We start from the raw sequence: 111,231 nt of genomic DNA, 5'->3' as shown, positions 1-111,231 counted from the left end.
TTGTGTTGTGCGGTGAGCGTGGCACGCAGCCGGTAATAAACACCGGCACGCTACACAATTGACGGCGACATGAGCGCCGAAAAAAAAGCCTACCCGTTGCGGATGAGTGCAAGCGTCCTGGACGCCATGCAGCGCTGGGCTGACGATGAGCTGCGTAGTGTCAATGCGCAAATCGAGTTTGTGCTGCGGCAAGCGCTTTATAAAAATGGTCGGCTGAAAGCGGCGAAGACGAAGCCGGTGACTGATAAAGATGATGATTGAATACGTTATCGCCGAAAAAAAGCGCAAACATCGGTCTGAAGTAAATAGCTTCCGTTGCAAGCAATCATCGAATTTCTAGATTGATTGAACCAAGGAGTGGCACCATGTCAGTCGCATTGTCCTTGCCATCGACGCGTAGATCCAATCTGAAACTCGCGTTGGTGCTCAGCGCTTTTGCCGTCATCGCGACACTCGCCCTGCAGCCGTACCTTGTCATGACCGCGCCGGCGGCTATGTCCAAGTTGCATGTGCCGTTCTTGGTCATCGCTGTCGTGCAGGCGGGTGTTCCGTGCTTGTTGCTGGGGTGGCTTGGGTTGAGTTTGGGGCTGCAATACGGCTTGGATGCACCATGGCTACGCGCTTTCGTGTATCACGTTCGGCCCGAACCGGTTGTTCGTACGCACTGGCGTTTAGCTGCGTTTGCAGGAGTGCTGGCGGGCGCGCTGGCAGCGGGGCTGGCTTTTTGGGGCCCAAGAGTGGGATCGCCGATCGAAGGCATGTCGCGTGCGGAACAAGCTTGGCGCGGCGCCCTCGCGTCCTTATACGGTGGGACGGCTGAGGAAATATTGCTGCGCCTGTTTATGGTGAGTCTGCTTGTATGGTTGCTTGCCTTATTCAATCGACGGCAGACACGATCCTGGATGTTTGTGCTAGCGATCATTCTCGCGGCGTTGCTATTTGGCGTAGGTCATCTGCCATACGCTTTCACAATAGGCATGAGCCATACGCCCATGTTGATCGGCAAAATCGTCTTACTCAATGCGTTGGTCGGGCTGGTAACGGGCTCGTTATTTTGGAAGTACGGACTGGAACACGCCATGCTGGCCCATTTCTGCGCGGACTTGGTACTGCATGTAGCAGTACCTCTGATGGGTTATTGATCCGTAGGCCCCTAGGCGTCGCTTGGCTCTTGGTTGTATGCGGCGTGTATGTCGCAATCGACGGTATCGCCTTCGAGCTGCGTGGCCATCATTGATGGACGCATGCTGATTCGCTGGTACCAAGCTTCGAGTCGCGGTCGCCCCAGCTGGAATTCGTAGATCTGTCGGAACGCTATCCAGCTGAGCGCGGTGGCTAATGCGATGTCACCGATGTCGAGCTCTTTCTCCTGATCGATATTCCCTTCAAGGAAATCGCAGGATGCCATGATCTTTTGCAGATGGCCTTCACGCAGCGGCGCCCAGCGGACCGCTTCAGGTCGGCGTTCGGTTTCCCAACGAACGGCAATACCGGCGTCGGCGATGCCCATGGCAATCGCCTGGTTACGAAGGGCAAGGAAGCGTTGCGCAGAGGGTGCGGGAAGGAGTTTTCGTCCGTTGTGCAATCCGTCCAGGTACTCGCAGATCACGCTGGAGTCGATTAATACCGTGTGGTCGTCGCAAACGAGCACAGGTACCTTGCCTAGCGGATTGAGAGCAAACACCTCGTCATTGCGCAAGGTCGGGCTCGTTTCGTGATGAATCACTTCGAGTCGGCTGACCAAGCCCATCTCGTGGGCGGCGACGAGAACTTTGCGAGCGTAGGGCGAATGTGACTGATACAAGAGCCGCATGAGATGAGTGCGTTCCAAGTTGGTGAAAGGTGTGGCCTATGCTAAGTTTCGGCCGCGCGGCCAGCCCGCGACTATTTGCGGAAAGACAGGTTTTTTCCTCGACTCGCGCAGGTTTTGCATACAGATGGCCATGGATCTCGACAAATTTGACCGACGAATCCTGGCAGTCATCCAGAAGGACGCACGCCGCCCGGCCGAGCTGATTGGCACCGAGATCGGTCTGTCCGCATCGGCGGTGCAACGTCGCATTGCACGGATGCGTGACGAAGCCGTCATCACTGCAGAAGTGGCAGTGGTGGACCCGATCAGCGTCGGTCGCCCGTTGACGATGATCGTGGATGTCGAGGTGGAGCGAGAGCGTCCCGAACTGCTAGCCAGTCTTAAGCAGTGGATCGCGGCCGAGCCGGTCATCCAGGAGGCTTGGTACGTCACTGGTGCGGGTGATTACGTACTGATTGTGGTAGCGCGCGACGTCGATGACTTCGATGCGTTGATGCAAAGGATGATGGGAGAAAACGCCAATGTGCGACGTTTCCAGACACGGGTGGCATTGAGCACGCTCAAACGTGGCGTGCTGGTACCGATGGACCAGCCAGCCAGCTAGATCGTAACAGGCGCAAATGGTTGTGGTTTCTGCCTTGCGAGGGATCGCCTCGTGATTAAACTACTGAAACAACAAACTTGGAGTGGAGCGTGTCCGCTATTTCGCAGCCGGTCGTAGCCAAGCTTACGCACGCCGCTATTTTTCTCGTGCTCACGTTGAAGCCCGAACCTCAGTCCCGTGACACTGTCCGGGCATGTTGTGGCGACTTGGCCGGACTTGTGCGTGCGGTGGGTTCCCGTGATCTTGGAGGAAACCTTTCGTGCGTGATGGGCGTTGGCTCCGATGCATGGGATTCGCTCTTCGGGCAGCCGAGGCCCAAGGATCTTCACCCGTTCCAAGAAATACGGGGCCAGCACCATGCCGTCGCCACACCCGGGGACATCCTGTTGCATATACGCGCTTCGCGTATGGATCTGTGCTTTGAGCTCGCGACCCAAATCATGTTTCGCCTTCGCGATGCCGTGATCACGGTCGACGAGGTGCACGGCTTCGGTTACTTCGACGGCCGCGATCTGATCGGCTTCGTCGACGGTACGGAAAATCCGGTGGACCAGGCGGCGATAGACGCCGCGATCATCGGCGATGAAGATCCGACGTTCACTGGCGGAAGCTACGTCATCGTTCAGAAGTATCTTCATGACCTGCAACACTGGAACTCATTGCCCGTAGAGCAGCAGGAAAAGATCATTGGCCGGACCAAGCTGGCCGACATCGAACTGGACGACTCGGTAAAACCGACGAGCGCACACAATGCGCTGACGACGATCGTGGAGAACGGCAGCCAGCTTGAAATCGTGCGCGACAACATGTCGTTTGGTGAAGTCGGTAAAGGGGATTTCGGTACCTACTTCATCGGTTACGCACGATCCCCACACCGCATTGAACAGATGCTTCAGAACATGTTCGTCGGCCGGCCGCCGGGCAATTACGATCGCTTGCTCGACTACAGTAAAGCCGTGACCGGGACGCTGTTCTTCATCCCATCCGCCACATTTCTGAAGAATCTTGGCGACGATTAGTGATATTGCATAAAAGGGGCATGGTCCTTTTTTATGCGATAAGGCTATCGCTACACGATTACTGGGTCGGTGCAGGCGTCGCCTGATAAAACACATTTAGCCATTGCCCGTTACGCTTCATCCACAAGGACGAAGCGTAACTGTCGAGCTGGAATGCCTTCCCATGATCGAGCCCCGCAGCCTTCACACGGTAAGTGATAAGTACTGCGTTCTCTGCAACGAAGCGGACGTCGAATCCTGAAAGGTCGCATTGATCGAAGTGCACTTTCGAATCCATGGCAGAAGCTTCACTGAGCTCCCTGTTCGTGACCCCGGTTCCTGAGACCGTAAAGAAGTCCGGTGCGTGAAAAGCTTTGTAAGAAGTTGCCTCACCCTTGATGGCTAGCTCCCAGCTCATCCTTTCATTGGCAATCAAGCGCTGCCCAATCGCGTCCTTCAATGTGATGTGCGATTGCGTTTGGCTTTGCGGCGTGGCGTAACAGACACTCGGAGCCATGATGTCGATGGCCACTGCAAGCGAAAGGGATGCGAGGAAGGCGCCGCATTGCCAAGCGCTTATACGACGATGTTTGGCGTAAATTCGGTTATTTGTCATATATTTAGAATAGTATTAGAATAACATTACAGTCAATCGAATAAATTTCGAATATATGGCAACTGAAGTGGACCTCGACCGAACGGACTTCGCCATTTTGCGGCTCTTGATGAAGGACGCATGGTTATCCAATAAAGAGATCGCGGCGGCAGTTGGCCTTGCGCCATCGAGCTGCCATGAGCGCATCAAATCGCTGAGGACACGCGGCGTTCTCGTGAGTGCTCACGCTGAGGTGAACCTCCAGGCGATCGGGTTCCCTCTGGAGGCCGTCCTGTTCGTGCAGCTTGGCAAGCTCGAAGGTCAAGTTGTCGACAAGTTCCTGAAATCAACCGCCGCCATTCCGGAAGTTCGCGGCGTGTTTCTGGTATCGGGCCGGTTTGATTTGCTTGTCCACGTGGTTGTTCATGATATGGAGCATTTGAAGGAAATCATTTCGCAACACTTCAATCGTCACGCTGTTGTGGTGCGCGTTGAAACATCCGTCGTGTTCAACCACGAAGCGCGACATGTCATGCCTCTTGCCGAGAACAAGGGTAAGAGCGCCATTTCGTGAGCTTATAAAGTCCAACCTCACCCCTGGTTCGCTGTTTAGTCACTGGGTGAGGTTGGACCATGTCTGATTTCTAACTCCGTAGGCCGGAGTGTCGCGGCTCAGGTCGCGCTTGCGTCTGGGTGGCGCACCATCTCGCGGATCTCGCAGTCGATGTCCCAGCCGTCGCCATGGACTTCCAGAAAACGCCGGCTGGCGTGGACCGCCTCGTCCATCGATGGCGCTTCAAGGATGGCGTAGCCGCCGATCACTTCCTTCGCCTCGGCGAACGGGCCGTCGATTCGGCTGATTTTTCCGCGCGAGAGTTTGACGCGTGCGCCTTCGACGCTGGGCTTCAGTCCGGCGGTGTCGACGAGGATGCCGGCCTTTGTCATCTCCTCCATGAGCTTGCCCATGTCGTTCATGAGCCGCTGGTCGGGCTGCTGGGTACTGCTTTCGTTGATTCGGATTATCGAAAGGAATTGCATCGGCTTATCTCCATGGGGTGAAAGGTCGGAGCAGGGCGTGGGGAATGGTCGCCTCCCGCTAACATCCTGGCTATTAAGGCAACGAATGGGCGATGATCGAATCGACATCTCCGCTGGAAGTTATTTTTCCGGCCTACGATTCGAAGCCATGCCGTCCGTTGGCGCGGCCCTCGACGCATGTCGATTTCCCTATATCCCGTTCGTCAATCGTAAAGGTCGCCTTCGCTGTGGCTCCTTTGGGTTGGGTGCCATCTAGGCCCGATCCAGGAAGAGTCAGACCTTCATGATGTTTCCACGAACCGATGGGGAGAGATGAGATGAAGCAAGACGCCGGCCGCTTAAAGATGTGCGCGATGCTAATCGTGCTTTTAGCTATCGGCGCTGGTGAAAGACTGTCAGCTCAAAATCAACAACATTCCTATCCGACGATGGCGCCTCTATCGGAATACTTGATGGGGGACCGCGATGCCGAAATCGCGCTGGCGCGCAGCGCGGCACCCAAAACCATTTCCGGAGAAGCCAAGATCCTTGTACTCGGACCCCACGGCTACGTCACCGCCGTCGAAGGCAAGAACGGCTTCGTATGTGTGGTCGACCGATCCTGGACGGCGGAATTTGAAAACCCAGAGTTTTGGAATCCCAAATTGCGTGGCCCCATTTGCTTCAATCGGCAAGCGGCGCAGTCGATCTTGCCCATCACCTACAAAAGAACCGAGCTGGCGCTCGCGGGGCAATCCAAAAATCAAATCATGGAAGGTATGAAGGCTGCGTTTGCCAAAAAACAGCTCCCGCCTTTGGCCCCTGGCGGCATGAGCTACATGATGTCGAAGGGAGGCTACCTAAACGATGCGGCAGGGCACTGGATTCCGCACCTGATGTTCTATACCTCGCGTGAGGTGGATTGGGGCGCCGACTTGCCAGGTTCACCGATCATGCTGAACCCGCAGCTTGAGGGCGACCGCGATCCCATAAAAGTTTTCATGATTCCCGCCGGTAAGTGGTCGGATGGAACGGCCGCACCTGTGATGTAGCGAAGAGATCCGTTGCTTGGTCGCTTCTTTAATCTATTGGGAAGCACGAATGGGTGGAAGAATCAAGGTGCGAAGAATCTAACCGTTATATACAACGCGACGCATCGAGGAATCGACGCGTCGCGTTGTTTTTTCGCGAATTGAAATAATGGAACTTCGCTGGCGCGCAAATTCTTGCGCAGCCGCGAGTGCGTAAGCATCACCGGATCTTCACGCGCCGAATGCGAATAAAGTGCTCATGGACACTGTGTGACAAGTTGTAGTGTTTTGTAGACAGGTCTATGTCCCACGATGTGACGCCGATCAAAAAAGAGAATTTTCTTTATGACCATTCTTCATCGTCGCTTTGGAAAGTGGCCCATCGAGTATCGCGGCACGCAATAGCGAACAGCCGCAACAGCGATCGTTGCTGTGCCGTAGGGGATCGTAAGGAGTAAGTCGAATTGCGAAGTCGTTTTGACGACTTTGCCTTGGAAGCGCACGCCTTTTTAACGCTGTTATGTGCAATAGCGAGAGATGTCTACCAATGGGATTATTACCTGTGATTAGACGAGATTCGACTGGAAGAACACTTGCAAACGGAGATTTCCGCCTTGCGCCCACCGCTGACTCAATACTCGACGCAACATGGGCGGTGCGGACAGCGTGCGGAAAAAGTACGCACGCTCCTCTCCCGATGACCAGACCATAAGCGGTTTGGTCGAACGATGACGATTCCATACAGCAGCGCCAGCACTCAAATGCGTTGGAGATGGCTCTTAGGCGCTTTGCATCTGAGCAGATGCGTGCGCACACCGGTATCGCATTTTTCATTTTTAACTATGTCAGCAGCGATGTAGCTGCTTTGTTCGGCCGCGTCATACAAATTATTTTGCAGCGCAAAACAACGGCGCTCTGTCTTGATGTTTTCTGTAAAGCAACTTTTGCTGTAGGGGGAGGAGTTGTGTTGCTTACACGGATGTTAGTCGTAGTTGTAAGCGCGACGGCTACTGGGTGGTCCAGAGCCGACATTGATCATCAATTGCAAGATGGGGAGAAATGTAAATGCAAGCAAAGTTAAAGTTCGTTTTCGCAGTCGGCCTTTTGAGTGCAGCGTGCGCTCCGGCTGCTTTCGCTGCTGATGATGGCATCCTCGAACAGGCGGCCAAGGCCTCCTGGCGTCATGACATTGCGCAGATCGCTACACCGGCGGAAGGCTGCTTCAAGGCCACCTATCCCAGCGTCTTGTGGGAACCGACCGCTTGCCACCAGTTGGCTCCGCGCGCACACACGGTGCCTCGCCAGATTGTTTTCGGTCAGGAACAAACCACCGGTAACGGCGTCGACTACACGCTGGACAGCACCAACGTGATCAGCAAGGCCGTGGGCAGCTTCCCGACGTTCTCGGGCGTAACTTCCGAGCAAGGGGTCAACGTGCCGTTCGGCAGTGGTGAGAGCAACGGCATCATCGGGCCGAACGAATACTCGCTGCAGATGAACACGAGCTTCAATAGCACCACCGCCGCGTGCAATGGCCACTCCGGCTGCGTTGTGTGGCAGCAGTTCATCTATGCCCCCGACTATGAAGTCCAGGGTCAGGGTGCGGTGTTCATCCAGGATTGGCTGATCGGCTACGGCGGACGTCGTTGCCCGAGCGGTTTCGGAAGCGACGGCGCAGGCGACTGCTACAAGAACAGCGCTGCCACTTCGATGGCGGACATTCCGGGCACGGCTCTGGGTAGCGTGACGCTGACCGGCACCGCTGTCACCGGCGGTAACGATACGACGGTTGTTACCTACAATGGCAACGCTTATAGCACCAGCCAGAAAGACAGCACTCTGGATATCGCGAGTGTGTGGAAAGAAGTTGAATACAACGTTGTGGGTAATGCTGGCGGTTCGCAAGCTCAATTCAACAGCGGTTCCACGATCGGTGTGAACATCGCCGTGACCAATGGTTCCACTGCCGCGCCGACTTGCCAAGCCAATAACGGTTCCACCGGCGAAACCAACAACCTCAACCTGGGCAGCTGCACCGCTTCGGCTGGTTCGACGCCTTCGGTTTCATTTACCGAATCGAACTAAGAAGTCTGATGGTTGTTTGCTAAATTCAACCAGAGAAAGAAGCCGAGGGGGTTATTCCCCCTCGGTGTTCGCGTTAGGAATGCGGTTGTAGATATAGCAACAGAATGTTCCGGGTCATTTAATGATGGGCAGTCAGCAAGCCTGGATTTGTTCTTTCAGAATCGGTTTTTCGTGCCCTGCCGCGTGCATGATGACGCAGAGCTTGCGAATCTCTATTCGGAAATACATGACATCAGGTGGCATGTTTAGCGGGTAATGTCGCCTCCAGATCACTGGAGGAGTCAATGACATGAAACGCTTCTGCACCATGCTTATGGCCATTTCGTTAGCGATGTTTGTCGGCGCTTTTGCGCCTGCTCAGGCTTCGCAAGATACCCCTGTAGCCAAACAGGGAGCCCCTAACCTGAGCGGTCTGCACGACTTCGATTTTCTCGTCGGCACCTGGCATGGCCACCACCGCAAATTGAAAGCGCGTCTGGCAGGGAGTCACGAATGGATCGAATTCGATGGCACGCTCGATGTGCGTAAGTTGATGGACGGCTTTGCCGACGTTAGCGACAACGTGATCAATCTGCCGGATGGCGTCTATCGCGGTGTCGGCTTGCGCTCCTACGATCCGGTCAGTGGGCAATGGGCCAGTTGGTTTCTGGATGGACGCTATCCAGCCGACAACCTCGATCCCCCGATGAAGGGTAGCTTCGTCAATGGTGTCGGCACTTTGTATGCCGACGATGTGCTGCAGGGAAAGCCGATCAAGGTACGCGTCATCTGGTCGCACATCACGTCAACATCCGCGCGCTGGGAACAGGCTTATTCGCCCGACGGTGGAAAGACCTGGGAAACGAATTGGGTTAGCGACTTCACGCGAGTCCACTGACTGCCGTGCGTAGTACATAGCAAGCGTTGCGCGAGACCAACGCAAGAAGTTATACGCAACTTCTTGCGCGTTTGCATGCATGCAAACGCTTCGACGTCACCTCCGTTTCACGCACTCCATGCGATGTAGATAGACCTATGGAAGCGGCGCGCGAGCGTCGCTTTCTTTGGATCGGTCTAAGTTTCGCCATGTGACGTTCGTCAATATAGCCAGGCTTTTTCGTGATCATTCTTCACCGTCGTCTTGATGAGTGTTTCGTCGAGTAGAGCGGCACAGCATGACCAATAGCCGCAACAGCGATCATCGCTGTGACGTATGGGGATCGTAGGGAGCAAGTGAGAGAGCGAAGTCGTTTCTGGCGACTTTGCGTGGGTAGTGCATGCCTTCTTGACGCCGCTATGTGCAATAGCGGTGATGGTGGCGTGCACGCCAAAATCCGCTTATTTCATTATCTACCAATGGGGTAATTACCAATGATTAGATCAAATGCGACTGGAAAAGATCTCACCAACGGGACGTTCCGCCTTGCGCTTGCCATTGCCTTGGCATTCGGCGCAACTGCGGCAGTTCAGGCAGCGGAAGTTTCCACCCATCACGTGCGGGATGCGGTGCATGCAGGGGCGGCGAAAGCGGTCGGTCGCCTCCCAGCCAACCAGATGATGAGTCTCGACGTTGTTCTGCCATTGCGTGATAAGGCCGGCCTGGACGCGTTTGTAGCAGACGTCACCAACCCGGCGAGCCCCAATTTCCGTCATTACGTTACCCCGGCGGAGTTCACCGCACGATTCGGTCCGACCAAGAACGATTACGACACGGTCGTTCAATATCTGAGCAAGTACGGATTCACCATTACCGGCGGAAGCCGCGATGGCATGGATGTGCAAGTAGTGGGTCCGGTCTCGGCCATCGAAGCCGCCTTCAACGTGAAGATGCGCACCTATCAACACGATACGGAGAATCGCGTCTTCTACAGCCCTGACCGCGAGCCCGTAACCGGTCTAGCGATTCCGCTGTGGCACGTTTCCGGTCTGGACAACTATTCGATCCCGCATCCGATGCTCGTCAAGAAGACCGACTACGCCATGGCGCATGGCATCAGTGCTGATGCGGTCGTTTCCCATGCAACGACAGGTTCGGGTCCCTCGGCCTCGTTCCTGGGCAGCGATATGCGCGCTGCCTACTATGGTGGAACGCTTACCGGCACAGGTCAGAATCTGGGTTTGTTCGAATACTACGGCACCGATCTGGCTGATCTGACGACGTACTACAACAACGTCCATCAGACCAACAACGTTCCTGTCACGCTGCTTTCCACCGACGGTACGAGCACCTCGTGTCTGTACTCGGCAGGTTGTGACGATACCGAGCAGACGCTCGACATGACGCAGGCCCTCGGCATGGCACCGGGTCTCAGCAGTCTGGTGATGTATGTCGGCTCCACCGACACCGCCATCATCAGCGCCATGACCACCCACAGCCCGCTGCCGACCACGATCGGTTGTTCGTGGGGCTGGACACCTGCCGATCCGTCGACACTCGATCCGTACTTCGAGAAGATGGCCGCCCAGGGCCAGACCTTCTTTGCAGCTTCCGGCGACAACAAGACATGGTCGTCGAGAAACGAAGCATGGCCAGCCGACGATGCGAACGTCATTTCCGTCGGCGGCACCGACCTGATCACCAGCAGCGCGGGCGGGCCGTGGAAGTCGGAAACGGCATGGGTCGACAGCGGAGGCGGCATCTCGCCAGACAAGATCGCCATTCCTTCATGGCAGAAGATCGCTGGCGTGATCAATTCAAGCAACCATGGTTCAACCACCTATCGCAATGGTCCGGACGTTTCGGCCAACGCCAACTTCACCTTCTACACCTGCGCAGATCAGACGTCGTGCCTGGCTAACAGCTACGGCGGCACCAGCTTTGCTGCGCCGATGTGGGCGGCCTTCATTGCGTTGGCCAACGAGCAGCAGGCAAACGTGGGCAAGACCAACCTTGGATTCCTCGATCCTGTGATCTACGCAGAGAACGAGTCGGGCGGAGCATTGACGGCTACCTATGCCACCGACTTCCACGACATCACTAGCGGCAAGTCCGGCACCTATTCGGCGGTGGTGGGCTATGACCTTGTGACGGGCTGGGGTAGTCCGAAAGCGGCACTGATCACGACGCTGTATCCGTAATCGCCGCAAAAGAATCGTGGCGCGTCGATCTTTCGACGCGCCACGTACTCGATATTCGTGGCTGCGTTGTTCGATCGGTGATGGATACTCATCTGCGGTTTAACCAGCCGTACTCGCCAATGCCGCAATCGGAGCATGGCCGCTGGTGACGGTTGTGTTCGAGGTGAGCATGGCGCCCATGGTCAACACGCAAATCAGCAGGCAGGCAGTGAAAAGGCCTTTCAGCAGCAGGGTCTCGAATTTCATGGCGGTTCTCCGTAGGTTGGGAAATGAAGCCTTCGAGAGGTATATGGCAAGGTGCGTGCCAACGTCGCGAAGCCGTGGAAAACCGCATTTCTAAGCCATTCCTTGCGCGCTATCGCATCACGGACGACTGTCCGCGGACGGTCGTCCTTGTTGTCCGGACATAGTGCGGACATTCAGTCGGAGCCAGCGGCTCACCAAGCCGAGGTTTTTTACGATGAGCTCACTGCTACGTGGGTGCGGATGGCGTTCTGGCAAATGTTTCGAAATACGAAGTAGGTGTGGTTCCAAATGTTTTTCGGAACGCCGCGATAAACGCGCTCGGTGTGCTGTAACCCGCGTCTAGTGCCGCATGCGTTACCTTTGCACCTTCGCCGAGAAGGCGCATGGCGTGCATCATCCGAAGTTGCTGGCGCCACTTGCCGAAGGTCATGTTTGTCTCGTCTAGAAAGAGTCGCTCGATGGTGCGCAGGCTTGCGCCACTTGTCTTGCAGATGTGTGCGAGTGGCTGGCGGTTGCCGGGTTCCGTCAACAACGTTTCGGCAACACGCCGTGCCCGCGAATCGGTGAGATTGGGCAGTTGCAAGGGAACCATCTGAATCACCTGAAGCTGATCCACAATCATGTCGACAAGGTGGCGCTGCGCGCGTTCGCTTTTCCACAGCGGACCCACCGTACACGCGTGAAGGATGAGTTCTTTCAGCAGTGGCGGGACATTGATCACGCAGCAATCCCGTGGCAGTACTTTTGCCAGCCGAGGTTGCAGATAGAGCGTGCGCATGGCCACCGCGCCCGACATGGCAATGGAGTGCGGAACGCCCTTGGGTATCCACACGCCGCGATGTGTGGGGACAATCCAGGCGCCGCCGTCGGTTTGCACGGTCATGACACCGCGCGACGCATAGACCAATTGGTCGCGATCGTGAAAATGCAGCGGGATGACGTGCCCGGCGGGGTAGTTATGCGTGAGCGTGGCAATCGCGCTCCCGTCATCGGCCAGACGGTCGAAAATCGCAGTTTGGCGTTTTCTCGACATTTGTTGTCATCCTATCGAAAGTACGAAAACGCGGCAATGACCATGCTAGGCACCGTCGAGATCAAGCCGTCAGACATCCATCGAGCGGGCTGACCGCGGCGAAATCCAACAGCGGAGCGGTGAACATGGCGATACAGGGCAGAAGTCTTCTTCTTGTTTCGGTGGCTGGCCTTTGTGCCGCGTTTACCTCGAACGCATTCGCCGCATCAGCGAGAAATTCATGTGCTACAGATCCGGCGAGCCGACAGCTCGATTTCTGGGTGGGTGATTGGGCGGTAGGCGGCGCAGGCGCATCAGCCAGCGCAACTAGCCATGTGTCTTTGGCGCTCGACAAGTGCGCGGTGATCGAAAACTGGGATGGCGGTCGAGGGCATCGAGGCGAGAACATGTTCGCGTATAGCGCCGACGACAAACGTTGGCACGGCATGTTCGCGGACAATGAGGGACGCGTGCACGTCTTCGTGGACGGCAAGGCCTCAGCGGATTCGGTCATGTTTACGGGTCCCAGTACCGGGTCTGATGGAAAGCCGGTGATGAACCGCGTAAGCATCGTGCGGATCAGCCCAGACCGAGTCGATCAGGTGTGGGAGAAATCGGAGGACAACGGTGTCACGTGGTCCACAGCATTTCGCGGAGAATACGCTCGCAAGAAACCGTGATCGAGAGTGAAGGGCGCGCGGCTCTGACCGCTTACGGAGAAGTTTGTTCCAAAGGTGGCGACTTCGGTTGCTTGCTATTTGAGTCGCCTACAGGGGCGCCGTCGTCCATGCTGAGGTGCAGGCGCCCTGCGTCCACGTACACACGCAGGCGATGATAAGTCACGAGGTAACGGATACCGATCATCGCGGCGACTAAGCCTGCGGCAGCACCGACGCCCAACGCCCAGCGCGGACCGAACGTATCGGCAACCCAGCCAACGATCGGTGCGCCAATGGGCGTGCCGCCCAAGGCTATGGCGAGGAAGATGGCCACCACCCGGCCGCGCATGGCGGGTTCGGTGGAAAGTTGCATCAAGCTATTGGTCGACGTGGTGAAGGTCTGGGCAGCCATACCTATAAGGATGAGTACGCTACCAAACAGCCAGTAGTTGGGCATGATCGCGGCCAGCACCAAGCCGAGTCCAAACATGGCTGCTGCCGCAAGCAAGAGTGCGATGTGAGGATTCTCGCGTCTCGCCGCAAGCAGCGCGCCGATGACCGACCCAATCGCCATGGTCGATGTCAGCAATCCGTATCGACCCGCGCCGGCGTGGAAGACGGTGACCGACATGGTCGAAATAAAGATCGGAAAGTTGAGCCCGAAGGTGCCGATCAGAAACAACATGAGCAGCACGGCTTTCAGATCGGGCCGTTTCCATACATAACGAAAACCTTCAGCGAGGCTTGCGCGCGTTCGCGATGCATGATGCCTGGGATGCAGCTCGCGAACGCGAAGAAAACACAGCGAGCACAGCACAGCGGCAAACGAGGCGGCGTTGAACACGAATACCCACCCGCAACCGACGGCGGCAATCAGTAAACCGGCGATGGCTGGCCCGATCATTCGTGCGGCATTGAACGACGTGGAGTTGAGCCCCACCGCATTTGAAAGATCGGCCTCGCCCACCAGGTCCGAAACGAATGTCTGCCGTGCCGGTGCATCGAACGCGGCGACACATCCCAACAGAAAGGCAAAAACATACACCTGCCACAGTTGAACTATGCCGGTGATGGTAAGAACGCCCAGCCCAAGCGCTAGCACGCCCATGGCCGCTTGCGTGGCAAACAGCAGTTTTCGTCGATCGAGGTGATCGGCTGTGAAACCGGTCAGCGGTAGCAGCAGAATCTGCGGGCCAAACTGCAGTGCCATCACTACGCCGACGGCGGCGGCGTTACGGTGCGTGAGCTGGGTGAGGACGAGCCAATCCTGCGCGATGCGCTGCATCCAGGTGCCGATGTTGGACACGATCGCCCCGGCTGCCCAGACGCGGTAGTTGAAACTTCGCAGCGAGCGAAAGGTGCCCAGCATCGGATCGCTCACGTGTTTCCGGGCGAATTGCCACCGTTGAATCGTCCGAACAAGCGCGCCGTCAGCACGCCGAAGAGCAAGACGCCCAATCCCAGCGCGATGGCATCATCGCTGGAGCGCAGCTCGAAATCTCCAGAGCGGTATATCAATACGTAGGCGATCACCGCGTTGAGAAATCCCCAAAGCACGTTTATCGTTGAAGAAGAAAGCCCTTCGCCGCGTGGTTTTGCAAATGGACTTTGAAAAGGTTTGCCCATGACGCCGCTGACAAAATGCGGCACAGCGTTGGTGAGAAAAACCCCACCAAAGAAATAGGACACATAGTGAGTCCAAGGCATCGTCATGCACTCCTATGGGACGAGTCGAGGAGGTCGATGATTTCCTGCGTCGTGCCGGTTTCGCCGAGCCTTGGAAAAATCCGCGCGATACTGTTGTGATGTGCATCGGCGTTCATGTCGGTCATGGCATCAACGGCGAGGGTGACGTGGTATCCGTGTTCGTGCGCCTGGCGCGCGGTGGACTCGACGCCAATGCTGGTAGCGACACCGACGATGACTACCTGAGTCACGCCGAGCTTCTTCAAATGTGCGTTGAGGTCTGTATTCATGAACGCGCCCCAGGTGTGCTTCGTGACGGCGTGATCCTGCGGCTGACGATTCAATTCAGGAATTAAGTCGGCCCAGTCGGCGGGAAGCTCGCCGAGGTTGCGGCTCTGTTCCGCTCGACCCGGAGCGCCGCCGGCGACGTTCACCAGCACGATGGGCAAGCGGTGGTGGCGGAATGCGTCGGCAAGCGCTACTGAGTGCTTCACCACCAGGTCGACGGGCTGCGCCGTCGGAAGGGAGACGATACCTTTCTGCAGATCGATGATGATTAGTGCAGTGTTCGGATCAAGCGTGGTGACAGCCATGATGTTCTTCCTAAAGGTAGGGGATTGCTGCGCAATGCAGCGATAGGCATGGGATAGAACGGTTACTGATCGACCAAGCGCTTAAGTAACTTAACGGCGCTGGCCAGCTGCTTTTGCTCTGCGGGCGCGAGATGTGCCTGGATAGCGTGAGCGAGCCAGTCCTCGCGCGCTGCACGGCTGACCTTGATCCATGCGTGGCAGGCAGGGGTTAGTGACAAAAGGGTTTGCCGCCCATCGGTCGGATGCGCCTCGCCGCGTACGAGGCCGATCTTTTCCAGCGCGGCAATGGTGGCGCCCATGGATTGGGGGCGCACGCTTTCGGCCTGCGCAAGACTGGTTACGGTCGCAGGTCCTTCGCGCTCCAGTCGACCGAGGACGGAAAGTTGTGACGCGGTGAGATCGCCCGCACGTGCTTCCTCGCGCAGGCGACGTTTCAGCTGGCCGATAAGAACGCGAAGTTCTCCGGCCAATGCCAATGCGCGTGTCGCTGCTGGATCTGTCGAGGGCTTGGCCATGATTCCATCATTCTAGTAGATATGAAGGGAAACTGCAAAGGTTAACTTCATATATGGATGCGCGCATGCCGCCGCCTCGACAGACGTCGAAGCGGTCTCCCACGTAAAGGCCTGCCGTTAGCCCCTGGTTCTACGCAGACGCGCGCTCTGTCCTCGGTTGCCGTTACGGTTATACGGAAGCGCTTAGCCGGCGCAATGCGATGCCCAGTGCAATTCGGTAACTGGTACCCAGGTCGCCATGGATCACAATCGTGGCTAAAGGGGCGTGCAGAACATCTCTGGGTTCCAGGGTGTCATCGCTGTCGTCGTGGACTTCGATATAGGGCATGTTCAACGCATCGAGTGCATCACCAAGCCCGGCCTCCGGATGCGCCTGCACTTGTTGCGTAAGGCTGCCTGGATCCAGCAGCATGAATTCAGTGGTTTGAGATCGCGCCGTGCGTACCCGCGCGACAAACTCGCGCAAGCCGTTGCAGCTGCAAACTTCCAGTGTTCGCCCCGCGGCACGTGCGAGTTGCTGTAGATGGCCTAGTAATTCACCGCTGAGCGATCTGGCATTCGCGTGAGGCCCCTGGACAATCATGATGGTCACGGCGATACGCCCATGCTATTGCAATGCGGATGACGTATGTTCTCGCCGGGCAAGGTAAAAGTGCTATATGCGAAAGACCCGGGTTGCGTAAATTTTTCGCAACTTAGCGACTGTCACTCGCCAACCAAGCGTCTTTGCGGCAAGATGCCCCGCATCAGGGGGAAGCACCATGGACACGTCTGTAACGGAGCGCAGGCTGTATCTCGTTAGTGTTCGCTGCCGGCGCGTATTGCCGTTCGATTCGTCGATGACACCTTTCCGCTATCAACAGTTGCAGCAGTACAGACAGCAAAAGCTGCGCTGTCACCTGCACTCATCTATACCTTGCCTGTCAGGCCCGGCTTTCCATCATTGATGTCACCAGAAGTGGAGATTGTTCATGCTCAGCTTGCCACCTAGGGATCCTCGCTCCTTTCTTGGTCGATTTGGCACCGGTGGACTTATTGTCGCCGCACTCATCATCGTTTTTCTGTTCGGCAGTGTTTTCGTCGTGTCGCCAAGTGAAGAAGCGGGAACGCGCTGGATGGGCGGTACACCGATGACCGTCGCGCCGCTGACCACGGGCGTGCACTTCAAGGTGCCTTTCTTCGAGACAGTCGATCGTCTGCAAACGAGCCGTTCGGTTTACACGCTCAACGGACTCGACGTGTATACCAACGACAACCAGAAGGTGACGATCGATGTCAGTCTGATCTATCAGATTCCCAGTTCGGCCGTCATGAATCTTCTGTATCACGTGGGCCGTGCCGGTGCGGTGGACATTGAGGCCACTATTCTTCCAGTGGTAAGGGACCGCGCGCTTGCTGCATTCGCTCAGTACAACACGCTGACCATTTCTGATCAGCGCGCGCAGATTACGGCGCAGATGCGTAAAGACATCAGCGATGCGCTGAACCGCTTGTTCAACGTCGAAGTGATCGACGTGCAGCTGGTCGGTATCCATTACTCGCCTGTGTTCGATCAATCCATCGAAGAAGCGGTGCGCGCCAAGAATCTTGCCGTGCAGGCGGAAAACACGGTGGCGCAGAAGAAATACGAAGGCGAGCAGAAAACCGTTACTGCCAATGCGGAGGCCACGGCTGCTGTGGAGCGCGCCAACGGCGAAGCTCAAGCCACGGTGCTACAGGCGCAAGCGCAGGCCAAGGCCATCGATACGGTTGGCGAAGCGTTGAAGGGTAATCCGGAGTACACGCGCTTCTACGGTCTGCAGCACTGGAACGGCATTCTGCCGCAGGTTGTGGGAGCAGGCTCCATTCCGATGATCGACCTGTCCAAAGGGCAGGATGCGAGCAAATAAAGGGAGTCAGGAAAAACGTCGATCTAGGTTGGCGTGAGGACAGCGAAGCCAACCTATCCCGTAGCCCTTTCCGAGCTGGGCGAGACAGCATCAGTGTCTGTCTCGCTCATTACTACGCGATTGCGTCCTTCACGCTTGGCGCTATAGAGCGCGTCATCGGCGGCAATCAGCAGCTTGCGCAGTTCGTAACCGTAGTGATCGGCCGAAGCGATACCGAAGCTGGCAGATATCGGGATGTCCTGCGGTTCGTCTTCGGTGGTTGCATGAATCGCTGCGCGGATCTGCTCGGCACGATAGAGTGCTTGAGTCGGTGTGCATTCGGGCAACAGAATGCCAAATTCTTCACCACCCAGGCGACCGAACACGTCGCACGAGCGCAAATAACGCTGGCACATGGTCACCGCGCGGCGGAGTACCTGATCCCCCACCGTGTGGCCGTGGGTATCGTTGATCAGTTTGAAATGATCCATGTCGATGAGAATAAGGCAGGCGCCGCGCATGGACTTAGCCGTGTAGCGCAGCGCTTGTTCCGCCTCGTCGACAAAATGCTGCCGATTGAAAATCCCCGTCAGGCCATCGCGCCTGGCCAATCGCATGAAGCGCAGTTGTGAGCGCTTGAGGCGATAGAGCAGGAAGCCGATCGACGCCAGGACGGTCAGCAGTAGGGCGATATAGAGCCGGCTTGTTTCAACGGCTTTGTGGTCGAGCGCGCGTTGCAGCTGCAAGATCTGGTTCTTCTTGTTCAGCTCTTCGAGCTGAGATTTCTTGATTTCCACCTGCTGTTTAGCGAACTGGTACGCCAATGCCTTTTCGCGGAGTTCGTCGACATGGTCTTTGTCGGCGGCCACGAATTTTTCACGGTAGGTCACCGCGTTGCGCAGGTCGCCTTGTTGCCTTGCGATCTGGAAGAGAAGTTCGTAAGCCGTGCTTAGTGGCTGGGTGTAGTCGTCTTTTTTCGCGATATCCACTGTGTCCAGCGCGAACTTCTCGGCGTGCGCGCTATCGTTCGTTTCCCAGTACGCCTGCGCCAGCAAGGCGTCATATTCGGCCGTCAGCTCCGGATAGTGATAGCCCACGACATTCGCGTAACTGTTTTGCAGCAGGCGGATGGCTTCCGGGATCCTACCTTGCTGAATCGCAAAATTGGCTACGTCGCGCCGAATGGCGTCAGTCCACATGTTTTCTCCGGCTTTCACGCATGTTTCAAGACCTTGCTGGGCATCGAGATCCGATGCGCGCATGCGGCCATCCAGGAAGTTGGCATGGACCTTCAAGTATCTGCCGATGCAGCCGTTTCGACCGTCAGGATAGTCGGCGATTATCTGGTCGGTGTAACTGGTAGCCAGGTCATATTGCCCCGCGCCGATCAGCAACTGCGCGGCTTCGGCCATCAGATGGAAGCGCGCATTCTTGTCGCTGACTCGCGGTAGTTCGTCGAGCCCCTGGTCCAATTGTGCGAAGGCTTCTTCATAGTGATGCCCGAAGCCCAGAATGTTGATAAGGGATGCCGTGGCATTTATCCGCATCGTGTTATCTGGGGCTTGCCTGGCGATCACCTCCAGTTCGGGCTTGGCTTTGACGAACTGGCCGGTGTATCCGAGCTCCCAAGCATGCAGGTAGCGCAACGTCCATTTCTGGGCTTCGGACAGGTTTGCTGTGTTTTTATCGAGCTGTTCGAGCAGCTTGGCAAAGGCCGTATTGTCAACTGTCTTGATCGCGTCCGCGCGTGCGAGCAACTGCGACGAATCGCTGGATTCGGGAGTGGCGGCAAATGCCACTCCCGCAAGCAGGCACAAAAGCGAGGCAGCGCGTGCCAAAAGTTTCCGGCGAGTGCGGCCGGGCATGAACATCAATGCGCTTACGGTTGCCGAAGCGATGGACGGAACTGTGAGTCGCGGGCACCTTGCGGATGCGGCTTCTCACCGGAATCGTCTTCGTCGTCTTCCTCTCCTTCCTCTTCTTCATCTGGTGGGACGAACATGGCAATAAGCGGGCCTTGTTGCAGTAATGCTTCGAGTTTGGATGCATCCCTAGCCAATATGGCGTCGCGCAATGGTGCTTCCACTTCGGCTTCTGCCAACGCAATCTCAACTTCATCCTGGGAAGCGTTGCGCCATTGCGCGTCACTGCCCATCCTTTCCAGAAAATCAACAACGCTCAACATTGAGCCATTCCCCCGCTGTTAGTTGATGTTTGCAATGGCACTGGCGCAATCCATGGCTTGCGCTTCGCAAATTGTGGTGGTCAGTTTCCATCATATCTCGCCGTGAAGATCCCTATGCGACATAGCGCCGTTGTGGACCTTTAGTACCGTCCTTTTAGTATTCACTAGGGACTATATGAATATAACTTATTGATATTAATTGTTTTAATGCCTTGCTGAGCGAAATGGAACAGCCCTGTGCCCGTTAGCTGTCGGCTATTGCTTGATCAAGCGCCGTCAGCCGGGCGCGAACTTCTACATCGGGCTGTAGGGAACGGGCGGGCGGAATCGCCAGCGTATCCGTCATTCCCAGGTCGGCATGAGGCAGCTTCGCGAGCATCAGCCGTTCGATCCGCGGCGACTGAATCGGCAATGTCGCTGCGCGATAGACAACCACTTCATGTTCCGGCGGATAGTCGCGCAGCAGCACGTCCACCAACACCTGCCGATAAGCGGCACCCGTGGCGAACCGCTTCTTCGATTGATCGCCCGCCAGTCCCACCTGCCACAGGATCAGCCATGCGCTTGGATCAACACAGCGCCTATAGAACATGAACTGGCTAGTCTCGTAGTGCTGGCAGCCATAGGCGCCCGGATCGATACCCAGATCGGCATACAGGCAATCTTCGGCAGAAATGCCAGGCTCCATGTGCGCTGCGTAACCTTCGAGCCGGGCCATTTCGATCGCTTTGTGCGGCGCCCAGGCAAACACACCGGGGTGGCCGTAGAACGCGCCACATACACGCTTGCCCGCGCGCACTTCGGTCATGATGGCGTCCACCATTTGCCGATACGTCTTGAGCCGCGATTTTCCCTCCTGGTAGTACGGCTGCAGACTGCGCACGTCCTTATTCATGCCGCTCAGCCAGAGTTCGACGATGCCATCGGATACCCCGGAAAAAACCACGTCGGCCTGTTCGATGTGACTGCGCGCCAAGGGGCTGATATGCGAACCCAGCGTGATACCAATACCTACGCAGGCCAGGCTGCCTTTAGATGCGTTGTTCAAGACCTTCCCCTAACGAGCGGCGCGGGCGGAGTATTGCCCGATCCCGTGCCTGCGTCGACATATCGCGCAATGCGCGTAGACATTTCAAAGACAAAGCCGCATCGAGCTTGGTGATAGGCTCTGGACTCCCCACGGGTGAAAAGGAGCCTTCTATGGAAGTCAGCTTCAAAAACTGGGGTGAGGCGGTGGCGTTTATCTCCCAGCGCACGGACATGGCGCTGGAAGGGATGATGGCGCTGAGTGCGCAGCAAATGGTGGATCAGCAGGTGATCGCAGCGCTGCTGGCCTCCCATTCCCATTTGCGAGCCGCGGCCGATGCATGGCGACACATGGCGTCGGCCACTTTGCCGATCACCCACGTACGCAGTCTGCAGAACGATCAACCGGAATCGGTGCGCGAGGCGTATTCGGAGCGTGTGGCGTATTGGGAGAGCATCTTTCGAAAGGCCATCCCCGAGAACGAATGAGGCAAAACGCGGGCAACGTGTAAAGGAGGGATGCGCAGGAAAGGGTGACGTGCAACCATATTGGATAGCGCTCGCCACTTCCCCGTTCGTTCTTGCAGAGCTTCATGACGATGCACCCTCTCTTCCGACGTCTTTTTGCGTTTGCCGTGCTGCTCATTGCTGCGCAAGTGTCGTTCGCGCAGTCTTCCCAGACAGTGTTGCTGCAAAACCTTACCTGGACCGAGCTGCGCGAGCAGATCCGCGCCGGCAAAACTACCGTCATCATTCCCATCGGTGGAACCGAGCAAAGCGGCCCTTATATCGCGGTGGGCAAGCACAATGTGCGGGCGGAATATCTGTCCCGAAAAATCGCGGAAAAGTTGGGCAATGCGCTGGTCGCTCCAGTCATCGCCTATGTGCCGGAAGGAAGCTACGCCCCACCCGCATCGCACATGCGATTTCCCGGCACGATCACCATTCCGGACGACGTGTTCGAAAAAATGCTCGAGTCCGCCGCCAATAGTTTTGCAGTCCATGGTTTTCGGAACATCGTCTTTCTCGGCGATCACGGCGGTTACCAGAAGGACGTGATCCAGGTGGTCGCCCATCTCAACAAGACCTGGGCGGGTTCGGGTGCCAAGGCATTCGTGCCACCGGAGTATTACAACGCTTCATCGGACGGTTACGCCCAGATCCTACGCCAGCAAGGTTTCCGCGACGATGAAATCGGCACGCATGCGGGGCTCGCCGATACCTCCCTGCAACTCGCGGTGGCCCCCCAGATGGTGCGGCTGAGTCAACTGCGCGCTAGCTCCAAATTAGGCGCGGCGGATGGCGTCTATGGCGGCGACCCGCGGCGTTCCAGCGCCGAACTCGGCCAGCTGGGCGTGGATGCTATAGTTTCGCGCACCGTCGATGCCATCCGGAAAGACACAGCGGAGCACTGACGTAGCTGGTATGTGGCCGGTTTTTTTGTCTTATCTTTGATACGGGAATTTGCCGTGAAATTTGATCGTTTTGGGCGTCTTGCCGCGCATGTCGGCGCCATCCTGGTAGGTCTGGGCGTAAGCTGCGCCGCGTCGGCGCAATCGGTGGCGACCGTGCCGGGCATGCCGCCTGTTACAAACCCCAGCAACATGTACAGCGATGCGGGGTTCAACCATTTCAGTCCCGCCGTGGCCGGTGCATTGCAGCGCATCTACGTCCCGAATTTGCGTTCGAACGATGTTTACGTCATCGACCCTGCCACTTTCAAAGTCGTCGATAAATTCCCTGTGGGCCGCAGCCCGCAGCACGTCGTACCTTCGTGGGATCTTCAGACGCTGTGGGTGACCAACAACGCGGAAGGTCGCAACGACGGTAGCCTCACTCCGATCGATCCGAAGACCGGCAAGCCAGGCAAAGAAATACTCGTCGACGATCCGTACAACATGTACTTCACGCCGAATGGTAAGGAAGCCATCGTGGTGGCCGAGGCGCACGCGCGTCTGGATTTCCGCGACGCGCACACCATGGCGCTGAAGTCGAAGCTACAGGTGCCCGAATGCAAGGGCATCAACCACGCGGATTTTTCGATTGATGGCAAGTACGCCATTTTCACCTGCGAATTCGGTGGCATGGTGGCCAAGATCGACATGGTCAACCAGAAGGTGGTGGGCTATCTCCAGCTACGCAAAGGTGGCATGCCGCAGGACATCCGCGTCTCGCCCGACGGCAAGGTGTTCTATGTTGCCGACATGATGGCCAATGGCGTGTACGTGATCGACGGTGACAACTTCACGCAGATCGGTTTTATCAAAACCGGTATTGGTACGCACGGCATGTATCCCAGCCGTGACGGTACTCGGCTTTATGTGGCCAACCGCGGTTCGAACAAAGTGCACGGTCCACGTAACGGTCCGGGCAGCGTATCGGTGATCGACTTCGCCACGCGCAAGGTCGTCGCCAACTGGCCGATTCCGGGCGGTGGTAGCCCCGATATGGGTAATGTCACCGCCGACGGCAAATGGCTGTGGCTATCGGGTCGTTTCGACGATGTGGTTTACGCGTTCGACACGGCGACCGGCAACGTCAAGATCATCAAGGTCGGCATGGAGCCGCACGGCTTGGCGGTATGGCCGCAGCCAGGTCGTTATTCGCTGGGTCACACGGGCATCATGCGCTGAGCGATTAAAAAGGACGGAGGCGTGTTTGCGTTAACTGCCTCCGTCCTCCTTGTGTGTAGCGGTGATCAATCCGCAACAAATCCCACCTTGGCATGGCTTCCATCGCAGAACGGCTTGTTCTGACTGTGCCCGCATCGGCACAGGAAGGTGCTGGTCACTCGCGCCACCATGCGTCCGGTTCCGCTCGTGATTTCCAGGTTGCCGCGTACTTTCAGCGGACCATTGGTTTGCGGTTCGATCTGCAGCGGGCCATCGCGCACAGCAAGTGCGTCGGTCGATGTTGCCGTCGGTGGTTCGCCGGTGGCGTTGAAGCCCACATCGTGATGCGAGCCGTCACAGAACGGTTTGTTCTTCGATGCGCCGCAGCGGCACAACGTGGCGCGATAACCTGCGGGCACACCGTTGAGACGCAGATCGCCACGAAAGGCATACGGACCTGCTTCGCGCGTGGTGGCGAGATTGACGGGCGGTGCGGATTCGTCGGGACGACCGTCGCGTCGCTTGTAACGAATCGCGCCGGAAGGGCAGGCATGGGCGATATCCGCCAGCCGTTCCACGTCCATCGTATCGGGATGAATCCATGGGCCTTGGACGTTGGCTAGAAAAACCGTGGGAGCCCCGGTGACGCAGAAGCGCGCGTGGATGCAACGTTTCGCTTCGAATAGCAAAGTCAGCTTTTCGCCATCGACCTGCTCGATGCCGTCCTGCGTGGACGTGGGCGGTGCGGGTTGGGTGACGGGCGTTGCCGCCGCCACGGACAACGTTGGTGCGACGGCGTACGGCGGAGGCCTTGAAAGGTCGAAGTTCTGCTCGGCGTTTTGCGCAAGTCTGGAAAAAATCGACGCAGCCGCAACAGTGCGTGCGTCGCCTTCATCACGCATGCGCATGGCTGCTTCCGCCAATTGCTGAAAACGCTCGCGGAAAAAGCGACGCGCTCCCGGGCCGGGCGGCAACGTGGATGCATCCCGCAGCGTAATGAACGATACGCCTGCATGGCACGCAGGGTTCGACGGACCGGCCGGTAATCGCGCGGCGCGTTCGGCCAGCGGCACCAGTGCATGCATCAAGCCGATGGCGAGATCCAGCGCTAATGCCTTGTCCGGATCTTGCGAAGGAACCGCATAGGTATAGGCGAGCAGACGCTGCATCAGCCCATAAGCGCTATTGGCCAGGTCGACCGTAGCAATCGCCCGGGGATCTTCGATCCATACGCGACCTTCCGGGCGCGGCGGTCGGCGCATCACCGGGTTGGTTGCTGCTGGGAACGCTGGCATAAACGAAGGATCGGCGGCGAGCAATGCCTGGTATTCCGTACGTATCGCTGCGAACTTTTGATAGTGCGAGTCTTTGACGTTTTCCTGTGCGCCTTCGCCTTGCGTAATGATGGAGCTGAAAGCGGCCAGTGCCGTCTTCAGGCAAATGACGCGCTTGGCCCCCGGCATGGACACTTCGTCGGACGACAATTGCAATGCGGGATCGCCGCACATCGCTCCGGCTTCGCCATGCGCGTCGGACAAGCGACGCAGGCCAACGCCCAGCTTTTCATAAAACTGACCGACGGTGTCGTAATCCACGCCCATCGGCGTGAGCCGGGGGCCCTCTACACCGCGAACGAAGTTGCGTTCGGGTGCGAAGCCTTCGCCGTCGGGTTCGGTTGAGCCCTCCGGTCGTTCCAGATAGACAAAATGCTGCAGCGTGGCCATGTTGAATGGCGCGAGTTTTACGACGACGCCAGCTGGCAGATACCCCGGGTCGAGCGGAAAGTTCGAACGCCCAACGCGCGGTGCGCCGCCCAGCGCGACGGTGATGTTCCACACCGACATGAGGTGGCCCATTTCCTCCGTCGCAATGTGCAGAATGCAGCGACGCCAGCGAGCGACGGCATCGAGCTGTTCGGCGGTCAGACCTTCCTCCACGGACGACTTCAGCGAGAAGGCGGCGTAGAGATACGTGCACATAAGGCAATGTTCGAGTTCAGCTGCTTCGTACAGCGCATGTAGCGCTTGTTCGCGGCTGGGTGTGGCGTCGTTCGGGCGGTAGCTGACCAAGGTGGCTCCCCAGATGGACGGTGCTAGCAAGACATTAAAGGTACACCGATCGGGGAAGGTCGCGTATGTGCTGAATGGATCATTTGTTTTTCGTAACGCGCGCCCTGTGCGACGGATCACTCGTCTCGCAAGGCGCGGCTACGCAGCGGTGTTTAGATAAACATGCCGCCCGATGCTTCAATACGCTGACCATTGATCCAGCCGCTGTCCTTTGACAGCAACGATGCCACCACGCCGCCGATGTCGTCAGGCTTGCCGACGCGGCCCAAGGCTGTCTGCGAGGCGACAAACGCGTTCACGTCGGCGTTGTCGCGCACCACGCCGCCACCGAAATCGGTTTCGATCGCACCGGGCGCCAAGGTATTGACCGCAATGCCGCGCGCGCCGAGTTCCTTGGCGAGATAGCGGGTAAGCACCTCGATGGCGCCCTTCATCGCCGCATAAGCGGCATATCCGGGGAGCGCAAAGCGTGCGAGTCCGCTCGAGATATTCAGGATACGCCCGCCGTCGGCGATCAGCGGTAGCAAGGTCTGCGTCAGGAAGAACGCCCCCTTGAAGTGAATATCCATCAGCTCGTCAAACTGCGCTTCCGTCGTGTCGGCGAAACTGGCGTGGATGCCGATGCCGGCGTTGTTGACCAGGTAGTCGAACTGGTTGCGCTGCCAGTGTTCCTTGAGCGCAGCGCGCAACTGTTCGGCAAACATCTTGAAGCCGCCGGCCTTGCCGACATCCAGCGGCAGAGCGACCGCGCGGCGGCCGAGCTTCTGGATCGCAGCGACTACCGCCTGCGCCTCGGCCTGGTTGGAGCGATAAGTCAGCACCACGTCGGTGCCGTGTTCGGCCAGTTTCAGGGCCATGCTTTTGCCCAGGCCGCGGCTGCCGCCGGTGATCAGGGCGATGGGGGCGGGTGCACTCATGGGGTATCTCCGTTCATAGGGGAATGAAGCCAACCCCGTCAGCATATTGATCTGTACACGGCGCATAAATCGACAGATTATGAGATATGTGTTCGCAAATAACGAACAATCAACCCACTTTCTGGCGCATATCGCGGAGCGGCCTATGAATCGCATCGACGCCATGCACATCTTCGTCCGGGTCGCCGAACTGGCCAGTTTCACCAAGGCCGCCGACAGCCTGGGACTGCCTAAGGCCAGCACCTCCATCGCCGTGCAGCAGTTGGAAGGGCAGTTGGGGACACAACTGTTGCATCGGACCACGCGCAAAGTGCAAATGACCCAGGACGGGCAGCGTTTCTATGAACGTTGTAAAACCCTGCTGGCGGACATGGATGAGTTGGATGCGATGTTCCAGCGCGTGCCGCAATCTCTGCGCGGCCGTTTGCGCGTGGACATGAATAGCCGTATCGCGCGGAATCAGGTGATCCCGCGGTTGCCGCAGTTCATGCGCGAGCATCCGCAGATCGAAGTGGAACTGAGCTGCACCGATCGTCGCGTGGATGTGGTGGGCGAGGGGTTCGACTGTGTGGTGCGCGTGGGCACGCTGGAAGATTCGAGTCTGGTTGCGCGATCGCTGGGCCGGTTTCGGATCGTCAATTGCGCCAGCCCCGACTATCTCGACGAACACGGCACGCCGCGCGAACTCGGCGATTTGGCACAACACAAATTCATCCACTACGTATCGACGCTGGGCCAACGGCCACCGGGTTTCGAGTATCTGGAGGGTTCGGCGTGTCGCTATGTGCCGATGCAAGGCGTGCTTACCGTCAACAGCATCGAGGCATACGAAGCCGGGTGCCAGGCTGGGCTCGGCATTATCCAAGCACCGCACGCGGGCCTGCAGCATCTGATCGAGGACGGAACGCTGGTCGAAGTGTTACCGCAATATCGGGCCGAACCCATGCCCGTATCGCTGCTCTATGCGCAGCGTCGCAACGTCTCGGCGCGCGTGCAGGCTTTCATGGACTGGTTGGCGGACATCATGGCGCCTTATCTGGATGTTGGCTGAACCCCAAAAAATGTCACAGTCATCCTCTATGTTTTCCCGACATGACACATGCCGTTGATGAAATAACGACGGTCAACGTGGCGAAATAGCAGCCCATCTACCGCAAGTAGCAAGGTGACACGGCATGCCTACGGCAAACGCGAATTCATTGTCGGCCATCAATCACATCGTTGTGCTGATGCTGGAGAACCGCTCCTTCGATCATATGCTCGGCTTTCTCTATGCCGATAGCGGCAACGTTTCACCTACGGGCCAGCCGTTCGAAGGGCTGACCGGGAAGGAGTCCAATCCCGGCACCAGCGGCAACGAACCGGTGAGCGTGTTCAAGATCCAGGGCGGCACCAACAGCACCTATTTCATGCCAGGTGCCGATCCTGGCGAGGGATACACGGCAACCAATGCGCAGCTGTTCGGCAGCAACACCGCGCCCACGCCACCGGTGGCGACCAATCAGGGCTTTATCAGCAATTTTTCCTACACCTTGGGTTGGGAGGGTAAGGAGAAATGGTCGATTCTTCCGGGCACGGTCGCCAACGACATCATGGGCATGCACACGCCGGCCACCTTACCGGTGTTGTCGGCCTTGGCACGCGGCTTTGCGGTGTGCGATCACTGGTACTGTTCGGTACCGACGGAGACGCTACCCAATCGTGCCTTTGTCAATGCGGCGACGTCGCAGGGACATATGGACGACAAGACCAAGAACTTCACCGCGCCGTCCATTTATACCGCGCTGACGAAACAGAACGTCAGCTGGGCCATCTATGGTTACGACGCCGATCCGCTGACTCGCATGACGTTCTCCGACCTGTCTGGCGTTGCGGACAGTTATTTCGGAACCTTCGCCGATTTCCAGAAGGCCGCGGCAAACGGCTCGCTTCCTTCCTTTACGTTTCTCGAACCGAGCTGGGGATCGAAAGGCAACAGCCAGCATCCTAATTACGATGTCTCGCTCGGCGAGCAATTCATTCACGACCTTTACTACGCCTTGCGCAACAGTCCGGTGTGGAACGAAACGCTGCTGATCGTGACTTACGACGAGCACGGCGGCTGCTACGACCACGTTCCGCCGCCATCGGGTGCAGTGCCGCCTGATGCCTCGGTGGGCGAATATGGATTCGACTTCACACGCTTCGGCCCGCGCGTACCAACCGTGCTTATTTCGCCGCTGATTCCCGCCGGCACTGTGTTTCGTGTGCCTGCGGGCTCCATGCCGTTGGATCACACCTCGATCCTCAAGACGGTCGAGTTGCGTTGGAATCTACCGGCGTTGACCGCGCGCGATGCGGCGGCGCCTGACATTGGCGCGGTGCTCAGTTTGGCTACGGCGCGTACCGATGATCCGTTGGCCGGCGTTGTCGTACCGGTGTCGAGCGGCGTCAACCCCGCAGCCAATCGCCCTTCGCATCTGCAGGAAGTGTATGCCGATCTGGTGTCGCGCTTGCCGGTGCCGGACGCCGACGGTGGTACGCATCGTCCGCTGCCCAAACTCGAGACGGGTTACGACTACGATCGGTATATCCAAGAGCGGCTGACGGCGTGGAAGGCGAGTCGCAACGCAGCGCAAGCTAAGCCGTAACGGACAGGGTCCGCTCAGGACTTGGCTCGAAACGTCACCACGAGTACATCGCGGTGTGCAGGTTCCGTGGCGTCTAGCGGCATCACCGGCGTGACGCCATGAAACACGCGCGGATCGTGGATAAGCGCTGCATCAAGAGGGTGAGCAAGCGTGAAGTCACCCAGCAGCTGCCCATCCGGCGAGTGGATGGTCGTGGTGCCGCTGGCGATGTTGTGCCGGTCGATCAGCAGCACGAGCACAAAATCCACACCATCGCGATGGCTGCCTTCAGGTGTGGGCTCGCCGGCCACATCGATGCTGGCTTCGATGCGAAACTGGTGGACTTCCACATGCCAGTGCGGCACAGAAGGCGATAGCGATCCGAAAAAGTCGTTGCAGAACGTCAGGATGGTGCGCAGGCTGGCGCCTTTCGCTACGGACGAATCGACAGGCTCGAACCAGCGCTGGATATCCCCTTGCAAAGCGTTGTATTGCAGCGCCTGGTAATGCGGCTGATGCGGTGCCGGTTCGACAGCACCGTGTGCAGTGGCCGTGAACGTTGCATGGCACCGCCGACGAAAACGTCCCTTGGCCGCAAGATAAGGGTCGGGGCCCAGCCGATTCCAGCTGTCTGCAAATGCATCCCAGTCGGACAGTTCGCCTACGGACTGCAGCAGCGGACGCATGGTGTCTGCCGTGACGAAGGAAAAACCATCGCGCTGCACGGCGTGGAACAGCGTCGGAACTAACAAACCGGGGATGTCATGCATGGACCGATTATAGAAGAGGCCAGAGACTTTCCGGAGATGTGCCCAGATTGCTTCTGGCCTCTCTGTAGGTACAAAAACCTACCGATCAGGTGCTCGGCGTTGTCGCAGAAGATGACGCGCTTGCCGGCTTGCTGCCCTTCTTATGTCCACGGCCCATCGAATGCGATCCCATCGTCCGGTTATGGAACAGGGCATCGGCCGTCTGTTTCTGTTCGGGTGACAGTACGGCGTACACGGCGCTCCATGCAGAAGAGAGCTTCTGCATATCGTCGGCGTGCATTTGCGCCAGCGCTGCGTAGGACTTCATAACGTCGTCGGCATTCATCGACGTCATCTTCGACGCACGGTCACGAAAGGCGCTAGATGCCTTGGTGGCGTTGTCGCGCATGGTCTGTGCATAGGCATCCCATTGCGTCGATTGCGCGTCGGTGATCTTCAATTGCGTGTGCATATCGTTGATGCGTTGCTCCACGGCATCCGCACGCCGTTGCGCGTGGGTTTTCGTCGCAGCCGGTGCAGCGGCGGACGATGCGGCCGAGGCGGGGGATGTCTGCTGTGCCATCACGGCGCCTGCAAACATGGCAAGCGACAGCATGACGGGTACGGCAGCCTTGCGAATGACGTTTTTCATGATGAGAAGCTCCGATTCATGGGTGCAGATCAACCACGGCCCGACAGGGCTCGACGAGTAGTGACGAGCTCAGTACCCCGGCGACGGGTTGCCGTTGTCATCGTAATAAACCACGCCAGGTGGCGGCGGCGGTGGCGCGGTGGAGTAGACGACGCCCGGCGGCGGCTGTGCAGCACTGGCAGAGGAGTTAGCAATGACGGCACCGGCTACTACACCCAGCAAAGCACCGGCGATGAGGGCGCCACCACCACCTCCGCCGCGGCGCGGAGGAGGAGCGTAGCGGTGATGATAATCCGGTCTACCGTGATAACCGGGGCCAGGGCGATAGCGCTGCGCCTGTGCCGGCAAAGAGGAAGCCGCTACGACAGCAACGGCGAGGACAGTCATGGTGAGCTTTCGGTGTAGCGGAATTCGAGAGGTGCGAGTCATCAACGTACCCTCCTCACTATGCAATGTTTGTCGCACGCATCGAGCCAGCATCGAATGCCTGCGAAGTCGGAAGTCCGTATGGCGACACCCGGCATGACTACAGCATCTGGCACGTCATCACCGATCGCCGTGAACGGAGTCTATGACAAATCATGTGTAGGTTTATTCAAGGCGGAACGCAGTGTAGGGATTGGTTCATCCGGCGCACGCGATCAGCTCGAAGGCGTGCTTTGTAAATCTGCAAATGCGATGGGATTCATGACGTTATCCATGCCTGCAGCGGCAGGACAAGCACAACGACGTTGATCGGCCGGAGGTGAGGCACAGATCGATGAGAAGCGAGCATGCCGAGTAAAAAATGCGGCACATTTCACCGATATGATGGCCCGTACCTGCTGTTGCAGATGCCAAGCCTTACAGGAGAATGCTATGCAAAAAGTATTGATCTGCGGTGCCGTCGCACTGGCCGCTTTTACGTCGTTGTCGCACGCTCAAGGGCCATCCACCAAGCCGCCCGCCATCGAGGCATTCGGTAAGGGCGTGCAGATCTATACCTGCAAAGCGTCGGATGGCAGCTACGCATGGAGCTTGAAAGCCCCGGATGCCAGCTTGAGTGATGCTAAAGGCAACGTCATCGGCAAGCATTTCGCGGGACCCAGTTGGCAGGCCACCGACGGAAGCACCGTTGTGGGCGCACCGCTCAATGTGTCTCCTTCGCCCAACGCCGGTGCCATAGCGTGGCTCGTGCTGCAAGCCAAATCACACAGCGGCGACGGAGCCATGGCGAGTGTTCAATACATCGTCCGCACCCGCACTGAAGGAGGCGTAGCGCCTGCCATGGGTTGTGATGCGTCCCATGCAGGTGCCGAGGTACGCGTGCCTTACAGCGCCATCTATCTGTTCTTCCGAGGCTAGGTACGGCACACGGGTGAATTTATCGACCCGCTTGCGAACATGGATTGTTCGCGCACAAGAACGGAGCCTACGGACTGAAAACCAGTACCAGAAATACTACGAACAGCGAGAGATGAACCGCGCCTTCGAGCATCGTCGTGCGCGAGTTGGAAAAAGTGATCGAACTCAAGATAAGCGTCGAGACCAGCAAAACAATGCCCGATGGTGGTAAACCAAGCAGTACATGCCGGCCCGTGTAGAGGCTGATGGCCAGCACGGCGGGAACGGTAAGCCCCAGCGTGGACGTCACGGCGCCAAGGCAAAGGTTGATCGCTCGCGTCAACCGATCGGCGCGGATCGCGATCAGCGCCGAGATGCCTTCCGGTGCAAACACCAGCGTGGCGATGACGATGCCGCCGAGTGCCGCCGGCGCGCCGGTGGCAGCGATGCCGTAGTCGAGAATACTCGCCAGGCTTTTGGAAAGAATGACGATGGGAAGGATGTTCACCAGCAACAAGATGAAGTGAACGAAAAGTCCTTTTTTATCGATCGCTGACGGACGCTGATGTTCCATCTCTTTGGCATCGATCGGTTGCGCATCCTGCGCGACAAAATAGCCACGATGCCGGCCCGTTTGCAGCCATAGGAAAATGCCATACAGACCGATGGTCAGCACGGAAAACATCAGCGCCTGCGCCGGCGATAGCGAGCCATCGGAAGTGGACGTGGTGAAATCCGGCAGCACCAATGCAATGATCGTCAGCGGAATAATGACCGAGAGATACGCCGACGCACCTTTCAAGTTGTAAGCCTGCTCGTAATGCCGGATCCCGCCCATCAGCAGACCGAGCCCAACGACCCCGTTGAGCACGATCATCAGCACGGAATACATGGTGTCGCGAGCCAGCGTGGCGTTGCCCTCCGGACCCAGCATGACGGCGGAAATCAGCACCACCTCGATGATCACGATCGATAGCGTAAGCACCAGCGTGCCCAGCGGCTCTCCCAGCATCTCGGCCAGCGTTTCGGCCTCGTGCACCACGCCGAACGCTACCCAGATGATGACCAAGAAAAGCCAGACGAACAGACCCAGCGCAAGGGCGTGGTTGGCGAGGCCCGCCATCCATCCCGATCCGAAAACCAGAAAGAGCGCCACCGTTAACCAGCCGATAAACGGACGCGCCGCTGTCATGATCGTTCGCATGATGTCCTCGTCGTCGCCGGAACCTGACGGGGATAGTAAGCGGTTCGCTAGGTACGATGGGAAGTTTTGTGGTCGGTGACCCGTAAGTAGGTATGCCTGAAGCTATCGCTCCAGTGCGGATTTCAACTTGCTTAGGGCCTGATCCCACTGCTGGGCAATCGTATCGAGTGAACGGCGGGCTTCATCGAGCTGAGTTGGTTCGAATTCCCATAGTCGTTCGCGCCCTTGCTTGATGTCGCATACCAGTCCGGCATCGGCGAGCACTTGCAGGTGTTTTGTCACTGCCTGTCTTGTGATGTCGGAACCGGCGGTGAGCTGGGAGATGGACAATGCGCCGCCGGCGCAGAGCAGGGCGATCAGTCGCAGACGCGTTTCGTCACCGAGCGCGGCAAAAATTGGCGCGGATTTTCGCAGCGCAACGCTCTTCGGCCACATGCCTTTGGCGGATGAGCTAGTGCGAGGCGACATAGGCGTCGATGTTTTTCATCTGTTCGTCCCAGCCGCTGCTGTTCATGCGGAAGGCATCGAGGCGGCGACCCGGCGGAATACCGTCGAAGCCGGATTCCACCAGGCGGAGCAGGGTGCCGTCATGGGTTTCTTCCAGTTCGAAAACCACCAGGGTGGTGGGTTCCTGAGAGTAGTCGTGGCTGGGATCGATGGCATACGGATGCCATCGGAAGGAAAGCAGGCGTTCCGGTTCGATGCGTTCGATCACGACCTGCCACACGATGTGTTCGTAGCCCGGATAGGTGATGTTTCCCTCGACGGGCTCACCAGCGACAAAGCGCTTTCCTTTCAGCGCGACGCCGAACCAGTCGCCGAAGGATTCGGCGTCGGCCAATGCGCACCACACTTTCGAGCGCGGCGCCTTGATATGGATCTGTCGTTCGATGCGATCTGTAGCTGTGTTCATGGGCAACCTCCTGGTTGCATATTAGATCGGTCATCGTCGTTAATGCAACCTTTTAGTTGCACAATGGGCGCGTCGGACATTGGGCAGGGCGAGATAGCGCCCGATAGGATAGATGTCCAAATCGCGATAGCTCGCGCGTCATCGGAATGGCGGCGCATAGTGCCCGTCACGATCCAACGGAGAATCTCGATGCAATACCTACTCATGCTCTATGCGGAAGAAGGCGGCTGGGCCCGCATGTCGAAGGCCGATCAGGAGCGCGGCGTTGCCGCGTACGGCGCCTACACGGAGGCCTTGAAAGCGGCCGGCGTGTGGGTAGGCTCCAACCGTCTCCAAGGTACGAATACCGCCACCACGGTACGCCTGGTCGACGGCAAGTCGCAGGTGCTGGACGGCCCTTATGTGGATTCCAAGGAGCAACTGGGCGGCTATTACCTGATCGAGGCGCCCGACCTGGATGCGGCGCTTGGCTGGGCTGCACGCTGCCCCGGTAGTAGCCATGGCACGATTGAAGTGCGCCCGGTGTGGAGTTACGCAGGGTGACTGGCAAGACCCAGGCGTGCCTCGCTGCGGATGCGGTCGCGCGCCGCAGCTACGGCAAGCTGGTCGCGTATCTGGCCGCCGACATGCATGACGTGTCGGCGGCTGAGGACGCGTTGTCGGAGGCATTCGCTGCCGCACTCTCGGATTGGCCCGTGAACGGATGCCCGGACAATCCGGAGGCGTGGCTGATGACTGTTGCGCGCCGGAAAGGCATTGACGGAGTGCGCCGTCGTCGTAGTGGAGACGCGGCAGCGCAGCAGTTGCGAGCGATGCTGGATCAACACGCCACGTGGGCGGATGCAGCCGACGATGCGGCGATTCCCGACCGGCGCCTCGCCCTGCTTTTTGCCTGCGCGCATCCGGCGATCGATACGAATATTCGAGCACCTCTGATGCTGCAGACCGTGCTTGGCCTCGATGCAAAGACCATCGCCTCCGCGTTTCTTGCCTCGCCCGATGCGATGAGCAAGCGTCTGGGGCGTGCGAAACAGAAAATCCGCGAAGCTGGCATCCCCTTCGTCATACCTGATCTCGATGAACTGACGGAGCGGCTCGACGGTGTGCTCGATGCCGTTTACACCACTTTCGCGCAAGGGTGGAGCGATCCGAACGATGCGGACCTTCTCCGTCGCGATCTCGCCGACGAAGCGCTATTCCTCGCCCGATTGCTGGCGGAGCTGCTGCCGCAGGAGCCGGAAGCGCTCGGCCTGCTCGCCGGCATGTTGTATGCGGAGGCACGGCGGCGGGCGCGCCGCGATGCTCAAGGCGATTACGTGCCGTTGGCCGAGCAGGATATTTCCCTATGGGATGCGTCCATGATCGATGACGCCGAAGCGCTATTGCGTCGCGCTAGTACGTTTGGCCGTATCGGTCGTTATCAGCTCGAAGCGGCCTTGCAATCGGCGCATGTCGAACGTCGGCGTTCCGGCCGTACCGACTGGACGCCAGAAGTACAGCTCTACGATGCGCTATTGACCTTAACGGGTTCGCCCGTTGTTGCGCTCAATCGTGCGCTGGCTATTGCGGAGGTGGATGGGCCTCGCGCTGCGCTCCATATCGTCGAGGCTTTATCGATCGACAAACGGCTTGCGGAGTATCAGCCGTATTGGGCCGCACGTGCGGCATTGTTCGCACGTGTCGGGAATCTTGGCGAGGCTCATCACGCTTATGAGATTGCAGTCGGTCTTACGGGCGATCCGGCATTGCGCCGCTTTCTGCAGTCGCAACAGGCAGCGCTGCTCAATGGCGGCGGTGCCATGCACGCATGAGCGATAAAAGACTGCGACGTACGGTCATGGCATCTGGCAGAATCGGTGCACCTACGTCGGTAAGGCTTTGACATGCGGGATGAAGTAACCACACCGGCTAATTCGCCGGGACGAGTACTATTTGCCAGTCTGATCGGTACGACGATCGAGTTCTTCGATTTCTACATCTACGCCACCGCGGCGGTACTGGTCTTTCCTAAGCTGTTCTTTCCGGCCGGCGATCCGGCGTCGGCGACGCTGCAGTCGTTCGCGACTTTCGCGCTGGCGTTTATCGCGCGACCGATCGGTTCGGCCGTGTTTGGGCATTTCGGCGATCGAATCGGACGCAAGGCAACCCTCGTAGCGGCGCTGCTTACGATGGGGTTGTCTACGGTCACCATCGGCCTGCTTCCCACCTACGCGCATATCGGTGTGCTGGCGCCGCTGTTGTTGGCGCTGTGTCGACTGGGACAGGGCCTGGGTCTCGGTGGCGAATGGGGCGGTGCGGTGTTGCTGGCGACCGAAAATGCACCGGCAAACAAGCGAGCTTGGTACGGCATGTTTCCTCAGCTGGGGGCGCCGATCGGTTTTCTGTTCGCGACGGGCATGTTTCTATGGCTGACGCAAAGCATGGGCGACGCCGTGTTTTTCGCCTGGGGATGGCGCATTCCATTCCTGGCCAGCTCGGTGCTGGTCGTCGTCGGTTTGTGGATGCGCTTGCGACTGACGGAAACACCTGCATTTGCGCGGGCCATGGCGCAGCAAGAGCGGGTCGCGGTGCCGATGCTCAGTGTGCTTGCCCACCATACGCGTGCCTTGATCGCAGGAACCTTCGCGGCGCTAGCTACGTTCGTGATCTTTTACCTGATGACGGTATTCGCGTTGAGTTGGGCGACGTCCAAGCTGGGTTATTCGCGCGAATCGTTTTTGATCGTGCAGATGGTCGGCGTGCTGTTCTTCGCAGCGTTCATTCCATTTTCCGCATGGCTGGCGGATCGCCGCGGCAATCGGTTTGCGATGATTCTCGCCACGTTGCTGATCTTTGCGTTCGGTATCGCGTACGCGCCGCTGTTGGCGCACAGCGGCATGTTGTTCATGGTGCTGGGCATGTGCGTCGTAGGTATTACCTATGGGCCGCTTGGCACGATATTGGCGCAAATGTTTCCCACGGCTGTGCGCTACACCGGTGCTTCACTGGCCTTCAATATGGCCGGCATCTTCGGTGCGTCGTTGGCGCCGTACCTAGCCACGTGGCTGGCGAAGAATTATGGGTTGGCCTACGTGGGGTATTACCTGTCGGCCGCCGCCGTGCTGAGTTTGCTGGCGCTGCTGCCCAGATCGCGGACGGAGATGCACTGAAAAAAAGCCGCGCTTTTGCGCGGCTTTTTTTTACTAGGGATGCGCCGCCGTTCGCGGGCGGTGATGCATGGGCGGCGGAGAAGCCGGCGCCCTGAAAGGAACCACGCACGCATCGAGCGGCGACTGCGCATCGCGCAACATGGCCAACAGCGTTTCGCCGTAGATCAGTTCGAAGGGCTTGCCGGCGACGAACTTCCACGCCTCAGCGGTGTAATCACCGCAGGCGATGATTTTCACAGCGGAAGCGCGGTGATATTTCATCAGGCTATGCATCTCGCGCACGTCTTTCACGTCGACATGCTGGTTGTGCCAGTGCCGGCATTGAACGAGCGTCGTCAAACCGTGCTTGTGAACGATCAGGTCCAGGCCGTTATCGATATCGGCGTGGCCGGCGTGTTCGACCGCATAACCGCGGTAACGAAAAGCCTGGACCACCTGGTTTTCGAAAGTGCGCCAATGCATACCGCGCAACCCGTTCAGCTCGTCGCGGATCACCATCCGCCGTGCACGTTGGCGGTAACCGAGGCAGGAGATTAACGCGCCACCCCAACAGGCACCGAGTATTAGCCACGTCAGCAGCATCTGCACGCCGCTTTGCGCACCCATACCGTACCGAACGCCAACGTAGGCGCTCGCGCCGAGCAAGAGGCCGGCGGGCCAATGCACCGATACGTATCGTTCGATGCGATGAGTTCCGTGCTTCGCCATCAACTCCCCCGAGCTGTGAACGCTGCTTTTGGACGTTTAACGACCTTAGCGCGGACGATTCAGGAGAGCAGCGTGCAGTGCGGCATTCAGCCGCAGTGCCGTTCTGGGCATCCAGGCGAACAAAAAACGGCGGAAACAGACGCGCATTTTGTGCACTGCGGCGTAGCTTTGTAACAAAGAGCGACTGGCTGAACGATCAAAGTGTTCAAGGGGTATGGGTTGCATGTCCGATAGTGCCATCCGGCCACAGGCGGCAGATTCGTACTAAAGGACGGTCGTTCCGTGCCGATAGAACGCTTAAGCGCGCTAACCATCCAACAAAAAAGTTCGACCTTGCCTCGCCCAAGTCCCTCGACCTGAACGAGGCAAGGCGGCTCGAAGAGCCGGCACGGTCTAGTCCGTGCCGGGTGACAGGGATCGCACGGTGGCGTTGTGTGCGAGTGATGACGTCGAATTGCGTCGACCTGACTGGATGTAAGCCGGATGAGCCACTACAAGCCCCACTCGAAGCTGTCGAATAACCAGGTGAATTGGAACGATCCGCATCTGGAGTCGCTGCTGCGCAAGACTGACACCTGGAAGCTCGACAATCGCGGTGCGCACGCACCACAGGAAGTGCATATCCACATTGGATGGGGCGCCAACGCAGGGCGTTCAGCCGTGCTGGTATGGGAAAGCGATCAGGTCATGGTGCTGGAGACCCGCTTTTCCATTCCGCAAGGCGAGCACGTGCGTGTGGATAGGCTTTATGGCGATGGCGTGCGCACGGTGTGGGGCGTAGCGGCGGAAGGTCGCGCGGGGTTTCGAGAGGAAGATCGGCAGAACGGTGTTTATGTGCATTGGTTGCACGTGCGCTGAGCCTGTTTCAGGCCATCGACGGTAAAGCGTCGGCCTGTGCCGGCCAGGGCGTTTCGCCGGATAGTAGATAAAACCCAACCTGCGCGCGTTTGGCATGGCGTTTAGCGCGTGCGGCCAGTGTTGCCAGTGTTTCGGGGTGGCCGGGAAACGGCGGCAAGACGCGCACTGCTCCAATCGCTACGGTAGTCAGCGGAAAGAACTGCGTATTGCCGTGTCGATCCTCGCCGACGGTGCCTTGGCGAGCAATGTCTTCGGCGGCGAACAGGCTGGGCGCACGCTGATTGAACAATGCCACCATTTGGCGGCAGCGGATTTCCCAGTCGTCGCTCTGGAACACCAGCAAAAAATCGTCGCCGCCGATATGGCCTACGAAATCGCAACGCGGGTTGACCTGCGCGGTGAGGATACCGGCCAGCAAGCGGATCATCTCATCGCCGCGAAAATAACCGTATTGGTCGTTGAACGGCTTGAAGTGATTGAGATCTACATAGGCCACCGTGAACGGCAGCTCGGCGCGTAATAGCCGTGCCACGTGTTCGGTCACCGGAATATTGCCGGGTAGGAAAGTGAGCGGGTTTGCGTAACGCGCCGCCTCGATGCGCAATTCGGTCACGCGCCGCACCAACGATTCGCCGGTACCCAAGCCGAGATAGTGTCCTTCGCGCGTAATCACGAAACCATCGCTGAGATAACGTTGGTCCTCTCCGCGAAGAATATCGGCCATGCTTTCCAGCGACTGCAGAACATCGCATAACAAGGGCGCTTCGTGCATGAACGCAGTGCAGCTTTTACGGCCGTAGAGTTCGCGCGTATACGGTTGGGCCATGCGTTCGCTGAAAATGCGTCGATTGATGATGCCGATCGGGTGATCGTCTTCGACTACCGCAAGCGCATGCAACTCGGGCAGGCGAGCGAAGAGGGTTATCACATCGTGATTGGTTTGCTGCGGAGTCAGCGACGGGGCCTCGATGACCAGATGGCACAAATGCATCGGCCGTTGCGTGACGGGCCCGCGCAGGCGAGGTGGTACCGACACGACAGGCTGGTTCAGCGTTGCAAGCACCGTCTCGCTGATCGTGTCGCTCACTTGCGGCGCCGGATGGCCGAGCAAAAATCCTTGCGCATAGGAAATCCCGAGTTCGCGCAGCATGCGTAGGTCATCCGCGTCTTCCACGCCCTCGCCGACCAGGTCGGCCCCCAGCGTTTCGGCAACCTGGCAGAGTGCCCGCACGATGGCCAGGCGCCCCGCGCTCTTGGCTAACCCATGAATCAGGTAACGGTCGATCTTCACCACTTCCGGGTGGATCTCGTTCCACATCTCAAAATTGGAGTGGCCGTTGCCAAAATCATCCAGCGCGAGGCGCACGCCGTGAGCACGCAGATAACCCAATGCATGGGCAAGATGAGCAGGCTCCTCGACGATATCCCGTTCGGTGAGTTCGATGGTGATGCGGCTGAGGTCCATACCACCAGCACCGAGCGCAGCGAGCAGTTCGTCGGGTTTGATCGACTCTTGCATGAAAGCCTGCGCGCTCAGATTGACCAGCAATCGGCCGCGCGCCTGTTGCGCCATGAACGCGCTGCACACAGTCCGCGCAGCCGCCAATTCAAATTCACCTAGACGTCCCTCGACGCGCGCAAGATTCAGCAGTTCCGGTGTGCTGATACCGCCGAGATCGGCGGCCGCGCGCGTTAGACCTTCGTGCGCAACCACTTCCATCGTGTCCAGCCGCACTACCGGCTGGAAGAGGGCATGCAGCCCGTCCTTCGCCCTATCAAGCAGGCTGGTCTGACGGGTGCTGTCGCGCGGAAATGACATGTCGGTGTCAGGCAGCTTGGTCAAAAGCCTGCGATGCAGTTTGATCGATAACCTGCCGGAACACTGCGCGGGCCGCGGTGTGGTTGTCCGCTTGGGCGGCGTCCGCAGTCGTTTGCTCGATGCGGAAGAAGTCCATTTGCAGAAGAAGTTCATCGGCACTGCCGCGCATGGCATGACTCATCATGGCCGTGCGTTCAACCAGCGCCGCATTTTCCTGAGTCATGGTGTCCATGCCCGCAACAGCGAGGTTTACTTGATCGATGCCGGCTTTTTGTTCACGACCGGACAGTGCTATACCCGCCACCTTTTCTGAGACCTGCGCTGCGCTGGCGACGATACCGACCAGGGCTTCGCCCGAACGCTGTGCGAAAGTACGACCATCGAGCACGGCAACTGCGCTTTCCTCGATCGACTGTCGAACTTCGCGTGCCGCCGCGGAACAGCGCTGCGCGAGCTGTCGCACTTCCGCCGCGACCACGGCGAAACCGCGCCCGTGCTCGCCGGCGCGAGCGGCTTCCACGGCGGCATTGAGTGCGAGCAGATTGGTCTGGAACGCTACTTCATTGATGAGACCGACGAATTCGGCAATGCGTCGACCGGAGCGGTCGATGGCGTCCATCGCCGTGACGGTTTGGCCGACGACCTGTTGTCCTTGTTCGGCAAGCTGACGAGAGGCTGTTGCGACGCGATGAGCCTGTTCGGCCATCGTGGCTGCTTCGGCGACGCTTGCTGCCATCTGTTCCATCGATGCCGAACTCTGTTCCAGGCTGGCGGCCTGGGATTGTGTGCGCTGACTCAACGCATGCGTGCTTTCGGCCAGCGCTTGCGCGCCGTCTCGTACATTGGCGGCGCCGTTGCGGACTTGGCAAACAACCTCGGTAAGTTGTGTATCCATCGCGGCCAGGGCACGCAGCAGATTGCCGATTTCGTCATCGCGACCCACGACGACGGGCAGACCCAACTCGCCGCGAGCGATGCGATGGGCCACACCCGAAGCGAGACGCAGCCGCGCGCCTAGGGCGCGGATCAGGGTGGCGTCACTCAAGGCCGCCAACAGCACGGCCCCTGCGAACACTGCAAGCAGCAACAGCAATCCCTGCCGATTGGCAGCGTGCTGGCTAAGTGCAGCGGTCTTGCCAGACGTCAGCGCGTTTTCGAACAAATTGGTGACGTCGCTCTGCAGGGGTACCAAGTCGGGCTGAACATCGGTCGCCAGTTTCAATTGGGCGATGTCGAATTGACCGGCCTGCAGCAACGTAAGCGTATCGCCCATAGCTTGCTCGGCGTCCTTGCGATGTTGCGCAGCGATGTCGAGCAGTGACTTCTGCTGCGCGCCAAGGCCGCTTTGCAGCAACGGTGTCCAGTAGCGGTCGATGTCGACCCGGTTGCTCTTGATCGCGGTGGCAGCATCATCGACTGCAGACGGTAGGCGCATCAGCACCGCGTGCGACAACGCTTGGAAATCGTTGTTGAAGTCGCTCTGAATACGGCCGACATCGGAAATGGGCGCGAGTGTGTCGCCGACCACAGACTGGATGCGCTGGTCGGCTCGCATTAATGCCATGGCGCACAGAGCACCGATGACGATCAACAGGATAACGATGCCGGCGAGGCGAAGCAGCAGGACTCGGCGCAGGGTGATACGAAACAAGCCGGGGGACAGTCGAGGCATGACACACCTTGGGAGAGGGATGCCTCTTAGTCGGCGAATGGCGCTTCAACTTGAGCGGAAAGTCACGGAAAAATCTTATATTTCAGCTATTTGACCAGTGCATGACGGTTTGCGCGATGAGCTGTCTTGCAACGCCTGTGTGAATTACGAATCCGCCGGCGTGGGTGCCAGATCAGGTGTGCCGCGCGCCGCCTGCGCTTGCAGCATCAGCGCGAGAATCACTGCTGCCACCGCTGCGACCGCAGCAAATCCATAGATAGCGTTGTAACCCATGCCGCTGGCGATCCAGCCGCCGAGAGGTCCGGTGAGGGCCATCGCCACGTCCATGAATACCGAGTACACGCCAAGCGCCGAGCCGCGGCTGTGTTCGGGCACGCGATGCACGGCCTCGACGCCCAGTGCCGGAAACACCAGCGAAAAACCGAAACCGGCGATGGCCGCGCCGACGCCGGCCATGCGTGCATCGCTGGCCAGGCACAAGGTGATGAGCCCGATCGCTTCAATAGTCAGCGACGCCATGGCAACGCGATAGCCGCCTAGCCAGTTGATCGTGCGAGCGAACACAAAGCGCACGCCGACGAACACCACGCCGAACACCGTGAGTGCGAGCGCCGCATTTTCCCAACCGTGTGCGGCGTAGAAGAGCGTGATGAACGTGGCGATGCAACCGAAACCGATCGAGCCGAGCGCAAGTCCAATGCCGTAGGGCACAACGCGCGCCGCCACGGTGCGAAACGGCGAGCGTTCGTCTGTCTTTATGGTCGTGGCGCGTTTGAGCCGGGCCAACGGAAGTACGGCAAGCGGCAGCAACAACGAGACTGCGCCGATGGCGGCAAAACCGAAGCGATGTTCGATCAGCACACCCAGCGGTGCGCCTGCCGCGATCGCGCCGTAGGTGGCCACACCATTCCACGAAATGACGCGCGCCGTGTGTTGATGTCCCACCTGGCCCATGCCCCAGGCAATGGCGCCGGTGCCGACGCAGCTTTCGGCGCAACCTAGCGCCAGTCGCGCCAGGAAGATCAGGCCAAGACTTATCCATGGCAGACCGCTGGCCAGTGCACCCAGCAGCAGAAGCGCACCGCTGGCAGCGCACATCGTCAGTCCTGTCATCACCGTTCGCTTGGGACCTTTCGCATCGGCCATGCGCCCTGCGTGCGGCCGACTGATCAGCGTCGCTACGTACTGCATGCTGATTGCCAGGCCCGCCAACATTGCGCCGAAGGCGAGGTTGGTGTGTACAAAGCCGGGCAGCACGGCCAGCGATAAGCCAATGGTCAGGTAGGCGATAAAGGTGAAAGCGACGGTGCTGAGAATCGACAGCAGCACATCGGACGCGCGACCTGCGGAGGTCGCAGTGGTGCGGGAGGGATCGGCCATGGGGTAGGGAACTTGGCGAATTAGTCCGGAGGGGCGACCGGACACCATGCCATTGTACGCCTCCATGGTGCGCTGCGTCATTGCACAAACCGCCGAGTTTTTTGCTGCTTTCAGAGGTTATCCATCACGGCATTCGCGCTACCGAACAGGACGGCGCGAATACCGTAACGTTAGGTGTTCAATGCGCTTTGCGCGTCGACACGACAGAACAATCGAGGCTCAGGCTGCGGCTTTCAGCAGCGTATTCAGATCGATCTTCTTCATCTTCATCAGGGCCTGCATGGCTTTCTGTGCCTTGCCTTGGTCGGAAGCGGTCAGCAGTTCGACCAATTGGACTGGCACGACCTGCCACGAGAGCCCATAGCGGTCTTTAAGCCAGCCGCACTGTTGCGCGGCCGGGTCGCCGTCTTTGGAGAGAAGGTTCCAGTAATGGTCGACTTCGTCCTGTCCGTGGCAATTCACGACCAGTGAGAATGCCGGGTTGAACGTAAACACCGGGCCGCCGTTGATGGCGGAGAATTTCTGGCCGTCGAGTTCGAAGGCGATGGTCATCACTGAGCCTTCGGGCCTGCCGCCGGCCTTCGCCGCTTCTTTGCCATAGCGGGTGCTGTCGAGGATGCGGGAGTTCTCGAACACCGAGACATAGAAGTTCGCTGCTTCTTCGGCCTCGTCGTTAAACCACAGGAATGGAGTGATGCGCTGGAATCGTGTGCTCACGGTATCTCTCCTTTTTGCGTTGTCGATGGGCGCCTAATCAGTACGACGAGCGTAACGCTGTGGATTCGACACGTGTCGCACTCTTTGTTGACGGAAGCGGTGAATGACGCGCTGGCTATCGTTGTCACGCATGTCTGACACCATGTCTTCGACAACGTGCGGCTTATGGTTGTCTGTCATCCGTGACGCGCAATCGACTCATTGATCGATATCACAGTAAAACGACTGCCGCGATCCACTGACGCATCGACACGAAGGCGAAAATGCCATGCTGCGTTGCAGCGACAAAAACCCGTGTTTTTCAGGGTTTTTAAGCATCTTTAATTGTGCACGTTATGTGAATTTTCACCGTCTTGTTATGCCGTTTGATTCTTTGCGATGTGAATCACGTTCTAGCGTGGGCATAACGGCCAAACGGACTGGACAACGTTGTCATCACGGGCAGATACTCGCCGCACTTCGAGTCATTGCAATCCCATTACATGTGGTAACGGGCATGGATGCGTCATGGCGACTGTCCCCCACAGGGCTGTTTGGAATGCGGCCGTGAAATCGCCGATGTAAATCATCCGTCGCAATTCAATTCAATCCTGGAGACAGTCCGATGCATGTGAAGAAAACGACCAAGTGGTCCACCCTGACGTTGAGTTCGTTGAGCACCGCGGTGGGAGTCGCGCTGTCTACGACCTTACTTACGGTTGCGCCGGTGCAAGTTGTGCACGCGGAGGCAACCTGCGCCGCTGCATGGAGCTCAACGGCGATTTATACGGCGGGTAATGTCGCCAGCGAAAATGGCGTCAATTACGAAGCGAACTGGTGGACGCAGGGGAACAATCCGGCGACCAACAATGGCGGTCCTGGTAGTGGTCAACCGTGGACGTCGGAGGGCGCTTGCTCGTCTTCACCGACACCCACCCCGACGCCTACTCCGACCCCGACGCCTACTCCGACGCCAACGCCAACGCCAACGCCAACGCCAACGCCAACGCCAACGCCAACGCCAACGCCTACACCGGCACCAAGTGGATTCGTGTTCAGTCCGTATAAGGACATCACGATCAACTTGAACTGGAATACGAACACGATGCAGACGGCGGTGACGGGAACGACGCTTCCGTTCGTCGGCAGCGGTAGCTTCTATTCCACGGCAGAGCCCAACCTCGGCGCGATCACGCTGGCGTTTGCCACAGGAGCATGTGGCAGCGAAAGCTGGGGCGGCGTCACGTCTTCGCAGTTCATCTCCGGCAACATCAGTGCGTTGTCGAGTGCAGGCTTGAAGTACGTGGTGTCCACCGGCGGTCAGGCAGGCGTGTTCACCTGTTCGTCGGCTTCCGCGTTCGAGAGTTTCATCGCCAGCTATAACACCGCGCAAATGGTAGGCGTGGACTTCGACATCGAGGGTGGCCAGACGCAGGCCGACATTACGCAATTGGTCGCCGATGTGGCGGCTGCGCAGTCGGTATACCCGAATCTACGCTTCTCGTTCACGCTGGCCACACTGGGCGCGTCCGATGGCAGCTTCGGTGGCGTCAATTCGCTTGGTGCGGAAGTGGTGCAAGCGATCCAGGCATCCAGCCCGGCGCTTAAGAACTACACCGTTAACCTGATGGTGATGGACTTCGGCGGCACGAGCGCAGCGAACTGCGTGGTCGTGAGCGGTGCGTGCGAGATGGGTCAATCGGCAATTCAGGCCGTGAAAAACCTGGAGCACACGTACGGCATTCCTGCCAGTCACATCGAGCTGACGCCGATGATCGGGCAGAATGACTCGCCCGGTGAAATCACCACGATCGCCGACGTCGACACTATCACCAGCTACGCCACTGCCAACGGTCTTGCCGGTCTGCACTTCTGGTCGCTGGATCGCGATACGCCGTGTGCTGCAGGTTCGGCATCGGCGACCTGCAATTCGTATCCGACGGCAGGCGTGTTGGCGTACACCAACGAGTTCCTGAAGGATCTAGGGAAGTAATTGCAAAACAAAGGGAGCAGGGGATCTTGTTGCGGGCCGGAAAGCATTCCGGCCTGCAACGGATGTGGGGGATGTGATGTGCGAGTCGGCCGGCGGATTCATGCTGCGCTTTGAATCACGATAAGACCACTGCACGCGATCCGCGTGCATGGACGTGTGATGGCAACCGCCCACACGCCGCAGTCATGGGCGTGGTCATGAAGTCGTCGATGTAACTCACTTGTTGCGGTCCAATCCAACTCTGGAGACAGTCCCATGCAAATGAAGAGATCAACGAAGTGGTCCACCCTGACGTTGAGTTCACTAAGCACCGCAGTATGCGCGGCGCTGTCCACGACCTTGTTGACGGTTGTGCCTGTGCAAACCGTGCATGCGCAGTCCAGCTGCGCCGCTGCGTGGAACGCATCCACGGCCTATAACGGTGGCGCCGTCGTAAGCGAAAACGGTGTCAATTACGTAGCTAACTGGTGGACGCAGGGCAACGACCCGGCGACCAACAATGGCGGCTCGGGTACTGGCGAGCCTTGGACTTCCGAAGGCTCGTGTTCGGGTTCGCCAACGCCCACACCTACGCCTACTCCCACTCCGACGCCAACACCTACGCCGACTCCAACTCCGACACCTTCAGGTAACTGCGATCCCGCCTGGAACGCGTCAACGGCCTACAACGGTGGTGCCCTGGTGAGCGAAAGCGGCATCAATTACAAGGCGAACTGGTGGACTCAGGGCAATAACCCCGCCACGAACAATGGTGGCTCCGGCAGTGGCGAACCGTGGACTGAGATCGGCACGTGCAGCGGCTCGCCAACCCCGACTCCAACACCGACGCCAACTCCAACACCGACGCCAACTCCTACACCCACTCCGACGCCAACGCCAACTCCGGGCGGATTCGTGTTCAGTCCTTACAAGGACATGAGCATCAACATGAACTGGAACACGGACGCCATGGGCACGGCTGTTACCGGCACGATGATTCCAGTAGTCGGCAGTGGCGGTCTCTTTGAAACGCAGGTACCCAATCTTCCAGCTATTTCGCTGGCTTTTGCCACGGGTGAATGCGGTAGCGAAAGTTGGGCCGGCGTGACGCCTGCGCAATTCATTTCCGCCAACATCACCGCAGGCGCCGCCAATTCACTCTCTAGCGCAGGCTTGAACTACATCGTGTCCACCGGCGGCGCAAATGGGGTGTTCACATGTTCGTCGGCGTCCGCCTTTGAAAGTTTCATCGCCAAGTACAACACCGCGCAAATGATTGGCGTGGACTTCGATATTGAAGGCGGGCAGACACAGGCGGATATCACGCAGTTGGTGGCTGACGTGGCTGCTGCGCAATCGCAGTATCCGAACCTGCGCTTCTCGTTCACGCTGGCCACGCTGGCGGCATCGGATGGCAGTTACGGCGGTGTCAATTCGCTGGGTGCGGAAGTGGTACAGGCGATCCAGGCATCCAGTCCGGCGCTGAAGAACTACACCGTCAATCTGATGACCATGGACTACGGCAGTGCTATCGCGTCCAACTGTGTGGTGGTGAGCGGTGCGTGCGAGATGGGTCAGTCCGCGGTCCAGGCGGTGACGAATTTGGAGCACACCTACGGCATCCCCGCGAGCCATATCGAGCTGACGCCGATGATCGGGCAGAACGACGCAGCTGGTGAGATCACTACGATCGCCGACATCGACACCATCACCAACTACGCGACCGCCAATGGTCTCGCAGGGGTGCACTTCTGGTCGCTGGATCGCGATACGCCGTGTGCGGCGGGTTCGGCCTCGTCAACGTGCAATTCGTATCCGAGTGCCGGCGTGCTGGCGTTTACAAATGAGATCCTGAAGGATCTCGGGAAGTAATGGAGCAGGGGGAACCTTTGGCGAGTCGGGAGGCATGCCCGGCCCGCCACAGGTGTAAGGATGTGATGTGGAGGCCACCGGCACGTAAGTGCCGGTGGCTTTTTATTTGCCTCGGTAAGGAGAAACCTGAACAGAATTGCTGCCGGGCAGCAAATAGTGCGTCGGAATATTTTAGGCAAGTCCTATTGGCGAAAGAACTTTCTGTGGACATGATCGGCGCGTCTGTGTAAGTTGCGTCAACTTACGGCAGCCTGACACGTTTCTTTATTTTTGCGCCGAAGCCATCCGACGCAAGTTCAAAACGCTAAATAAAGCGGGGGGCGCAAGCTACTCATGCAACGAACTTTTGTCGTCGGATGCCCGCGCTCGGGCACCACTCTTGTGCAGGCCATGCTGGCTAGGCACCCCAAGGTTTTTACACTGCCTGAGACCGGTTTCTTTCCGAGTTTGTTCGGTGGTCTTCACCATCGCTTGGGCGATGAGGGCGCCAAGCCGCGTCGACGTACGTTGGCGCGTCGCCTTGGCCTAGCTCGTCGCTACGGACGCCGCGAGTTTCTTGCCTTGCAGCGAGCTCTCCTTGGTGCGGAGCAGTCGTCTTCGAGGGCCCCCTGGTTCCAGGACACATGCGTGAAGCGCTTTGTCGCGCTGTTGGACGACTTGGCGGGGCAGGCTAGTCGTTTAGCATGGATCGAGAAGACGCCGTATCACCTGTTCTATTTGCCGGAAATCGGACATTACTTGCCCGATGCGCGATTCATCCACGTCATTCGCCCGGGCATGGATGTACTCGCATCGGTCACCGATGCCGATCTGCGTTACGACAATCGGGCCTTCAGCGGCGGCTTGATGCAATGGGTGCGGCGCTGGAATCGCGCGATGGATATCCATCGTTCGCGCATCGGTACGCCCAACCACCATTTCGTCTTCCTCGAAGATCTGGTTCATAACCCGGCGGAAGAATGGCAGCGCCTGTGCAGGTTTCTTGGGTTGTCCACCCATGTCGAACTCGATCAGACCTGTCATCAGAACATCGCCGATCCCAAGGTCGAACCGTGGAAGCAGGATGCGCTCAGCGGCTTGCCGCAGCAGGCGGACAGCAAGGTCGAAAATCTGTTCGGTCCGCAGCTGCGCGAATGGCTGCACGAGCGCCTGACGTCGTATGAAAGCCTCTACGCCGCAAGCAGCTTGGCTTACAACCGCGAAGACAGTTTCAGGATGCCTGCGCTCATGCCGGAACTGCGGCCTGCGGAGAAAGCTGAAATCAAGGTTGATCTTGGTGTTGCTTACACGGTGAGGGACGGGCGTTATCGAGTTGCCTGATGCATTCGCGCGCGGCTATCGCCGTGTGCTGTGTCGCCACACCTGATACGTAGATCGAACAAATCCTGTTTTTGCCTGTCACAATGCAGAATTCATTGCTAGACAGGCGACATCGTGAACCGTAGAACACATAAAAAGCAGGCGTCGTACGGCAGCTGGATCGTTGCGATTATTGTCCTGATCGCCATCGTGGCGGCAGGCGTCTATCTGGTGCGTCTGGCCATGCATCCGAATACGGCCACAGCGACAAGTCCTTCAGCGAGCTCATCCGTAGCGTCGCCGACCAGTGCGGCATCGACGATCCAGCATCCCATCGTGCAAGCCGCATCTGGGCCAGCCCCGGCATCCACAGCCTCGTTGCCGGCCCTCGCCGACAGCGACGCAAGTGTGCTCGACGCACTATCCACGCTGGCGAGCGGCGGCGATCTTCGCTCGTTGTTGGTGTCCAGCCAGATCATTACGCGTGTCGTGGCGACCGTCGATGCGCTTCCCAGACCGAGCTTCGGCAGTAGCCGCATCCTGCCGCTACGCACGCCCAAGGGCGCCATGCAGACACAGCAAGCCAATGGCGTCACGGTGATCAGTGCGAGCAATGCCGACCGCTACGGGCCGTATATGACTGTGCTGGAGAGTGCGGACCCCCATGCACTGGTCGCCTGGTACAAGCGCAATTACCCGCTGTTCCAGCAGGCTTATCAGGAACTGGGTTATCCGCACGGTTACTTCAATGACCGCCTGCTCGGGGCGATCGACGACATGCTGGCCGCGCCAGAGCCGCATGATCCGGTCGCCGTGATTCAGGTCGGTTCCCACTATGATTTTGTCGACCCCCAGCTGCAGTCGCTATCGAGCGGGCAGAAGCTGATGGTTCGCCTTGGATCGGCCAACGAGGCGCAGTTCAAGGCGAAGCTGCGCACGATTCGCACTTTGCTGGTGGGTGGTCAGGTCGCGCATTAAGCGAAGGCGGTGCCAGCGAGTGAATGCGAAGAAGGGCATCGCAAAAAGTACTCTATAAAAAAGGCCCGCTATGAAGCGGGCCTTTTCGTTGTCGCAAGCGCGGTGCAGATCAGCCGTGATGCGCATTACCTTGCGGACGACCACCACCACCGCCACGAGGGGCAGGAGCAGCGGCCGGGCGTGGCGCCGGACGATACGACTGCGCGTGATACTGCTGCGGAGCGGCGTGATATTGCTGTGGAGCCGCACGATATTGCGGCGCTGCTGCCGGGCGATAACCGGCCGACTGCGGTCGGTAGGCATTCGGCTGTGGCGCGTGTGCGTTGTACGCGTTGGAGTTACCGCCTGGACGCGCCACATTTGCGGTATTCGCGTGCGGCGCGAAGTTCGCCGAACGCAGCGCCATATTGTTGTTCGTGTGCGGCTGCATGGTATTGGCATTCACGCGTTGGGTGTTGGCGGCGGCAGGCGTGAACCGGCCGGTCGCTCCGCGCGCAGCCACTACGCCGGCTCCAGCGAACGCACCAGCACGTGCCGTGGCCGCAATCGGCGGATTGCCATGATTGACCGACGCCAGCAGTGCCTGATTATGGCTGGCCATGGCCGTATGCTGCTGTTGGGCGGCGACCGGTCCCATGTGCTGCTCACGCGCAAAGCTCGCTTCCTGCGGGGTTGCCCGAGCCGTCAAACCACCCTGGCCACCGTTGTAGCTGGTGCGGTTTACATAGGTGTTGTGGACGACGGTTTGGTTATAGACATTGGTGATGTGGGTGCCGCCGAACTGATTCACCGAGCGGTTGTAGTAAAAGCCACCCCGGCCCCAGCGACCGCCGTCGTAACCATGGCCGGAATAACCGTAGCCATAATTGACACCACCGTAGAAGCCGACATGGCGGCCCCAATAGCCGGCGTGGAAGAGGTAAACGCCACCGCTCCAGCCCCAATAACACGGGGTCCATAGCGCACCATAGTACGGTGCAAGCACCCATGTACCAGGTACCCAGAAGTAGCCGTCGCCGTTCCATGCCCAGTAGCCAGGCGTCCAGATGTAGCCTGGCGCGGGAATCGGCGGCTGCACATACACCGGCAATATCGGTGGCGGAAAGCCGACTGAAACGCCTACGCCGACGAACACGTCAGCGTGTGCTTTTTGAGGAATCGCCGTTAACGCGGCGAGGGCGGCAAGCAAGGCAGCCGCCGCGCGCACCAGCCAGGTGCGCCTCGACGAAAGATAGTGCGTCGCACTGATTGTTTTCATGGTGTCGCCTCCTGGGTGTGCACCGTACAGCAGAGAACGCGGGAAACTTTCGACGGAGCACAGGAAATATCTTGATAAGTTCACCGGTGTTCAGCAGGCAACTTGCACGGCATGGTGACTTATCGGCCGCAAGACTTTGTGTTGCTTGGCTTTGATGTCAGCAAAATGGCAGATGAATGGAGCTCGCCGCTACCATGTGCCTATTCCTCACTGGATCGAACCTATGCCGCAGGTTGATCATCTTCAGTTACTCACGCGCTACAGGGCGTGGGCCGATCGATTGCTTTATCAGTCATTGGCCGCGCTGCCGGATTCGGCCCTGATTCGCGAACAACCGATCGTGTTCGGGAGCATTCTGCGCACGCTTCACCACGTCTATGCCATGGATCAGGTGTGGAAAGCGCACCTAGAGGGCGTACCTCACGGGTTTACGTCACGTAATCCTGTCGATTGCCCGGCGTTCGATGTGCTTCGCGCGGCTCAGGCGGATATCGACGCCTGGTACATCCGTCTGGCGGAAACGCTGGACGAGGACGCGTGCGATGAAACGATTCGTTTCACGTTCATCGGCGGCGGCGAGGGTGCGATGCGCCGCGGCGAGATTCTGCTGCACGTGGTCAACCATGCGACCTACCATCGTGGGCACATCGCGATGATGATGTACGGCCTGTCCGTACATCCGCCGACAACGGACTTGCCGGTGTTTCTCCGCGAGACGGGCTGATCGTTTTTGGATGGAGTACGCTTTCGGTCATGTCCTTTCGCACGACCAAGCCCGCTACCGCGCAGATCGAGCTCTTCGCACAGCCGCCCGCGACTCAGGCCAAAACACATCGCCTGTTCTTTGCGCTGATACCGGATGAAGTCGCACAGCACAACATTCATCGTGCGGCATTGCTGGTGGAGCAACAGTATCCCGAGCTGCGCGCGCGTTGGGTCAACCCGGAGCGTTATCACGCCACGTTGAGTTTTCTCGGCGATTACCCTGCCATGCCTGACGATGTCGTCGAGAAAGCGAAGTCCGCCGCTGACCATCTGCACGCGTCGTCGTTTATCTGGACGCTCGACTATGCGGCCAGTTTTCGAGGTCGCGAGCCGCCTTGTATATTGCGAAGCACCGTTGTGCCGGACTCGCTGCTCGCGTTGTGGGACGATCTCAACACGGCCCTCACCTCTGCGGGTGTGCATCGGCGTATCGAGCGTAAATTTACGCCGCACGTTACGTTAGCCTACGGTCGCCGCGAATTGCCGGGCACCATGCCGATTGTGCCGATAACATGGCGAGTCGAGAGAATCGTGCTGATTCACAACGTGGTGGGAAAGGGACGCTACCAATGGCTGGGCAACTGGCGTTTGTCGGCGCGGGTGCACGAGTGAAGGGATATGGGCCAAAGGTCAGGTAGGCGGCTCTGATCGGCGAGCGCACAATTGGACGGAGGCTCATTCCAATCAGGAGATCGTCATGCGTTCGATATCCGTCGTATTGCTTGCGGCACTCGTTATTCCAGGGGTGACCCTGGCGCAAGCGTCGCAGATGAATCACATGCACGCGGTGTATTACGTTCCCCCGTACGTCCAGGCGGCAGTCAACGATCCCGCCCGCGGCCAGGATGTCAGCAACGATGCACGGCGCAAGATCACCGACATCATGGTATTCAGCGAAGTAAAGCCAGGGCAGAAAGTGCTTGAGCTGATACCGGGCAGCGGTTATTTCACGCGCGTGTTCAGCGGCATCGTCGGCTCGCAAGGTCATGTTTACGCGTTGTGGCCGAACGAGTACGGCAAAGAAGCCGTGGATGACGTTGCAGGCTCCGATAAGCTTGCCGCCGATCCGCATTACGCGAACGTGTCGGTGCTCAAGCAGGCGGCGGCGCAGCTAAGCGTGCCGGAATCGGTGGATCTGGTCTTCACCTCGCAGAATTATCACGATTATCCGGATGCCTTTATGGGCAAGGTCGATCCGATCGCGTTCGACAAGCAGGTTTATGCCGCGCTGAAACCCGGTGGCCTGTTTGTCGTGATCGACCACGTCGCACCGGCCGGCTCCGGCATGGCCGACACCGACACCTTGCACCGCATCGATCCCGCGATCGTGAAGAAGCAAGTCGAGTCGGTGGGCTTCGTGTATGCCGGCGAGAGCAATGCGCTGCGTAATCCGAACGACTCGCACACCATCAAGGTGTTCGACGCGTCGATACGCGGCCATACCGATCAATTCATCTATCGGTTCCGCAAACCGAAATGATGAGGCAATGGTGCGGGCCTGCGATCAACGCAGCCCGCGCCACATGTCATCGAGCAATTCATCGCTGGGATCGGCCGTCTGTTCCCAATACATGATCCCGCCAAGGTGTTGCGCCTTGATGTATGCCATCTTGGCGGCAATCGATTGCGGGTCGTCATACGTGATGAAGCGGCGCGTTTGTGCGTTCCACAACCAAGGTGCCTGAGCGACGGCGTCCCAGTGGCGCACATAGCCCTGCTTGTCGATGTAATCCTGCTTCAGTTCCGGCCAGTTGTGGCCGCCTTCGTAGTGGCCATAGCGCTGGTAGAGGCCATCGTGATCGGGTGTTACGTCGGCAAATTCGCGGCCGTAGAGCGCGGCGCCGATCAGCAATTTGCGCGGTGGCACGCCTGCAGCGAGGAACTGCTGTACGGCACGGTCCGTCGTGCGCCCGTCGCCGGCTATCAGCGCTGAAGCATGCAGGCCAGTGTGATGCCCGGTGGTCGGCGTCATGCTGTTGACGAAGTCGTAGGTCATCAGATTGAACCAGTCCAGGGACGGATTGATCGCCGCGATATCGATGTCGCTAACGTAAGGACCGTCGGCAATGGCCACGCTGAGGGTGTAGTGATTGGCTCCGGCGCGACCGTTTGCAGCGCTGGCACGGTCGAGGCTGGTGCGAATCGCTTTCAGCAGCAGCGTGAAATTGGTCTTGTCCTGCGGGCTGGAATGAATGCCGGATTCGTGGTGACCGGGATATTCCCAGTCAACGTCCAGTCCATCGGCATGCTGGGCGGCGATCAACTGTGCGGCGCTATCGGCGAATTGCTCCCGTCCCGCCGCCGTGCTGGCCGCCTCGGAAAAACCCCCGACGGTCCAGCCGCCAACGGAGATATCGACCTTAAGCTTTGGGTTGATCGATTTCAGCGCGAGCAGATCGTGCAGGTGCTTCGCGCCGTTGTCGTCGAGAACCACATTGCCATTTTTCAACTGTGCAAATGCGAAGATCAGCGTATCGATCTTGCCGACATCCTTGGTCTGCACGGGATTCCAGCCGTTGGCGTAACCGACGATGCGATAAGGCGTGGACGACGCTTGCGCCAGTGCGCCGCTGCTCGCTGCGAGCAGCGTGAGCAAAACGCCAGTGAGGAAGTAATGCGGGCGACGGGAGGAAACATTACGCATCAAATACGCCTCAGGGTGGTGGATCATTCGATATTCGCAAGGCACGCCGGCGCTGCACAGTGCTGCGTCGCATCTGCCGACCGGCGCTTGAAGTTAGCAGAGCACGCTGCCATCGTGGGTATGACAAGTTCGCTTACGCTCATGAACGACGACACGCCGATTTCCAACCATACCGTCCTGCGCGACGATCCACCGCCCCGGCCTCCGGTCGAACCCGATCCTGGCGATTGCTGCGGCAACGGCTGTGACCCTTGCATCTTCGATCTCTATGAGGAAGCGCGTCAGCATTACCGCGAAGCGTTGGCAGCCTGGCGTGTCCGCCATCCGGGCATGGATCCGGCGTCGCCGCCGGACCCTGCAGCTCAGCGCGCGCCGTAGACGGTCTTTACATCCTGCAACAACGCTGCCTGGCTGGTCGGTCGTGCGTAGAACATATGGCCGCCCGGATATTCCTTCACCTGCACGCGGGTGGGATCGCCCATCGCCGGAATCTGATCGACGATCAGCACCGAAGCCATGAACGGGCAGGACAGATCGTCCCAGCCGTGCGCGATCAGCACGCGCAGGTTGGGATCGTTGGCGACTGCCTGGCGCAACTCGCTGACTGAACCCTTGTTGGCATCGTCGTCCTCGTGCCACAGATTGTTCACGTCATAGCTGAGCGCGTTGTAGCGGCCGTCGTACTTCCAGCCCACGGTTTGCGTAACGAAGTTGACCATCGCCGTGGTGGTCGGCGCGATGATGCCGTTAAGGATCGGGTCTCCGCCGACCTGGTGCGGCGCGTAGGGAAAGGGATCCCATGCGGTGACATTGGAATCGTAGCGGCTGCCGAGCTTGCCCTCGGCGCGATAGATCTCGCGCAGATAAGCCTGCGTTTCGAGGCGACCGCCCGAGCGTTTGACGAACACCGGATCGAGACCGGTGAGCGCGGTAACTTTCTGGATCATCGCATCGGTCGCGGCCGGGTCGGTGCGACCCTTCATCAAGGCCATGGCGTAGTCGCCGCGCGTGTAGTCAATGATCGGCGCCATCGCTTCGGGTGTCAGTTGGTGTTCGCGCTCAAGATGCGCGGCGGCGATCGAGGGCAGCGTGAGCATCCACGGTAACGGCGAGACGTCACCGTCGTCGGAAGAGGCGGCGTCGAGGTAGGGCGACAGCAACACCACGCCGTTCATCGCTACGCCGAGCTGGGTTTGCAGATATTCGGTAATACGCGGACCGCGGAAGCCGCCGTAGCTTTCGCCGACCAGGTATTTGCGCGACTCCATGCGACCGTTTTTCACCAGCCAATCGTAGACGATGCGCGAGAGATACTTGATGTCGTTATCGGTGCTGTAGAACAGTTTGGTGGCCTTGTCGTCCGGCACCAGCGCACGGCTGTAGCCGGTACCGATCGGATCGATAAAGACCAAGTCGGTGAAGCCCAGCCAGGTGCCTGGGTTGTCGTGCAGCATCGCCGGATCGGACGGGTTGTCGCCGTCCACGCCGAAGTTCACCCGCTTCGGACCGATCGCGCCGAAGTTGAGATACACCGAGGACGCACCCGGTCCGCCGTTGAGCGCGAAAGTCACCGGACGATCCTTGCCGGGCATCGCGTATGCGGTAAACACCACCTGGCCGGTGATGTTGCCCTTGTCGTCGCGTACCGGCAGCGTGCCGACGGTGACGGTGTACTTCAACGTGCGGCCGTCGACCACGGCGGACTGGCTGACGTGCGCATCGGCGGGAAAGGGCGGTAGATGGAAACCGTCGGCATTCGCGCCGTCCGCCGCGACCGATGGCTTGGCGTCGTCGCCGGCATGGGCCGGCGAGCCGGCGGCGATGATCAGGGTAGCGAGCAGGGCGAATTGCAGGATCTTGCGCACAACGTTTCCTCGGGGCACACCAATCACAAGCCTAACCAAGCACGACGTCGGCGCACCGTGCCCAAAGGCATGGATGTGCATTTATGAGGAGAGGCTCTCGTAGCCGGGCGTTGAACGTGTTGTTGCAGTGCATTAGATTTAGCGCTGTGTGATAGGGGGAATCCAACGATGAAACGCTTTCTGATGATCGGCGCCGCCGCAGCGCTGCTTTGCGCGTGTGGCGGGCAAAACGTGCACGCGCCCGCTCCGATCGGCGATCTGGTGAAACCGGGCATGGCGCCCTGGCTGACCGTGGCAAGTGGTGCAGACACGCTTGAGGTGCGCGGCCTCGATCACAAGCTGACCTTGGAGCCGTCGCCGGGTCTGTCGGCGGCCATTCAATCCCAGCTAGGTACACAGCTGCAGGCCGACTACTTCCCGGATCTGGTGGTGACCTGTACTGCGTTGACCACCGCGATGCGCGTGGACCAGGACAAGGCTCCCGGCAACGTCGCGATGGATCTGGGCCTGCATTGCGCAGTATGGGCGCGGGGCTTCGACGCCAATCACGATTACAAGACGCAGGTTTCCGCGGCGGTGGCGAGCGGGGCGGGCGATGAAGCCTATGCACAGGCGCTGCCGAAGTTGCTGGCCGATGGCGCCGGCGATATTGCGAGCCAGTTGCGCGGCGATCTGCAAAAGATTGCGCATTCGGCGCACTGAGGCCGGGTGTTGAATCAAATCGCGTAGGTGCCCGGAAGCGGGCGCCTACGCCGATCCGGGCAGGCTGGATAACATCGACCCCGCAATCCACGCTATCTTGTTAGCTGGACAGTTTGGGGAGCCCGCCCGTGAATGCAGTATCTGGACCCGGCGCCGCACCGCGCGCCGAACTCACAATCCGCGGCCTGATCATCGGCGTCTTGATCACGCTCGTGTTCACGGCGGCCAACGTGTTCTTCGGCCTCAAGGCCGGCCTGACTTTCGCCACGTCGATTCCGGCGGCGGTGATCTCGATGGCCATCCTGCGCGCGTTGAAGAATTCGACGATCCAGGAAAACAACATCGTGCAGACGGTCGCTTCGGCCGCCGGTACGCTCTCGTCGATCATCTTCGTGTTGCCCGGACTGATCATCGTCGGGTGGTGGACGGGCTTCCCGTTCTGGGTTTCGTTCGGTATCTGCGCCGCGGGCGGCATTCTCGGCGTGATGTACACCATTCCACTGCGCCGCGCGCTGGTGACGGATTCTGACCTGCCGTATCCGGAAGGGGTGGCTTGTGCCGAAGTGCTGAAGGTCGGCTCAGGCGATGCCGCGGAGGCGTCGGATGCGGTCGAGGCGGGCAGCAGCGGTTTGATGGCGGTGGTGGTCGGGTCGATCGTCTCGGCGGTGTTCTACCTCGTCGTGCAGACCAAGCTCTTCGCCAGCGACGTGGCGCAGTATTTCCGTATCGGCGACCGCGGTGCGGCCAGCGGTTACGACTTCAGCCTGTCCTTCGCGCTGTTCGCGGTCGGCCACCTGGTTGGCCTGTGGGTGGGTATCGCGATGCTGTTCGGCGCGTTTATCGGCTGGGGTTGGGCGGTGCCGCACTTCACCTTGCTGCATCCGGCCGCAGGCGATGTCGCAGAGGTGGCGCAGGGCGCATGGAGCCACTACGTGCGCTTCGTCGGCGCGGGCACCATCGGCGTCGCGGCGATCTGGACGCTGGCCAAGCTGGTCAAGCCGGTGGTCAGCGGCCTGAACTCGGCGATGGCCGCCTCGCGCGTGCGCAAAGCGGGCAAGGCTGACACGCTACCACGTACCGAACAGGACATGCCGATCGGCATCGTCGGCTTGATCGTGTTGATCTGCATGTTGCCGATCGCCTGGTTGCTGGGCAACTTCAGCATCGTCAGCGGGCTCGCCTCGCACACGACCCTGTTGGTGATCGGTGGCGTGGTGTTCGTGCTGATCCTGAGCTTCCTGGTATCGACGGTATGCGGCTACATGGCCGGGTTGATCGGTTCGTCCAACAGTCCGCTGTCGGGCATCGGCATCCTGGTGGTGATCATCGCGGCGCTGCTGCTGGTGGTGGGTGTGAAGCCCGATCTGCCGGTCGATTCGGGCAAAGCCTTGGTGGCCTTTGCACTATTCATTACCTCGGTCGTATTCGCGGTGGCTGCCATCGCCAACAACAACCTGCAGGATCTCAAGACCGGTCAGCTGGTCGATGCCACACCGTGGCGGCAGCAGGTGGCGCTGGTGATCGGTGTGATCGCTGGTGCCATCGTCATTCCGCCGGTGCTGGACTTGCTCAATCATGCGTATGGCTTCCTCGGCGCACCGGGTGTGGATCCGGCGCATGCGCTGCCGGCACCGCAGGCCGGTCTGATTTCGGCGCTGGCGCAGGGCGTCATCCAGAACAATATCGACTGGAGCCTCATCATCACGGGTGGTGTGATCGGCGTAGGCATCATCATTCTGGACGCGGTTCTCGGCCGCACCACCAAGTCGGTGCGACTGCCACCGCTGGCCGTGGGTCTGGGTATCTATCTGCCGACCTCCACCACCTTGATGATCGTGGTAGGCGCCATCGTCGGCTGGTACTTCGACAAACGCGCCGATCGCACACCAAAGGCCGAAGCCACCAAGCAGTTGGGTGTATTGCTGGCCTCCGGCCTGATCGTCGGCGAGAGCATCATCGGTGTGGTCGTGGCGGCGATTGTCGTGTTCTCCGGCAAGCCGTCACCGCTGGCTCTGGTGGGCGATAGCTTCGAGAACGCGTCGATCTGGATCGGTGGTATTGCTTTCGTCCTCGTGACGTTTGCGATGTATCGCTGGATCAGCCGGATGGGGCAGAAAGTCTGATCGATGTCGCAGCGGTGGCCGCAACGGCCACCGCTCGCTTTCCCCGCGAGAGCGGAGCAAGGCCGCGTACAATACGCACGGTCAGTTCACCGGATGCATCCGCTTGACGATGGTCGGTATCCATGCGTCCACGCCCGATGCGGTGCTGGACGCTCTGTTTCTGCCTTTTTCGGATGGCTCGCTCCGCCTGCCAGGCGACGGTAGCGTGCTCTTTTTGCGTGCGCGTGATGGTTATCGCTTGCGTGAACTCGCGCAGCCTGGCTGGCTGTGCGAACAGAGCTTCAAGCCATTTGCCGATGCGCTGATGCGCGATGGGTTCACCGTGGGGGAGGCGACATCCGAAGCACGCTTTGCGTTGGTGCTGGCCTTGCCGCCGCGGCAGCGCGAGGAAGCCCGTGCCTCGTTTGCGCGCGCCGTACGTCACGCTGAAGGCGGTGGCATCGTGCTGGCCTGCGTACCGAACGCCGAGGGCGCGAAGTCGGCGCAGGCCGATCTGACTGCATTGCTTGGGTCGGTGAGCCATCTTTCCAAACATAAGTGCCGCGTGTTTTGGGGTGCGTCGCAGGCCTCGTCCATCAATCGATCGTTGCTGGAGTCGTGGCTCGCGCTTGACGAGCCGCAATCCAACGCGGCGGGTTATCTGAGCCGTCCGGGTCTGTTTGCGTGGGATCGCGCAGACACCGCTTCTGCGCTGCTTGCGGTCCATTTGCCCGGGGATTTACATGGTCGCATCGCCGACTTCGGTGCGGGATACGGTTATCTTGCCGCGCAAGTCGTTGCTCGCTGTCCGCATGTCACGACGATCGACCTTTACGAAGCCGAGGCACGCGCACTGGAGCCGGCACGACTCAATATGGAGCAGGCGATACGTGAAAGCGGACGTGCCGCAGCGTTTGATCTGCATTGGCACGACGTCACCACCGGTATCGATAAGCGTTACGACGCTATCGTCAGTAATCCGCCTTTCCACCAGGGCAGGGCGGACCTGCCGGATCTCGGTCGCGCTTTTATTGCGCGGGCGGCGAATGCCCTAGTTCCAGCGGGGCGCTTCTGGCTGGTGGCCAATCGCCATCTGCCGTACGAGGCGACGCTTTCCGCACATTTCGAACAGGTGCGAATAGTAGCGATGCAGGATGGTTTTAAAGTGATCGAAGCAAGAGGTGTGCGCGGATGAGGTTGGTTAGGTTGATCGCGAATCTCGGCTATGGCAGCCGCAAGGATGTCGCGTGGATGTTCCGCGACGGACGCATTACCGACCCCGACGGCGAAGTGCTGTACGCCGACGACAAGGTCGAGCATGCACAGATCCGCATCGACGGCGAGCCGCTCGATCCGCCGACGGGTCTGGTGCTGATGATGCACAAACCGTTGGGTGTTACCTGTTCGCGCAAGGATCAAGGACGTGTCGTTTACGACCTTTTGCCGCCGCGCTATCGCCAGCGTACGCCTGCGCTATCTACGGTCGGACGACTCGATCGCGAGACATCCGGCTTGTTACTGTTCACCGACGATGGTGCGTTGTTGCATCGGATCATTTCGCCGCGCGCGCAGATCGGCAAGATGTATGAGGCTACGCTTGCGCAGGATTTGCGCGGCGATGAGCAGGCGCTATTCGCTAGCGGAACCCTGATGCTGGAATCGGAAACCACCCCGTTGCTGCCCGCCACGCTGGAAGTGCTTGCATCTCGCCAGGCACGGCTGTTGATCACCGAGGGTCGCTACCATCAGGTGCGTCGGATGTTCGCTGCGACCGGCAATCATGTCGAAGCGCTACAACGCACGGCGATCGGTCGCTTGCAGTTGGATGGACTGCCGTCGGGTGCGTGGCGTCAACTCGATGCGAACGATGTGACGCAACTCTTCGAACCGGCAAGCACGTAGTGGCTTGCCGGTGTCATCCTCATTCGGTTCTCGGCTGACGACTTCGCGCAATCTCGTCTTCGCGACGGGAGTGCGCATTGGACATCCAGGAAACGAGCTCGAACGCCGAGTCTTTGTCTCGTTCGGGTTTGGTGTCATGTATGACTATGACTGAAAGCATCCCTGCTACCAGCTGCATTCCGCGCGTAATGGCGGAACGAGCGAGAAGCATGTGCATATTGTTCACTCCATCGGTTGCCCCTGTGCAACCGCAAGCAAACTGTAACAAGGTTTTATCCTGAATGTATAGGGAGCGTGAAGGCCCGCTCGGCGCCCCCCATTACCTACCTTGCGGCAGCCATAAGTTGCCCGGATATCGATGCCTATGCCCCTGACGTCCCTTCAGTTCGATAACGCCTTTATCCGCGATTTGCCGGGTGATCCGGACCGCGGCCAGGGGGCGCGCCAGGTGCAGGGCGCGCTGTATTCGCGCGTGGATCCCAGCCCGGTGGCCGCACCGCGCACGGTCGCTTGGTCGCGGGAGGTGGCGGCGACCCTCGGACTCACCGAGGCCGACGTCGCCAGCCCACTTTTTGCCCAAGTGTTTGGCGGAAACGGGGTGATGGAAGGTATGCAGCCCTGGGCGTCCAATTATGGTGGGCATCAGTTCGGGGCCTGGGCCGGGCAACTTGGCGACGGTCGCGCCATTTCGCTGGGCGAGGTACTGACGGCACAGGGCGCGCGGTTGGAGCTTCAGCTGAAAGGCGCGGGCGCGACTCCCTATTCGCGGGGCGCCGATGGCCGTGCCGTGCTGCGCTCGTCGATTCGCGAATTCCTTTGCAGCGAAGCCATGCATCACCTTGGCGTTCCCACCACGCGCGCGCTGAGCCTGGTGGTGACTGGCGAGACAGTCGAGCGCGACATGTTCTACGACGGTCACCCGCAGGACGAGCCCGGCGCGGTCGTCTGTCGCGTGGCGCCGTCGTTTATCCGCTTCGGTCATTTTGAGCTTCCGACGTCCCGCGGAGATATCCCGTTGTTGCGCCAACTGGTCGATTTCACGATACGTCGCGATTTTCCCGATCTCGGTGGGAGCGGAGAGACGCGCTATGGCGACTGGTTCGCCGAGATTTGCGCGCGCACGGCGAAGATGATCGCGCACTGGATGCGGGTGGGTTTTGTGCACGGTGTGATGAATACCGACAACATGTCGATTCTCGGTCTCACCATCGATTACGGTCCGTATGGCTGGATCGACGATTTCGATCCGGACTGGACACCTAATACCACCGACGCGGCACGCCGTCGCTATCGCTTCGGTCAGCAACCGAATGTGGCGTGGTGGAATCTGAGCTGTCTCGCCGCCGCACTGGCGCCGCTGTTTGAGGATGTCGCACCGCTGCAGGCAGGGGTAGACCGCTACGCTGCCGAATATGCAGCGCAGGATCGGCAGAACGTGGCGAGCAAGCTCGGGCTAGCGGAATGTCGCGACGATGACCTGGCGCGCATGGATACGCTGCAGCAGTTGATGCAGCGAGCGGAAGTCGACATGACTTTGTTCTTCCGCGCCTTGAGCGATATCGATCCACACCGACCCCAACTGGCTCCGCTACGGCACGCGTTTTACGACGAGGCCAAACGGGATGCCGCGGAGGCCGATTTCCTTGGCTGGCTGGACGATTACGCCTCTCGCCTGCGAGAAGATCCGTTAACAGCCGAACAGCGTCGGCAGCGCATGTTGGCGGCCAATCCCCGCTATGTGCTGCGCAATTACCTGGCGCAGGAAGCTATCGACCGCGCGACCCAAGGCGACTACGAAGGCATTCACACTTTGCTCGACGTATTGCGCCGTCCCTACGACGAGCAACCAGGGCGCGAGCATTTCGCACAGAAGCGGCCCGAGTGGGCGAAGTCCCGAGCAGGCTGTTCGATGCTTTCCTGCAGCTCTTAGCGTGCGTACAAACCGTTGCGGCCCTGATCCGAAGGATGCGGGGCCGCAACGTGCGCGTTAGTTAGATAGATGAAAGCGAAATCTCAGTTCCCGTTATTGCCGTTGTTGGCTTTATCCCCCTGCTGAGGATTCGGGCGCGGTGCCGGCCGAGTGTTCTGAGCGGGCCGATTACCGCCGGGCGGCTGAGGTCGATTGCCGCCACCTGGCGGTTGCGGGCGGTTACCGCCACCGGGTGGTTGCGGTCGATTGCCTCCGCCTGGCGGCTGTGGGCGGTTGCCACCACCCGGAGGCTGCGGTCGATTACCTCCGCCCGGAGGTTGCGGCCGATTACCACCACCTGGCGGTTGGGGCCGATTGCCACCTGGCGGTTGCGGGCGATTGCCGCCACCCGGAGGTTGGGGTCGATTATGGCCGCCACCCGGCGGCCGGATAGGCGGCCGCGGCCGTGGCCGTGACGGCGGCCGGATCGGAATAGGCCGCGAGTACCAGCGGGCGCGATCGCGATAGAACGGCCGGCCCGCGTAATAACGGCCCCAGTAGGTGCCGATCACGAACGAGACGATCGGAATGCCGATCTGGGCACCATAGTCGACAACCACCACCGGCTGGTTGTTGTAGGTGTATTGAAGATAGGTGCCAGCTACCCAACCGCGGTTGCCGACGGCGACGACATCGCACCATTCCCATCCCGTAGTGCAACCCTGGATGGATACCGGTGTGCCTGTTGCCAGGGTGAGGATAAGTGGATATTCGGCGTCGGGACCCGCACGCATATTGACGTTGGCGATGGTGTAACCATCGGCGGCAAACGCCATGGTGGGAACCATCATCATCAAGGCGGTCACGATGGACCAAAGCATTCGTTTCATCGGGCAATCCTCCAGCATGGTTGCTGTGGTGGACGTACGACGGCAATGCCCGGTCATCATGGCTCAATTGGCAGGAGATTGCATAACAATCTCCTGCCAAAACGGGTTCAGTGCACCTCGAGCAATTCCACATCGAACACCAGCGCGCTATTGGGCGGAATATCGCTACCCGCTCCGCGGTGGCCATAGCCCAGACTGGAGGGAATGATGAGCGTGCGCTTGCCGCCCACGCGCATACCCTTGACGCCGCTGTCCATACCGGACACCACCTCATTGGCTCCCAGGGTGAAGTTGAGCGGACGGCCGCTGTCGTAGGAGCTGTCGAACTTCGCGCCGTGATGGTCGGGCGCCTTGGCGTCGTATAGCCAGCCGGTGTAGTTGATCCGTACTTCCGAATCGTCGCGCGCCGTGGCGCCGGTGCCGACCTTCTGGTCCGTTATCACCAATTTGGTGACGTCGTCGGCATGGGCCGGAAGCGGGCCGAGGGCACCCAGGGCGAGCAGGGCGGTAGCAAGGATGGCGAACGGGCGAATCATGGAAAGCTCCGGAAGTCTGATGGCCGGCGCGACGTTAACGCATCGAAGGAACGGACGCAGCAGTTTGCATCGAGACTGTGATGTGGTATCACTTGTCGTCATGATCCTCGCCTCCCACCGCTATTACTTCTGGTTTTATGGCTATCCGAAGCCGGCGGCGGAGCGTGGTGCGCGATCGTAACTAAGCAAGATCACCCACTTTCCTCAAAAGCCGCCAGCCACCCTGGCGGCTTTTTTGTTGGTCGCCGGGTATCGACACCCAAAGGAGTTCTCCCCATGACCAGCATTACCGACGATCTGCGCATTCGCGAGATCAAGGAACTCGCCACCCCCGCCGACGTGATGCGGGATTGCGAGCCCAGCGCGGAGGCCATCGCCACCGTCGCCATGTCACGTCGCGCCTTGCACCGCATTCTGCACGGCCAGGACGATCGTCTCGCGGTGGTGATCGGCCCGTGTTCGATCCATGATCCGACCGCCGCGCTCGACTATGCCCAGCGCCTTGCGGTCGAGCGCGAACGGCATGTCGATGCGCTGGAGATCGTCATGCGCGTGTATTTTGAAAAGCCGCGCACCACGGTGGGCTGGAAGGGGTTGATCAACGATCCGGATCTCGACGAGAGTTACCACATCGACAAAGGACTGCATCTCGCGCGTCGCTTGCTGTGCGATATCAACGCGCTTGGCCTGCCTGCCGGTTGCGAATTCCTTGATCTGATCACGCCGCAATACATCGCCGACCTGGTGGCATGGGGAGCGATCGGTGCGCGTACCACCGAAAGCCAATCGCATCGCGAACTCGCTTCCGGTTTGTCCTGCCCGGTCGGATTCAAGAACGGCACCGATGGCAATATCAAGATCGCGGTGGACGCGGTGCTGGCCGCAGCCCAGCCGCACCATTTCATGGCGGTAACCAAGCGCGGGCACACTGCGATTGCCAGCACCCGCGGCAATGAGGATTGTCACGTGATTCTGCGCGGCGGCAAATTGCCTAACTACGACGCAGCCCACGTCGCAGACGCTTGCAGTGCCTTGGCCAAGGCCGGCTTGACCGAACGTTTGATGATCGACGCCAGTCACGCCAACAGCGGCAAGCAGCCCGACAATCAACCGCATGTGATCGCCGATATCGCCACACAGCTAAAAGCCGGGGAAAAGCGCATTCACGGCGTGATGGTGGAGAGCCACCTGGTGGCTGGGCGACAGGATCTGGTGCCGGGCCGTGATCTCATCTACGGGCAGAGCATTACTGACGGCTGCATCGGCTGGGATACCTCGGTACAGGTGCTGGAGCAGCTCGCCGAAGCGGTGCGCCAGCGTCGCCAACGGCAAGCTGCGCAAGCGGCGGCCTGATCGCAGAGGGAGAGATTCCGCGATCGGGCATCGGTCGTTCTATGCTTATGCCTTCAATCCATCGCAGGAACGCATCATGACATCCGATATCCGGCATCTGGCTGCGGCGCATCGATTTGAAACCACGGTGGATGGCGTGACCTGCGAACTCGTTTACACCTTGCAGGATCGAGTAATGATCATCATGCACACCGGCGTGCCCGATCAGGTGAGCGGCCGCGGCATCGCTGGCGATTTGGTGCGGACGGCATTCGAGACCGCACGCAGCGAAGGCTGGAAGGTGGTGCCGGCGTGCAGTTATGCGCAAGTGTGGTTGGAGCGGCACCCGGAATACGCAGAGCTGCGTGCATGAGTCATTCAACGAGATTCAGTCGCGGGGGTCGCCATGAGCACGCCGGCTGAAGGCAAACCTACAGCGCGGGCGATGCGCCGACGTTGGGCGCCGATACGCTTTGTACGCGCACGTCCATGGTTGATGCTTTCCAGCATCGTTTTCGTCGCGGCTGGTGTCGTGCTGGCGATGTCCGGTGTGAAGCCGGCGTCCGCTTTGTTGCTCAGTTTCGATCTCGGCGCTTTGCTTTATCTGGGTATGTTGACGCGCATGTTCAATCGCGCCAGCGCCGAGCACATGTGCCGGCACGCGCACGCTCAGGATTCCGGGCGCCGCAGTACGCTCTGGATCGCCGTCGCGCTTTCCGCCGTGGTGCTAGTGGCGTTGTCCACCGAACTGCACGCGGCAAAGAGCGGCGGCGCGAAAGCCATGGGGATGGCGGCGATAAGCATCGTGCTGTCGTGGCTGTTCATGAACACGATGTATGCCTTGCACTACGCGCACGGTTATTACGGCGATTTCGGCAAGCAGCATGAAGGGCTTGAATTCCCGGGTACCAAACAACCGGATTACTGGGACTTCGTTTATTTCGCCTTCGTCATCGGCATGTGCTTTCAGGTGTCCGACGTGCAAATCACCAGCCACATCTTGCGCCGCACGGCGCTGCTGCACAGTGTGGTGGCGTTCTTCTTCAATGTGTTCATCATCGCCATCAGCGTGAATATCGCTGCAGGGCTTGCTTAGTCGCGGAAGTTGTCAAACTGCAATGGCAGTTCGACCTCGGCCTTGCGCAGCACCGCCATGGCGAGCTGCAAATCGTCGCGCTTCTTGCCGGTGACGCGCAGCTTGTCGCCGTTGATCTGCGCTTCCACTTTCAGCTTGGCTTCCTTCAATGTCGCCACCAGTTTCTTGGCGATAGGTTGCTCGATGCCTTGCTTCACCGTGATCTTCTGACGCGCACCACCAAGGTTCACCTCGGGATCAGCCACATCCAGCGCGCGGGTGTCGATTTTTCGCGAAGCCAGGCGGCTTCGCAGAATGTCCAGCATCTGCTGCAGCTGGAATTCGCTCGGTGCGCTCTGAGTAATGATGAACTTGTCCAGTTCGAACTTCGCATCGGTGCCCTTGAAGTCGAAGCGGGTGGACAGTTCACGGTTGGCCTGGTCGACCGCATTGGTCAGCTCGTGCTTGTCGACCTCGGAGATCACGTCGAAGGAGGGCATGGGCGTTGTCCATATGGAGTAGGCGATAAGTGTAAGCCATGCATCTGTTGGATAATGCATGGTATGGGCGGTCCGGCGAACAAGATGGCGGTGATGGCGTGAAAGTGGATGTCCTGGTCATCGGCGCCGGCGCCGCAGGCTTGATGTGTGCGATCACGGCGGGCCAGCGCGGCCGGCATGTGCTGGTGCTCGATCATGCCAACAAGGCCGGCAAGAAGATCCTGATGTCCGGTGGCGGACGCTGCAACTTCACCAATCTCGGCGTGACGCCTGCGCAATATCTTTCCGCTAATCCGCATTTCGCGAAGTCTGCTCTGGCACGCTACACCCCAGCTGACTTTATCGCGCTGGTGGAAAAACACCGCATCGCCTATCACGAGAAGGAACTCGGACAGCTGTTTTGCGACGAGTCTTCCAAGCTGATTGTGCGCATGCTGCTGGACGAATGCGCTGCGGCAGATGTTCGTGTCGAAACCAGTTGCGCTGTGCGACAGGTTCGCAAGACGAGCGAAGGTTTCGCAGTGATGACGGCAAAGGGTGAAGTACATGCCGATTCGCTGGTGGTCGCCAGCGGCGGCCTGTCGATTCCCAGCATGGGTGCTAGCGGATTGGGTTACGAGCTGGCGCGTCAATTTGGCCACAACTTATTGGCGACCCGCGCCGGTCTGGTACCGCTGACCTTGAGCAGCAAGCACCAGGAGCATTATCAGGATCTTGCGGGCGTCGCCTTGCCCATCGCGGAAGCACGCGTCGGCAAGCGCAGTTTTCGCGCGGGGCTGCTGTTTACGCATCGTGGGATCAGTGGCCCGTCGATTTTGCAGATTTCTTCGTATTGGCAGCCCGGGGACGATCTGCGTATCGATTTGTCGCCGGAGCAGGATATCGGCGAATGGCTGGTTGCCCAGCGCGCAGCACGACCGGCTGCGGAATTGCGCAACGTGCTGGGTGACCTGTTACCGAAACGCTTGGCGCAACGCCTGAGCGAGCTATGGCTGCATAGCCGGCCGATGCGGCAATACCGCGATGCGGAATTACGCGATATGGGCGCGCAGCTGCACGACTGGCCCATCGTCGCCAGCGGCACGGAAGGCTATCGCACGGCGGAAGTAACGCTGGGCGGCGTGGATACGGACGGGCTTTCGTCCAGCACCATGCAATCGAAGCTCGTGCCGGGTTTGTATTTCATCGGCGAAGTGGTCGACGTCACCGGTTGGTTGGGCGGCTACAACTTTCAGTGGGCCTGGGCGTCTGGCTATGCCGCGGGCGAAGTGGTCTAGACCATTTGCATCCACTGAACATCGATCATGGTGAACTAAGCATCCTTCGCTTGGAGATTTCTCATGAAAGTCGGTTTTATCGGGCTCGGCGCGATGGGCAGCGCCATGGCCAGCAATCTGATCGCTGCAGGACATGCCGTCACCGTCTGGAATCGGTCGGAAGCGGCGGCGGAAAAGCTTGGATCGCTGGGCGCGAAAGTGGTGCACACACCGGATCGTGCTGCACAGGGCGACGTGCTGCACAGCATGCTGGCAAACGACCAGGCGATGCGCGAGGTTTTCCTCGACGGCGGTCTGCTCGATGCGATGGATCCGGGCACCGTGCATGTCAATCACGCGACAATTTCCGTGGCACTCGCCAAACAATTGGCCGAAGAGCACGGCAAGCGCGGCCTCGGCTATGTGGCGGCGCCGGTGTTTGGCCGTCCTGACGTAGCAGCGGCGGGAAAACTCAACATCCTCGTAGCGGGCCAGGCCACTGCGGTGGAGAAGGTCAAGCCGCTGCTCGAGGTCATGGCTGCCAAGCTATGGCCCATGGGCGACGCACCGGAGCGCGCCAATGTCGTGAAGCTGGCTGGCAATTTCATGATCGTCACGGCGATCGAAAGCATGGCCGAAGCCTCCGTGCTGGCCCGTGCTTACGGCGTGAGCGCAAGCGATTTCCTTGAATTGATGACCAGCACTCTGTTCGCTTCGCCGGTCTATCAGATCTACGGCAAATCGATCGCCGAACAGCGCTTCACGCCGCCCGGTTTTGCACTACCGCTAGGCCTGAAGGATGTCATGCTGGCGCAGGATGCAGGCCATGCGGCGCAAGTGGCGATGCCGTTGGCGAGCGTATTGCGCGACAGTTTGCTGGAAGCGATGGCCGATGGGGCCGAGTCGATGGACTTGTCCGCGCTTGCACGGGTTTCCGAGCGTCGTGCGAATCTGGATCAGCGCAACAAGGGTTAGCGAGGTGCAGGCAAGCGTTGCGCCAGCCAGCGATCGAGCTGGTTGCCGAATGCCTGTTTGTCGCGCGGATGCAATGCTGCGGGTCCGCCGGTATCCACACCGGAGCTGCGCAGTTCTTCCATGAAATTGCGCATGCCGAGACGTTGTTGAATCGTCTCGGCTGTATAGAGTTCGCCGCGCGGGTGGATAGCTAATGCGCCTTTGCCGATAACGGCGGCAGCCAGCGGGATGTCTTGCGTCACCACCAAGTCGCCGGGATTCACGTGGCGCACGATTTCGTTATCGGCCACGTCGAAACCGGGCGGCACCTGGATGCTACGGATATTGGGCGACGGTGGTGTGCGCAACGCATGGTTCGCTACTAGCGTCACATGCACTTGCGTGCGTTGCGCCGCGCGAAACAGGATCTCCTTGATCGCTACCGGGCAGGCGTCGGCATCCACCCAGATGCGAGGCGCTTCGCTCACGCGTCGTTCCAGTGCAGGGTGCCGTCGATCACGGTATTGGTATGGCCGCCGATCCAGATGATGCCTTCGGCGATATGCGCAATCAGCAAGGCATCGTGGCCCATCTCGCGCCCCTGGCTCACTGAATAGCCGCGCGCCAGGGGACCGTTCGGCTCGGCGTGCAGGAGGTAGGCAGCAATCAGACCGTTGGCCGCGCCGGAGGCGGGATCTTCAACGATACCGACGCCGGAAGGAAACGCGCGGACCACCAGTTGATACTCGGGATGCGTGCTGCGAGCGAACGCACACAGACCCATGCTGCCACTAGCGACGGCCAGAGCGCCGATCGCACTGTGGTCCGGTTGCCAGGCACGCAGGCTCGCTTCATCCGAACATTCGGCCAACCACCAGCGGCGGCCGCCGTCGACCAGTGCCGGCGGCAGCACCCCGAGGCCGATGCCATTGAGCGTGGAGGCGAGCAGGGGATGCGCATGCAGCCCCGTTTTCACCACGCGTGCTTCGGGCGATTGCAGCAGCAGCCTGCGCTGCGGGCCGCTACCTTCCACGCGGATAGGTAAAACTCCTGCGCCACACTCCTGCCAAAGCAGGTCGTCTTTAGGGGCCGCCAATCCACATTCGAGCACGGCGTGGGCGCTACCGACGCTGGGATGACCGGCGAAGGCGATTTCCTTTTGCGGCGTAAAGATACGCACCCGGTAACTGGCTTTGGGATCGCTGGGAGGCAGCAAAAAGGTGGTTTCCACCAGATCGGTCCAGCGTGCGTAGCGCTGCATCTGCGTATCGCTCCAACCGGCCGCATCCGTCACGACGCCGAGGTGGTTGCCGCCGCCGGGGCTGGCGGCGAAGACATCCAGGTGCATATAGCGGATCGGCTTCATACAGTTCGGTAAAGAGCGAGCGCGTGGCTTGATCGCGCATTCTAGCCGTCGACAACTCGGCCCGTGAACGTCAAGATGGCGAAATTCTCAAACTTTGTCAGATTCGTCATATGCCGACTACGCTGTTGATCATCCTTGCCGCCACCTGCATCGTCTCGTTCATGGCGTTCAACAACCGCCGCCTGATCGACGATCTGATCTTGTGGCCTCCGGCGATCGAGCGCAAACGCGAATATTACCGCCTGGTCACCTACGGGCTGATTCATGCCGATGGCATGCATCTGTTGTTCAACATGATGACGCTGTTTTTCTTCGGCCGGGCGATGGAACCGTTCTACAACCAGAGCCTGGGTGAGTTCGGGTTCGGACTGTTTTATCTGGGGGGATTGGTGATCTCGATCCTGCCCACGTATCTCAAGAATCGGCACAACTCCAACTACCGCAGCCTGGGTGCATCTGGCGCGGTATCCGCGGTGCTCTTCGGTTTCATCATGCTATATCCCTGGAGCCGGATTCTGGTGTTGGTCGTGCCGATGCCGGCGATCATCTATGCGGTGCTGTACGTGGTTTATTCGGTGTATATGGATCAGCGCGGGCAGGGTAATATCAATCACAGCGCACACCTTTGGGGTGCGGCTTATGGTGTGGTTTTCACGGTGCTGGTGAATCCGGCGGTACTGCCGCATTTCATGGAAGCTTTGTCGCAGCCCGGCATGTGATCTCCGGCACTTGTGCTCATTGCGCATACATCCTGATGATGCCAAGGTCACGTCACTGATCACCGTCGGAGTACCCACGCATGGCAACGACCCGCAAGTCTGCCGCGAAGAAGTCCGCGGCCCGCAAGGCAAGCAAAGGCGCTGGCTCGACCAAGAAGAAGACGGTCCGGAAGCCAGCCGCAACGCGCAAAAAAGCCGTAAAAAAAGCTGTGACCGGCAAGAAGGTGGCGAAGAAGACTGCTCGCAAAGTCGTAAAAAAAGCGGTTAAAAAGACGGCAAGCAAAAAGGCCGTGGGCGTGAAGACCGCAAAAAAGACGCCCAAGAAAACCGCCGCCCGCAAGGCTGCCCTCTCCACGCCGGCAGTAAAAGGCGCGGTCAAAAAGTCGCCGGCCAAAAAGGTGGCTGGGGTTAAGGACGCCGCGACGAAAAAGGCAATCCGCAAAGCACCGACCGGCCCGGTCGCGACTCGCAAGGCAGCGCCGTCGAGCGTGCCGGCAGTGGCAGTAAAGAAACCGGTTGCACCGCAGACGCCGAAAGAATCTGTTGCGGTGGCGGCGCCTCCCGCACCGGCTCATATCAGTCCCGAGGAAGCCGTTGCGCATATCCAGGCGCTGCTGCAGGCCAAGCAAGAACGCATCAAGCAGGGGCCGACCTGGCCGGGTGCGACGTCGGCACCGCACGGCAACAATGGCGATGTGCATAACCATGCGGCGAACCACGGCGGCGATACGGTACACAACCATGTCGCCCACGCGCGCGGCGATCAGGGCAAGAACGGCAAAAGCTGATCGAAATCGTCGTTACAGTTCACCATGTCTACGGAGACCGGTTAGCGCTTGGGCGCCAGCCGGTTCTTTCGTTTTTGCTCAGGACCTATTCAACGAATAGGAGTACCGTGTTTGCGTAGAAGGCATGGAGTCCTCGCCATGAAATACACCATCAAACGCTTACTGACCGGTCTGGTACTGGCCGTTCTTATGGGCGCGTTATCCGGTTGCTATGTTGCTCCAGGCTATAGCTACGTACAGGGCAACGGTTCTGCCGGCGACGTCTATTACGGCAGCGGTCCCGCTGTCGTCTATAACGGGTACTACCCGTACGGCTATGGCTATTACCCCTACGGCTATTACGGTTACTACGGCTGCTGCTATGCCCCGGGAGTCTTCGTCGGTGGCGGGTGGTATGGCGGCCGATACTGGCGTGGCAATCCGGGATGGCGCGGCGGTTCAGGGTGGCACGGGCATGGCGGTTGGTCCGGCGGTCATGGCGCATCGCATGGATCTGGCGGCCATTTCAGCGGTCACTAATAACGATTCTTAAGTCAGAATGCGGGGGATGATCCGACCCCGCATTCTCATTTCAGGCGCCAGGCTAATTTCCTGCATCGCAGTGGCTGCCGTGATCGGTGCTTGCGCCAACCTTCGCTACTACGCACACGTGACGCACGGCGAAAGCGCCTTGCTGTTGCAACGTCGTTCTGTCGATAAAGTCATCGCCGATCCCAGCACCGATCCGAAGCTTGCGACGCGTTTACAGCTTGCCCAGCAGGCGCGGCAATTCGCCTCGAAGCAACTGGATCTGCCGAATAACCGAAGCTATACCTACTACGTCGAGCTGCATCGCCCATATGTCGTGTGGAACGTCTTCGCGACACCTCGCTTCTCGGTCGATGCGGTGCGGCAATGTTTCCCGATCGCCGGTTGCGTGGCCTATCGCGGATGGTTCGACGACAAGAAAGCCAAGCAAAGTGCCGAGCGGCTGCATGCGCAGGGCAATGACGTCTACGTCGGCGGTGTTCCGGCGTATTCCACGCTAGGGTGGTTTGCCGATCCCATTCTCAGCAGCATGATGCGCTGGGACGATGACGAACTGGTCGGCACGATTTTCCATGAACTCGCGCATCAGCTGCTTTATGTAAAGGGCGACACCGCTTTCAACGAAAGCTATGCGATGTTTGTCGAAAACGAGGGCCTGCGCGAATGGCATCGTTCGCGCGGCGAACCGGTCGAAGATGATCATGATCAGGCCATGGACGATGGATTCACGAAGCTGGCGCTGGATCTGCGCGAGCGTCTGAAAAAGCTTTATGCCAGCGGCGTGGACAACGCCGCGATGGCGGCCGGCAAGGAGCGCGAAATCGCCGATTTTCGCGTGCGCTATGCCGCATGGCGCGACAAGAATTGGCCGAACGATCATCGCTACGATGCCTGGGTCTCGCAACCGATCAACAACGCAAAGTTGTTGCCCTTCGGCTTGTATGACCAATGGGTGCATGCGTTCGCTGTGCTGTTCCAGCGAGCCGATGGGCGATGGCCAGATTTTTATGCCCGTGTACGTGCATTGGCGCGAAAACCGACGACGGAGCGCGAAAGCGCGCTGCGCGACCTGTTGGACGCTTCCCGATTGCCGCTTTCGTCCGAGGCGACTTCACACTGAGGCGCTCAATGCGCGACTTTATGTTGAGCCATGTAACGCAGGTAGGCGAGCAATGCGTTCAGGTCAGCATCGGAGAGCGACTCCTGCGTGGGAAATCCGGACATTTTCGCTTCCGGCCAGCGCCGTAACGACTGCGGATCGCGGATAAATGCACGCAACAGATCGGCGCGCAGGTATTCGGTGGGGCTATAGGGAATATTGAGGTCCGGCCCCATACGCGCGTCACCCTCGCCGTTGAGCGTGTGGCAGGCGAAACAGGTGCGTTGGAACACCGCATAACCTTGGCGAATCGGGCTGTCAGCCGGCACGGAAGCCGTCGGCGCGGTGGCAGGAAAACGCGTGGCGGCATGTTGCGTTCGTCGGATGAGTACGAGCTGGTAGGGCCATTGCTCGCTGCTGATGTGCGCAGCGGCGGGGTGCGTCCACACCACGTAGAACGGGCCGGCACCACCCTTGTTGCCGGGCAGGGCGGGCCATGGTTGCTGTGGATCTTCTACGGCAAGCCACGCGATGGCACCTGCCTGGTTGAGAATCGCATCACCCGCAATATCGACGGAGAAGCCATCGGCGGCGACGAATTGCAGGTGATCGCCAGGTTCCAAGCCAGGCAGCAGCGCGCGAAGCGGCACGGCGCGATATTGCATGGTGCGGTGAAACGCTACGTCGATCGGAATCGTCACGACGCGTGCATCCGGCCTCGCCAGCAGCTCGGATGTCGTCCAGATGTGCGCGCCTCGGCCGGCGTCGATGCTCAAGTCGGCGGCATGCAGGGGCAAGGCGAGGCATAGAGCGATCAGACACAAGCAACGCATCAACATGGCAACCTCCTTGTGAAGACAAGTACTTGGAAACGACGCAACTGTAACCGTATGGGCGTGCTGGTCGAATAGCTATCGGTAACCTGAACAAAACGTGCCGTGCCCTTGAACTTCATCTGCTCAGACCGCACTAACTACACGACATCGCCGTGAGGCGACAACCTAGGTGGCACAGTGCATCGTGCCATCGAGGGGTCGGTTCCTATCTACCCTCCCCCCGGAACGCGACCTAACAAACCCCGGCAGTTATTCCCCTGGCTGCCGGGGTTTTACTTTTTGCTGTTCATGGCGACGGCTTCGGCGAGATAATCGGCAAGCGCCGCGACGTTCGCGCGCGTCCCCATCCCCGACATGGAAGTGATCCATGATCGTCAGTTCGCTGCTCGATACCGACCTCTACAAATTCTCCATGATGCAGGTGGTTTTGCATCAATACCCCGCAGCTCATGCGGAATATCGCTTCAAGTGTCGCAATCCGGGCATCGATCTGGTGCCTTACATCGAAGAGATTCGCGACGAACTACGCGCGTTGTGCAGCCTTCGGTTTACCGAGCAGGAACTGCACTACCTTCGCGGTTGGCGTTTTCTCAAGAGCGATTTCATCGACTTTCTCGCACTGTTCCAGCTCAACACGAAATACGTTGAGATAGCGCCGTCGGCGCTGGACAACGGAGAAATCGAGATCCGCATTCGCGGCCCTTGGCTGCATACCATTTTGTTTGAAGTACCGCTGTTGGCGATCGTCAACGAAGTCTATTTCCGCAATAACTACCCGAGTCTCGATCTCACCGAAGGGCGGCGTCGCTTGCGCGAGAAAATCGCGCTGATGCGCGATACGCCCGGATACGCCGAATGCCGCATCGCCGATTACGGTACGCGCCGCCGCTTCTCGCGCGAGTGGCACCAGGAAGTGGCGACCACGCTACACGAAGGGCTAGGCGAGCAACTAGCTGGCACCAGCAATGTGTGGCTGGCGTGGAAACTGGGGCTGCGCCCGTTGGGTACATTGGCGCACGAGTACCTGCAGGCGCATCAGGCGCTGGGGCCTCGGTTACGCGATTCGCAGGTGGCGGCGCTCGAAGCGTGGGCAAAGGAATACCGTGGCGATCTCGGCATCGCATTGTCGGATGTCTATGGCCTCACGGCATTCCTGCGCGATTTCGATATGTACTTCTGCAAACTGTTCGACGGTACGCGACACGACTCGGGCGATCCGTTCGCGTGGGGCGAGCGCGTGCTCGCGCATTACAAGGACAATCGTGTCGATCCGCGCAGCAAGATACTGGTGTTCAGCGACGGGCTCGATATTCCGAAGGTGATGGAACTCTTCAAGCACTTCCACGGACGCTGTCAGCTTGCGTTTGGTGTCGGCACCAATCTCACCAATGACGTCGGTCCGACGCCGCTCAACATTGTGATCAAGATGGTTCGCTGCAACGGACAACCGGTGGCCAAACTCAGCGATTCGCCGGGCAAGAACATGTGCGACGACCAGGCCTACATCGCCTACCTGCGCCAGGTGTTCGACATTCCCGTGCTGGCCGAAGCCTAGCGTCATAAAAAAGCCCGCGCAGTGCGCGGGCTTTTTATGTGCAATACGAAGCGCCGCTCAGAATGCGGGCAACACCGCGCCGTGGTACTTCTGTTCGATGAAAGCCTTGATCTCCGGGCTGGTGAGGGCCTGGGCCAGCTTTTGCACGCGTGGGTCGTCCTTGTTGTCCGGACGGCCAACCAGATAATTCACGTAGGGCGAATTCTTGTCCTCGATCAACAGAGCATCCTTGGTCGGATTGAGGCCGGCGGCAAGCGCGTAGTTGGTATTGATCAATGACAGGTCTACCTCGTCCAGCGTGCGCGGCAGCATCGCCGCTTCCAGCGGCTTGAACACAAGGTTCTTCGGATTGGCGATGATGTCCTTCGGCGTGGACAGCTCGTTGCTCGGATCTTTCAGGGTAATCAGTCCGTGTCTGGCGAGCAGCAGCAGCCCGCGAGCCTGGTTGCTGGGATCGTTCGGCAAGGTCACGGTGGCGCCATTGGGCAGTTGATCGATCGACGTGTACTTGCGTGAGTAAGCGCCGAACGGCTCGATGTGCACGCCGGTAACGATGACTAGATCGGTTTTGTTCTCGCGGTTGAAGGTGTCCAGATAAGGCTTGGTCTGAAAGTAGTTCAGGTCGATGCTTTTCTCGACGACCTGTGTATTGGGCTGCACATAGTCGGCGAACACCCTGATCTCAAGGTCGATGCCTTCCTTCGCGAGGATGGGTTTGACCTGCTTGAGTATCTCCGCATGCGGAACGGCCGTAGCGGCAACCGTAAGCGTCTGGCTGTTCGCGCCGCCGGAGCCGGAGGATGAGCAACTGGCCAGAAGGACTGCGGCGGCTACGAGGGCAAACAGCTTTTTCATAGAAGGGGTCCGGCCTTTGTGCGATGCACAAGAATAGCCGTCCAGACGGCCGAATGCAAAGACAGCGAAGGGAATGGTTCAGCGTCGGCTGTAGTGCGCCACGATCCGGTCTCCCAGCATCTGTAGCAGCTGCACCAGCACGATCAGCAATAGCACCGTTACGACCATGTAATCGGACTTGTAACTCAAATAGCCATAACGATAGGCCAGATCGCCCAAACCGCCGGCACCGATCGCACCGCCCATCGCGGTGTAGCCCACCAGCGCGATGGCCGTGACGGTGACGCCCGCCCACAGGCTGCCACGTGCTTCGGGCAGCAGTACGTGACGCACGATTTGCCACGTCGTGGCACCCATCGCTTGGGACGCTTCGATCACGCCGTACTCCACTTCGCGCAGGGCGGTCTCCACCAGGCGTGCGAAGAACGGCGCGGCGCCGATCACGAGCGGAGGAATGGCGCCGCGGATACCGAGCTTGGTGCCGACCAGGGCATATGTCAGAGGCATCAGCACGATCATCAGGATGATGAACGGAATGGAGCGAAGCACGTTAACAACCAGCGAGAGCGTGCCATAGAGTTTCGGCATGGCATGCAATTGCCCTCTGCCGGTGAGGAACAGCAGTACGCCCAAAGGCAACCCGATCAACACGGTCAGGAATAGGGAGCCACCCAACATCAGCAACGTATCGATGCAGGCGCGTCCCATCTCGCCCCAGTCGTCGATGTTCGGGAACAGCGCCTGCAGCACGGGAACGCGCGTCATGATCATCGTGCAAGCTCCTCGACGTCGATGCCGGCATGGCGCAATGCCGACAGCGCAGCGTCTACGCCGGCGCCTTGCATGGCCAATGTCAGTTGGCCATAGGGCAAATCCTTAATGCGGTCGACGCGGCCGGCGAGAATATTGAAATCGACGCCGGTCTCGCGCGTCACACGCCCAAGGGTGGGAGACCACGTGGCTTCGCCGCGGAAGGACAGGCGCATGATCCGGCCGGGCACCCGCTGATAGAGCGCTTGTTCGCCGGCCGCTTCTTCGGGCAGCGCCTCGTTGACGAAACGCCGCGTGGTCGCGTGTTGCGGATGCAGGAACACGTCGGCCACGGCGCCGTGTTCCACGATGCGACCGGCATCGAGCACGGCAACGCGATCGCACACCCGGCGCACGACATCCATTTCGTGAGTGATCAATACGATGGTGAGTTTCAGCTCGCGATTGATCTCGGCAAGCAAGTCGAGCACGGAAGCTGTTGTTTGCGGATCCAGCGCGCTGGTGGCTTCATCGCACAGCAGGATGGAAGGGTGATTTGCCAGTGCGCGGGCGATACCAACGCGCTGCTTCTGTCCACCGGAAAGTTGCGAGGGGTATTTATTCGCGTGCGCGCTTAGGCCGACCCGTTGCAGCAATTCGTCCACCCTGGCGCGTATCGCCGCCGTATTTTTCTCCCCGGCCAGGCGCAGCGGAAAGGCGATGTTCTCCACCACCGTTTGCGAGGAAAGCAAATTGAAATGCTGGAAGATCATGCCGATGCGCTGCCGCGCTGCGCGAAGGGCGGGCTCCGGCAACGCCGTGATGTCGGTGTCGCCGATCAGAATGCGTCCGCCGCTCGGGCGTTCCAACAGGTTGATCAGACGGATGAGCGTCGACTTTCCGGCGCCGGAATGACCAATGATGCCGAACACCTCGCCATCGGCCATGTCGAGGCTAAAGGGTTCGAGCGCGGGAATGTCCTTGCCGTCGACACGGTAGGACTTGTGGACATCGACGAAACGAATCACGACGGACCCAGGACAGTGGTCGAAGCTGGCATTCTATGCCAGCCGGGGCAAGACGCGCTGGAGTAAACTGACCTATGGATAGAACCGGAGCGATGACCATGACTACCGTCTACGATTTCAGTGCGCGCGACATCGACGGCAACGAGCGCTCGCTCGACGCCTGGCGCGGAAAGACCATGCTGATCGTCAATGTGGCCTCCAAGTGCGGATTCACCCCGCAATACAAGGGGCTGGAAGACCTTTGGCGCAGCCATCGCGACAACGGCCTGATGGTGCTGGGCTTTCCCTGCGACCAGTTCGGCCATCAGGAGCCCGGCAACGAAGCCGAGATCAAGAACTTCTGCTCCACCAGCTACGACGTGACGTTTCCGCTGTTCGCCAAGATCGAGGTAAACGGCGACAACACGCATCCCCTCTATCGATGGATGAAGAAGCAGGCCAAGGGTTTGCTCGGCAGCGAGGCGATCAAGTGGAACTTCACCAAGTTCCTGATCGATCCCGAGGGGAACGTAGTAAAGCGCTATGCACCCACGGACACGCCCGAAAAGATCGAGAAGGATCTGCAAAAGCGCTGAGCAGCACGGCGTGATGGTCTAGCTGTGTCCGTCGAAAGCCGCCAACAACTCGACGATCGCGTCCAGATTGCGACTGGGGCTGGCTTCGCCGGCCTCTTGCACAACATTGTTGAGCATGATGGCGAACGCAAGTCGTTCGCCCGATGCCGTCGTCACGTAGCCGACGATGCAACGCACGTAAGTCATGCTGCCCGTCTTGGCATGCACGTTAGCTACCGCTGGACTGTCGCGCATTCGCCATTCGAGCGTGCCGTCCACGCCAGCGGTCGGCAGCGCATCGCGAAGTTGCGCACCATAGGGTTGGCGAACGAGGTAGGTGAGCAGGTCCACCATGGCATTGGGTGTAGCCAGATCCTGTCGCGATAGCCCGGTACCTTCCTGGATCTGACTGGCATCGGGCGGCATACCGATGCGATCGAGCAATTGGCGCAAGGCGCGTATCGCCCACGATTCCGTGCTGAGAAAACCATTGGCGGGATCACCGGCTTGCTCGGCGTTGGTTTGCGCCTTGACGCCGGCAATCTGCAGCAAGTTCTGCAGATAAAGATTCTGCGAGCGTTTCAATCCGCGTGTGAGCACTTCCATCACTGGCGGCGATAGAACCTGAGCCACCACGGTGGCCTTGTCCAACGCGATGTCGCTCTGCTCCGGCCAGTGCATGACACGTAGCTGACCGTCGATGCGGATACCGCGCCGCGCCAGGGCATTGTGCAGCGCTGTGCCGGCAAGCCACGCGGGATCCGCGACGGCAAGCTTGAAATTTCTGGGCTCTGCCCGTGCGGCGACATTGCCGAACGCATACAACGTCGCATTGCCCGGTGCTCGATAGAGATTGATGTCGTTGCGCGTGTTGCTTGCGCCGGTAACCATGTTGTTCACGACATGGGGAATCGCACCCGGCGGATCGAAGATCAGCGAGGCAAGCCCGCCAGGATGGCTCGACGGTGCCACGGTAAGGTTCACCACGTTTTCCTGGACACTCAAGGCAGATGCCGGCACGGCGAACCAATCTTGCAGATCGCTAGCTTCCCATCCGGAACCGATCGTAGGGCCGCTGAAATAACTGTCATCGGCGATCAGGTCGCCACGCACTTCTTGTATACCGTTGGACGCTAGTTGCGTAGCCAGCTGATCCGCCCAGTCGCTGTTGGTGCCGGGTGTGCCGAGCGTGGGGTCGCCCATGCCGCGCAGGATCAGCGGCCCGTCAAGCCGGCCGTATTGAATCCGACGGGTGATAAGCAATTGTGTGGGAATGCGGTAATCCGTGCCCAGCGTATCGAGCACCAAGGCAGCGGTGTAAAGCTTGGCGGTGGAGGCTGTTTGCAGCAGTCGATCGGCATTGTGCGCATAGAGCGTGCGCCCGGTGTCCAGCGAGGTCACAGCGATACCCCAGCTGGAGGAGGCGAAACGCGGTTGTCCGATCTGGGTGTCAATGGCAGCAGCGAGTTGCTGGGCGGTGCTGGTGGCTACGACAGCGGGCGTGTCGGCGGTGATCGCCGTCGTGCTGGTACCCGCCGCGCCAAGCGCCATGCACACCATGCCGATTCGGAACAGGGCTCGCCATGAGTCAACATTCATGGGCCTAGTATTGCCCAAGCCGCGCGGCGGCACGATAGATTCTCAGGCGGCCCACGCCTCGGCCAGGCATGAAATGTTACCCTTACACACCCGCCGACTCCGGTCGGTACTTTACGTTCCCGCGAGACCATCATGCAGATTGCCGACCAGACCGTTGCCTCCTTCCACTACACGCTGACCGACGATAACGGCCAGGTTCTCGACAGTTCAGAAGGTCGCGAGCCGCTGACGTATCTGCATGGCAGCGGCCAGATCGTGCCGGGCCTGGAGAAGGTGATGGCCGGACGTGTGGCGGGCGACCAGTTCAAGGTCGATGTTGCGCCGGAAGAGGGTTATGGCGTGCATCATCCGGAACTCGTGCAGGAACTGCCGCGCGAAGCGTTTCAGGGTGTCGAGGATGTTCAGCCCGGCATGCAGTTCCAGGGTCACGGCCCGCAGGGCGTGATCAATGTGACGGTGACCAAGGTCGATGGCGACAAAGTGCATATCGACGGCAACCATCCGCTGGCCGGTCAGACACTGCATTTCGACATCGAAGTGACTGATGTACGCGCGGCCAGCGAGGAAGAGCTTGCACATGGTCACGTGCATGGCGCCGGCGGTCATCACCACTGACGCCTCGTGACCGAGTACGGTCACATCCCGAATACGGCACTGATAAAGGAATAGGGCCCTTCATGCAGGGATGCTTGCGCATAGCGATCGTCGGTTACGGCACCGCGGGCCAGGCAGCGGCTATCTTCCTGCAGACGCAAGGCCATGCATTGACGGTTTTCGAACAGGCTCCTGTGCCGGGACCCGTTGGCGCCGGATTTCTGCTGCAGCCGACCGGCTTAGCCGTGCTAGCCCGCTTGGGATTGCACGAACAGGTGCTGCAACGCGGCCAGCGCATCGACCGGCTTTACGGTTGCAATCACCGCGGGCGCAGCGTGATGGATATGCGCTATACCGATCATGCACCCGGCTGCTTCGGGCTGGGCCTGACGCGAGGCAGCCTCTTCACGGTACTGCGCGATGCCTACGCGGATGCGTTAGATATCGTGACGGGCACTCGCATCGATCAGGTGAGCGGCGACGGGCGGCATCTGATCGATAGTGAAGGGTGCAAGCATGGCCCTTTCGATCTGATCGTTGCCGCGGACGGAGCACACTCGCGCCTACGTCGAGCCGCGCCAAGTCTCATCCGAAACGAAGCCATGTATCCATGGGGCGCGCTATGGTGCCTGTTACCTGCCGACGATTGGCCTCATGCTGACGAATTGCGACAGCGTTACGCGGGAACCCGCGAGATGATCGGGCTGCTTCCGGTTGGGCAACGTGTCGGTCATCCGGGGCGCTGGCTGACGTTTTATTTCAGTTTGCCGGGAGATCAGGTTGACCAGTTCAATGCGGATGCTTTCGAAAACATGCGCAAACGCATCCAGTCGCTGTGGCCCGAAGCATCTGCGCTGCTGTCGCGAATCGAATCGCCGCAGCAGATAAATCGGGCACGTTATCGTGACGTAGTAATGCGTACACCCGTGCAGGGTCGGATCCTGTTTCTGGGCGATGCGGCGCATGCCATGAGTCCACAATTGGGGCAGGGCGTAAACATGGCTCTGCTCGACGCACAGGCGTTGGCCGATGTACTGACTGACAGTGCGAACGTTGACGAAGCGCTACGAAGCTACCCGAGCCGCAGGCGCGCGCATCTGGCTGTATATCAGCGCTTGAGCCGGTGGCTGACGCCACTCTTCCAATCAGAGCGAGATGCCTTGGCGTGGGTGAGGGATCTGGGTTTCGGGCCGCTAGCTAAACTCCCGCTGGCGCGCGGTCAGATGCTGAAGATACTCACTGGAACCAAGCGGGCATGGTTGCGGTGAGCTGGCGCAAACGATATGCCTCGACGCTCAGTACCAATCCAGCAGCGAGATGCCAGCGCCGAGATAGGTGGCGTTGTGGTTGTAGTCGATAACGCTCTCGCCATATCCCTTGAACAGTTCCATATAGCCGCGCAGGTTGCCGACCAGCGGGAAGCTCCAGGTGAACCTGCCTGCGCCGTGTTGTTGGCTGCCACCACGTAGTGAGTCGCGCAGCATCAGGCCGAATTCCTGGCCGTGCCATTCGTGAATGATCTGCACGTCGGCGCGACCGATGTAGTTGCTGATATCTGGATTGTTATCGTCTGCGCGCGGTTCCGGTACGCGCCACCAGGGGCGGAACACGATGGTCCAGTTATCGCGTTCAAAGCCGATTTGTGCCATCACTCGATTCCAGCTGCGCGAGAGCGGATCGGACTGGCCATTGGACTGGTGGTTGACGCCGACGCTAATCAGTCGCCCGTCCCAGCCGAGTAGTTGGTAGTTGGTGTTGAACACCAGCATGGCCTCGGGCTCGTAATCGGTTTCGCGGAACGGGCGCGACTCTTTCGAGTTGTAAACCTGCCAATACGAGGCCTGGGTATAACCCACCCACAAGTCGCCGGCATCGCCGAACACGCCTTGCCAGACCTTGGTTTTCAAGCTGAGCTGGAATTTGCCTTCGATATTTTGCATACCCAACGGGGTCTGCACCGCATTGACCGGGTTGGGGCTATACGGCAGGTTGTTCTGGTTGCTGGTGGCGAACACGGGTAACACGTAGATCGGTTTGTAGCCGCGCAGATTGAAGGTTCCCAGTTTGCTTTCCGGCGAGAGCTCCCAACGGCTGTCGAGTAGCGAAAGCGGCACGGGAGCCGGGTTGCCGTTTGCGGCCGCTGCTGCGGCTTGTTCCCGTGCAAACACATTGGGCGATGATGGTGCCGTCGGCTCGGTACGTTTCTGTGCGGCTGGCATCTGGCTTCGCCCGGTCGCTCGGTCATAGCAGGCGAGTCGCTGCGCATCGCTCTCGATGCCGGTGCAGGCTCTTATGTCCGTGGGGCTGACGTTTTGTGCCTGCGCTGAAAACGCAGGCAGGTAGGCGCATGCAAGTGCAACGAGATAGCCGAAGCTTTGTTTCATGAGCGACTCCCCGACATGCCACCTCCGGCATGTTCGGGCCAAGTCTAACTATCTCGTACGCGGGAAGGAAAAAAGCCGGCCATCGACAGAGCGATGGCCGGCTTGATGTGCACCTCGATGCGTCGCCTAGTTCAGATTCTTCAACCAGCGCTCGTATTGCGACTTGGTGATGCGCTTGCTGTGTCCTGCGACATAGAGGAAATCATTGGCAAGTGGCGGATACGCGTCGGCTTGCTCGCTGGTGATGAATTTGGAACCGCCGGAGAGCTGCTCAAATGAGGGCGGTGAAGCAGTCGATGGCGCCTGACCCATCGTGGACTGGATGGTGACCTGGCCTTGCGGCGCATTGACAGTGGCGTTGCTGGTGCCGGTCGCGGGCGTCGTTGGGTTGCTTTGCGACGGATTGGTAGGTTGCATCGGCTGATTTTGCGCAAAGGTGGTGCCTGTGAAAAGCAGGCCGACGCCGATCAGAGAAACGAAGAGTGGGGTGCGATATTTCATTGTGATAGCTCCTGCAAGAACGCTTGAGATGCCAGGGCGTATCCGTGCGAAAGAGCATGACCGAAGACAGTCCTGGCCTATCAAGCTCGTACCTACATTAGCAATGCCGCCGTAAATGCCAGCACAATAGGTAGGTAATGATTATGTGAAGGCGGCATCCGTTGAGCGAATCTTCATCTAGCACGAAGACGATCACACTGACGCAGGCGCGCGCTCTACATCTTGCTGCGCAAGGATTGTTGCAAGCACCGCGACGGCGCGCGCAACACGACGATTTGCTGGCAACCGTTCAGCGCATGCGTCTGTTGCAGATCGACAGCATCCATGTTGTTGCGCGTAGCCCGTATCTGGTGTTGCATGCACGTCTGGGCGATTACCCGCCGACATGGCTGGAAGAAGCTCTCGACAACGGACGTATCGCGGAATGCTGGGCGCACGAGGCCTGTTTCGTCACCGCGGGCGATATCGGTTTGCATCGCGCCTGGCGCGCACAAACCGAAAGCAATCACTGGGCGGACCGGCATGCAGCGCGCGTCAGGGACAGTCATCTAAAAGAAATGCACGATCTGCTCGCTCATATTCGGACATCAGGGCCGGTGCGCGCCGCCGATTTCGAACGTGCCGACCGCGGCGTTTCAGGCTGGTGGGAATGGAAACCGGAAAAGCGCTGGCTGGAGGCGTGGTTTGCGTCCGGCGACCTCATGGTGACTCGCCGCGAACGTTTCCAGCGCGTCTACGATCTGGCAGAGCGCGTACTAGCCAAGCTCGATCCACCTTTAGACACTGCTGCGATGGCGTTGTCGCAGGAGGCATTGCGCAAACGTTTCATTCTCGACAGCGTGCGTGCCCTAGGCATCGCGCAGGCGCGATGGATCGCCGACTACTTCCGTTTGAAACCGGCAGTGAGTGCAGACGAGCTTGTGCCCATGCTCGCTAGCGGCGAACTGCTGAGCGTGCAAGTGGCAGGTTGGGATGATCCAGGTTACGTGCACGTCGATCACGCGGCACTGCTTGAGAAAGCGTTCGAGGGACGACTGCGCGCCACGCATACCGCATTGCTGTCGCCCTTCGATCCGGTGGTATGGGACCGGGCGCGTCTGCGCGAGCTGTTCCATTTCGACTACAGCATCGAATGCTATCTGCCTGCGGCGAAGCGTCAGTACGGTTACTACGTACTGCCCATCCTGCATCGCGGGCGTTTGATCGGGCGACTCGATGCCAAGGCGCATCGCGCCGAAGGCGTTTTCGAAGTGAAGGCGCTGTTCTTTGAGGAAGAAGTGAAGCCATCGCAGCGCATGCTTGATGAGCTAGCACAGGCGATCGCCGCCACCGCGGCATGGCATGGCGCGCCCAAGGTTCGTCTTGGACGCTGCCGGCCTGCGCAGATCGCATCGACATTACGCACGCACTGGCGCCGCTAACTCACGCTGGATTTCAGTGTGACGCCAAAGGCGGGGTGGCTGGCGCCGTGCAGGAACGACCTTTCAACACGGCATTCAGCTCTTGCGCGAGACCCATGCAGCGATGAGCGAGATAAGGACGTATGTGCGGATCATTGGCGTCCTGGAGCAGGCTCGCACGCATAGCCTGGTAATGCGTTTGCAGCGCGTCGGATTCATAGACCCCTGCGATGCGATGACAAGCCAGATAGCTGTCGAGATAGGTATCGCAGGAAGGAATGCCGGTTACGGCAGTCTGTCGAGGCGGCGCCGGAGTAGGTGGAGCCTCTTTGCGCGCTGCGTGGTTGCACCCGCTTGCCAGTAGGCATGCTACGAGGCAGATCAACCGGCAAACGTCAGTTAATCGACAGAAAATCGCCTTGTTTCCCAGTTCCATGGATACTTTCCTATTGCACGAATAAGCGACATTACGCATAGCTTTTGAGGCGAGCAAGACGTTCTTCCTGAACGATCCATTCGCTTTGCCTATGCATTTGCGGTTATGATGGTCGCACTGTGTTTGCCGGGGTCACCAGAGTCACGTGACCCGATGCAGCCGATTACGATCTGCCTCATCGCTCACCCCTAGGGTTTTCCTTAGCACACCAGTAAGCCGGCCCCGTTTGCGGCGGTCGAGTCTCTTTATGAAAAACCTAGTTTTGGAGTGTGTAACATGTCTGATCGTCAGATCGGTACCGTCAAGTGGTTCAACGATGCCAAGGGTTTCGGCTTTATCAGCCGCGACAATGGCCCGGATGTCTTCGTGCATTTCCGCGCGATCCAGGGCAATGGCTTCAAGAGCCTTCAGGAAGGCCAGAAAGTCAGCTTCAAGGTAGTGCAGGGCCAGAAGGGTCTGCAGGCCGACGAAGTGATGGCTGCCTAATAGCCTGAATAGATCGATTTAAAAAGCCGGGCTCAATGCCCGGCTTTTTTTGTTTTCGATTATTTACGGGCGCCGATTTTCAAAGCGTTATCAAATGTGATTTCAAATGTGAATTTTTCATCACACATGATTTCACGGAACTTATTAGGATCTGGCCACTGCGTCTGCTTGGTAACGTGCGTGTCCCGGCCCGGTCCGTCCGTGTCGCTCCACTCGATCTCAGCATACCCAGTAAGCCGTCGGCCCGGGCGGGCCGACTGGTCTCAGAGTCAAACGCTTGAACGGATGGAGTGAGTCATGTCGGATCGTGAAACTGGCACAGTCAAATGGTTCAACGACGCGAAGGGTTTTGGCTTTATCAGCCGCGAGAATGGCCCCGATGTGTTCGTACATTTCCGCGCAATCCAGGGTAATGGCTTCAAAAGCCTGAAAGAGGGGCAGAAGGTAAGTTTCAAAGTGGTGCAGGGACAGAAAGGCTTGCAGGCCGACGAAGTCAACCCGGCTTGAACGTTCGTTGCATGAATCCTTAAAAGGCCGGCATATTGCCGGCCTTTTTGTCTCTGTCATAGCCATTGGTTAATCTGCGGCGATGTCAGCATCCCTTATGTCGTCCGCGGTGAATTCCGCACCATCCATCGTTGTGCCAATTACTTCGGTCGACGGTGCGAGCAGTGAATTGATTTTCACGCAGCCAAACGATTATCCGCGGGACGTGATCTATTGGCTGCCCGCCTTGGGCGTACCCGCCAAACACTACCTACCGTTGGCCGAGGCATTGGCTGCGCACGGTATAGCCATGGCATTGCATGAATGGCGCGGTATCGGCTCCAGCGATCGTCGCGCCGGACGACACTGCGACTGGGGCTATCGCGATCTATTGGAAGCAGACCTGCCAGCCGGTATGGCGGAGGCCAAAACACGTTGGCCTAAGGCAAAGTTCTGGATGGGCGGTCATAGCCTTGGCGGCCAGTTGTCGTGTCTTTATGTAAGCCTTCATCCGCGCGATATGGCAGGCATCGCGCTGATTGCCAGCGGCGCGCCGTATTGGCGGCGTTTTCGCTTCGGCATACCGATTCTGGGTGCTTACGCGCTCGCATCGCCCCTCGCGCAACTCGTGGGATATCTGCCCGGACGCAGGATCGGCTTCGGCGGCAATGAGGCACGGGGAGTTATCGCCGACTGGTCGCGCAGCGGGCGCACAGGGCGCTATGCCGCGGATGGCATGAAAGTGGATTTCGAGCGGCAGCTGGCCGCGCTCGAACTGCCTGTGCTGGCATTGCGCCTGCGCGACGATTGGCTGGTGCCGCAGTCTTCCCTGGATTGGCTGCTCGACAAGATGCCGAAGGCCTCCCAACAGACAGGTATCGTCACGCCGGAGCAATTGGCGGGGCAGGGCGCCGATCATTTCACCTGGATGAAAGTGCCCGATGCGCTAGCTGCGCGGCTTGCGGACTGGATCGAGCACCGTCATGCCGTCATCACTTGATCGCGGCCGGTCTCGGCGCCATCTGCTTGGTTTCACCCTCAACCGGTATGCCCATGAAGCTGTTCGAACCGTATAAGCAACGCAGCCTGACCTTGCGCAATCGCATCGTGGTATCGCCGATGTGCGAGTACTCGGCCACAGATGGTGTGCCGGACCATTGGCATCTCGTGCACTTGGGCAGCCGCGCAGTGGGTGGTGCGGGCGCAATTGTCACTGAGGCCACGGCTGTTTCTGCGGAAGGACGCATTTCGGCCCACGACACCGGCATCTGGAACGACACGCAGGCCGAGGCGTGGCGACCGATTGTCGCGTTCATCGCCGCGGAAGGCGCTATCCCTGGCGTGCAGCTGGCGCATGCGGGCCGCAAGGCCAGCGTGTGGCGACCGTGGGAGGGCGGCGGTTCACTGGGTGCGGAGCAGGGTGCATGGCAAACCGTGGCGCCGTCGGCGATTCCGTTCGATAAGGACTGGCACGTACCGCAGGCGCTGGATACCGACGGCATCCACAAAGTGGTGAGCGATTTCCGCGCCGCCGCGGTGCGCGCACGAGATGCCGGATTCAAGTTGATCGAATTGCATGGCGCGCATGGTTATCTGCTGCATCAGTTCCTGTCGCCGCTGAGCAACCATCGCACCGACGAATACGGCGGCAGTTTCGAAAACCGCACCCGGCTGGTACGCGAAGTCATTACCGCTGTACGCGAAGTTTGGCCGGCCGAGTTGCCTCTCTGGCTGCGTATTTCGGCCACCGATTGGGCCGAGGGCGGCTGGACCATCGACGAAAGCGTGCGCCTCGCTGGCGAGCTCGATGCGCTCGGCGTGGATCTGGTCGACGTATCCAGCGGTGGCCTGGTACCGCACGTGAAAATTCCGATTGGTCCCGGTTATCAGGTGCCGTTCGCTGCGCGGATCAGGCAGGAAACCGGTATCGCTACGGGTGCGGTCGGCTTGATTACCGAACCCGCGCAGGCCGACGGCATCATTGCCGGCGGCGCGGCGGATGTGGTGTTGATTGCGCGCGCCAGCTTGCGCGACCCGTATTTTCCGCGACGAGCTGCGCAGGAATTGGGTGCAACGATCGCTGCCCCGGTGCAATATCAGCGAGCCTGGTGAGGAGAATCGGATATGGAGCAACACCCGACATTGATCGAGAACACTCGCCTGCACGATCTGGGCGACGGCTTCGTCGTGCGGCGTATGTTGCCGGTGTTGGCGGCGCGTCATGTCGGTCCATTCGTGTTCTACGATCACATGGGTCCGGTCGACTTTGCGCCTGGCAAAGGCCTGGATGTGCGCCCGCATCCGCATATCGGCCTGGCTACAGTGACGTGGCTGTTCGAAGGCACCATTCGTCATCGCGATAGCATCGGAAGCCTGGCCGATATCACGCCTGGCGCCGTGAACTGGATGACGGCCGGGCGTGGCATCGTACATTCCGAACGCACGCCGCCGGATGCGCGTCGCGATGGGCAACGCATGCACGGTATCCAGGTGTGGGTAGCGTTACCGCGCGTCGACGAAGAAGTCGCGCCGGAGTTTCATCATCACGATGCCGAAAGCTTGCCGCACATCCGTCAGGTCGGTGCGGAACTGGTATTGATCGCCGGCACCGGATACGGCAAGGCGTCGCCGGTGAAAGTATTTGCACCGATGTTTTTCGTCGAGGCACGACTGGAGGCGGGCGCCGAAGTCCCGTTGCCGCAGGAGCATGCCGAGCGCGGTGTGCATGTGGTGGAAGGCGAGGTGAGCTGGGGTGATGTCACATTGACCGACTCGCAGATGGCCGTGCAGGCAGGCGCAGCTGCACCGCCTGTGCGAGCGAAAAAAACCAGCCGCCTGATGCTGTTCGGCGGCGCACCGTTGGATGGCGAGCGCCATCTGTGGTGGAACTTCGTGTCCAGCTCGCGCGAGCGTATCGAGCAGGCCAAGGCAGACTGGGCCGATCAACGCTTCGGCAAAGTGGCGGGTGACGAGCATGAGTTCATCCCGTTGCCGGCTTGATCGTGCGCCGTGCTTGCGTTCGGGCTACGCTGGGGCAATCAGGTTACCGGGGACGTGCCATGTCCGCTTTCGCCAGCTTCCGTGATTTCTATCCCTATTACCTCAACGAACACCGCGATCGCCGCTGCCGTCGCCTCCACTTCATCGGCAGTTCGCTGGTCTTGCTGATCGTATTGTTGGCCCTGTTTTCGGGAAGGCCGGTGTGGTTATGGCTGGCACCCGTTGTCGGCTATGGCTTTGCTTGGATGGGACACTATGTTTTCGAGAAAAATCGCCCCGCCACTTTTCGTCATCCGCTTTACAGCCTGATGGGTGATTGGGTGATGTACTGGCAGGTGTTGCGCGGCCAGGTGAAGATTTGATCGTGTAGGTTCGGCACAAGGTAAGGCGCATCGTCCGGACAAACTTTTTACGCGCTTTTCGCAAGTAATAGCTTTTGTGGCTGAATGCGCAGCAACCTGTCATATAGATCTGACAACCGATCCATCTCGCTCGCGTTAGATTTCACATTCCTTGTCGCGATCGATCGCTGGACTGTCATGTCCGTGAATCACTTTCCTCCGATAGCTTCCGTGTTCAGCGCCGTTGGCGTTCCTTGAGCGCTTTCATGACGATCGATAGCAAACAGGTGCAGAGCAGCGAGCAGTGGCCGACGGGCGATATCGCCTGGATGGTGGCGGTGTTATGTCTCGGTTTGGTGGTTCGGCTGTTTCGCATCGATCATCAGCCGTTCTGGCTGGACGAGGCGTTGACGTCCCAGCGCGTACATCTGGACGTGAACGGCCTGATCGCCGATAGCTTTACCAATCGGCATATGCCGACTTATTTTTTGTTGCTGCAACTGATTTCTCAGTTCGGCTCAGGCGATGCCTTGTTAAGAATCCCTTCGGCGCTGTTTGGTGCGCTGTCGGCTGGAATGGTGTTTGCCATCGCGCACCGTATCAGTGGTCGAGGCGCAGCCATTGTCGCGGGATTGTTGATGGCGCTGTCGCCGCTGCAGGTGCAGTACGGGCAGGAGGCTCGGTCTTACGCACTGGTCACGTTGTTGATCACCATCGCGCTGTGGGGCCTGCTGCGTCTTGCGCAACATCCACAACGGGCTGCGCTCGATGTTCGCCGCATCGATGCCGATCGATGGGGCTGGGCCGCTTATGTGCTGGGCACGATCGGTGCGTTGGATGTACTCGGCGACGCCGCGCCCTGGCTCATTGCCTCCAATCTTTCGCTGTTTTTGCTGTGGCGTGCGTTACGGTTGGGGTATTCGTCGGAATTGCGCGTCGGCTTTCGGCGCAATTGGTTGCTGAGTGTTGCCCTCATTCTCGCCTGCTGCGTGCCTTTTTATGGTGCCATCCTGGCGGCCGGCGACAGTCACATGCTGCAGAAATTCGACTGGATTCCGCAGCTGAGCTGGCAACACCTGTGGGTGGCCGCTAGCAGTGTTTATCTCATGCGCACGACGGCCGTGGTGCGGTTCGATCTGTTGCATACCGCGGTGCCGTTGCTGGGCGCATGCGTAGCGCTGTTGGGCTGCGCAGGGCTATTGCGCATGCGTGGGCGACTCGCGGGGCGGGTGCTGCTGCTTGGATTCATGGTATTGCCGCTGCTGATCCTGACGATCTCGTTGTTCAAGTCCATGTTGTTGCCGCGCTACATTTTGTGGAGCGCAGCGCCGTTCTTTGTGCTGGCAGGTATCGGCGCTGCCGCGTTGCCTCGGCGCTTTTTGCCATGGGTAGCGACGGTGCTTTTTTTGCTTGGCGCGGTCAATCTCGGGCCGGTTTATCGAGTGGAGACCAAGCCGCGCTGGGATATGGCGGCCGCCACGCTGGCCGCTAACGTTCGGCCGGGCGATACGGTATTCACGGCGGATCCGAATGCGCCGACCATGCTTACGATGCTGCAGCCCAAAGGCGGCATGCCCATAGAGTCCAACGCGCTGATCACCTCACAGCTAGATCAGGCACTAGCGCGCTGGAAACAAGGCGGTCGAGTCTGGGCGGTGAATGGCCGCTCGGCGTTGGGCGAGCGCGAGGACTTGGACGCATTCAAAACGCGTATTGCCGCCCTGGGCACACCGACTGTGGAAATTCCTCAGGGCAAAGAAATCACCATCCTGATGTTCCCTGCCCAAGAGAACCCGAGTCCCAACTGATGGGGGCAGGACTCAGCGATACTGTTGGTGGCACTCGCTGCACACCTGATCGACTGGTTTAAGCGCAGCGGCCAGGGCAGGGCAATCCGCTGGCGCGGACTGTGATGCCGTCTGCAAGGCTGTGCGAAGTCGGCCCGCCAGGTTTTGGAAAGGTTGGTCTGTACCAGGGAACGCGGCGGGAATATCGGCGGCGATCATCTGCATGTGCTGCAACTGATCGAGGTTCGCAGTCGCTTCGCAGCGTTGTCCCTTGACGGCCTGTTGCAGCTGATGGCGATGGGAACCCATGGTCACCATCACCGCACGAGGTAGCGCGTCGCGTTCGCTCAGCGCCTGCATGGTGAACACGGTGCCGATGATGCCGATGGCCAGTCCGAGCACGATCAAAAGAGCTGCACGCATTACCTTGTCCATGTGAGGAGCGATGGCCGCGGAGCATACCGCAGCACTGTGTCCACATGGCAGCCGGGCGCTCGGTTAAAATGCATCGGATTTTCTTGGCTAGGTGTACGCATGAATCCTTGCGTTCATGACATGGCGGCGGGTGCGCGACCATGAGCGGCACGGTCTTTCCGACCGAGCGCTTCGACGGTGTCGAGCGGCTATACGGCGCGGGCAGCGTTGCTCGTCTGGCGCAAGCGCATGTCTGCGTCATTGGTATCGGCGGGGTAGGCTCCTGGGCGGCCGAGGCGCTGGCGCGCACCGGTGTAGGTCGCCTGACCCTGATCGACGCTGACGAGGTCTGCGTATCCAATACCAACCGCCAGCTGCATGCGCTGGATGGCGAATACGGCAAGCCGAAAGTGGGCGTGATCGCGGCGCGCGCGCATGCAATCAATCCAGCAATCCGGCTGGAAGCCATCGAACGCTTCCTCACGCCGGCGACGCTGGACGAATTGCTCGACCGCGGTTACGACGTGGTGCTCGACGCTTGCGATGCGTTCCGGGTGAAGCTCGAAGCGATTGCCTGGTGCCGTCGTCGCAAGCTGCCGATGGTGACGGTGGGCTCGGCCGGTGGCCGCACCGATCCCACGCAGATCCGCGTACGCGATCTCTCGCGCACCGAGCACGATGCGATGTTCAGTCTGATCCGCAAGAAGCTTCGCCAGGATTTCGGCTTTCCGCGCAACCCGGATCGCTATTTCGGTGTGTCGGCGGTGTATTCGCTGCAGAACGTGCAGTACCCGCAACCGGATGGCACGGTGTGCGGCACGCGTCCACCGGGCGGCGATGCGCTGAATCTGGCGTGCGGTGGCGGCCTGGGGGCCGCCACGCATGTCACCGGTGCGTTTGCTTTCGCAGCGGTCGGCAAGGTGCTGGAAAAGTTGCTGGAGCGTTAGCCCCGTTCACCAGCGCAGGATTACCAACCCATGTATTGCCCACCATTGATCTTCAGATTCGTGCCGGTGATCCAGCTGGTTTCATCGGTAGTGAGGAACACCACAGCGTGGGCGATTTCTTCCGGTGTGCCGAGGCGACCCACCGGGATCTGCGCGATGATCTTCTCGCGTACCTCCTCCGGCACCGCCATCACCATGTCCGTGGCGACATAGCCCGGCGAAACCGTATTCACGGTAATGCCGAACCTGGCGTTCTCCTGCGCCAGTGAAATGGTGAAACCATGCATGCCGGCCTTGGCCGCTGCGTAGTTGGCCTGGCCGTACTGGCCCTTCAAACCGTTGATGGAGCTGATCTGAACGATGCGGCCCCACTTGCGGGTGCGCATGTCCTCGATCACCGGGCGGGTGACGTTGAAGCAGGCGTTGAGGTTGGTGTTCACCACGTCCATCCACTGTTGGTAGGTCATCTTGTGGAAGGTGGTATCGCGGGTGATGCCGGCGTTGTTGACCAGAATCTCCACGGCGCCGCACTTGCGGTGCACGCCCTCGATCATCGCCTCGCACGAGGCCGGATCGACGACATCGCCGTGCACCATGCAGACATGGATGCCTTCGTCCGTCATCGCCTTCTGCCAGGCCTGGGCTTTGGCTTCGTCGCGATAATTGGTGGCAACACGGTGTCCCTGCTTGGCCAGGTAGCGCACGATGGCCGTGCCGATGCCGCCGGTGCCACCTGTAACCAATGCCGTACGCTGTGTCATGACCTGATCTCCTTGAATGTCTACGGGGGAAGGCGTCGCGCCGGGTGGGCGGACCGCTTGGGGTTATACGCAGACATCATGAAGGAATATCGGTTCTCGGTATCACGTTACATGGCGCGACTGCGTACCAACTTTATACCGGGTTACGTCACGCGATGATCGCTGCATTGCGGCAAATATCCAGGATCGAATTGCGCGAGCGCCGCATGCAGCAAGTCGGACGCATGCACGGCCTTGTCGTCGGGCGTCACACCGAGAAATGACAACGTTCGGCGCAGGCTCGGCAATGGCTCGGTAGGATCGACCTCGAGCGAACGCTCCGATTTCGACAATTTTCGGCCTTGGCTGTCGAGCACTAGCGGCAAGTGCAGATAGCGCGGTGTCGGCAAGCCCAAACAGCGCTGCAGCCAAATCTGCCGTGGCGTGGAGTCCAGCAGATCGCTGCCGCGGACGACCTCGCTAACGCCTTGCCACGCATCGTCGACGACGCAGGCCAATTGGTAGGAATAGAAGCCTTCGACTCGACGGATCACAAAATCGCCCACTTCATCGCGTAGGCGTTGCCGCTGCGGACCCTGCAGGGCGTCGACGAAAGCGATCTCTTCATTCGGTACGCGGATGCGCCACGCGGGTGTGCGGCTTGGATCGGCCGGGGCCACGCAGCGGCCGTCACGATGCAAGCCAGCGGCGGAGGCAAGGTCGCTGCGGCTGCACCAGCAGGGAAATAGCAGATCAGCCTGCCGTAATTGTTCGAATGCGGCATCGTAAGCAGCGATGCGCGATGACTGATAGATGACAGGCTCATCGGCGACCAGGCCGAACATCGGCAACGCGGCAAGAATCGCCGCTGCAGAGCCGGGGATCTCCCGCGGCGGATCGATATCCTCCATTCGCACCAGCCACCGTCCGCCAGCTTGGCGTGCGCAAAGCCAGCTGCCCACGGCAGCGACCAGGGAACCCGCATGCAGAAGACCGGTGGGCGAGGGGGCAAAGCGTCCGCGATAGCTCATCGGATCATTCTACGTGGGGCGGCCGACACATCGACACGGCTGCGAATACATCCGCTTAACTCTTGAAAATTCAGTTTTTTGCCGGAATCTCTAGCATCGGATTACCATTACCTTCCTGTGTGACCGACCAGAGAAAAACCATGCGCCGCATCGCACTCTTTCTTCTTACCAATATCGCCGTTCTGCTTCTGCTGAGCATCGTCTGCCGCCTGTTCGGCGTCGATCAGTGGGCGGCCATGCACGGCTACGGCGGCATGACCGGGCTCTTGGTCTTTGCCGCGGTGTTCGGCATGGGCGGTGCGTTTATCTCGCTGGCCATGTCCAAGTGGATGGCCAAAATGACCACCCACGCGCGGGTGATCGAGCAGCCGCAGAACGAGACCGAGCGCTGGCTGGTCGACACGGTACGCCGCCACGCGCAGGCTGCCGGTATCGGCATGCCGGAGGTGGCGATCTACGACGCTCCGGAAATGAATGCGTTCGCCACCGGCATGACCAAGAACAGCTCGCTGGTCGCCGTCAGTAGCGGTTTGTTGCAGCAAATGGATCGCGAGCAGGTTGCCGCCGTGCTTGGTCATGAGATCGGCCACGTTGCCAACGGTGACATGGTGACGCTGACCCTGATCCAAGGCGTATTGAACACGCTGGTGATTCTTGCCGCGCGCATCGTCGGCCGGCTGGTCGACAGCTGGCTGTCCGGCGGTCGAGACAGCCGCGGCGGTTCAGGCATCGGCTACTTCGTGTCGGTGATGGTGCTGCAGGTGGTGTTCGGCATGTTCGCATCGATGATCGTGATGGCGTTCTCCCGCTGGCGCGAATTTCGCGCCGATGCCGCAGGGGCGAAGTTTGCCGGTCGCGGTGCCATGATTTCCGCGTTGCAGCGGTTGCAGCTCAATCACGGCGAAAGCACCTTGCCCAAGACGATGGCGGCCTTTGGCATCTCCGGCCCGCTGGCGCAGGGGATGCAGCGCCTGTTTATGAGCCACCCGCCGCTGGATGAACGCATCGCAGCGTTGCAAAAAGCGCAGTAAGCCGATCGGCGCGCTATACATCGCTCTCATGTCGACGCCTTGCATGTGCGTCGGAATGGGGTGCGGAACAACTCTTCATTATCGTAAGTCTGGAAACTCTGTATGACCGCACCCATCGAAACCCGCAAATTCGAAGCCGAAGTGGCTCAGGTTCTGCACCTGGTCACGCATTCGTTGTACTCGCACAAGGAAATTTTTCTGCGCGAGCTGATTTCCAACGCCTCGGACGCCTGCGACAAGCTCCGCTTCGAATCCATCGCCCAGCCCGAACTGCTTGCCGGCGATGCCGAGCTGCATATCGATGTGAGCTGGGATGGGCAGGCGCGCACCGTCACTGTGCGCGACAACGGCGTGGGCATGAACCGCGACGAAGTCGTCGCCAATATCGGCACCATTGCCAGTTCCGGCACGCGTCGTTTTCTGGAGGCGATGAGCACCGAGCAGAAAAACGACGCTCGCCTGATCGGCCAGTTCGGCGTGGGCTTCTATTCGGCTTTCGTGGTGGCGGATAAGGTCACAGTATTGAGCCGTCGCGCCGGCGCACCTACCAGCGAAGGCGTGAAGTGGGAAAGTGACGGCAAGGGCGAGTATTCGCTAGAACAAGTCGATCTGCCCGAGCGCGGCACCGCCGTCGTGTTGCATCTGAAGAAGGATGAAGACGAATTCCTCAAGCGCTGGCAGCTGCGCTCGCTGATCACCCGCTATTCCGATCATGTCGCGTTCCCGATCCGCATGCCGGTCGAGAAGGACGACAAGCCCACCGACGAATGGGAAACGGTCAATGCCGCTTCCGCGCTGTGGACCAAGCCCAAGAGCGAGATCAGCGACGAGGACTATCAGAGTTTCTACAAGTCGCTCGGTCACGATTTCAATGACGCGCTAGCGTGGACCCACAACCGGGTCGAAGGTAGCCAGAGCTTCACCACGCTGCTGTATATCCCCTCGCAGCCGCCGTTCGAGCTAATGATGGGCGGGCGGGACGAGCGCAAGGGGCTCAAGCTCTACATCAAGCGCGTCTTTATTATGGATGCTGCGGAGGAGCTGTTGCCGAATTACCTGCGCTTCGTGCGTGGCGTCGTCGATGCCGACGACCTGCCGCTGAACGTCAGTCGCGAAATTCTGCAACATAACCGCCAGCTCGAGCGCATCAAAGCAGCCTGCGTCAAACGCGTGCTCGATCTGATCGAAAAGTTGGCCAAGGACGAGCCGGAGAAGTTCGAGACGTTTTATAAAGCGTTCGGCAATACGCTCAAGGAAGGTATTGCCGAAGACCACGCCAATCGCGAGCGCATCGCCAAGCTGCTTCGCTTTGCATCGACCAAGGGCGAGGGCAGCGCGCAAAGCGTATCGCTGGACGATTACATCGGCCGCATGGCCGTGGGCCAGGACACCATCTGGTACATCACCGCCGACAGCCATGCCGCGGCCATCGGCAGCCCGCAGCTGGAAGCATTCAAGGCCAAGGGCACCGAAGTGCTGCTGATGTTCGATCGTATCGACGAATGGATGCTGGGCAGCCTCAACGAATATGCCGGCAAGAAGCTGCAGAACGTTGCCAAGGGCGAACTGCCGCTGGACGAAGAAGGCAAGAAACAGCAGGAAGAGGCGAGCAAGGCCGCCGAGCCGCTCTTGAAAAAGTTGAAGGAACTGCTGGGCGATCGCGTTGCGGACGTGAAAGTCTCCGCGCGTCTTACCGAATCGCCTTCTTGCCTGGCGCTTTCCGATTACGAGATGGCGCCGCATCTGGCGCGTTTGCTGCGCGAGGCGGGGCATGACATGCCGTCGAACAAGCCGACGCTGGAGATCAATCCGCAACATGCGTTGCTCAAGCGTGTGGAAGCGGAAAGCGATGAAGGCAAGGCGAAGGATCTCGCCAGTCTGCTGCTCGAACAGGCGGAGATTGCGGCCGGCGCACAGCTGCCCGATCCGGCTGCATTCGTGCAGCGGATGAATCGCGTGCTATTGGGCTGATCGTTGCGTTCTCACTGAAGGATAGAGCTCGCTAAGCAAGATCGCGTCGAGACGATACAAGGCGGCCGCTATACTGCGGCCGCCTTGCTTTTGAAGGAACCCCATGAGCGCGCTGCTGCTGCTGTTTGCCTGTCTGGTACTGGGCATCGCGGTCGCGCGGTGGGCGAAGCCACCGGCCGGCATGGTGCCCGGTATCAACTGGTGGGTTATCAACGTTGCGCTGCCGGCGTTGGTGCTGGATCTGATTCCGGGTGTGACATTCGACGCCCAGCTCTGGTTTCCCGTCGCGGCCATGGCCATCGTGTTCGGTGGCGCATGGTTGTTGTTCGGGCTGCTAGGAGCGCGTCTGGGCTGGTCGCGTGGACGTATCGGCGCTTTGATTCTGGTGTGCGGTCTGGGCAATACGTCTTTTATGGGTTATCCGATGATGCAGGCCCTGCATGGTCAGGCGGGCTTGTCGCTGGCCGTCGTCGCCGATCAGCTGGGTACGTTCCCATTGCTTGCGTCAGCGGGCATCGTGGTCGCCTCCATCTACGCGGGACGCAATCCACAGGCCGGTCTGATCGTGCGCCGGATCCTCACGTTTCCCGCCTTTATTGCGCTGATCGCGGGTATCGCCATCGGCAGGTTCGGCGATTGGCCTGCCGCGATACACGGCGTGCTCGCTCCGCTAGGCGCGACGCTGACGCCGCTGGCCTTGTTTTCGGTCGGCATGCAATTCCGGTTTCGACTGGGTGAGAAACAAAGCGGTGCGCTTGTCTGGGGCCTTGGCTGGAAACTGTTGCTGGCGCCGCTCATGTGCTGGTTGCTTGGGCGAACGCTGGGCGTGGGTGGTCTCGTACTCACCATCGGCGTTTTGCAGGCGGCCATGGCGCCGATGATCTCGGCAGCGATCCTTGCCGACGAGTACGAACTCGATCCTCCGCTTGCCAATGCCGTACTCGGTGCGGGTATTGTGCTGTCGTTGCTGACGATCCCGCTCGGCAGTCTTCTGCTTCCTCCGGGCTAATGCATGGCGTGCAGCCGGGGCAAATGTACGCCCCATACCACCGCGAGCAGACGCATGCCGAGAATCACCGCGACGCCGGCACTGATGGCCCAGGTGCGCGGAACAGTCAGCTTCTGCAGCAACAGGTAAACCACGATACCGGCGATGGCCGCGGTGGCGTAAAGATCCTGTTGAAAGATCAGCGGAACGTGCGCGCTCATCACGTCGCGCAACATGCCGCCGGCCGTGCCTGTCATGGCCCCCATCATCACGACGATCAAAGGTGACAAGCCGGCCGCTTCCGCAATCTGCGCGCCGCTGATGGCGAAGAGGGCCAGGCCCAGGGCGTCGGCGATCAACAGCCCGTTGCCGGGCGGAGGAAAGAGCGCGGTATAGGTCATGGTCAACGCAGCGGCGATGAGGATCACCAGCAAGTAGCGCGTGTCACGAATCCAAAAAATCGGGTGGCGGTTAAGCAGCACGTCACGGAGTGTGCCGCCGCCGATCGCCGTGAGTGCTGCCAGGGCGAGGCCCCCGAGCAGATCAAGCTGCGAATGCGCAGCGACGAGCACGCCGCTGACCGCAAATACCGCGACACCGATCAGATCGAGCAGGTAGAGAATCATGTCGGTCCCCTGTGCACAGTCGTCGTAAGGCTCGTGCAAGCATGACGGTTTTCAAAACGGCCATGCACACGCCGGGCAATGATTCGATAATGCTACCGATGAAACACGTTACGCATGAAGCACCGACGGAAGTACGGGCCGATATCTGGCTATGGGCGGCGCGCATCTACAAGACACGCAGCCTGGCCAAGCAGGCCATCGACGGCGGCAAGGTGGATGTAAACGGCGGCGGTTGCAAGCCCGCCAAGGCGGTGCACGTAGGTGACCGCGTCCGTCTGACCCGAAGCGAAGAGCGATTGGAGCTCGAAATACTGGCGCTATCGGAGCAGCGTGGCCCGGCGAGCGTAGCCCAGGCGCTTTATCTGGAAACCGAAGCGAGCCGGCTTGCTCGAGAGCAGATCCGCGAGCAGCGTCGCCTGAGCGGCGCGGGCCTGAACCATCCTCCAAAACGTCCGAATAAGCAGGAACGTCGCGAATTGCGACGGCTTAAGGACTCCTCGTGAGCAGCACATCTCAGAAATCCGCATGAATCTGCGTGATTATCCTCACCAATGCGGGTTGCCCTTAGCGAGTCCGCCGCTTGAGTAGTGGATTGTGCAGTAACGGATTTAGAGGATGTGCCATGAATGGGATCGAATTCTTCAAGCGCTTGCTAGGTAACCATGCGCCGGAGCCCGTCGATCAGGGGCGGACGCTGCAGGCGGCATCGGGTACGAGGATGCTGGTGGTGGACGATTCACCGACCATCCGCGCCGTGCTCGGCAAGTTGCTTGGACAGGAAGGCTACGCGGTGCAGAAGGCAGTCGATGGCGAAAGCGCGATCGAACTGGCCAAGGCCGAGCAGCCGGAAGTGATTTTCCTCGACATTGTGCTGCCCGGTATCAATGGCTTCGCGGTGTTGCGCGCCCTGCGCCATGATCCGCTGACCCAGCATATTCCGATCGTGATGATTAGCGGCAACCAGCAGGCGACCGAACAGTTCTACGTGCAGCGCTTCGGCGCCGACGATTTCATCAAGAAGCCGTTCGGCCAGCGCGAAGTGCAGCAGAGCATCCATCAGTTGGTTCGCGCAGGTCGTCTGGCTGCTCGTGCCGTGGCGCCTTTGACGACGACCACAACACCGCCCATATCCGTGTCCGCAACGCCGTATGAAGAGATTCGCAGTACCGTCTCCGGCATGGCGGCTTAAGTAACACTCCAAGTAAGGCCCGCAGCAACCGCCTGACTTCAGACGGAAACGCCGCAGTGTGGGGACGCTGCGGCGCTTTTTTTTTGCCTGATGCCCGAAGCTTTAGCGATTGGCGTCATCGGTAGAGTTCCGGCGAAGGCGGTAACGACATGTTGTCGGCAATGAATCGACCGCGGTTAGGGCAACGATTTCAGGCGATAGAGTGCTTCGAGCGCTTCGCGTGGCGACATCGCATCCAGGTCCATGTTCTGCAGTTCGCGTTCCACCACCGAAGGCGAGGCGGCAAACAAACCCAGTTGCGGTGAAGCGGGAGCCGCTGCCGGTGCAGCGACATGTGCGTGCATGCCTCGCTCCAGTTCGGCCAACGTACGCCTTGCATCGGCAATCACCGATTTGGGTAGGCCGGCCAGCGCCGCCACCTGCAGGCCGAAACTGCGATTCGCCGGTCCTTCCTTCACTGCATGCATAAAGACCAGTTGCTCGCCGTATTCGACGGCGTCCAAATGCACATTGGCAATCGTTGCGTATTCGGAAGCCAGCTCCGTCAGTTCGAAATAGTGCGTGGCGAACAGCGTGTAGGCGCGGCTGGTTGCAGCAAGGTGTACGGCCGCGGCGCGAGCGAGGGCGAGGCCGTCGTACGTGCTAGTACCGCGCCCGACTTCGTCCATCAACACCAGGCTTTGCGGTGTGGCGTTGTGCAGGATGTTGGCCGTTTCGCTCATTTCCACCATGAAGGTGGATTGGCCGCGCGATAGATCGTCGCCTGCGCCGATGCGAGTGAAGATGCGGTCGATCGGTCCGATCGTCGCGTGCGCGGCGGGCACGTAGCTGCCGATATGCGCCAGTAGCACGATCAACGCGTTCTGCCGCATGTAAGTGGATTTACCGCCCATGTTCGGGCCCGTGATCACCAGCATGCGGCGGCCGTCGTCGAGTGCGAGATCGTTCGGTTCGAAGGGTTCTTCGCGAACTTTTTCTACGACAGGATGACGACCGCGCTCGATGGCGATACCGGCGTCGTCGGTCAACGCGGGCGCATTCCAGTCAAGCACTTCGGCGCGCTCGGCCAGCGTGCACAACACATCGAGTTCGGCCATTGCCGCAGCGGCATGCTTGAGCGGCTCCAGCCGTTCAGTGAGCGTATCCAGCAAGGCTTCGTACAAGGCACGCTCGCGCATCAGCGAACGCTCCTTGGCAGACAGCACTTTGTCTTCGAAGATTTTCAGCTCTTCGGTAATGTAGCGCTCGGCGTTCTTGGTGGTCTGCCGGCGCGTGTAATGCGTGGGCGCTTTGTCCGATTGAGCCTTGCTGATCTCGATGTAGTAGCCATGTACGCGGTTGTAGCCCACCTTGAGCGTGGGGATGCCGCTGGCAGCTTTCTCACGTTCCTCCAGTTCGACCAAGTATTGGTCGGCATGTGTGGAGAGGCGGCGTAGTTCGTCCAGCTCGGCGTCGTAACCATCGGCGACGATGCCGCCGTCGCGCAGCAAGACCGGCGGCTGCGCCACGATGGCGCGGGTGAGCAACTCTGCCGTCGTAGCGTGATCGCCGATGCCATTGACCAGGTCATGCAGCAGCGGGCTGTCGAGCGTAGCGATCGACATGCGCAAGGCGGGCGCTGCGGCAAGGCCATCGCGAAGCGTGGACAGATCGCGCGGGCGTGCCGAGCGCAAGGCAACGCGTGCAAGGATGCGCTCCAGATCGCCGATGCCCCGCAGTTGATCGCGCAAGCCTTCGTAGCGACGGGTTTCGATCAACGCGCCGATGGCCTGATGCCGGCGGCGCAATGTTTCGCGCGAACGCAGCGGACGATTCAACCAGCGGCGCAGCAGGCGCGCCCCCATGGGCGTTACGGTTTCGTCCAGTACGCCCAGCAACGTGTGTTCGGTACGTCCGCTGGGATGCGTGTCCAGCTCCAGATTGCGACGCGTGGCCGCATCCAGCGCAATCGTTTCGCTGGCGCTTTCCACGGCCATGCCGGAAAGATGCGGCAGCGCGCTTTTCTGAGTTTCCTCGACGTAGCCGAGCAGGCAGCCGGCGGCCGCGATGGCTAAAGGGAGGTTGTCGACACCGAAGCCGCCGAGATCGCGCGTGCCGAAGAAGCGGTTGAGTTCGCGCCGCGCGGCATCGCTGTCGAAATGCCACGGTGGACGCTTGCGCAAGCCGGGCAAGCTGCTTACCAGCTTCGGCCACGCCACGTCTTCGCCTGCCAGCGTTTCAGCCGGTTGCAGGCGCGCCAGTTCGGCAGCGAGCGCCTCTGCATTCGACACTTCGCTAAGCAGGAAGCGGCCGCTGGAAAGATCGACCCAGGCCAGGCCATAGCTGCCGTGTGCTCCGGCGGCAATCGCTAGTAGCAGGTTGTCGCGGCGCTCTTCCATCAGAGCGGCATCGGTCACCGTGCCCGGCGTCACGATGCGCACGACCTTGCGTTCCACCGGCCCTTTGGCCAGCGCCGGATCACCGATCTGCTCACAGATCGCCACCGATTCGCCCAGTCGCACCAGTTTGGCCAGATAGTTCTCCACCGCGTGATACGGCACGCCAGCCATGGGAATCGGCTGACCCGCCGACTGACCGCGTTGGGTGAGCGTGATGTCGAGCAGTCGTGCCGCCTTGCGTGCGTCGTCGTAGAACAGCTCGTAGAAGTCGCCCATGCGGAAGAACAAAAGCACATCCGGATGCGCGGCCTTGGCCGTGAGGTACTGGCGCATCATCGGGGAGTGCAGCGAAAGTTCGTCCTGAGTCATTCGGTCAAGTCTTGGCGTCGTGGCGCGGAAGGGGTACAACGAAAGCTTCACGCCGGTAAAGAGGGGCGTCGAGAGAATGTGGAGTCTCGCATGGAGTTGTCATCCGTTCCTACTGACGTCGAATTGGCGGCGTGGGCTACGCAAGTCGCCGCTGATGTGCAGCAGCGCAAACTGATGCTGGTGACCGCCGAGTCGTGCACCGGCGGTTGGATCGCCAAGACGTTGACCGATTTGCCGGGCAGTTCCGCTTGGTTCGATGCGGGCGTCGTCACCTATAGCTACGGAGCCAAGGAGGCCTTGCTGGGCGTCAACCCTCGCACGCTGGAGCGCACGGGTGCGGTCAGCGAAGAAACCGTGCTCGAGATGGTCTCCGGCGCGCTGGCGCGTTTCGGCGCCGGCATGGCGGTGGCGGTCACTGGCATCGCCGGCCCCAGCGGCGGTACCCCCGACAAACCTGTCGGTACCGTGTGGATCGGCTGGAAGCGCCGCGGTGGCTATGCGCGCGCCAAGCTGTTTCATTTCTCGGGCGATCGCGAAGCGGTAAGGCGTCAGACGGTGGCAGCGGCGCTCATCGGCATTCGCGAGACGCTGACGGATTGAGCAGAATTTAGCCAAAGAGGCGGCTTGACCAATGTGGGATACTCGAAGTTCGCATGATCCCAACCCGTGAGACGGGAGAGGGGCATCATGCACGCCATACCCACCACGACCGGAATTAAGACGATGGATGACAACAAGCGCAAGGCGCTCGCTTCCGCCCTCGGCCAGATCGAGAAGCAATTCGGCAAAGGCGCGGTGATGCGCCTGGGCGACCGCATCGACGACAACATCGAGACCGTCTCCACCGGTTCGTTGGGTCTGGACATCGCACTGGGCGTCGGCGGTTTGCCGCGCGGGCGCGTCGTCGAAATCTACGGTCCGGAATCCTCGGGCAAGACCACCTTAACCTTGCAAGCCATCGCCAGCTGCCAGAAGAATGGTGGCACGGCGGCCTTCGTCGATGCGGAGCACGCGCTGGACCCCTCCTATGCGCAGAAACTGGGCGTGAACGTCGACGATCTGCTCGTTTCGCAGCCCGATACCGGCGAACAGGCGCTGGAAATTGCGGACATGCTGGTGCGCTCCGGCGCGGTGGAGATGGTGGTGATCGACTCGGTCGCTGCGCTTACGCCCAAAGCCGAAATCGAGGGCGAAATGGGCGACTCCCACGTCGGCCTGCACGCTCGCCTGATGAGCCAGGCGCTGCGCAAGCTCACCGCCAACATCAAGAAATCCAACTGCCTGGTAATCTTCATCAACCAGATCCGCATGAAGATCGGCGTGATGTTCGGCAACCCCGAAACCACCACCGGCGGCAACGCGCTGAAGTTCTACGCCTCGGTGCGCCTGGACATTCGCCGCATCGGTGCGGTGAAGAAGGGCGAAGAAGTGATCGGTTCTGAAACGCGCGTGAAGGTGGTGAAGAACAAAGTGGCGCCGCCGTTCCGTCAGGCCGAATTCGAAATCCTTTACGGCGAAGGTACGTCGCGCGAAGGCGAAATCATCGAGCTGGGCGTGGCGCAGAACCTGATCGACAAGTCCGGTGCCTGGTACAGCTACAAAGGCGAGCGCATCGGCCAGGGCAAGGAGAACGTGCGTCAGTTCCTTCGGGACAATGCGCCGATCGCCGATGAAATCGATCGCGAGCTGCGCGCGCGTTTGCTGGTGAGCGGTAGTGGTAAGGCCACGCCGGCATCTCCCGAAGAGGCGCTGGAAGAGGTCTGAGCATGAGCGAGCGACGCCTGCGGATTCTCGTGGTCGGTGCATCGGGCACGCTGGGACGCGCTGTTGCGGCGGAGCTCAGCCAGCGTCACGAAGTGATCGCTGCCGGACGCAGTTCCGGCAGTATCACGATGGATCTCACCGACGTAGAAAGTATCCGCAACGGATTGAAGCAGGCCGGTGAGCTGGATGCTGTGATCAGCGCCGCGGGCAAGGTTACGTTTGCGCCGTTGGCGGATTTCAAGGCTGCGCCGTATGGCGAGTCGCTGCACACGCTGGGTATCGCGGATAAGTTGCTGGGGCAGGTCAACCTTGCCCTGGCGGCGCGCGATTACCTGCGTGATGGCGGCTCCATCACGCTCACCACCGGCATCTTGTCAGAGCAGCCGATTGTGGCCGGAAGTTCTGCCAGCCTGGTCAATGGCGCGGTGGAGGCCTTCGTTCGTGCCGCGGCCGTCGAGCTGCCGCGCGGTTTGCGCATCAATGTCGTTAGCCCCACTGTTCTCACCGAGGCAATGCCTGCCTACGCACCGTTCTTCCGCGGTTTTGAGCCTGTCACTGCAGCGCGCGCTGCGTTGGCTTTCAGCCGCAGTGTGGAAGGTGCCCAGACCGGGCAGGTCTACCGCGTATTTTAAGCGGTACGGTCCGCCATGAGACGTAAAAGCGGCGACAAAGATAGCGAAAAGCCCAAGCCCAGTGCCTACAACAAGGCGCTGGGTTTGCTTGCCCGCCGCGAACACTCTCGCCGCGAGTTGCGGCAGAAGCTGGGTCACAGCGGTTATGCCGGCGATGAAACCAGCGCAGCGCTGGAACGTCTTGGCGAACAGCACTACCAGGACGATGAGCGTTTTGCCGAAGTCCTGATCCGCAGCCGCTCTGCCCAGGGATACGGCCCCATGCGTCTGAGCGTGGAACTGAGAAGTCACGGGCTTTCCGACGCTCGCATTCGCAGTTTGCTCGACGCGGCCCAGATCGACTGGACGGCCTCCGCCGCTGCTCAACTGCGCCGCCGCTACGGCTCCGCGGGTACCGTGGACCCTGCCGAACGCGCTCGCCGGGCGCAATTCCTCTTGCGCCGAGGCTTTCCCGCCGCCACAGTACGTCATGTAACCCACGCTGACGTGGACGACGCTGCCGACGAAAACTCCTGAGGTCCTTGCTTTGATCGGGATCGAGGGGTCGATCGTGGCGGTGGCGCTGCGTCCTTTTCGTCTTATGCCCCCCGACACGCATGAAAACCGCTGATATCCGCTCTGCTTTCCTCGACTATTTCCGCGCCAAGGATCACACCATCGTGCCGTCCAGCTCGCTGGTGCCGGCCAGCGATCCGACGCTGTTGTTCACCAACTCGGGCATGGTGCAGTTCAAAAATGTATTCCTCGGCAGCGAGAAACTACCCTATGTGCGCGCAGCCGATGTGCAGCGCTGCCTGCGCGCTGGCGGCAAGCACAACGATTTGGATTCGGTGGGTTATACCGCGCGCCATCACACCTTCTTCGAGATGCTGGGCAATTGGTCGTTCGGCGACTACTTCAAGCGCGATGCGATTCGTTATGCATGGGAACTGCTGACTGTCGTGCTCAAGTTGCCGTCGGACAAGTTGTGGGTGACTGTCTACCACACCGACGATGAAGCCTACGACATCTGGAACAAGGAAGTCGGCGTGCCCGCCGAGCGCATCGTGCGCATCGGCGACAACAAGGGCGCGCCGTATGCTTCCGACAACTTCTGGCAGATGGCCGATACCGGTCCTTGTGGGCCGTGCACCGAAATCTTTTTCGATCACGGTGCGGAAATCGCGGGCGGTCCGCCCGGTTCGCCGGATGAGGATGGCGATCGCTACATCGAAATCTGGAATCTAGTGTTCATGCAGTTCGATCGCGCGCCGGACGGCACGCTGTCGCCATTGCCGGCGCCGTGCGTGGACACCGGCATGGGTCTGGAGCGTCTCGCGGCCGTGTTGCAACACGTGCATTCCAATTACGAGATCGACCTGTTCCAGCATCTGATCAAGGTCGCGGCGCAACTGACAAAGATTGAGGATCTTGCCAACAAGTCCTTGCGTGTGATCGCCGATCACATCCGCGCATGTTCCTTTTTGATCGTCGATGGCGTGCTGCCATCGAACGAAGGCCGTGGCTATGTGTTGCGCCGGATCATCCGCCGCGCCTTGCGCCATGGCTGGATGTTGGGTGTACGCGGCGATTTCTTCTGGAAGATGGTGCAGCCGCTAGTCGAGGAGATGGGTGAGGCCTATCCGGAGCTCGCGGCGAAGCAATCTTTCGTCGAAGATGCACTACGTATCGAAGAGCAGCGTTTCGGCGAAACGCTGGAGCACGGCATGCGCGTGTTCGATGAAGTGGCCGCCAAGTCCGGCAAGACCATTCCCGGCGAAGATGCATTCCGCTTGTACGACACTTATGGCTTTCCGGTGGATCTCACGGCCGATATCGCTCGCGAGCGTGGTCTGAGCGTGGATATGGCCGGCTTCGAGCAATCGATGGAGCAGCAGCGCGAACGCGCGCGCGCAGCCAGTCGCTTCGAGGCCAAGGGCCAGATGCCGGCGGAACTCGCCAGCCAGCTCAAGCCCACGACGTTCCTCGGTTACGAAACGCTAACCGGGCAGGGCAGCAAAGTGGTCGGCATCGTGCGTGCTGGCAAACAAATCGATCAGCTGGCCGAAGGCGAGGAAGGTTTGGTGATCCTCGACCGCACGACGTTCTACGCCGAATCCGGCGGTCAGGTCGGCGACACCGGCACACTGTCGAACGGGGCAGGTCGTTTCGAGGTGGTCGATACGCTGAAGATGGGTGGCGTGTTTTTTGGCCATGCAGGGCGTTGGCATGGTGCGCAACCGTTGCGTACGGGCGATCTTGTGGACACCAGCATCGACGCTGCGCGCAGACAGGCTATCGTACTCAATCACTCCGCCACACACTTGCTGCACGCGGCGCTGCGTCAGGTTCTGGGCACGCATGTCACGCAGAAGGGTTCGCTCGTTGCGCCCGATCGCTTGCGCTTCGACTTCTCGCACTTCAAACCTATGAGCCGCGATGAACTGGCGCAGATCGAAGCGCTGGTCAACGCGCAAGTACGACGCAATGCCGAAGCCGAAGTGCGCCATATGGCGTATGACGATGCGATCGATTTCGGCGCGATGGCTTTGTTCGGCGAGAAGTACGGCGACGAAGTGCGCGTGCTGAAGATGGGTGAATTTTCTACCGAACTTTGCGGTGGCACGCACGTGGGTCGCACGGGCGATATCGGCCTGTTCAAGATCGTCAGCGAAGCCGGTGTGGCATCGGGCGTGCGCCGTATCGAGGCGGTGACCGGTACGGGCGCACTGGCTTATGTGGCCGACGAAGAGCGTCGCCTTGGCGAGCTGTCGCAACTGCTGTCGAGCAGTGGCGACGATGCTGCAGACAAGCTGCGGCAGCTGCTCGACCGGCAGAAGAAACTGGAGCGCGAGCTGGAATCCTTGCGCGCGAAAGCCGCCGGTTCGATGACCGGCGATCTGGCCAGTTCGGCGCATGACGTCGGCGGGATCAAGGTCATTGCGGCGCGTCTGGAAGGGTTGGACGCCAAAGCCCTGCGTGACGGTGTCGATCAGCTCAAACAACAACTTGCAGACTGCGTGGTGTTGCTGGCTGGCGCCGCGGATGGGCGCGTTTCGCTGGTGGCAGGCGTACACGGCAAAGCGACTGGGCGCATCAAGGCGGGCGATGTCGTGGCGCATGTTGCCGGTCAGATCGACGGCAAGGGCGGCGGCCGTCCCGACATGGCGCAGGGCGGCGGTCTAGATAAACCGCAGTTGCCCGACGTGCTTGCTAATACGGTGAACTGGATCGATAAACAGCTGGCCGGTTGACGCGCTGCGTATGGACCGAATGTCAAGATTGTGTGTAGATTGCATGCAGCGCAGACGCTCGGCTAGTATCGGTTAGATGTGGTGCTGCTGGTTGCGGCGGCACTGTAGCGGCGAGTTGTCTTTCGAGGCATCTTGATGTGTTTGGAGCCGGGGAAGGCGGTAAGGCCTTTGACGGACACGAACGTCAGATTTGCGTGGTGATGTGCTCAGGGGTGAGGCAACAACACGCAGATGGCCTGTGACCACAAGCATTAAATGGAGTAGCAGCTATGTTGATTCTGACCCGCAGGGTCGGTGAAACCCTGATGATCGGCGACGAGGTGACCGTTACCGTTCTCGGCGTTAAAGGCAACCAGGTCCGCATTGGCATCAATGCGCCCAAGAACGTGGCCGTGCATCGCGAAGAGATTTACCAACGTATCAAGGGCGAAAACGAGAGTGAAGGCGGCGCCTCCGGCGAATCGGGCGCGCATTGACCGCCTCTTTACCTTGAGAGCGCTCGCCGGTATCCTTTCCGGCTCCGTGACGCCACGGAATAAATGTGGAGAGATGCCCGAGAGGCCGAAGGGGCTCCCCTGCTAAGGGAGTATAGGGTCAAAAGCCTTATCGAGGGTTCGAATCCCTCTCTCTCCGCCAGTAACGCAAAAACGCCCCTTGTGGGCGTTTTTGCGTTACTGGCGGAGAGAGAATGCCTC

116 protein-coding genes, 1 tRNA gene and 1 pseudogene (1 of these 118 cut by a window edge) are annotated in these 111,231 nt (G+C 59.7%); 72 read left to right on the top strand and 46 right to left on the bottom strand.

Features of this window, described 5'->3' with window-relative positions; all coding sequences use genetic code 11:
- The 3 genes from QQL64_RS08780 to QQL64_RS08770 form a co-directional block, all read left to right on the top strand.
- Positions 1–62 carry the 3' end of an SPFH domain-containing protein gene (locus QQL64_RS08780; RefSeq protein WP_284398298.1) on the top strand. Its footprint begins 808 nt before the window's first position, so only the last 62 of its 870 coding nucleotides appear in the window; the start codon falls outside the window, past its left edge; its stop codon occupies positions 60–62.
- 7 nt (positions 63–69) lie between these two features.
- Positions 70–261: a type II toxin-antitoxin system antitoxin gene (locus QQL64_RS08775; protein WP_284398296.1), complete on the top strand. Its 192-nt coding sequence runs from the start codon at positions 70–72 to the stop codon at positions 259–261.
- A gap of 104 nt (positions 262–365) precedes the next feature.
- A complete protein-coding gene (locus QQL64_RS08770) occupies positions 366–1,142 on the top strand; it encodes a CPBP family intramembrane glutamic endopeptidase (protein WP_284398294.1) in 777 nt (258 codons plus the stop codon).
- A gap of 11 nt (positions 1,143–1,153) precedes the next feature.
- On the opposite strand, the gene QQL64_RS08765 is transcribed toward QQL64_RS08770, so the two are convergent.
- Positions 1,154–1,813, bottom strand: coding sequence for a glutathione S-transferase family protein (locus QQL64_RS08765; protein WP_284398292.1), 660 nt, complete (start codon positions 1,811–1,813; stop codon positions 1,154–1,156).
- A 130-nt stretch (positions 1,814–1,943) separates the two neighbouring features.
- Here QQL64_RS08765 and QQL64_RS08760 point away from each other — a divergent pair, with 130 nt between their 5' ends.
- Together QQL64_RS08760 and QQL64_RS08755 are read left to right on the top strand one after the other, a co-directional pair.
- Positions 1,944–2,417 (top strand): Lrp/AsnC family transcriptional regulator, encoded by a 474-nt coding sequence (locus QQL64_RS08760; protein ID WP_284398290.1) that lies wholly within the window; start codon positions 1,944–1,946, stop codon positions 2,415–2,417.
- An 89-nt stretch (positions 2,418–2,506) separates the two neighbouring features.
- Entirely contained in the window at positions 2,507–3,436 is a 930-nt protein-coding gene (locus tag QQL64_RS08755; RefSeq protein ID WP_284398288.1) for a Dyp-type peroxidase, read from the top strand.
- A gap of 58 nt (positions 3,437–3,494) precedes the next feature.
- Here QQL64_RS08755 and QQL64_RS08750 read toward each other — a convergent pair whose 3' ends face one another.
- A complete protein-coding gene (locus QQL64_RS08750) occupies positions 3,495–4,031 on the bottom strand; it encodes a DUF4440 domain-containing protein (RefSeq protein ID WP_284398286.1) in 537 nt (178 codons plus the stop codon).
- 55 nt (positions 4,032–4,086) lie between these two features.
- On the opposite strand from QQL64_RS08750, the gene QQL64_RS08745 reads away from it, so the two are divergent.
- Complete coding sequence (locus QQL64_RS08745; RefSeq protein WP_284398284.1) at positions 4,087–4,584, top strand: Lrp/AsnC family transcriptional regulator; 498 nt, start codon at positions 4,087–4,089, stop codon at positions 4,582–4,584.
- 98 nt (positions 4,585–4,682) lie between these two features.
- Here the strand turns inward: QQL64_RS08745 and QQL64_RS08740 are convergent, their stop codons facing one another.
- Positions 4,683–5,048: a YciI family protein gene (locus tag QQL64_RS08740; protein WP_284398282.1), complete on the bottom strand. Its 366-nt coding sequence runs from the start codon at positions 5,046–5,048 to the stop codon at positions 4,683–4,685.
- 317 nt (positions 5,049–5,365) lie between these two features.
- Between QQL64_RS08740 and QQL64_RS08735 the strand changes: the two genes are divergently transcribed.
- The 4 genes from QQL64_RS08735 to QQL64_RS08720 all read left to right on the top strand — a co-directional run bounded on the left by QQL64_RS08735 (position 5,366) and on the right by QQL64_RS08720 (position 11,200).
- Positions 5,366–6,079: a hypothetical protein gene (locus QQL64_RS08735; RefSeq protein ID WP_284398279.1), complete on the top strand. Its 714-nt coding sequence runs from the start codon at positions 5,366–5,368 to the stop codon at positions 6,077–6,079.
- A 1,044-nt stretch (positions 6,080–7,123) separates the two neighbouring features.
- Positions 7,124–8,143, top strand: coding sequence for a hypothetical protein (locus tag QQL64_RS08730; RefSeq protein WP_284398278.1), 1,020 nt, complete (start codon positions 7,124–7,126; stop codon positions 8,141–8,143).
- Positions 8,144–8,432: 289 nt separating this feature from the next.
- Positions 8,433–9,020 carry a hypothetical protein gene (locus QQL64_RS08725; RefSeq protein ID WP_284398277.1) on the top strand — a complete coding sequence of 196 codons (588 nt, stop codon included), beginning with the start codon at positions 8,433–8,435 and terminating at the stop codon, positions 9,018–9,020.
- A 473-nt stretch (positions 9,021–9,493) separates the two neighbouring features.
- Positions 9,494–11,200 (top strand): S53 family peptidase, encoded by a 1,707-nt coding sequence (locus QQL64_RS08720; RefSeq protein WP_284398275.1) that lies wholly within the window; start codon positions 9,494–9,496, stop codon positions 11,198–11,200.
- A 99-nt stretch (positions 11,201–11,299) separates the two neighbouring features.
- On the opposite strand, the gene QQL64_RS08715 is transcribed toward QQL64_RS08720, so the two are convergent.
- Together QQL64_RS08715 and QQL64_RS08710 are read right to left on the bottom strand one after the other, a co-directional pair.
- On the bottom strand, positions 11,300–11,446 hold the full coding sequence (locus QQL64_RS08715; RefSeq protein ID WP_284398274.1) for a hypothetical protein: 147 nt from the start codon (positions 11,444–11,446) through the stop codon (positions 11,300–11,302).
- Between the two features lie 226 nt (positions 11,447–11,672).
- The gene (locus tag QQL64_RS08710; RefSeq protein WP_284398273.1) at positions 11,673–12,479 is read right to left on the bottom strand and encodes an AraC family transcriptional regulator; all 807 of its coding nucleotides are present in this window, start codon (positions 12,477–12,479) and stop codon (positions 11,673–11,675) included.
- Positions 12,480–12,604: 125 nt separating this feature from the next.
- Between QQL64_RS08710 and QQL64_RS08705 the strand changes: the two genes are divergently transcribed.
- Entirely contained in the window at positions 12,605–13,138 is a 534-nt protein-coding gene (locus QQL64_RS08705) for a hypothetical protein (RefSeq protein WP_284398271.1), read from the top strand.
- Between the two features lie 31 nt (positions 13,139–13,169).
- On the opposite strand, the gene QQL64_RS08700 is transcribed toward QQL64_RS08705, so the two are convergent.
- The 5 genes from QQL64_RS08700 to QQL64_RS08680 all read right to left on the bottom strand — a co-directional run bounded on the left by QQL64_RS08700 (position 13,170) and on the right by QQL64_RS08680 (position 16,494).
- On the bottom strand, positions 13,170–14,498 hold the full coding sequence (locus QQL64_RS08700; protein ID WP_284398269.1) for an MFS transporter: 1,329 nt from the start codon (positions 14,496–14,498) through the stop codon (positions 13,170–13,172).
- Entirely contained in the window at positions 14,495–14,830 is a 336-nt protein-coding gene (locus QQL64_RS08695) for a hypothetical protein (protein WP_284398267.1), read from the bottom strand. Before QQL64_RS08695 ends, QQL64_RS08700 begins: the two co-directional genes overlap by 4 nt.
- Complete coding sequence (locus QQL64_RS08690) at positions 14,827–15,396, bottom strand: isochorismatase family protein (RefSeq protein ID WP_284398265.1); 570 nt, start codon at positions 15,394–15,396, stop codon at positions 14,827–14,829. Before QQL64_RS08690 ends, QQL64_RS08695 begins: the two co-directional genes overlap by 4 nt.
- Positions 15,397–15,458: 62 nt before the next feature.
- The gene (locus tag QQL64_RS08685) at positions 15,459–15,911 is read right to left on the bottom strand and encodes a MarR family winged helix-turn-helix transcriptional regulator (protein WP_284398264.1); all 453 of its coding nucleotides are present in this window, start codon (positions 15,909–15,911) and stop codon (positions 15,459–15,461) included.
- 169 nt (positions 15,912–16,080) lie between these two features.
- Positions 16,081–16,494 (bottom strand): type II 3-dehydroquinate dehydratase, encoded by a 414-nt coding sequence (locus QQL64_RS08680; protein ID WP_284399716.1) that lies wholly within the window; start codon positions 16,492–16,494, stop codon positions 16,081–16,083.
- Between the two features lie 388 nt (positions 16,495–16,882).
- Between QQL64_RS08680 and QQL64_RS08675 the strand changes: the two genes are divergently transcribed.
- A complete protein-coding gene (locus QQL64_RS08675; protein ID WP_284398262.1) occupies positions 16,883–17,800 on the top strand; it encodes an SPFH domain-containing protein in 918 nt (305 codons plus the stop codon).
- Positions 17,801–17,853: 53 nt separating this feature from the next.
- Here QQL64_RS08675 and QQL64_RS08670 read toward each other — a convergent pair whose 3' ends face one another.
- The 3 genes from QQL64_RS08670 to QQL64_RS08660 form a co-directional block, all read right to left on the bottom strand.
- Positions 17,854–19,617 carry a tetratricopeptide repeat-containing diguanylate cyclase gene (locus QQL64_RS08670; protein WP_284398261.1) on the bottom strand — a complete coding sequence of 588 codons (1,764 nt, stop codon included), beginning with the start codon at positions 19,615–19,617 and terminating at the stop codon, positions 17,854–17,856.
- Between the two features lie 41 nt (positions 19,618–19,658).
- Entirely contained in the window at positions 19,659–19,964 is a 306-nt protein-coding gene (locus tag QQL64_RS08665; protein ID WP_284398258.1) for a hypothetical protein, read from the bottom strand.
- A gap of 244 nt (positions 19,965–20,208) precedes the next feature.
- Entirely contained in the window at positions 20,209–21,012 is an 804-nt protein-coding gene (locus tag QQL64_RS08660; protein WP_284398255.1) for an SAM-dependent methyltransferase, read from the bottom strand.
- A gap of 152 nt (positions 21,013–21,164) precedes the next feature.
- On the opposite strand from QQL64_RS08660, the gene QQL64_RS08655 reads away from it, so the two are divergent.
- From QQL64_RS08655 to QQL64_RS08645, 3 genes are all read left to right on the top strand, one after another.
- The gene (locus tag QQL64_RS08655) at positions 21,165–21,479 is read left to right on the top strand and encodes a hypothetical protein (protein WP_284398252.1); all 315 of its coding nucleotides are present in this window, start codon (positions 21,165–21,167) and stop codon (positions 21,477–21,479) included.
- Between the two features lie 104 nt (positions 21,480–21,583).
- Positions 21,584–22,405 (top strand): creatininase family protein, encoded by an 822-nt coding sequence (locus tag QQL64_RS08650; protein WP_284398249.1) that lies wholly within the window; start codon positions 21,584–21,586, stop codon positions 22,403–22,405.
- A 54-nt stretch (positions 22,406–22,459) separates the two neighbouring features.
- Positions 22,460–23,623, top strand: a complete 1,164-nt coding sequence (locus QQL64_RS08645) for a YncE family protein (RefSeq protein WP_284398246.1) — start codon at positions 22,460–22,462, stop codon at positions 23,621–23,623.
- 65 nt (positions 23,624–23,688) lie between these two features.
- On the opposite strand, the gene QQL64_RS08640 is transcribed toward QQL64_RS08645, so the two are convergent.
- Together QQL64_RS08640 and QQL64_RS08635 are read right to left on the bottom strand one after the other, a co-directional pair.
- Positions 23,689–25,671, bottom strand: a complete 1,983-nt coding sequence (locus tag QQL64_RS08640; protein WP_284398243.1) for a ferritin-like domain-containing protein — start codon at positions 25,669–25,671, stop codon at positions 23,689–23,691.
- A 152-nt stretch (positions 25,672–25,823) separates the two neighbouring features.
- Entirely contained in the window at positions 25,824–26,588 is a 765-nt protein-coding gene (locus QQL64_RS08635; protein WP_284398241.1) for an SDR family NAD(P)-dependent oxidoreductase, read from the bottom strand.
- A gap of 145 nt (positions 26,589–26,733) precedes the next feature.
- Here QQL64_RS08635 and QQL64_RS08630 point away from each other — a divergent pair, with 145 nt between their 5' ends.
- Positions 26,734–27,639 carry a LysR family transcriptional regulator gene (locus QQL64_RS08630; protein WP_284398238.1) on the top strand — a complete coding sequence of 302 codons (906 nt, stop codon included), beginning with the start codon at positions 26,734–26,736 and terminating at the stop codon, positions 27,637–27,639.
- A gap of 124 nt (positions 27,640–27,763) precedes the next feature.
- The gene (locus tag QQL64_RS08625) at positions 27,764–29,218 is read left to right on the top strand and encodes an alkaline phosphatase family protein (RefSeq protein ID WP_284398236.1); all 1,455 of its coding nucleotides are present in this window, start codon (positions 27,764–27,766) and stop codon (positions 29,216–29,218) included.
- Between the two features lie 14 nt (positions 29,219–29,232).
- Here the strand turns inward: QQL64_RS08625 and QQL64_RS08620 are convergent, their stop codons facing one another.
- The 3 genes from QQL64_RS08620 to QQL64_RS08610 form a co-directional block, all read right to left on the bottom strand.
- Entirely contained in the window at positions 29,233–29,967 is a 735-nt protein-coding gene (locus QQL64_RS08620) for a 2OG-Fe dioxygenase family protein (protein WP_284398235.1), read from the bottom strand.
- Positions 29,968–30,052: 85 nt separating this feature from the next.
- Entirely contained in the window at positions 30,053–30,598 is a 546-nt protein-coding gene (locus QQL64_RS08615) for a Spy/CpxP family protein refolding chaperone (protein WP_284398233.1), read from the bottom strand.
- A gap of 69 nt (positions 30,599–30,667) precedes the next feature.
- Entirely contained in the window at positions 30,668–30,985 is a 318-nt protein-coding gene (locus tag QQL64_RS08610; protein WP_284398231.1) for a hypothetical protein, read from the bottom strand.
- 120 nt (positions 30,986–31,105) lie between these two features.
- Between QQL64_RS08610 and QQL64_RS08605 the strand changes: the two genes are divergently transcribed.
- On the top strand, positions 31,106–31,333 hold the full coding sequence (locus QQL64_RS08605) for a hypothetical protein (protein ID WP_284398229.1): 228 nt from the start codon (positions 31,106–31,108) through the stop codon (positions 31,331–31,333).
- 123 nt (positions 31,334–31,456) lie between these two features.
- A complete protein-coding gene (locus QQL64_RS08600; RefSeq protein ID WP_284398225.1) occupies positions 31,457–31,942 on the top strand; it encodes a DUF3455 domain-containing protein in 486 nt (161 codons plus the stop codon).
- A 67-nt stretch (positions 31,943–32,009) separates the two neighbouring features.
- Here QQL64_RS08600 and QQL64_RS08595 read toward each other — a convergent pair whose 3' ends face one another.
- The 3 genes from QQL64_RS08595 to QQL64_RS08585 form a co-directional block, all read right to left on the bottom strand.
- A complete protein-coding gene (locus QQL64_RS08595; protein ID WP_284398223.1) occupies positions 32,010–33,125 on the bottom strand; it encodes a calcium:cation antiporter in 1,116 nt (371 codons plus the stop codon).
- A gap of 102 nt (positions 33,126–33,227) precedes the next feature.
- Entirely contained in the window at positions 33,228–33,593 is a 366-nt protein-coding gene (locus tag QQL64_RS08590) for an ArsR/SmtB family transcription factor (RefSeq protein ID WP_284398222.1), read from the bottom strand.
- Positions 33,577–34,038: an SRPBCC family protein gene (locus QQL64_RS08585; RefSeq protein WP_284398220.1), complete on the bottom strand. Its 462-nt coding sequence runs from the start codon at positions 34,036–34,038 to the stop codon at positions 33,577–33,579. The genes QQL64_RS08590 and QQL64_RS08585 overlap by 17 nt, the downstream gene beginning before the upstream one ends.
- Before the next feature lie 189 nt (positions 34,039–34,227).
- Between QQL64_RS08585 and QQL64_RS08580 the strand changes: the two genes are divergently transcribed.
- The 3 genes from QQL64_RS08580 (at position 34,228) to QQL64_RS08570 (ending at position 37,187) form a co-directional block, all read left to right on the top strand.
- Positions 34,228–34,581: a YciI family protein gene (locus QQL64_RS08580; RefSeq protein WP_284398219.1), complete on the top strand. Its 354-nt coding sequence runs from the start codon at positions 34,228–34,230 to the stop codon at positions 34,579–34,581.
- Positions 34,578–35,849 carry an RNA polymerase sigma factor gene (locus QQL64_RS08575; RefSeq protein ID WP_284398216.1) on the top strand — a complete coding sequence of 424 codons (1,272 nt, stop codon included), beginning with the start codon at positions 34,578–34,580 and terminating at the stop codon, positions 35,847–35,849. Before QQL64_RS08580 ends, QQL64_RS08575 begins: the two co-directional genes overlap by 4 nt.
- 72 nt (positions 35,850–35,921) lie before the next feature.
- Positions 35,922–37,187, top strand: a complete 1,266-nt coding sequence (locus QQL64_RS08570) for an MFS transporter (RefSeq protein WP_284398213.1) — start codon at positions 35,922–35,924, stop codon at positions 37,185–37,187.
- A 33-nt stretch (positions 37,188–37,220) separates the two neighbouring features.
- On the opposite strand, the gene QQL64_RS08565 is transcribed toward QQL64_RS08570, so the two are convergent.
- On the bottom strand, positions 37,221–37,895 hold the full coding sequence (locus QQL64_RS08565; RefSeq protein WP_284398211.1) for a restriction endonuclease: 675 nt from the start codon (positions 37,893–37,895) through the stop codon (positions 37,221–37,223).
- A 483-nt stretch (positions 37,896–38,378) separates the two neighbouring features.
- Here QQL64_RS08565 and QQL64_RS08560 point away from each other — a divergent pair, with 483 nt between their 5' ends.
- Positions 38,379–38,753, top strand: a complete 375-nt coding sequence (locus QQL64_RS08560) for a hypothetical protein (RefSeq protein ID WP_284398209.1) — start codon at positions 38,379–38,381, stop codon at positions 38,751–38,753.
- A gap of 7 nt (positions 38,754–38,760) precedes the next feature.
- Here the strand turns inward: QQL64_RS08560 and QQL64_RS08555 are convergent, their stop codons facing one another.
- The 4 genes from QQL64_RS08555 to QQL64_RS08540 all read right to left on the bottom strand — a co-directional run bounded on the left by QQL64_RS08555 (position 38,761) and on the right by QQL64_RS08540 (position 44,341).
- On the bottom strand, positions 38,761–40,572 hold the full coding sequence (locus QQL64_RS08555) for an EAL domain-containing protein (protein ID WP_284398207.1): 1,812 nt from the start codon (positions 40,570–40,572) through the stop codon (positions 38,761–38,763).
- A gap of 7 nt (positions 40,573–40,579) precedes the next feature.
- Positions 40,580–42,244 carry a methyl-accepting chemotaxis protein gene (locus tag QQL64_RS08550; RefSeq protein ID WP_284398204.1) on the bottom strand — a complete coding sequence of 555 codons (1,665 nt, stop codon included), beginning with the start codon at positions 42,242–42,244 and terminating at the stop codon, positions 40,580–40,582.
- A 144-nt stretch (positions 42,245–42,388) separates the two neighbouring features.
- Positions 42,389–43,705, bottom strand: coding sequence for an MFS transporter (locus tag QQL64_RS08545; RefSeq protein ID WP_284398203.1), 1,317 nt, complete (start codon positions 43,703–43,705; stop codon positions 42,389–42,391).
- A 138-nt stretch (positions 43,706–43,843) separates the two neighbouring features.
- Positions 43,844–44,341, bottom strand: a complete 498-nt coding sequence (locus QQL64_RS08540) for a VOC family protein (protein WP_284398201.1) — start codon at positions 44,339–44,341, stop codon at positions 43,844–43,846.
- 604 nt (positions 44,342–44,945) lie between these two features.
- Here QQL64_RS08540 and QQL64_RS08535 point away from each other — a divergent pair.
- From QQL64_RS08535 to QQL64_RS08510, 6 genes and pseudogenes are all read left to right on the top strand, one after another.
- Positions 44,946–45,206, top strand: a pseudogene (locus QQL64_RS08535) (carbohydrate-binding protein); the annotation flags it as partial.
- 26 nt (positions 45,207–45,232) lie between these two features.
- Positions 45,233–45,388: a hypothetical protein gene (locus QQL64_RS08530; RefSeq protein WP_284399786.1), complete on the top strand. Its 156-nt coding sequence runs from the start codon at positions 45,233–45,235 to the stop codon at positions 45,386–45,388.
- Positions 45,372–46,313, top strand: coding sequence for a glycoside hydrolase family 18 protein (locus tag QQL64_RS08525; protein ID WP_284399785.1), 942 nt, complete (start codon positions 45,372–45,374; stop codon positions 46,311–46,313). Before QQL64_RS08530 ends, QQL64_RS08525 begins: the two co-directional genes overlap by 17 nt.
- A 255-nt stretch (positions 46,314–46,568) precedes the next feature.
- Positions 46,569–48,164 carry a carbohydrate-binding protein gene (locus tag QQL64_RS08520; protein ID WP_284398200.1) on the top strand — a complete coding sequence of 532 codons (1,596 nt, stop codon included), beginning with the start codon at positions 46,569–46,571 and terminating at the stop codon, positions 48,162–48,164.
- A 333-nt stretch (positions 48,165–48,497) separates the two neighbouring features.
- On the top strand, positions 48,498–49,484 hold the full coding sequence (locus QQL64_RS08515) for a sulfotransferase family protein (RefSeq protein ID WP_284398198.1): 987 nt from the start codon (positions 48,498–48,500) through the stop codon (positions 49,482–49,484).
- Positions 49,485–49,598: 114 nt separating this feature from the next.
- Positions 49,599–50,441 (top strand): DUF3014 domain-containing protein, encoded by an 843-nt coding sequence (locus tag QQL64_RS08510; protein ID WP_284398196.1) that lies wholly within the window; start codon positions 49,599–49,601, stop codon positions 50,439–50,441.
- Positions 50,442–50,550: 109 nt separating this feature from the next.
- On the opposite strand, the gene QQL64_RS08505 is transcribed toward QQL64_RS08510, so the two are convergent.
- On the bottom strand, positions 50,551–51,699 hold the full coding sequence (locus tag QQL64_RS08505; RefSeq protein WP_284398193.1) for a YXWGXW repeat-containing protein: 1,149 nt from the start codon (positions 51,697–51,699) through the stop codon (positions 50,551–50,553).
- 223 nt (positions 51,700–51,922) lie between these two features.
- On the opposite strand from QQL64_RS08505, the gene QQL64_RS08500 reads away from it, so the two are divergent.
- From QQL64_RS08500 to QQL64_RS08490, 3 genes are all read left to right on the top strand, one after another.
- Positions 51,923–52,423, top strand: a complete 501-nt coding sequence (locus QQL64_RS08500) for a DinB family protein (protein WP_284398192.1) — start codon at positions 51,923–51,925, stop codon at positions 52,421–52,423.
- Positions 52,424–52,452: 29 nt separating this feature from the next.
- Entirely contained in the window at positions 52,453–53,076 is a 624-nt protein-coding gene (gene thpR, locus QQL64_RS08495) for an RNA 2',3'-cyclic phosphodiesterase (protein ID WP_284398189.1), read from the top strand.
- Between the two features lie 85 nt (positions 53,077–53,161).
- Positions 53,162–53,944 (top strand): class I SAM-dependent methyltransferase, encoded by a 783-nt coding sequence (locus QQL64_RS08490; protein ID WP_284398187.1) that lies wholly within the window; start codon positions 53,162–53,164, stop codon positions 53,942–53,944.
- 24 nt (positions 53,945–53,968) lie between these two features.
- Here the strand turns inward: QQL64_RS08490 and QQL64_RS08485 are convergent, their stop codons facing one another.
- Positions 53,969–55,108: a glycoside hydrolase family 18 protein gene (locus QQL64_RS08485; RefSeq protein ID WP_284398186.1), complete on the bottom strand. Its 1,140-nt coding sequence runs from the start codon at positions 55,106–55,108 to the stop codon at positions 53,969–53,971.
- Between the two features lie 141 nt (positions 55,109–55,249).
- On the opposite strand from QQL64_RS08485, the gene QQL64_RS08480 reads away from it, so the two are divergent.
- Positions 55,250–55,486 (top strand): oxidoreductase-like domain-containing protein, encoded by a 237-nt coding sequence (locus QQL64_RS08480; protein WP_284398185.1) that lies wholly within the window; start codon positions 55,250–55,252, stop codon positions 55,484–55,486.
- Here QQL64_RS08480 and QQL64_RS08475 read toward each other — a convergent pair.
- Positions 55,471–56,973: a S10 family peptidase gene (locus QQL64_RS08475; RefSeq protein WP_284398183.1), complete on the bottom strand. Its 1,503-nt coding sequence runs from the start codon at positions 56,971–56,973 to the stop codon at positions 55,471–55,473. The genes QQL64_RS08480 and QQL64_RS08475 overlap by 16 nt on opposite strands.
- Before the next feature lie 168 nt (positions 56,974–57,141).
- Between QQL64_RS08475 and QQL64_RS08470 the strand changes: the two genes are divergently transcribed.
- The 5 genes from QQL64_RS08470 (at position 57,142) to QQL64_RS08450 (ending at position 63,609) form a co-directional block, all read left to right on the top strand.
- A complete protein-coding gene (locus tag QQL64_RS08470) occupies positions 57,142–57,675 on the top strand; it encodes a hypothetical protein (RefSeq protein ID WP_284398180.1) in 534 nt (177 codons plus the stop codon).
- Between the two features lie 128 nt (positions 57,676–57,803).
- Positions 57,804–59,798, top strand: a complete 1,995-nt coding sequence (locus tag QQL64_RS08465) for an OPT family oligopeptide transporter (RefSeq protein WP_284398179.1) — start codon at positions 57,804–57,806, stop codon at positions 59,796–59,798.
- 109 nt (positions 59,799–59,907) lie between these two features.
- Positions 59,908–60,972, top strand: a complete 1,065-nt coding sequence (locus QQL64_RS08460) for a class I SAM-dependent methyltransferase (RefSeq protein ID WP_284399713.1) — start codon at positions 59,908–59,910, stop codon at positions 60,970–60,972.
- Positions 60,969–61,679, top strand: a complete 711-nt coding sequence (locus QQL64_RS08455) for a pseudouridine synthase (protein ID WP_284398177.1) — start codon at positions 60,969–60,971, stop codon at positions 61,677–61,679. Before QQL64_RS08460 ends, QQL64_RS08455 begins: the two co-directional genes overlap by 4 nt.
- Before the next feature lie 370 nt (positions 61,680–62,049).
- Positions 62,050–63,609 (top strand): protein adenylyltransferase SelO, encoded by a 1,560-nt coding sequence (locus QQL64_RS08450; RefSeq protein ID WP_425603902.1) that lies wholly within the window; start codon positions 62,050–62,052, stop codon positions 63,607–63,609.
- 83 nt (positions 63,610–63,692) lie between these two features.
- Here the strand turns inward: QQL64_RS08450 and QQL64_RS08445 are convergent, their stop codons facing one another.
- Positions 63,693–64,478: an SH3 domain-containing protein gene (locus tag QQL64_RS08445; RefSeq protein ID WP_284398173.1), complete on the bottom strand. Its 786-nt coding sequence runs from the start codon at positions 64,476–64,478 to the stop codon at positions 63,693–63,695.
- Positions 64,479–64,585: 107 nt separating this feature from the next.
- Positions 64,586–65,011 carry an FKBP-type peptidyl-prolyl cis-trans isomerase gene (locus tag QQL64_RS08440; protein ID WP_404601028.1) on the bottom strand — a complete coding sequence of 142 codons (426 nt, stop codon included), beginning with the start codon at positions 65,009–65,011 and terminating at the stop codon, positions 64,586–64,588.
- A gap of 279 nt (positions 65,012–65,290) precedes the next feature.
- Here QQL64_RS08440 and QQL64_RS08435 point away from each other — a divergent pair, with 279 nt between their 5' ends.
- The 3 genes from QQL64_RS08435 to QQL64_RS08425 all read left to right on the top strand — a co-directional run bounded on the left by QQL64_RS08435 (position 65,291) and on the right by QQL64_RS08425 (position 67,442).
- On the top strand, positions 65,291–66,367 hold the full coding sequence (locus QQL64_RS08435) for a 3-deoxy-7-phosphoheptulonate synthase (protein WP_284398170.1): 1,077 nt from the start codon (positions 65,291–65,293) through the stop codon (positions 66,365–66,367).
- 76 nt (positions 66,368–66,443) lie between these two features.
- The gene (locus QQL64_RS08430) at positions 66,444–66,719 is read left to right on the top strand and encodes a GNAT family N-acetyltransferase (RefSeq protein WP_284398168.1); all 276 of its coding nucleotides are present in this window, start codon (positions 66,444–66,446) and stop codon (positions 66,717–66,719) included.
- 33 nt (positions 66,720–66,752) lie between these two features.
- Positions 66,753–67,442: a DUF1345 domain-containing protein gene (locus tag QQL64_RS08425; RefSeq protein ID WP_284398165.1), complete on the top strand. Its 690-nt coding sequence runs from the start codon at positions 66,753–66,755 to the stop codon at positions 67,440–67,442.
- On the opposite strand, the gene QQL64_RS08420 is transcribed toward QQL64_RS08425, so the two are convergent.
- On the bottom strand, positions 67,439–67,921 hold the full coding sequence (locus QQL64_RS08420) for a YajQ family cyclic di-GMP-binding protein (protein WP_284398163.1): 483 nt from the start codon (positions 67,919–67,921) through the stop codon (positions 67,439–67,441). The genes QQL64_RS08425 and QQL64_RS08420 overlap by 4 nt on opposite strands.
- A gap of 38 nt (positions 67,922–67,959) precedes the next feature.
- On the opposite strand from QQL64_RS08420, the gene QQL64_RS08415 reads away from it, so the two are divergent.
- Complete coding sequence (locus QQL64_RS08415; protein ID WP_284398161.1) at positions 67,960–69,198, top strand: BaiN/RdsA family NAD(P)/FAD-dependent oxidoreductase; 1,239 nt, start codon at positions 67,960–67,962, stop codon at positions 69,196–69,198.
- A 63-nt stretch (positions 69,199–69,261) separates the two neighbouring features.
- Positions 69,262–70,152, top strand: a complete 891-nt coding sequence (locus QQL64_RS08410; protein WP_284398157.1) for an NAD(P)-dependent oxidoreductase — start codon at positions 69,262–69,264, stop codon at positions 70,150–70,152.
- On the opposite strand, the gene QQL64_RS08405 is transcribed toward QQL64_RS08410, so the two are convergent.
- A complete protein-coding gene (locus QQL64_RS08405; protein WP_284398155.1) occupies positions 70,149–70,619 on the bottom strand; it encodes a YaiI/YqxD family protein in 471 nt (156 codons plus the stop codon). The genes QQL64_RS08410 and QQL64_RS08405 overlap by 4 nt on opposite strands.
- On the bottom strand, positions 70,616–71,497 hold the full coding sequence (locus tag QQL64_RS08400) for a PhzF family phenazine biosynthesis protein (RefSeq protein ID WP_284398154.1): 882 nt from the start codon (positions 71,495–71,497) through the stop codon (positions 70,616–70,618). The genes QQL64_RS08405 and QQL64_RS08400 overlap by 4 nt, the downstream gene beginning before the upstream one ends.
- A 110-nt stretch (positions 71,498–71,607) precedes the next feature.
- On the opposite strand from QQL64_RS08400, the gene QQL64_RS08395 reads away from it, so the two are divergent.
- The 4 genes from QQL64_RS08395 to QQL64_RS08380 all read left to right on the top strand — a co-directional run bounded on the left by QQL64_RS08395 (position 71,608) and on the right by QQL64_RS08380 (position 74,652).
- Positions 71,608–72,216, top strand: coding sequence for a rhomboid family intramembrane serine protease (locus QQL64_RS08395; RefSeq protein ID WP_284398152.1), 609 nt, complete (start codon positions 71,608–71,610; stop codon positions 72,214–72,216).
- Between the two features lie 80 nt (positions 72,217–72,296).
- Complete coding sequence (locus tag QQL64_RS08390; RefSeq protein ID WP_284398149.1) at positions 72,297–73,004, top strand: hypothetical protein; 708 nt, start codon at positions 72,297–72,299, stop codon at positions 73,002–73,004.
- A 138-nt stretch (positions 73,005–73,142) separates the two neighbouring features.
- A complete protein-coding gene (locus QQL64_RS08385; protein WP_284398148.1) occupies positions 73,143–73,523 on the top strand; it encodes a hypothetical protein in 381 nt (126 codons plus the stop codon).
- A 28-nt stretch (positions 73,524–73,551) separates the two neighbouring features.
- A complete protein-coding gene (locus QQL64_RS08380) occupies positions 73,552–74,652 on the top strand; it encodes an aminopeptidase (RefSeq protein ID WP_284398145.1) in 1,101 nt (366 codons plus the stop codon).
- A gap of 5 nt (positions 74,653–74,657) precedes the next feature.
- On the opposite strand, the gene QQL64_RS08375 is transcribed toward QQL64_RS08380, so the two are convergent.
- Positions 74,658–75,470, bottom strand: a complete 813-nt coding sequence (locus QQL64_RS08375; RefSeq protein ID WP_284398144.1) for a cytochrome c — start codon at positions 75,468–75,470, stop codon at positions 74,658–74,660.
- Positions 75,471–75,834: 364 nt separating this feature from the next.
- Between QQL64_RS08375 and pncB the strand changes: the two genes are divergently transcribed.
- Positions 75,835–77,022: a nicotinate phosphoribosyltransferase gene (gene pncB, locus QQL64_RS08370; protein WP_284398142.1), complete on the top strand. Its 1,188-nt coding sequence runs from the start codon at positions 75,835–75,837 to the stop codon at positions 77,020–77,022.
- Positions 77,023–77,079: 57 nt separating this feature from the next.
- Here the strand turns inward: pncB and QQL64_RS08365 are convergent, their stop codons facing one another.
- From QQL64_RS08365 to QQL64_RS08355, 3 genes are all read right to left on the bottom strand, one after another.
- Positions 77,080–77,877, bottom strand: a complete 798-nt coding sequence (locus tag QQL64_RS08365; protein WP_284398140.1) for a MetQ/NlpA family ABC transporter substrate-binding protein — start codon at positions 77,875–77,877, stop codon at positions 77,080–77,082.
- A 78-nt stretch (positions 77,878–77,955) separates the two neighbouring features.
- The gene (locus QQL64_RS08360; RefSeq protein WP_284399711.1) at positions 77,956–78,642 is read right to left on the bottom strand and encodes a methionine ABC transporter permease; all 687 of its coding nucleotides are present in this window, start codon (positions 78,640–78,642) and stop codon (positions 77,956–77,958) included.
- Between the two features lie 2 nt (positions 78,643–78,644).
- Positions 78,645–79,655: a methionine ABC transporter ATP-binding protein gene (locus QQL64_RS08355; protein WP_284398138.1), complete on the bottom strand. Its 1,011-nt coding sequence runs from the start codon at positions 79,653–79,655 to the stop codon at positions 78,645–78,647.
- Between the two features lie 98 nt (positions 79,656–79,753).
- Between QQL64_RS08355 and QQL64_RS08350 the strand changes: the two genes are divergently transcribed.
- Positions 79,754–80,230 (top strand): glutathione peroxidase, encoded by a 477-nt coding sequence (locus QQL64_RS08350; protein ID WP_284398135.1) that lies wholly within the window; start codon positions 79,754–79,756, stop codon positions 80,228–80,230.
- Positions 80,231–80,248: 18 nt separating this feature from the next.
- On the opposite strand, the gene dacB is transcribed toward QQL64_RS08350, so the two are convergent.
- Complete coding sequence (gene dacB / locus QQL64_RS08345; RefSeq protein WP_284398132.1) at positions 80,249–81,808, bottom strand: D-alanyl-D-alanine carboxypeptidase/D-alanyl-D-alanine endopeptidase; 1,560 nt, start codon at positions 81,806–81,808, stop codon at positions 80,249–80,251.
- 132 nt (positions 81,809–81,940) lie between these two features.
- Here dacB and QQL64_RS08340 point away from each other — a divergent pair, with 132 nt between their 5' ends.
- Positions 81,941–82,423, top strand: coding sequence for an FKBP-type peptidyl-prolyl cis-trans isomerase (locus QQL64_RS08340; RefSeq protein WP_284398130.1), 483 nt, complete (start codon positions 81,941–81,943; stop codon positions 82,421–82,423).
- A gap of 62 nt (positions 82,424–82,485) precedes the next feature.
- On the top strand, positions 82,486–83,670 hold the full coding sequence (locus QQL64_RS08335; RefSeq protein WP_284398127.1) for an FAD-dependent oxidoreductase: 1,185 nt from the start codon (positions 82,486–82,488) through the stop codon (positions 83,668–83,670).
- 27 nt (positions 83,671–83,697) lie between these two features.
- On the opposite strand, the gene QQL64_RS08330 is transcribed toward QQL64_RS08335, so the two are convergent.
- Entirely contained in the window at positions 83,698–84,786 is a 1,089-nt protein-coding gene (locus tag QQL64_RS08330) for a phospholipase A (RefSeq protein ID WP_284398125.1), read from the bottom strand.
- A 126-nt stretch (positions 84,787–84,912) separates the two neighbouring features.
- On the bottom strand, positions 84,913–85,287 hold the full coding sequence (locus QQL64_RS08325; protein WP_284398122.1) for a superantigen-like protein SSL4: 375 nt from the start codon (positions 85,285–85,287) through the stop codon (positions 84,913–84,915).
- Between the two features lie 161 nt (positions 85,288–85,448).
- On the opposite strand from QQL64_RS08325, the gene QQL64_RS08320 reads away from it, so the two are divergent.
- The 8 genes from QQL64_RS08320 to QQL64_RS08285 all read left to right on the top strand — a co-directional run bounded on the left by QQL64_RS08320 (position 85,449) and on the right by QQL64_RS08285 (position 93,244).
- Positions 85,449–86,708 (top strand): winged helix-turn-helix domain-containing protein, encoded by a 1,260-nt coding sequence (locus QQL64_RS08320; protein ID WP_284398120.1) that lies wholly within the window; start codon positions 85,449–85,451, stop codon positions 86,706–86,708.
- A 691-nt stretch (positions 86,709–87,399) separates the two neighbouring features.
- Positions 87,400–87,609 carry a cold-shock protein gene (locus tag QQL64_RS08315; RefSeq protein ID WP_114823570.1) on the top strand — a complete coding sequence of 70 codons (210 nt, stop codon included), beginning with the start codon at positions 87,400–87,402 and terminating at the stop codon, positions 87,607–87,609.
- A gap of 297 nt (positions 87,610–87,906) precedes the next feature.
- Positions 87,907–88,116: a cold-shock protein gene (locus QQL64_RS08310; RefSeq protein WP_284398108.1), complete on the top strand. Its 210-nt coding sequence runs from the start codon at positions 87,907–87,909 to the stop codon at positions 88,114–88,116.
- Positions 88,117–88,198: 82 nt separating this feature from the next.
- Entirely contained in the window at positions 88,199–89,095 is an 897-nt protein-coding gene (locus tag QQL64_RS08305; protein ID WP_284398105.1) for an alpha/beta hydrolase family protein, read from the top strand.
- A gap of 53 nt (positions 89,096–89,148) precedes the next feature.
- A complete protein-coding gene (locus QQL64_RS08300; RefSeq protein WP_284398103.1) occupies positions 89,149–90,207 on the top strand; it encodes an NADH:flavin oxidoreductase/NADH oxidase in 1,059 nt (352 codons plus the stop codon).
- Positions 90,208–90,219: 12 nt separating this feature from the next.
- The gene (locus tag QQL64_RS08295) at positions 90,220–91,095 is read left to right on the top strand and encodes a pirin family protein (RefSeq protein WP_284398101.1); all 876 of its coding nucleotides are present in this window, start codon (positions 90,220–90,222) and stop codon (positions 91,093–91,095) included.
- Between the two features lie 59 nt (positions 91,096–91,154).
- Positions 91,155–91,457 (top strand): Mpo1-like protein, encoded by a 303-nt coding sequence (locus QQL64_RS08290; RefSeq protein WP_284398100.1) that lies wholly within the window; start codon positions 91,155–91,157, stop codon positions 91,455–91,457.
- 245 nt (positions 91,458–91,702) lie between these two features.
- Entirely contained in the window at positions 91,703–93,244 is a 1,542-nt protein-coding gene (locus QQL64_RS08285) for a glycosyltransferase family 39 protein (RefSeq protein ID WP_284398099.1), read from the top strand.
- 12 nt (positions 93,245–93,256) lie between these two features.
- On the opposite strand, the gene QQL64_RS08280 is transcribed toward QQL64_RS08285, so the two are convergent.
- Entirely contained in the window at positions 93,257–93,646 is a 390-nt protein-coding gene (locus QQL64_RS08280) for a cytochrome C (protein WP_284398098.1), read from the bottom strand.
- Between the two features lie 152 nt (positions 93,647–93,798).
- Here QQL64_RS08280 and QQL64_RS08275 point away from each other — a divergent pair, with 152 nt between their 5' ends.
- Positions 93,799–94,584 carry a tRNA threonylcarbamoyladenosine dehydratase gene (locus QQL64_RS08275; RefSeq protein WP_284398096.1) on the top strand — a complete coding sequence of 262 codons (786 nt, stop codon included), beginning with the start codon at positions 93,799–93,801 and terminating at the stop codon, positions 94,582–94,584.
- A 20-nt stretch (positions 94,585–94,604) separates the two neighbouring features.
- Here the strand turns inward: QQL64_RS08275 and phbB are convergent, their stop codons facing one another.
- Together phbB and gluQRS are read right to left on the bottom strand one after the other, a co-directional pair.
- Positions 94,605–95,345, bottom strand: a complete 741-nt coding sequence (gene phbB, locus QQL64_RS08270) for an acetoacetyl-CoA reductase (protein ID WP_284398094.1) — start codon at positions 95,343–95,345, stop codon at positions 94,605–94,607.
- A 143-nt stretch (positions 95,346–95,488) separates the two neighbouring features.
- A complete protein-coding gene (gene gluQRS / locus QQL64_RS08265; protein WP_284398093.1) occupies positions 95,489–96,355 on the bottom strand; it encodes a tRNA glutamyl-Q(34) synthetase GluQRS in 867 nt (288 codons plus the stop codon).
- A 140-nt stretch (positions 96,356–96,495) separates the two neighbouring features.
- Between gluQRS and htpX the strand changes: the two genes are divergently transcribed.
- From htpX to QQL64_RS08250, 3 genes are all read left to right on the top strand, one after another.
- Positions 96,496–97,386: a protease HtpX gene (gene htpX / locus QQL64_RS08260; RefSeq protein WP_284398090.1), complete on the top strand. Its 891-nt coding sequence runs from the start codon at positions 96,496–96,498 to the stop codon at positions 97,384–97,386.
- Between the two features lie 102 nt (positions 97,387–97,488).
- The gene (gene htpG / locus QQL64_RS08255; protein WP_284398087.1) at positions 97,489–99,357 is read left to right on the top strand and encodes a molecular chaperone HtpG; all 1,869 of its coding nucleotides are present in this window, start codon (positions 97,489–97,491) and stop codon (positions 99,355–99,357) included.
- Between the two features lie 103 nt (positions 99,358–99,460).
- Entirely contained in the window at positions 99,461–100,366 is a 906-nt protein-coding gene (locus QQL64_RS08250; protein ID WP_284398084.1) for an AEC family transporter, read from the top strand.
- On the opposite strand, the gene QQL64_RS08245 is transcribed toward QQL64_RS08250, so the two are convergent.
- The gene (locus tag QQL64_RS08245; RefSeq protein ID WP_284398079.1) at positions 100,363–100,971 is read right to left on the bottom strand and encodes a trimeric intracellular cation channel family protein; all 609 of its coding nucleotides are present in this window, start codon (positions 100,969–100,971) and stop codon (positions 100,363–100,365) included. The two genes, QQL64_RS08250 and QQL64_RS08245, sit on opposite strands and share 4 nt — an antisense overlap.
- A gap of 98 nt (positions 100,972–101,069) precedes the next feature.
- On the opposite strand from QQL64_RS08245, the gene QQL64_RS08240 reads away from it, so the two are divergent.
- Both QQL64_RS08240 and QQL64_RS08235 read left to right on the top strand, forming a co-directional pair.
- Positions 101,070–101,474 carry an RNA-binding S4 domain-containing protein gene (locus QQL64_RS08240; protein WP_284399710.1) on the top strand — a complete coding sequence of 135 codons (405 nt, stop codon included), beginning with the start codon at positions 101,070–101,072 and terminating at the stop codon, positions 101,472–101,474.
- A 119-nt stretch (positions 101,475–101,593) separates the two neighbouring features.
- Positions 101,594–102,160 (top strand): response regulator, encoded by a 567-nt coding sequence (locus QQL64_RS08235; protein ID WP_284398077.1) that lies wholly within the window; start codon positions 101,594–101,596, stop codon positions 102,158–102,160.
- 176 nt (positions 102,161–102,336) lie between these two features.
- Here the strand turns inward: QQL64_RS08235 and mutS are convergent, their stop codons facing one another.
- Positions 102,337–104,907, bottom strand: coding sequence for a DNA mismatch repair protein MutS (gene mutS, locus QQL64_RS08230; protein ID WP_284398075.1), 2,571 nt, complete (start codon positions 104,905–104,907; stop codon positions 102,337–102,339).
- A 90-nt stretch (positions 104,908–104,997) separates the two neighbouring features.
- Here mutS and QQL64_RS08225 point away from each other — a divergent pair, with 90 nt between their 5' ends.
- The 7 genes from QQL64_RS08225 to QQL64_RS08195 all read left to right on the top strand — a co-directional run bounded on the left by QQL64_RS08225 (position 104,998) and on the right by QQL64_RS08195 (position 111,172).
- The gene (locus QQL64_RS08225) at positions 104,998–105,507 is read left to right on the top strand and encodes a CinA family protein (RefSeq protein WP_284398073.1); all 510 of its coding nucleotides are present in this window, start codon (positions 104,998–105,000) and stop codon (positions 105,505–105,507) included.
- 123 nt (positions 105,508–105,630) lie between these two features.
- The gene (recA, locus tag QQL64_RS08220; protein WP_284399708.1) at positions 105,631–106,671 is read left to right on the top strand and encodes a recombinase RecA; all 1,041 of its coding nucleotides are present in this window, start codon (positions 105,631–105,633) and stop codon (positions 106,669–106,671) included.
- 17 nt (positions 106,672–106,688) lie between these two features.
- On the top strand, positions 106,689–107,303 hold the full coding sequence (locus QQL64_RS08215; RefSeq protein ID WP_345782646.1) for a short chain dehydrogenase: 615 nt from the start codon (positions 106,689–106,691) through the stop codon (positions 107,301–107,303).
- 15 nt (positions 107,304–107,318) lie between these two features.
- A complete protein-coding gene (locus tag QQL64_RS08210) occupies positions 107,319–107,819 on the top strand; it encodes a regulatory protein RecX (RefSeq protein WP_284398068.1) in 501 nt (166 codons plus the stop codon).
- An 80-nt stretch (positions 107,820–107,899) separates the two neighbouring features.
- Complete coding sequence (alaS, locus tag QQL64_RS08205) at positions 107,900–110,536, top strand: alanine--tRNA ligase (RefSeq protein ID WP_284398065.1); 2,637 nt, start codon at positions 107,900–107,902, stop codon at positions 110,534–110,536.
- A 269-nt stretch (positions 110,537–110,805) separates the two neighbouring features.
- Positions 110,806–111,012 (top strand): carbon storage regulator CsrA, encoded by a 207-nt coding sequence (gene csrA / locus QQL64_RS08200; RefSeq protein ID WP_284398062.1) that lies wholly within the window; start codon positions 110,806–110,808, stop codon positions 111,010–111,012.
- Between the two features lie 67 nt (positions 111,013–111,079).
- Positions 111,080–111,172 (top strand) — tRNA-Ser (locus QQL64_RS08195).
- The last annotated feature ends 59 nt before the right edge of the window (positions 111,173–111,231 follow it).

It is taken from the genome of Dyella lipolytica (assembly GCF_030160075.1).
Taxonomy (GTDB): domain Bacteria; phylum Pseudomonadota; class Gammaproteobacteria; order Xanthomonadales; family Rhodanobacteraceae; genus Dyella_B; species Dyella_B lipolytica.
The sequence above is the reverse complement of the archived record's forward strand: the minus strand, read 5'-3'. Positions and strand labels throughout refer to the sequence as shown.

Coding starts and splice junctions, on each gene's coding strand:
- QQL64_RS08550 (WP_284398204.1), bottom strand. CDS start 42,244: ATGCCTCGACTGTCCCCCGGCTTGTTTCGTATCACCCTGCGCCGAGTC.
- QQL64_RS08480 (WP_284398185.1), top strand. CDS start 55,250: ATGAACGACGACACGCCGATTTCCAACCATACCGTCCTGCGCGACGAT.
- csrA (WP_284398062.1), top strand. CDS start 110,806: ATGTTGATTCTGACCCGCAGGGTCGGTGAAACCCTGATGATCGGCGAC.
- QQL64_RS08745 (WP_284398284.1), top strand. CDS start 4,087: ATGGCAACTGAAGTGGACCTCGACCGAACGGACTTCGCCATTTTGCGG.
- QQL64_RS08770 (WP_284398294.1), top strand. CDS start 366: ATGTCAGTCGCATTGTCCTTGCCATCGACGCGTAGATCCAATCTGAAA.
- QQL64_RS08690 (WP_284398265.1), bottom strand. CDS start 15,396: ATGGCTGTCACCACGCTTGATCCGAACACTGCACTAATCATCATCGAT.
- QQL64_RS08500 (WP_284398192.1), top strand. CDS start 51,923: ATGCCGCAGGTTGATCATCTTCAGTTACTCACGCGCTACAGGGCGTGG.
- QQL64_RS08360 (WP_284399711.1), bottom strand. CDS start 78,642: ATGACGCGCGTTCCCGTGCTGCAGGCGCTGTTCCCGAACATCGACGAC.
- QQL64_RS08460 (WP_284399713.1), top strand. CDS start 59,908: ATGGTCGGTATCCATGCGTCCACGCCCGATGCGGTGCTGGACGCTCTG.
- QQL64_RS08615 (WP_284398233.1), bottom strand. CDS start 30,598: ATGAAAAACGTCATTCGCAAGGCTGCCGTACCCGTCATGCTGTCGCTT.
- QQL64_RS08435 (WP_284398170.1), top strand. CDS start 65,291: ATGACCAGCATTACCGACGATCTGCGCATTCGCGAGATCAAGGAACTC.
- pncB (WP_284398142.1), top strand. CDS start 75,835: ATGATCGTCAGTTCGCTGCTCGATACCGACCTCTACAAATTCTCCATG.
- QQL64_RS08250 (WP_284398084.1), top strand. CDS start 99,461: ATGAGCGCGCTGCTGCTGCTGTTTGCCTGTCTGGTACTGGGCATCGCG.
- QQL64_RS08365 (WP_284398140.1), bottom strand. CDS start 77,877: ATGAAAAAGCTGTTTGCCCTCGTAGCCGCCGCAGTCCTTCTGGCCAGT.
- alaS (WP_284398065.1), top strand. CDS start 107,900: ATGAAAACCGCTGATATCCGCTCTGCTTTCCTCGACTATTTCCGCGCC.
- QQL64_RS08620 (WP_284398235.1), bottom strand. CDS start 29,967: ATGCATGACATCCCCGGTTTGTTAGTTCCGACGCTGTTCCACGCCGTG.
- QQL64_RS08775 (WP_284398296.1), top strand. CDS start 70: ATGAGCGCCGAAAAAAAAGCCTACCCGTTGCGGATGAGTGCAAGCGTC.
- QQL64_RS08290 (WP_284398100.1), top strand. CDS start 91,155: ATGTCCGCTTTCGCCAGCTTCCGTGATTTCTATCCCTATTACCTCAAC.
- QQL64_RS08680 (WP_284399716.1), bottom strand. CDS start 16,494: ATGATTGTCCAGGGGCCTCACGCGAATGCCAGATCGCTCAGCGGTGAA.
- QQL64_RS08545 (WP_284398203.1), bottom strand. CDS start 43,705: ATGACGCAGCGCACCATGGAGGCGTACAATGGCATGGTGTCCGGTCGC.
- QQL64_RS08415 (WP_284398161.1), top strand. CDS start 67,960: ATGCATCTGTTGGATAATGCATGGTATGGGCGGTCCGGCGAACAAGAT.
- QQL64_RS08735 (WP_284398279.1), top strand. CDS start 5,366: ATGAAGCAAGACGCCGGCCGCTTAAAGATGTGCGCGATGCTAATCGTG.
- QQL64_RS08625 (WP_284398236.1), top strand. CDS start 27,764: ATGCCTACGGCAAACGCGAATTCATTGTCGGCCATCAATCACATCGTT.
- QQL64_RS08470 (WP_284398180.1), top strand. CDS start 57,142: ATGAAACGCTTTCTGATGATCGGCGCCGCCGCAGCGCTGCTTTGCGCG.
- QQL64_RS08720 (WP_284398275.1), top strand. CDS start 9,494: ATGATTAGATCAAATGCGACTGGAAAAGATCTCACCAACGGGACGTTC.
- QQL64_RS08485 (WP_284398186.1), bottom strand. CDS start 55,108: ATGCGTAATGTTTCCTCCCGTCGCCCGCATTACTTCCTCACTGGCGTT.
- QQL64_RS08455 (WP_284398177.1), top strand. CDS start 60,969: ATGAGGTTGGTTAGGTTGATCGCGAATCTCGGCTATGGCAGCCGCAAG.
- QQL64_RS08685 (WP_284398264.1), bottom strand. CDS start 15,911: ATGGCCAAGCCCTCGACAGATCCAGCAGCGACACGCGCATTGGCATTG.
- QQL64_RS08430 (WP_284398168.1), top strand. CDS start 66,444: ATGACATCCGATATCCGGCATCTGGCTGCGGCGCATCGATTTGAAACC.
- QQL64_RS08505 (WP_284398193.1), bottom strand. CDS start 51,699: ATGAAAACAATCAGTGCGACGCACTATCTTTCGTCGAGGCGCACCTGG.
- QQL64_RS08555 (WP_284398207.1), bottom strand. CDS start 40,572: ATGTCATTTCCGCGCGACAGCACCCGTCAGACCAGCCTGCTTGATAGG.
- phbB (WP_284398094.1), bottom strand. CDS start 95,345: ATGACACAGCGTACGGCATTGGTTACAGGTGGCACCGGCGGCATCGGC.
- QQL64_RS08675 (WP_284398262.1), top strand. CDS start 16,883: ATGCTCAGCTTGCCACCTAGGGATCCTCGCTCCTTTCTTGGTCGATTT.
- QQL64_RS08565 (WP_284398211.1), bottom strand. CDS start 37,895: ATGGCGAAGCACGGAACTCATCGCATCGAACGATACGTATCGGTGCAT.
- QQL64_RS08585 (WP_284398220.1), bottom strand. CDS start 34,038: ATGAACACAGCTACAGATCGCATCGAACGACAGATCCATATCAAGGCG.
- QQL64_RS08610 (WP_284398231.1), bottom strand. CDS start 30,985: ATGACTGTCCTCGCCGTTGCTGTCGTAGCGGCTTCCTCTTTGCCGGCA.
- QQL64_RS08425 (WP_284398165.1), top strand. CDS start 66,753: ATGAGCACGCCGGCTGAAGGCAAACCTACAGCGCGGGCGATGCGCCGA.
- QQL64_RS08655 (WP_284398252.1), top strand. CDS start 21,165: ATGGAAGTCAGCTTCAAAAACTGGGGTGAGGCGGTGGCGTTTATCTCC.
- QQL64_RS08305 (WP_284398105.1), top strand. CDS start 88,199: ATGTCAGCATCCCTTATGTCGTCCGCGGTGAATTCCGCACCATCCATC.
- mutS (WP_284398075.1), bottom strand. CDS start 104,907: ATGACTCAGGACGAACTTTCGCTGCACTCCCCGATGATGCGCCAGTAC.
- QQL64_RS08300 (WP_284398103.1), top strand. CDS start 89,149: ATGAAGCTGTTCGAACCGTATAAGCAACGCAGCCTGACCTTGCGCAAT.
- QQL64_RS08665 (WP_284398258.1), bottom strand. CDS start 19,964: ATGTTGAGCGTTGTTGATTTTCTGGAAAGGATGGGCAGTGACGCGCAA.
- QQL64_RS08380 (WP_284398145.1), top strand. CDS start 73,552: ATGATCCGACCCCGCATTCTCATTTCAGGCGCCAGGCTAATTTCCTGC.
- QQL64_RS08605 (WP_284398229.1), top strand. CDS start 31,106: ATGGCGACACCCGGCATGACTACAGCATCTGGCACGTCATCACCGATC.
- QQL64_RS08445 (WP_284398173.1), bottom strand. CDS start 64,478: ATGAAACGAATGCTTTGGTCCATCGTGACCGCCTTGATGATGATGGTT.
- QQL64_RS08725 (WP_284398277.1), top strand. CDS start 8,433: ATGAAACGCTTCTGCACCATGCTTATGGCCATTTCGTTAGCGATGTTT.
- QQL64_RS08740 (WP_284398282.1), bottom strand. CDS start 5,048: ATGCAATTCCTTTCGATAATCCGAATCAACGAAAGCAGTACCCAGCAG.
- gluQRS (WP_284398093.1), bottom strand. CDS start 96,355: ATGAGCTATCGCGGACGCTTTGCCCCCTCGCCCACCGGTCTTCTGCAT.
- QQL64_RS08295 (WP_284398101.1), top strand. CDS start 90,220: ATGGAGCAACACCCGACATTGATCGAGAACACTCGCCTGCACGATCTG.
- QQL64_RS08520 (WP_284398200.1), top strand. CDS start 46,569: ATGCAAATGAAGAGATCAACGAAGTGGTCCACCCTGACGTTGAGTTCA.
- QQL64_RS08710 (WP_284398273.1), bottom strand. CDS start 12,479: ATGTCGAGAAAACGCCAAACTGCGATTTTCGACCGTCTGGCCGATGAC.
- htpX (WP_284398090.1), top strand. CDS start 96,496: ATGCGCCGCATCGCACTCTTTCTTCTTACCAATATCGCCGTTCTGCTT.
- htpG (WP_284398087.1), top strand. CDS start 97,489: ATGACCGCACCCATCGAAACCCGCAAATTCGAAGCCGAAGTGGCTCAG.
- QQL64_RS08515 (WP_284398198.1), top strand. CDS start 48,498: ATGCAACGAACTTTTGTCGTCGGATGCCCGCGCTCGGGCACCACTCTT.
- QQL64_RS08390 (WP_284398149.1), top strand. CDS start 72,297: ATGGCAACGACCCGCAAGTCTGCCGCGAAGAAGTCCGCGGCCCGCAAG.
- QQL64_RS08285 (WP_284398099.1), top strand. CDS start 91,703: ATGACGATCGATAGCAAACAGGTGCAGAGCAGCGAGCAGTGGCCGACG.
- QQL64_RS08310 (WP_284398108.1), top strand. CDS start 87,907: ATGTCGGATCGTGAAACTGGCACAGTCAAATGGTTCAACGACGCGAAG.
- QQL64_RS08760 (WP_284398290.1), top strand. CDS start 1,944: ATGGATCTCGACAAATTTGACCGACGAATCCTGGCAGTCATCCAGAAG.
- QQL64_RS08350 (WP_284398135.1), top strand. CDS start 79,754: ATGACTACCGTCTACGATTTCAGTGCGCGCGACATCGACGGCAACGAG.
- QQL64_RS08225 (WP_284398073.1), top strand. CDS start 104,998: ATGGAGTTGTCATCCGTTCCTACTGACGTCGAATTGGCGGCGTGGGCT.
- QQL64_RS08400 (WP_284398154.1), bottom strand. CDS start 71,497: ATGAAGCCGATCCGCTATATGCACCTGGATGTCTTCGCCGCCAGCCCC.
- QQL64_RS08705 (WP_284398271.1), top strand. CDS start 12,605: ATGGCGATACAGGGCAGAAGTCTTCTTCTTGTTTCGGTGGCTGGCCTT.
- QQL64_RS08635 (WP_284398241.1), bottom strand. CDS start 26,588: ATGAGTGCACCCGCCCCCATCGCCCTGATCACCGGCGGCAGCCGCGGC.
- QQL64_RS08340 (WP_284398130.1), top strand. CDS start 81,941: ATGCAGATTGCCGACCAGACCGTTGCCTCCTTCCACTACACGCTGACC.
- QQL64_RS08245 (WP_284398079.1), bottom strand. CDS start 100,971: ATGATTCTCTACCTGCTCGATCTGATCGGTGTCGCGGTATTTGCGGTC.
- QQL64_RS08715 (WP_284398274.1), bottom strand. CDS start 11,446: ATGAAATTCGAGACCCTGCTGCTGAAAGGCCTTTTCACTGCCTGCCTG.
- recA (WP_284399708.1), top strand. CDS start 105,631: ATGGATGACAACAAGCGCAAGGCGCTCGCTTCCGCCCTCGGCCAGATC.
- QQL64_RS08765 (WP_284398292.1), bottom strand. CDS start 1,813: ATGCGGCTCTTGTATCAGTCACATTCGCCCTACGCTCGCAAAGTTCTC.
- QQL64_RS08560 (WP_284398209.1), top strand. CDS start 38,379: ATGAGCCACTACAAGCCCCACTCGAAGCTGTCGAATAACCAGGTGAAT.
- QQL64_RS08240 (WP_284399710.1), top strand. CDS start 101,070: ATGAAACACGTTACGCATGAAGCACCGACGGAAGTACGGGCCGATATC.
- QQL64_RS08335 (WP_284398127.1), top strand. CDS start 82,486: ATGCAGGGATGCTTGCGCATAGCGATCGTCGGTTACGGCACCGCGGGC.
- QQL64_RS08325 (WP_284398122.1), bottom strand. CDS start 85,287: ATGAAATATCGCACCCCACTCTTCGTTTCTCTGATCGGCGTCGGCCTG.
- QQL64_RS08385 (WP_284398148.1), top strand. CDS start 73,143: ATGAAATACACCATCAAACGCTTACTGACCGGTCTGGTACTGGCCGTT.
- QQL64_RS08750 (WP_284398286.1), bottom strand. CDS start 4,031: ATGACAAATAACCGAATTTACGCCAAACATCGTCGTATAAGCGCTTGG.
- QQL64_RS08580 (WP_284398219.1), top strand. CDS start 34,228: ATGCAATACCTACTCATGCTCTATGCGGAAGAAGGCGGCTGGGCCCGC.
- QQL64_RS08595 (WP_284398223.1), bottom strand. CDS start 33,125: ATGCGAACGATCATGACAGCGGCGCGTCCGTTTATCGGCTGGTTAACG.
- QQL64_RS08630 (WP_284398238.1), top strand. CDS start 26,734: ATGAATCGCATCGACGCCATGCACATCTTCGTCCGGGTCGCCGAACTG.
- QQL64_RS08210 (WP_284398068.1), top strand. CDS start 107,319: ATGAGACGTAAAAGCGGCGACAAAGATAGCGAAAAGCCCAAGCCCAGT.
- thpR (WP_284398189.1), top strand. CDS start 52,453: ATGTCCTTTCGCACGACCAAGCCCGCTACCGCGCAGATCGAGCTCTTC.
- QQL64_RS08490 (WP_284398187.1), top strand. CDS start 53,162: ATGCGTTCGATATCCGTCGTATTGCTTGCGGCACTCGTTATTCCAGGG.
- QQL64_RS08315 (WP_114823570.1), top strand. CDS start 87,400: ATGTCTGATCGTCAGATCGGTACCGTCAAGTGGTTCAACGATGCCAAG.
- QQL64_RS08590 (WP_284398222.1), bottom strand. CDS start 33,593: ATGTCGCCTCGCACTAGCTCATCCGCCAAAGGCATGTGGCCGAAGAGC.
- QQL64_RS08410 (WP_284398157.1), top strand. CDS start 69,262: ATGAAAGTCGGTTTTATCGGGCTCGGCGCGATGGGCAGCGCCATGGCC.
- dacB (WP_284398132.1), bottom strand. CDS start 81,808: ATGAATGTTGACTCATGGCGAGCCCTGTTCCGAATCGGCATGGTGTGC.
- QQL64_RS08395 (WP_284398152.1), top strand. CDS start 71,608: ATGCCGACTACGCTGTTGATCATCCTTGCCGCCACCTGCATCGTCTCG.
- QQL64_RS08330 (WP_284398125.1), bottom strand. CDS start 84,786: ATGAAACAAAGCTTCGGCTATCTCGTTGCACTTGCATGCGCCTACCTG.
- QQL64_RS08235 (WP_284398077.1), top strand. CDS start 101,594: ATGAATGGGATCGAATTCTTCAAGCGCTTGCTAGGTAACCATGCGCCG.
- QQL64_RS08600 (WP_284398225.1), top strand. CDS start 31,457: ATGCAAAAAGTATTGATCTGCGGTGCCGTCGCACTGGCCGCTTTTACG.
- QQL64_RS08420 (WP_284398163.1), bottom strand. CDS start 67,921: ATGCCCTCCTTCGACGTGATCTCCGAGGTCGACAAGCACGAGCTGACC.
- QQL64_RS08695 (WP_284398267.1), bottom strand. CDS start 14,830: ATGACGATGCCTTGGACTCACTATGTGTCCTATTTCTTTGGTGGGGTT.
- QQL64_RS08375 (WP_284398144.1), bottom strand. CDS start 75,470: ATGTTGATGCGTTGCTTGTGTCTGATCGCTCTATGCCTCGCCTTGCCC.
- QQL64_RS08730 (WP_284398278.1), top strand. CDS start 7,124: ATGCAAGCAAAGTTAAAGTTCGTTTTCGCAGTCGGCCTTTTGAGTGCA.
- QQL64_RS08275 (WP_284398096.1), top strand. CDS start 93,799: ATGAGCGGCACGGTCTTTCCGACCGAGCGCTTCGACGGTGTCGAGCGG.
- QQL64_RS08650 (WP_284398249.1), top strand. CDS start 21,584: ATGACGATGCACCCTCTCTTCCGACGTCTTTTTGCGTTTGCCGTGCTG.
- QQL64_RS08570 (WP_284398213.1), top strand. CDS start 35,922: ATGCGGGATGAAGTAACCACACCGGCTAATTCGCCGGGACGAGTACTA.
- QQL64_RS08280 (WP_284398098.1), bottom strand. CDS start 93,646: ATGCGTGCAGCTCTTTTGATCGTGCTCGGACTGGCCATCGGCATCATC.